Source organism: Pararobbsia silviterrae (assembly GCF_003628125.1).
Lineage (GTDB): Bacteria > Pseudomonadota > Gammaproteobacteria > Burkholderiales > Burkholderiaceae > Pararobbsia > Pararobbsia silviterrae.
On record NZ_RBZU01000010.1, the window covers coordinates 115,343 to 230,685 of the forward strand.

General features: G+C 64.2%; 95 protein-coding genes (2 of these 95 running past the window's edge). 44 read left to right on the forward strand and 51 right to left on the reverse strand.

Annotation, left to right across the window (positions count from 1 at the left end; all coding sequences use genetic code 11):
* Together D7S86_RS20320 and D7S86_RS20325 are read right to left on the reverse strand one after the other, a co-directional pair.
* Nucleotides 1-1,691 carry the 5' portion of an amino acid ABC transporter permease/ATP-binding protein gene (locus tag D7S86_RS20320; protein WP_121088689.1) on the reverse strand. Its footprint begins 4 nt before the window's first position, so only the first 1,691 of its 1,695 coding nucleotides appear in the window; its start codon is at nucleotides 1,689-1,691; its stop codon lies off the left edge, out of view.
* Nucleotides 1,691-2,629, reverse strand: a complete 939-nt coding sequence (locus D7S86_RS20325) for an ABC transporter substrate-binding protein (RefSeq protein WP_121088690.1) — start codon at nucleotides 2,627-2,629, stop codon at nucleotides 1,691-1,693. The genes D7S86_RS20320 and D7S86_RS20325 overlap by 1 nt, the downstream gene beginning before the upstream one ends.
* Before the next feature lie 323 nt (nucleotides 2,630-2,952).
* Here D7S86_RS20325 and D7S86_RS20330 point away from each other — a divergent pair, with 323 nt between their 5' ends.
* The 7 genes from D7S86_RS20330 to D7S86_RS20360 all read left to right on the forward strand — a co-directional run bounded on the left by D7S86_RS20330 (nucleotide 2,953) and on the right by D7S86_RS20360 (nucleotide 10,167).
* Nucleotides 2,953-4,323, forward strand: coding sequence for an amidohydrolase family protein (locus tag D7S86_RS20330; protein ID WP_121088691.1), 1,371 nt, complete (start codon nucleotides 2,953-2,955; stop codon nucleotides 4,321-4,323).
* Nucleotides 4,324-4,648: 325 nt separating this feature from the next.
* Nucleotides 4,649-5,893: a branched-chain amino acid ABC transporter substrate-binding protein gene (locus tag D7S86_RS20335; RefSeq protein WP_121088692.1), complete on the forward strand. Its 1,245-nt coding sequence runs from the start codon at nucleotides 4,649-4,651 to the stop codon at nucleotides 5,891-5,893.
* Between the two features lie 21 nt (nucleotides 5,894-5,914).
* Nucleotides 5,915-6,862, forward strand: coding sequence for a branched-chain amino acid ABC transporter permease (locus tag D7S86_RS20340; RefSeq protein WP_121088693.1), 948 nt, complete (start codon nucleotides 5,915-5,917; stop codon nucleotides 6,860-6,862).
* Nucleotides 6,863-6,865: 3 nt separating this feature from the next.
* Nucleotides 6,866-8,179: a branched-chain amino acid ABC transporter permease gene (locus tag D7S86_RS20345; protein WP_121088694.1), complete on the forward strand. Its 1,314-nt coding sequence runs from the start codon at nucleotides 6,866-6,868 to the stop codon at nucleotides 8,177-8,179.
* Nucleotides 8,176-8,949, forward strand: a complete 774-nt coding sequence (locus tag D7S86_RS20350; protein WP_121088695.1) for an ABC transporter ATP-binding protein — start codon at nucleotides 8,176-8,178, stop codon at nucleotides 8,947-8,949. The genes D7S86_RS20345 and D7S86_RS20350 overlap by 4 nt, the downstream gene beginning before the upstream one ends.
* On the forward strand, nucleotides 8,949-9,662 hold the full coding sequence (locus tag D7S86_RS20355; protein ID WP_121088696.1) for an ABC transporter ATP-binding protein: 714 nt from the start codon (nucleotides 8,949-8,951) through the stop codon (nucleotides 9,660-9,662). Before D7S86_RS20350 ends, D7S86_RS20355 begins: the two co-directional genes overlap by 1 nt.
* 19 nt (nucleotides 9,663-9,681) lie before the next feature.
* The gene (locus D7S86_RS20360) at nucleotides 9,682-10,167 is read left to right on the forward strand and encodes a L,D-transpeptidase (RefSeq protein WP_121088697.1); all 486 of its coding nucleotides are present in this window, start codon (nucleotides 9,682-9,684) and stop codon (nucleotides 10,165-10,167) included.
* Between the two features lie 151 nt (nucleotides 10,168-10,318).
* On the opposite strand, the gene D7S86_RS20365 is transcribed toward D7S86_RS20360, so the two are convergent.
* Genes D7S86_RS20365 through D7S86_RS20375 form a run of 3 tightly spaced genes read right to left on the reverse strand, consistent with a single transcriptional unit; the run spans nucleotide 10,319 to nucleotide 13,682 of the window.
* Nucleotides 10,319-11,422, reverse strand: coding sequence for a Gfo/Idh/MocA family protein (locus tag D7S86_RS20365; protein ID WP_121088698.1), 1,104 nt, complete (start codon nucleotides 11,420-11,422; stop codon nucleotides 10,319-10,321).
* 19 nt (nucleotides 11,423-11,441) lie between these two features.
* Nucleotides 11,442-12,794 carry an MFS transporter gene (locus tag D7S86_RS20370; protein ID WP_121088699.1) on the reverse strand — a complete coding sequence of 451 codons (1,353 nt, stop codon included), beginning with the start codon at nucleotides 12,792-12,794 and terminating at the stop codon, nucleotides 11,442-11,444.
* Between the two features lie 39 nt (nucleotides 12,795-12,833).
* Nucleotides 12,834-13,682 (reverse strand): sugar phosphate isomerase/epimerase family protein, encoded by an 849-nt coding sequence (locus D7S86_RS20375; RefSeq protein WP_121088700.1) that lies wholly within the window; start codon nucleotides 13,680-13,682, stop codon nucleotides 12,834-12,836.
* 136 nt (nucleotides 13,683-13,818) lie between these two features.
* Between D7S86_RS20375 and D7S86_RS20380 the strand changes: the two genes are divergently transcribed.
* The 3 genes from D7S86_RS20380 (at nucleotide 13,819) to D7S86_RS20390 (ending at nucleotide 16,859) form a co-directional block, all read left to right on the forward strand.
* Complete coding sequence (locus D7S86_RS20380) at nucleotides 13,819-14,613, forward strand: IclR family transcriptional regulator (protein ID WP_121088701.1); 795 nt, start codon at nucleotides 13,819-13,821, stop codon at nucleotides 14,611-14,613.
* Between the two features lie 491 nt (nucleotides 14,614-15,104).
* On the forward strand, nucleotides 15,105-16,325 hold the full coding sequence (locus D7S86_RS20385; RefSeq protein WP_158602042.1) for a lactonase family protein: 1,221 nt from the start codon (nucleotides 15,105-15,107) through the stop codon (nucleotides 16,323-16,325).
* A 210-nt stretch (nucleotides 16,326-16,535) separates the two neighbouring features.
* Nucleotides 16,536-16,859 carry an antibiotic biosynthesis monooxygenase family protein gene (locus D7S86_RS20390; protein ID WP_121088705.1) on the forward strand — a complete coding sequence of 108 codons (324 nt, stop codon included), beginning with the start codon at nucleotides 16,536-16,538 and terminating at the stop codon, nucleotides 16,857-16,859.
* A 55-nt stretch (nucleotides 16,860-16,914) separates the two neighbouring features.
* On the opposite strand, the gene D7S86_RS20395 is transcribed toward D7S86_RS20390, so the two are convergent.
* From D7S86_RS20395 to D7S86_RS20420, 6 genes are all read right to left on the reverse strand, one after another.
* The gene (locus D7S86_RS20395; protein ID WP_121088707.1) at nucleotides 16,915-18,006 is read right to left on the reverse strand and encodes an alpha/beta fold hydrolase; all 1,092 of its coding nucleotides are present in this window, start codon (nucleotides 18,004-18,006) and stop codon (nucleotides 16,915-16,917) included.
* Nucleotides 18,007-18,480: 474 nt separating this feature from the next.
* Nucleotides 18,481-20,892 (reverse strand): TonB-dependent siderophore receptor, encoded by a 2,412-nt coding sequence (locus D7S86_RS20400; protein ID WP_158602043.1) that lies wholly within the window; start codon nucleotides 20,890-20,892, stop codon nucleotides 18,481-18,483.
* Between the two features lie 242 nt (nucleotides 20,893-21,134).
* Nucleotides 21,135-22,142, reverse strand: a complete 1,008-nt coding sequence (locus tag D7S86_RS20405) for a FecR domain-containing protein (RefSeq protein WP_121088711.1) — start codon at nucleotides 22,140-22,142, stop codon at nucleotides 21,135-21,137.
* Entirely contained in the window at nucleotides 22,142-22,657 is a 516-nt protein-coding gene (locus tag D7S86_RS20410; RefSeq protein ID WP_121088713.1) for a sigma-70 family RNA polymerase sigma factor, read from the reverse strand. The genes D7S86_RS20405 and D7S86_RS20410 overlap by 1 nt, the downstream gene beginning before the upstream one ends.
* A gap of 159 nt (nucleotides 22,658-22,816) precedes the next feature.
* Entirely contained in the window at nucleotides 22,817-24,427 is a 1,611-nt protein-coding gene (locus tag D7S86_RS20415) for a GGDEF domain-containing protein (RefSeq protein WP_240648311.1), read from the reverse strand.
* A 606-nt stretch (nucleotides 24,428-25,033) separates the two neighbouring features.
* Nucleotides 25,034-25,438 (reverse strand): DUF4910 domain-containing protein, encoded by a 405-nt coding sequence (locus D7S86_RS20420; protein WP_121088717.1) that lies wholly within the window; start codon nucleotides 25,436-25,438, stop codon nucleotides 25,034-25,036.
* A gap of 475 nt (nucleotides 25,439-25,913) precedes the next feature.
* Here D7S86_RS20420 and D7S86_RS20425 point away from each other — a divergent pair, with 475 nt between their 5' ends.
* Nucleotides 25,914-26,981: a helix-turn-helix domain-containing protein gene (locus D7S86_RS20425; protein WP_121088719.1), complete on the forward strand. Its 1,068-nt coding sequence runs from the start codon at nucleotides 25,914-25,916 to the stop codon at nucleotides 26,979-26,981.
* A gap of 124 nt (nucleotides 26,982-27,105) precedes the next feature.
* Nucleotides 27,106-28,557 carry a DEAD/DEAH box helicase gene (locus D7S86_RS20430; RefSeq protein ID WP_205962861.1) on the forward strand — a complete coding sequence of 484 codons (1,452 nt, stop codon included), beginning with the start codon at nucleotides 27,106-27,108 and terminating at the stop codon, nucleotides 28,555-28,557.
* Between the two features lie 49 nt (nucleotides 28,558-28,606).
* Here the strand turns inward: D7S86_RS20430 and D7S86_RS20435 are convergent, their stop codons facing one another.
* A complete protein-coding gene (locus D7S86_RS20435) occupies nucleotides 28,607-28,954 on the reverse strand; it encodes a MerR family transcriptional regulator (RefSeq protein ID WP_121088721.1) in 348 nt (115 codons plus the stop codon).
* Nucleotides 28,955-29,035: 81 nt separating this feature from the next.
* Here D7S86_RS20435 and D7S86_RS20440 point away from each other — a divergent pair, with 81 nt between their 5' ends.
* A complete protein-coding gene (locus D7S86_RS20440; RefSeq protein WP_121088723.1) occupies nucleotides 29,036-29,827 on the forward strand; it encodes an alpha/beta fold hydrolase in 792 nt (263 codons plus the stop codon).
* Complete coding sequence (locus tag D7S86_RS20445) at nucleotides 29,820-31,028, forward strand: MFS transporter (RefSeq protein ID WP_121088725.1); 1,209 nt, start codon at nucleotides 29,820-29,822, stop codon at nucleotides 31,026-31,028. The genes D7S86_RS20440 and D7S86_RS20445 overlap by 8 nt, the downstream gene beginning before the upstream one ends.
* 17 nt (nucleotides 31,029-31,045) lie before the next feature.
* Here the strand turns inward: D7S86_RS20445 and D7S86_RS20450 are convergent, their stop codons facing one another.
* From D7S86_RS20450 to D7S86_RS20500, 11 genes are all read right to left on the reverse strand, one after another.
* A complete protein-coding gene (locus tag D7S86_RS20450) occupies nucleotides 31,046-31,633 on the reverse strand; it encodes a TetR/AcrR family transcriptional regulator (protein WP_121088727.1) in 588 nt (195 codons plus the stop codon).
* 203 nt (nucleotides 31,634-31,836) lie between these two features.
* Nucleotides 31,837-32,487, reverse strand: coding sequence for an HD domain-containing protein (locus tag D7S86_RS20455; RefSeq protein WP_121088729.1), 651 nt, complete (start codon nucleotides 32,485-32,487; stop codon nucleotides 31,837-31,839).
* Between the two features lie 66 nt (nucleotides 32,488-32,553).
* Nucleotides 32,554-33,342 carry an ABC transporter ATP-binding protein gene (locus tag D7S86_RS20460; RefSeq protein WP_121088731.1) on the reverse strand — a complete coding sequence of 263 codons (789 nt, stop codon included), beginning with the start codon at nucleotides 33,340-33,342 and terminating at the stop codon, nucleotides 32,554-32,556.
* Nucleotides 33,339-34,205 (reverse strand): ABC transporter ATP-binding protein, encoded by an 867-nt coding sequence (locus D7S86_RS20465; protein ID WP_121088733.1) that lies wholly within the window; start codon nucleotides 34,203-34,205, stop codon nucleotides 33,339-33,341. Before D7S86_RS20465 ends, D7S86_RS20460 begins: the two co-directional genes overlap by 4 nt.
* Nucleotides 34,195-35,034: an ABC transporter permease gene (locus tag D7S86_RS20470; protein WP_166444143.1), complete on the reverse strand. Its 840-nt coding sequence runs from the start codon at nucleotides 35,032-35,034 to the stop codon at nucleotides 34,195-34,197. Before D7S86_RS20470 ends, D7S86_RS20465 begins: the two co-directional genes overlap by 11 nt.
* Nucleotides 35,031-36,074, reverse strand: coding sequence for an ABC transporter permease (locus D7S86_RS20475; RefSeq protein WP_240648312.1), 1,044 nt, complete (start codon nucleotides 36,072-36,074; stop codon nucleotides 35,031-35,033). The genes D7S86_RS20470 and D7S86_RS20475 overlap by 4 nt, the downstream gene beginning before the upstream one ends.
* 25 nt (nucleotides 36,075-36,099) lie before the next feature.
* The gene (locus tag D7S86_RS20480; protein WP_121088738.1) at nucleotides 36,100-37,674 is read right to left on the reverse strand and encodes an ABC transporter substrate-binding protein; all 1,575 of its coding nucleotides are present in this window, start codon (nucleotides 37,672-37,674) and stop codon (nucleotides 36,100-36,102) included.
* 1 nt (nucleotide 37,675) lies between these two features.
* Nucleotides 37,676-40,372 carry a TonB-dependent receptor gene (locus tag D7S86_RS20485; protein ID WP_121088740.1) on the reverse strand — a complete coding sequence of 899 codons (2,697 nt, stop codon included), beginning with the start codon at nucleotides 40,370-40,372 and terminating at the stop codon, nucleotides 37,676-37,678.
* Between the two features lie 216 nt (nucleotides 40,373-40,588).
* Nucleotides 40,589-41,275: an amino acid ABC transporter permease gene (locus tag D7S86_RS20490; protein ID WP_121088742.1), complete on the reverse strand. Its 687-nt coding sequence runs from the start codon at nucleotides 41,273-41,275 to the stop codon at nucleotides 40,589-40,591.
* On the reverse strand, nucleotides 41,272-42,003 hold the full coding sequence (locus D7S86_RS20495) for an amino acid ABC transporter permease (protein WP_121088744.1): 732 nt from the start codon (nucleotides 42,001-42,003) through the stop codon (nucleotides 41,272-41,274). Before D7S86_RS20495 ends, D7S86_RS20490 begins: the two co-directional genes overlap by 4 nt.
* 85 nt (nucleotides 42,004-42,088) lie before the next feature.
* Nucleotides 42,089-42,907, reverse strand: a complete 819-nt coding sequence (locus D7S86_RS20500; protein ID WP_121088745.1) for an ABC transporter substrate-binding protein — start codon at nucleotides 42,905-42,907, stop codon at nucleotides 42,089-42,091.
* A gap of 309 nt (nucleotides 42,908-43,216) precedes the next feature.
* On the opposite strand from D7S86_RS20500, the gene D7S86_RS20505 reads away from it, so the two are divergent.
* Nucleotides 43,217-44,254 (forward strand): ABC transporter substrate-binding protein, encoded by a 1,038-nt coding sequence (locus D7S86_RS20505; protein ID WP_121088747.1) that lies wholly within the window; start codon nucleotides 43,217-43,219, stop codon nucleotides 44,252-44,254.
* 138 nt (nucleotides 44,255-44,392) lie between these two features.
* Here the strand turns inward: D7S86_RS20505 and D7S86_RS20510 are convergent, their stop codons facing one another.
* Both D7S86_RS20510 and D7S86_RS20515 read right to left on the reverse strand, forming a co-directional pair.
* The gene (locus tag D7S86_RS20510) at nucleotides 44,393-45,286 is read right to left on the reverse strand and encodes an ABC transporter permease (protein WP_121088938.1); all 894 of its coding nucleotides are present in this window, start codon (nucleotides 45,284-45,286) and stop codon (nucleotides 44,393-44,395) included.
* 54 nt (nucleotides 45,287-45,340) lie between these two features.
* Nucleotides 45,341-46,150 carry an ABC transporter ATP-binding protein gene (locus D7S86_RS20515; protein WP_121088749.1) on the reverse strand — a complete coding sequence of 270 codons (810 nt, stop codon included), beginning with the start codon at nucleotides 46,148-46,150 and terminating at the stop codon, nucleotides 45,341-45,343.
* A gap of 346 nt (nucleotides 46,151-46,496) precedes the next feature.
* Here D7S86_RS20515 and antA point away from each other — a divergent pair, with 346 nt between their 5' ends.
* The 4 genes from antA to D7S86_RS20540 all read left to right on the forward strand — a co-directional run bounded on the left by antA (nucleotide 46,497) and on the right by D7S86_RS20540 (nucleotide 50,576).
* Nucleotides 46,497-47,894 carry an anthranilate 1,2-dioxygenase large subunit gene (gene antA / locus D7S86_RS20525; protein ID WP_121088751.1) on the forward strand — a complete coding sequence of 466 codons (1,398 nt, stop codon included), beginning with the start codon at nucleotides 46,497-46,499 and terminating at the stop codon, nucleotides 47,892-47,894.
* A 3-nt stretch (nucleotides 47,895-47,897) separates the two neighbouring features.
* Nucleotides 47,898-48,386 carry an anthranilate 1,2-dioxygenase small subunit gene (gene antB / locus D7S86_RS20530; protein ID WP_121088753.1) on the forward strand — a complete coding sequence of 163 codons (489 nt, stop codon included), beginning with the start codon at nucleotides 47,898-47,900 and terminating at the stop codon, nucleotides 48,384-48,386.
* A 15-nt stretch (nucleotides 48,387-48,401) separates the two neighbouring features.
* Nucleotides 48,402-49,442: an anthranilate 1,2-dioxygenase electron transfer component AntC gene (gene antC / locus D7S86_RS20535; protein ID WP_121088755.1), complete on the forward strand. Its 1,041-nt coding sequence runs from the start codon at nucleotides 48,402-48,404 to the stop codon at nucleotides 49,440-49,442.
* Between the two features lie 117 nt (nucleotides 49,443-49,559).
* Entirely contained in the window at nucleotides 49,560-50,576 is a 1,017-nt protein-coding gene (locus D7S86_RS20540; protein ID WP_205962863.1) for an AraC family transcriptional regulator, read from the forward strand.
* 398 nt (nucleotides 50,577-50,974) lie between these two features.
* Here the strand turns inward: D7S86_RS20540 and D7S86_RS20545 are convergent, their stop codons facing one another.
* From D7S86_RS20545 to D7S86_RS20560, 3 genes are all read right to left on the reverse strand, one after another.
* Nucleotides 50,975-52,804: a putative bifunctional diguanylate cyclase/phosphodiesterase gene (locus D7S86_RS20545; protein ID WP_121088757.1), complete on the reverse strand. Its 1,830-nt coding sequence runs from the start codon at nucleotides 52,802-52,804 to the stop codon at nucleotides 50,975-50,977.
* A gap of 163 nt (nucleotides 52,805-52,967) precedes the next feature.
* Nucleotides 52,968-56,471: a hybrid sensor histidine kinase/response regulator gene (locus tag D7S86_RS20550; protein WP_147432407.1), complete on the reverse strand. Its 3,504-nt coding sequence runs from the start codon at nucleotides 56,469-56,471 to the stop codon at nucleotides 52,968-52,970.
* Nucleotides 56,472-57,300: 829 nt separating this feature from the next.
* Nucleotides 57,301-57,906, reverse strand: a complete 606-nt coding sequence (locus D7S86_RS20560) for a response regulator transcription factor (protein WP_121088942.1) — start codon at nucleotides 57,904-57,906, stop codon at nucleotides 57,301-57,303.
* Nucleotides 57,907-58,600: 694 nt separating this feature from the next.
* On the opposite strand from D7S86_RS20560, the gene D7S86_RS20565 reads away from it, so the two are divergent.
* From D7S86_RS20565 to D7S86_RS20595, 7 genes are all read left to right on the forward strand, one after another.
* Entirely contained in the window at nucleotides 58,601-59,824 is a 1,224-nt protein-coding gene (locus tag D7S86_RS20565) for an alkaline phosphatase family protein (protein ID WP_121088763.1), read from the forward strand.
* Between the two features lie 5 nt (nucleotides 59,825-59,829).
* Complete coding sequence (locus tag D7S86_RS20570; protein WP_121088765.1) at nucleotides 59,830-61,161, forward strand: cytochrome-c peroxidase; 1,332 nt, start codon at nucleotides 59,830-59,832, stop codon at nucleotides 61,159-61,161.
* A gap of 349 nt (nucleotides 61,162-61,510) precedes the next feature.
* A complete protein-coding gene (gene aspT, locus D7S86_RS20575; protein WP_121088944.1) occupies nucleotides 61,511-63,199 on the forward strand; it encodes an aspartate-alanine antiporter in 1,689 nt (562 codons plus the stop codon).
* A gap of 105 nt (nucleotides 63,200-63,304) precedes the next feature.
* The gene (gene aspT, locus D7S86_RS20580; protein WP_121088767.1) at nucleotides 63,305-64,990 is read left to right on the forward strand and encodes an aspartate-alanine antiporter; all 1,686 of its coding nucleotides are present in this window, start codon (nucleotides 63,305-63,307) and stop codon (nucleotides 64,988-64,990) included.
* A gap of 94 nt (nucleotides 64,991-65,084) precedes the next feature.
* Nucleotides 65,085-66,734 carry a bifunctional aspartate transaminase/aspartate 4-decarboxylase gene (locus D7S86_RS20585; protein WP_121088769.1) on the forward strand — a complete coding sequence of 550 codons (1,650 nt, stop codon included), beginning with the start codon at nucleotides 65,085-65,087 and terminating at the stop codon, nucleotides 66,732-66,734.
* A 450-nt stretch (nucleotides 66,735-67,184) separates the two neighbouring features.
* Nucleotides 67,185-67,484 (forward strand): helix-turn-helix domain-containing protein, encoded by a 300-nt coding sequence (locus D7S86_RS20590; RefSeq protein ID WP_240648313.1) that lies wholly within the window; start codon nucleotides 67,185-67,187, stop codon nucleotides 67,482-67,484.
* Nucleotides 67,484-68,851, forward strand: coding sequence for a HipA domain-containing protein (locus D7S86_RS20595; RefSeq protein WP_121088771.1), 1,368 nt, complete (start codon nucleotides 67,484-67,486; stop codon nucleotides 68,849-68,851). Before D7S86_RS20590 ends, D7S86_RS20595 begins: the two co-directional genes overlap by 1 nt.
* 1 nt (nucleotide 68,852) lies before the next feature.
* Here the strand turns inward: D7S86_RS20595 and D7S86_RS20600 are convergent, their stop codons facing one another.
* Nucleotides 68,853-69,779, reverse strand: coding sequence for a DMT family transporter (locus tag D7S86_RS20600; RefSeq protein ID WP_121088773.1), 927 nt, complete (start codon nucleotides 69,777-69,779; stop codon nucleotides 68,853-68,855).
* 102 nt (nucleotides 69,780-69,881) lie between these two features.
* On the opposite strand from D7S86_RS20600, the gene D7S86_RS20605 reads away from it, so the two are divergent.
* Nucleotides 69,882-70,658 (forward strand): AraC family transcriptional regulator, encoded by a 777-nt coding sequence (locus D7S86_RS20605; RefSeq protein ID WP_240648314.1) that lies wholly within the window; start codon nucleotides 69,882-69,884, stop codon nucleotides 70,656-70,658.
* 12 nt (nucleotides 70,659-70,670) lie between these two features.
* Here the strand turns inward: D7S86_RS20605 and mhpT are convergent, their stop codons facing one another.
* The 4 genes from mhpT to D7S86_RS20625 form a co-directional block, all read right to left on the reverse strand.
* On the reverse strand, nucleotides 70,671-71,900 hold the full coding sequence (gene mhpT / locus D7S86_RS20610; protein ID WP_121088775.1) for a 3-(3-hydroxy-phenyl)propionate transporter MhpT: 1,230 nt from the start codon (nucleotides 71,898-71,900) through the stop codon (nucleotides 70,671-70,673).
* A 90-nt stretch (nucleotides 71,901-71,990) separates the two neighbouring features.
* Complete coding sequence (locus D7S86_RS20615) at nucleotides 71,991-73,871, reverse strand: acyl-CoA dehydrogenase family protein (protein ID WP_121088777.1); 1,881 nt, start codon at nucleotides 73,869-73,871, stop codon at nucleotides 71,991-71,993.
* A gap of 12 nt (nucleotides 73,872-73,883) precedes the next feature.
* Nucleotides 73,884-75,818, reverse strand: a complete 1,935-nt coding sequence (locus D7S86_RS20620) for a feruloyl-CoA synthase (RefSeq protein WP_240648315.1) — start codon at nucleotides 75,816-75,818, stop codon at nucleotides 73,884-73,886.
* Nucleotides 75,819-76,049: 231 nt separating this feature from the next.
* Entirely contained in the window at nucleotides 76,050-76,877 is an 828-nt protein-coding gene (locus D7S86_RS20625; protein ID WP_121088950.1) for a p-hydroxycinnamoyl CoA hydratase/lyase, read from the reverse strand.
* 168 nt (nucleotides 76,878-77,045) lie between these two features.
* On the opposite strand from D7S86_RS20625, the gene D7S86_RS20630 reads away from it, so the two are divergent.
* Together D7S86_RS20630 and D7S86_RS20635 are read left to right on the forward strand one after the other, a co-directional pair.
* A complete protein-coding gene (locus D7S86_RS20630; protein WP_121088781.1) occupies nucleotides 77,046-77,525 on the forward strand; it encodes a MarR family winged helix-turn-helix transcriptional regulator in 480 nt (159 codons plus the stop codon).
* Nucleotides 77,526-77,549: 24 nt separating this feature from the next.
* Nucleotides 77,550-78,434 (forward strand): amidohydrolase family protein, encoded by an 885-nt coding sequence (locus tag D7S86_RS20635; RefSeq protein ID WP_121088783.1) that lies wholly within the window; start codon nucleotides 77,550-77,552, stop codon nucleotides 78,432-78,434.
* A gap of 113 nt (nucleotides 78,435-78,547) precedes the next feature.
* On the opposite strand, the gene D7S86_RS20640 is transcribed toward D7S86_RS20635, so the two are convergent.
* From D7S86_RS20640 to D7S86_RS20665, 6 genes are all read right to left on the reverse strand, one after another.
* Nucleotides 78,548-79,417, reverse strand: a complete 870-nt coding sequence (locus D7S86_RS20640; protein WP_121088785.1) for an alpha/beta fold hydrolase — start codon at nucleotides 79,415-79,417, stop codon at nucleotides 78,548-78,550.
* A gap of 189 nt (nucleotides 79,418-79,606) precedes the next feature.
* On the reverse strand, nucleotides 79,607-80,641 hold the full coding sequence (dmpG, locus tag D7S86_RS20645; protein WP_121088787.1) for a 4-hydroxy-2-oxovalerate aldolase: 1,035 nt from the start codon (nucleotides 80,639-80,641) through the stop codon (nucleotides 79,607-79,609).
* Nucleotides 80,642-80,654: 13 nt separating this feature from the next.
* A complete protein-coding gene (locus D7S86_RS20650; protein ID WP_121088789.1) occupies nucleotides 80,655-81,596 on the reverse strand; it encodes an acetaldehyde dehydrogenase (acetylating) in 942 nt (313 codons plus the stop codon).
* A gap of 57 nt (nucleotides 81,597-81,653) precedes the next feature.
* Nucleotides 81,654-82,448: a 2-keto-4-pentenoate hydratase gene (mhpD, locus tag D7S86_RS20655; RefSeq protein WP_121088792.1), complete on the reverse strand. Its 795-nt coding sequence runs from the start codon at nucleotides 82,446-82,448 to the stop codon at nucleotides 81,654-81,656.
* A gap of 24 nt (nucleotides 82,449-82,472) precedes the next feature.
* Nucleotides 82,473-83,462 (reverse strand): 3-carboxyethylcatechol 2,3-dioxygenase, encoded by a 990-nt coding sequence (locus D7S86_RS20660; RefSeq protein ID WP_121088794.1) that lies wholly within the window; start codon nucleotides 83,460-83,462, stop codon nucleotides 82,473-82,475.
* 1 nt (nucleotide 83,463) lies between these two features.
* Nucleotides 83,464-85,341: a bifunctional 3-(3-hydroxy-phenyl)propionate/3-hydroxycinnamic acid hydroxylase gene (locus D7S86_RS20665; RefSeq protein WP_121088796.1), complete on the reverse strand. Its 1,878-nt coding sequence runs from the start codon at nucleotides 85,339-85,341 to the stop codon at nucleotides 83,464-83,466.
* A gap of 255 nt (nucleotides 85,342-85,596) precedes the next feature.
* On the opposite strand from D7S86_RS20665, the gene D7S86_RS20670 reads away from it, so the two are divergent.
* Nucleotides 85,597-86,433, forward strand: coding sequence for a DNA-binding transcriptional regulator (locus D7S86_RS20670; protein ID WP_121088798.1), 837 nt, complete (start codon nucleotides 85,597-85,599; stop codon nucleotides 86,431-86,433).
* 74 nt (nucleotides 86,434-86,507) lie between these two features.
* On the opposite strand, the gene D7S86_RS20675 is transcribed toward D7S86_RS20670, so the two are convergent.
* Nucleotides 86,508-87,410 (reverse strand): SDR family oxidoreductase, encoded by a 903-nt coding sequence (locus D7S86_RS20675; RefSeq protein ID WP_121088952.1) that lies wholly within the window; start codon nucleotides 87,408-87,410, stop codon nucleotides 86,508-86,510.
* 101 nt (nucleotides 87,411-87,511) lie between these two features.
* On the opposite strand from D7S86_RS20675, the gene D7S86_RS20680 reads away from it, so the two are divergent.
* Complete coding sequence (locus tag D7S86_RS20680; protein WP_121088800.1) at nucleotides 87,512-88,390, forward strand: helix-turn-helix transcriptional regulator; 879 nt, start codon at nucleotides 87,512-87,514, stop codon at nucleotides 88,388-88,390.
* A gap of 109 nt (nucleotides 88,391-88,499) precedes the next feature.
* Here D7S86_RS20680 and D7S86_RS20685 read toward each other — a convergent pair whose 3' ends face one another.
* Nucleotides 88,500-89,129: a LysE/ArgO family amino acid transporter gene (locus D7S86_RS20685; protein ID WP_121088802.1), complete on the reverse strand. Its 630-nt coding sequence runs from the start codon at nucleotides 89,127-89,129 to the stop codon at nucleotides 88,500-88,502.
* A 94-nt stretch (nucleotides 89,130-89,223) separates the two neighbouring features.
* Between D7S86_RS20685 and D7S86_RS20690 the strand changes: the two genes are divergently transcribed.
* Nucleotides 89,224-90,126, forward strand: a complete 903-nt coding sequence (locus tag D7S86_RS20690; RefSeq protein WP_121088804.1) for a LysR family transcriptional regulator ArgP — start codon at nucleotides 89,224-89,226, stop codon at nucleotides 90,124-90,126.
* A gap of 37 nt (nucleotides 90,127-90,163) precedes the next feature.
* Here D7S86_RS20690 and D7S86_RS20695 read toward each other — a convergent pair whose 3' ends face one another.
* Complete coding sequence (locus tag D7S86_RS20695; RefSeq protein ID WP_240648316.1) at nucleotides 90,164-91,666, reverse strand: HD domain-containing phosphohydrolase; 1,503 nt, start codon at nucleotides 91,664-91,666, stop codon at nucleotides 90,164-90,166.
* 200 nt (nucleotides 91,667-91,866) lie between these two features.
* Here D7S86_RS20695 and D7S86_RS20700 point away from each other — a divergent pair, with 200 nt between their 5' ends.
* Entirely contained in the window at nucleotides 91,867-92,646 is a 780-nt protein-coding gene (locus D7S86_RS20700; RefSeq protein WP_121088808.1) for an alpha/beta fold hydrolase, read from the forward strand.
* A gap of 176 nt (nucleotides 92,647-92,822) precedes the next feature.
* Here D7S86_RS20700 and D7S86_RS20705 read toward each other — a convergent pair whose 3' ends face one another.
* Entirely contained in the window at nucleotides 92,823-93,548 is a 726-nt protein-coding gene (locus D7S86_RS20705) for a dienelactone hydrolase family protein (RefSeq protein ID WP_121088810.1), read from the reverse strand.
* A gap of 548 nt (nucleotides 93,549-94,096) precedes the next feature.
* Here D7S86_RS20705 and D7S86_RS20715 point away from each other — a divergent pair.
* The gene (locus D7S86_RS20715; protein ID WP_121088816.1) at nucleotides 94,097-95,191 is read left to right on the forward strand and encodes an FUSC family protein; all 1,095 of its coding nucleotides are present in this window, start codon (nucleotides 94,097-94,099) and stop codon (nucleotides 95,189-95,191) included.
* 397 nt (nucleotides 95,192-95,588) lie between these two features.
* On the forward strand, nucleotides 95,589-97,880 hold the full coding sequence (locus D7S86_RS20720; protein WP_121088818.1) for a TonB-dependent siderophore receptor: 2,292 nt from the start codon (nucleotides 95,589-95,591) through the stop codon (nucleotides 97,878-97,880).
* Between the two features lie 27 nt (nucleotides 97,881-97,907).
* Here the strand turns inward: D7S86_RS20720 and D7S86_RS20725 are convergent, their stop codons facing one another.
* The 3 genes from D7S86_RS20725 to D7S86_RS20740 form a co-directional block, all read right to left on the reverse strand.
* Nucleotides 97,908-98,531 (reverse strand): glutathione S-transferase family protein, encoded by a 624-nt coding sequence (locus D7S86_RS20725; protein ID WP_121088954.1) that lies wholly within the window; start codon nucleotides 98,529-98,531, stop codon nucleotides 97,908-97,910.
* 101 nt (nucleotides 98,532-98,632) lie between these two features.
* Nucleotides 98,633-99,208 carry a flavin reductase family protein gene (locus D7S86_RS20730; protein WP_121088820.1) on the reverse strand — a complete coding sequence of 192 codons (576 nt, stop codon included), beginning with the start codon at nucleotides 99,206-99,208 and terminating at the stop codon, nucleotides 98,633-98,635.
* Between the two features lie 219 nt (nucleotides 99,209-99,427).
* On the reverse strand, nucleotides 99,428-99,850 hold the full coding sequence (locus D7S86_RS20740; RefSeq protein WP_147432408.1) for a MarR family winged helix-turn-helix transcriptional regulator: 423 nt from the start codon (nucleotides 99,848-99,850) through the stop codon (nucleotides 99,428-99,430).
* Between the two features lie 623 nt (nucleotides 99,851-100,473).
* On the opposite strand from D7S86_RS20740, the gene D7S86_RS20745 reads away from it, so the two are divergent.
* Complete coding sequence (locus D7S86_RS20745; protein WP_147432409.1) at nucleotides 100,474-100,770, forward strand: hypothetical protein; 297 nt, start codon at nucleotides 100,474-100,476, stop codon at nucleotides 100,768-100,770.
* 82 nt (nucleotides 100,771-100,852) lie between these two features.
* Here D7S86_RS20745 and D7S86_RS20750 read toward each other — a convergent pair whose 3' ends face one another.
* Nucleotides 100,853-101,074 carry a hypothetical protein gene (locus D7S86_RS20750; RefSeq protein WP_121088828.1) on the reverse strand — a complete coding sequence of 74 codons (222 nt, stop codon included), beginning with the start codon at nucleotides 101,072-101,074 and terminating at the stop codon, nucleotides 100,853-100,855.
* A 455-nt stretch (nucleotides 101,075-101,529) separates the two neighbouring features.
* Here D7S86_RS20750 and hpnI point away from each other — a divergent pair, with 455 nt between their 5' ends.
* Entirely contained in the window at nucleotides 101,530-102,681 is a 1,152-nt protein-coding gene (gene hpnI / locus D7S86_RS20755) for a bacteriohopanetetrol glucosamine biosynthesis glycosyltransferase HpnI (protein ID WP_121088830.1), read from the forward strand.
* Nucleotides 102,682-102,825: 144 nt separating this feature from the next.
* Here hpnI and D7S86_RS20760 read toward each other — a convergent pair whose 3' ends face one another.
* Entirely contained in the window at nucleotides 102,826-103,581 is a 756-nt protein-coding gene (locus D7S86_RS20760) for a DUF899 domain-containing protein (protein ID WP_121088832.1), read from the reverse strand.
* Nucleotides 103,582-103,782: 201 nt separating this feature from the next.
* Between D7S86_RS20760 and D7S86_RS20765 the strand changes: the two genes are divergently transcribed.
* From D7S86_RS20765 to D7S86_RS20785, 5 genes are all read left to right on the forward strand, one after another.
* Entirely contained in the window at nucleotides 103,783-105,009 is a 1,227-nt protein-coding gene (locus tag D7S86_RS20765) for a helix-turn-helix domain-containing protein (protein ID WP_121088834.1), read from the forward strand.
* A gap of 94 nt (nucleotides 105,010-105,103) precedes the next feature.
* On the forward strand, nucleotides 105,104-105,790 hold the full coding sequence (locus D7S86_RS20770) for a Vgb family protein (protein WP_121088957.1): 687 nt from the start codon (nucleotides 105,104-105,106) through the stop codon (nucleotides 105,788-105,790).
* A gap of 112 nt (nucleotides 105,791-105,902) precedes the next feature.
* On the forward strand, nucleotides 105,903-106,328 hold the full coding sequence (locus D7S86_RS20775) for a VOC family protein (protein WP_121088836.1): 426 nt from the start codon (nucleotides 105,903-105,905) through the stop codon (nucleotides 106,326-106,328).
* Nucleotides 106,329-106,441: 113 nt separating this feature from the next.
* Nucleotides 106,442-107,515, forward strand: coding sequence for an AI-2E family transporter (locus D7S86_RS20780; protein WP_121088838.1), 1,074 nt, complete (start codon nucleotides 106,442-106,444; stop codon nucleotides 107,513-107,515).
* Nucleotides 107,516-107,929: 414 nt separating this feature from the next.
* On the forward strand, nucleotides 107,930-109,054 hold the full coding sequence (locus D7S86_RS20785) for an alkene reductase (protein WP_121088840.1): 1,125 nt from the start codon (nucleotides 107,930-107,932) through the stop codon (nucleotides 109,052-109,054).
* 79 nt (nucleotides 109,055-109,133) lie between these two features.
* Here D7S86_RS20785 and D7S86_RS20790 read toward each other — a convergent pair whose 3' ends face one another.
* Both D7S86_RS20790 and D7S86_RS20795 read right to left on the reverse strand, forming a co-directional pair.
* Complete coding sequence (locus tag D7S86_RS20790) at nucleotides 109,134-109,805, reverse strand: response regulator transcription factor (protein ID WP_121088842.1); 672 nt, start codon at nucleotides 109,803-109,805, stop codon at nucleotides 109,134-109,136.
* A gap of 301 nt (nucleotides 109,806-110,106) precedes the next feature.
* Nucleotides 110,107-111,111 carry a hypothetical protein gene (locus tag D7S86_RS20795; protein WP_121088844.1) on the reverse strand — a complete coding sequence of 335 codons (1,005 nt, stop codon included), beginning with the start codon at nucleotides 111,109-111,111 and terminating at the stop codon, nucleotides 110,107-110,109.
* A 535-nt stretch (nucleotides 111,112-111,646) separates the two neighbouring features.
* On the opposite strand from D7S86_RS20795, the gene D7S86_RS20800 reads away from it, so the two are divergent.
* Both D7S86_RS20800 and D7S86_RS20805 read left to right on the forward strand, forming a co-directional pair.
* Nucleotides 111,647-113,197 carry a DUF1800 domain-containing protein gene (locus tag D7S86_RS20800; RefSeq protein ID WP_121088846.1) on the forward strand — a complete coding sequence of 517 codons (1,551 nt, stop codon included), beginning with the start codon at nucleotides 111,647-111,649 and terminating at the stop codon, nucleotides 113,195-113,197.
* Between the two features lie 5 nt (nucleotides 113,198-113,202).
* Complete coding sequence (locus D7S86_RS20805; RefSeq protein WP_121088848.1) at nucleotides 113,203-114,351, forward strand: DUF1501 domain-containing protein; 1,149 nt, start codon at nucleotides 113,203-113,205, stop codon at nucleotides 114,349-114,351.
* A gap of 127 nt (nucleotides 114,352-114,478) precedes the next feature.
* On the opposite strand, the gene D7S86_RS20810 is transcribed toward D7S86_RS20805, so the two are convergent.
* A protein-coding gene (locus D7S86_RS20810) for an efflux transporter outer membrane subunit (protein ID WP_205962864.1) crosses the window boundary here: on the reverse strand, nucleotides 114,479-115,343 show its 3' portion. 587 nt of this gene lie beyond the right edge of the window; the window shows 865 of its 1,452 coding nt (coding positions 588-1,452); its start codon lies off the right edge, out of view — the gene reads right to left on this strand; it ends in the stop codon at nucleotides 114,479-114,481.

A 115,343-nucleotide genomic window follows, 5' to 3' on the forward strand; every position in this document is an offset into this window, starting at 1 on the left:
GATGCGACGTCGATCCGGTCGTCTTCGCCCATCATGCTGAGGAAACGCCGGGTCAATGCATGACGCGGGTGTCGAAGCACCTCGTGCGCATGGCCCTGCTCGACGATCGCGCCGCCGCTCATGAACACAACGTGATCCGCGACCTGTTCGGCGAAGCGCAACTGATGCGTCGAGATCATCATCGTGAGGCCGTCTTCGAGCGCGAGGCGTCGAATGACGTCGAGCACTTCGCCGACGCGTTCGGGGTCGAGCGCCGAGGTCGGCTCGTCGAGCAGCAGCACGCGCGGGTTCGGCGCGAGCGCGCGCGCAATGGCCACGCGCTGTTGCTGGCCGCCCGATAAATGGCGCGGCAACGCGTCGGCGCGATGACCGAGGCCGACACGATCGAGCAATGCACGCGCGCGCCGTTCGGCTTCGTCAGCCGGTACGCCGAACACCCATCGCAACGGACCCGCGATGTTCTCGCACGCGCTCAGATGACTGAACAGATTGAAGTGCTGAAACACCATGCCCACGCCGACGCTGGCACGTTCGTTGGCGATGTCGTGTTGGGTCATGGGCCGCCCGTCGACACGAAAACCGAGACGCCGGCCGCCGACGCGGATCTCGCCCGCGTCCCACTGTTCGAGGTGATTGATGCAACGCAGGAGCGTGCTCTTGCCCGACCCGCTCGGTCCGAGCACGACGACGACTTCGCCGGTACGCACCGTCAAGTCGAAACCGTCAAGCACCGATTGCGGACCATAGCGCTTCGAGAGTCCTGTGATCTGAACGGACGGAAGCTGGTGTTCGAGCAACGCATCGCGTTGCGCGCGTTCGAACGCCGTGCGCACGGCCGCGTGTCGCGGCGTCGCGTGCGCCGGGTCGATCGTTGCGACCGCGCCCGAATCCACGTCCGTGGAATCGGATCGGTTGCCCGGTCTCGACGCCGATATCGGCGTCGAGGCGGATACGGGGTCTTCCGCGGGCTCCGGGGTCGGCGGGATCGCCGCCGTGGCCGCGCGGCGCCACGGCAGCAAGCGGGCAAAGCGCGTCGCGTGCTCGCGGTCGAGATCGAGCGCCGCTTCGGCGATCAGCTGGATCACGGCGATCGCGCCGGTCAGCACGAGATACATGAGCCCCGATGCGAAGAAGATCGAAAAGAAGTCGAACGTCGAGGAAGCAAGCTGCGTGCTGCGCAGCGTGAGTTCGTCGACCGCGATGACCGACGCGAGCGACGAATTCTTGAGCGCGCTGACCGATTCGTTACCGAGCGCCGGCACGATGGATCGGATTGCCTGAGGCGCGATCACGCGGCGCATCAGAATCGACGGGGTCATGCCGAGCGCTTGTCCCGCGAGCGATTGCCCGCGTTCGACGCCGAGCACGCCCGAGCGCAGGATCTCGGCGATGAACGGCCCTTCGTTGGCCGCGAGCGCGAGTCCCGCCGCGCCGAGCGCGCTGAGCTTGATGCCGATGTGCGGCAGCGCGTCGTAAGCAAAGACAAGCTGCAATATCAGCGGCGTGCCGCGAAAAATCACCGTGTAGCCGCGCGCGACGGCGGCAAGCGGACCGATGCGGCTCAACTGCATCGCCGCGAGCACGAGCCCCACGAGCACGCCGCCCGCGAGACCCAGTGCGGTGACGGCGACCGTGAAGCCGATGCCGCGCAGCAGATACGGCAAGCCGAGATAGTGCAGGAACAGTTCCATTAGTTCGACACGATCAGCTTGGGCGCTTCGAGGTTGTCTTCGCCAAGCGACCATTTCTTGAGCAGATCGGTCTGGATGCCGGCTTTCTGGATCGCGACGAGCGCGTCCATGACGGCCGAGCGGAATTCAGGCTGGCCCTTGGGCACCGCGATGCCGACCGAATAGGGCAACGTGACGGCCGTGGCCTTTTCGAGCTTGTCCGGATACGCCTTGACGGCCTGATCCACCGTGTTCACGTCGTTGATATAGGTGTCGGCGCGGCCGGCGAGGATCGCCTGGATGCAGTTGGCGTTGTTGTCGTAGAGCTGGATCGACGGTTCCGGCTTGCCGGCGGCCTTGCATGCGCCGGCCAGGTTCTGGATCAACGGCACTTCGACGTAGCCTGTGTTTTCCGCCGCGGTCGTGCCGCACATCGTCGTGTTGATGCCGCTGATCTTTTTCGGGTTGCCCTTGGCGACGAGCACGCCGTCGAACACCTTCGAATACGTGATGAAATCGGCGGCCTTCGCACGATCTTCGGTCGCGTAGATATCGGAGATCACGATGTCGGCCTGCCCGCTTTGAAGCGTGGTCAGCAGGGCTGCGAACGTGACGGGCTTGTACGTCATTTTGAAACCGAGGCAGTTACCGATCGATTCGCCGAGATCGATATCGAAGCCGATGTATTGGCTCGGATCGTTCGGATCGAGCGCCTCGTATCCCGGTGTGTGCGGGTTGATCGCGTTGACGAGCGTCTTACCTTTGAACTGCGGATACTTCGCCTGCAATGCCTTGCACGCTTCGGGCGCCGGCGCGCCGGCGGCGTGCGCACGGCCCGAGACCAACAGGGCGGCAAGACAGACGATGGCGAGCACGAGCTCGCGCCAATGGCGCGCGAGGCCGCGGGTGTCGCCGGTGTCGCGCCTGGCGTGTACGTGTTCGACGAGAGTGAGGTCCATCCCGAGGCTCCTGAGCGGCGAATGTCAGTGGCTCACCCCATGTGAGCCTTGTTGCATCGCTTCAGCGCAAGCGTAGATAGACGAAATTGGCGGGACTTGACCGTAGGCGCACAAAAGCTTGGACGGGGGTGAAGGCGGCCGCGCCGGCACCGCCGACGCCGTGCGCGAGCCTGAAGGCCGTCACGGGGCCGCACGCCTGTGCACGCGCGACACGCCGACGGTGCGGCCGTCGATCCGCGCGGTCGGCGAAACGATGCGCTTGCCCGCCCGATTTTGTCGTTCGATGATGCGGGCGATCTTCGATATCGAACAGGGAGTCGCCGATGAAACGGCAAGTGTTGTGGGCGGATTTCGTGTTGCCGATGACGGACGGCAATCCCGTCATCGAGAACGGCGCGGTCGTGGTGGGCGACGATGGACGGATCGAATCCGTCGGCGCGGCCGATGAACTGATCGCCCGCTACCCGGACGCATCCGTGAGACGGCTCGACAAACGCGTGCTGATGCCGGGCCTCATCAACGCGCATTGCCATTCGGGCCTGCTGCGCGGCACGGCCGAAGGTCTTCCGGTCTGGGACTGGCTCCAGCAGTTCATCGACCCGATGCATCGCGTGATCGAACCGCGCGAGGCCGAGGCCGCATCGTGGCTCTGCTACGCCGAAGCGCTGCTGTCGGGGACCACGACGATCGTCGATATGTGGCGGCATATGCACGGCAGCGCGCGCGCCGCGAGCGAACTCGGCATTCGCGCGGTGCTCGTGCCGTATGTCGCCGAGCATCCCGAACATGACTACTTCGAGACGCTCGACAGCAACGAGCGGCTCATCGAGTCATGGCACGGGGGCGCGGGCGGGCGCGTGAACGTCTGGGTCGGTCTCGAACATATGTTCTATGCCGTGCCCGACGCATGGAAGCGCGCGGTCGCCATGAGCCGCGCACATCGCGTCGGACTGCACACGCATAGCGGCGAGAGCCGCTTCGATGTCGAGGAGACGCAACGGCGTTATGGCGTGCGGCCCGTCGAGGCGCTCGAACGATTCGGCTTGCTCGATGCGCATCATGTGCTGCTTGCGCATTGCGTCTGGTTGTCCGATGCCGAGATCGAGCGGCTTGCGGCGCGCGGCGTCGGCGTCGCGCATAACCCCGTCAGCAATATGAAGCTCGCGAGCGGCGCGGCGCCCGTCGAGAAGCTGCTCGCCGCAGGTGTGGCCGTCGGGCTCGGCACCGACGGCGAAAAGGAGAACAACAACCTCGACGTGTTCGAGGAAATGAAGACCGCATCGTTGATGGCGAAGCTCTCGCGGCTCGACGCGGCCGCGCTCGATGCGTGGTCGGTCTGCCGGATGGCGACATCGACCGGCGCGCGCGCGCTCGGCATGGATGCGCAGATCGGTTCGCTCGAACCGGGCAAGGCCGCCGATCTGATCGCGGTGCGCACCGATACGCCGCGCATGACGCCGCTGATGCGCGGGCGCTGGTCGAATCTGCATCACAACCTCGTGCATGCGGTCCAGGGCGGCGATGTCGACCTCACGATGGTCGCGGGCCGCATCGTCGTCGACGGCGGACGTCTGCTCAGCGCCGACCTTCAGGCATTGATCGAGCATGTCAACGATCTCGCGCCGGGCTTGTTCGAGCGGCGCGACGCATGGCTCGCTTCGAACGAGGCGAAGTTCGGGCTCAACGAAGCATGATCGGACCCGCGCGTTGCGTTCAAGCATCCGCTGCGCGCCCCCCCTTCTTCCCCCTAGGTAAAAATCCCGATCCCCCGCCGTCGCGCCTTGCCCACCAAGGCCGGTGGCGATTTCGACGGCCGTGAATGTCCGGCTCGCACATTTTCGCGTCCGAAAGTGACCTCGCATTTGTGTTTCCCAGCCCTTAACATCGGCCGAACCCCCGCTTATCAGCGCGCACTGAATCTCGAGCTTGTCCGGTACGACCCGCAGTCATGCGGCGATGCTTTACACGTGGTTGCGAAATCGAGCCAAGAATCGATGACACACACATCGGAGACATCGAATGAAAAACATGCGTTCGTTGATGGTGGGCGCCACCGCGTGCATCGCGCTGGCATCGGGCGCCGTTTCGGCGGAAACGGTCAAAATCGCGTTCATTGACCCGCTGTCCGGGCTGATGGGCTCGCTCGGGGCCAACGAACTCAAAAGCTGGCAATACATCGCCGACGTCGCGAATCAGCAGGACTGGACCGGCGGCCCCAAGCTCGAAGTCGTGGGCTTCGACAACAATCTCTCGCCCCAGCAAAGCCTCACGCTGCTCAACGAAGCCGCCGATCAAGGCATTCGCTATATCGTCCAAGGCAACGGATCCTCGGTCGGCATGGCGCTCGAAGACGCCGTCTCGCGCTACAACGAGCGCAACCCCGGCAAGGAACTCATCTACCTGAACTACGCCGCGGTCGACCCCGCGATGACCAACGCCAAGTGCGACTACTGGCATTTCGCCTTCGACGCGAACTCCGATATGAAAATGGAGGCCCTGACGACATTTCTCGCCAAGGACCCGCACGTCAAGAAGGTCTACCTGATCAATCAGGACTATTCGTTCGGTCATGACGTGTCCGCCAAGGCGCAGGAAGCCCTCAAGCGCAAGCGCGCGGACATCGAGATCGTCGGCGACGATTTCCATCCGCTGGCCAAGGTCAAGGACTTCTCGCCGTACGCGAGCAAGATCAAGGCGTCGGGCGCCGATACGGTCATCACGGGCAACTGGGGCAGCGACCTCGCGCTGCTGGTCAAGGCCAGCAAGGACGCCGGCGTCACCGCGAACTACTACACGTACTACGCCCCCACGACAGGCGTGCCGACCGCGATGGGCGCGGCCGGCGCCGAACACGTCAAATACATCGGCTATTTCGGCCCCAATACGCCGGGCAACCCGCCTCAGGCCGCTCAGATCTTCGACGGCTTCAAGAAGAAATACAACGACGACTTCTACGTGATGGCGTCCTATACCGCGATTGCGATGCTGAGCCAGGCCATCAAGCAAACGCACTCGGCCGATCCGGTAAAAGTCGCCCATGCGCTCGAAGGCATGAAGACCCAGAGCCTGAACGGCACCGTCGAAATGCGCGCGGCCGACCACCAGTTGCAACAGCCGCTCGTGATCAGCACCTGGGTCAAAGCCGACGGCAAGGACATCAAGTACGACCAGGAAGGAACCGGCTACGGCTGGCGCACCGATGCCGTCTTGCCCGCCGCCGCCGCAAGCCTGCCGACCACATGCCAGATGAAGCGCCCGCAATAAGCCGATAAGCCGGACTCGCACGTGGAATTCTTCACGATCTCGCTGCTGAACGGCATCAGCTACGGACTGCTGCTGTTCCTGCTGTCATCGGGGCTCACGCTGATCTTCAGCATGATGGGCGTGCTCAATTTCGCGCACGCGAGCTTCTATATGCTGGGCGCGTATTTCGCGTATGCGATCGCCGGCAAGATCGGCTTCTGGCCGGCGCTCGTCATCGCGCCGTGCCTCGTCGTGTGCGTCGGCGCGCTCGTCGAACGCTTCGGGTTACGGACCGTCCACAAGTACGGACACGTCGCCGAATTGCTGTTCACGTTCGGTCTCGCCTATCTGATCGAGGAGGCCGTCAAACTCGCCTGGGGTCAGGCCGTCGTGCCCTACCGGATTCCGCCCGAACTCGACGGCCCGCTGTTCCACGTCTTCACGTCGACGTTTCCCAAGTACCGCGCTTTCATGATGCTCGTGTCCGTATTGATGCTCGGCGCGATGTACGTCACCCTGACCCGCACGCGCATCGGACTCGTGATCCAGGCCGCATTGACGCATCCGCAGATGGTCGAGGCGCTCGGCCACAACGTGCAGCGCGTGTTCATGCTTGTTTTCGCGGGCGGCGCGGCGCTCGCGGGACTCGCGGGCGTGATCGGCGGCAACGCGTTCGTCACCGCGCCGTCGATGGCCAGCTCGGTCGGCACCATCGTCTTTGTCGTGGTCGTCGTGGGCGGGATGGGTTCGCTTGGCGGCGCATTCATCGCCTCGCTGCTGATCGGCCTGCTGCAGACCTTCGCGGTCGCCATCGATGCGTCGCTCGCCGATCTCTTCGCGCGGTTCGGCGTTCACGTGACGAGCACGACACTGTTGTCTTCGGTATGGAAGCTCAGCGTGTCCCAGATCGCACCGGTGCTGCCCTATCTGCTGATGGTCGTGATGCTGATCGTGCGTCCCCGCGGCCTCATGGGCACCCGTGAAGGCTAGATCATGAAAACGTCGACGCCGCACCCGTACGAGCCGGCCTCCGCGCACCTCCCCTCGCGCTCGCGCCGCCGTTCGCTCGCGCGCTGCGCGATCTGGGGTTTGACGGCCTTGGTCATGCTCGTGCTGCCGCTGTGCTTCCCCGGACGATTCGCCACCGCGCTGCTGTCGCAAATGGGGATCATGATCATCTTCGCGCTCTCGTACAACATGCTGCTCGGTCAGACCGGCATGCTGTCGTTCGGCCATGCGATCTATTCGGGCCTCGGCGCGTTCGTCGCCGTGCATGTGCTCAATCGCATCGGCGCGGGCGACTTCGCGTGGCCGGTCTCGCTTCTGCCGCTCGTCGGCGGTCTCGGCGGTGCGTTTTTCGGCGTGGTGTTCGGCTATGTGACGACACGCAAATCCGGCACCACGTTCGCGATGATCACACTCGGCATCGGCGAGATGGTGTACGCGAGCGCCTTGATGTTCCCCGATTTCTTCGGCGGCGAAGGCGGCATCTCGACGAACCGCGTCGTGGGTCACGCGGTGCTCGGCATCTCATACGGCCCGGCGCGTCAGGTGTACTACCTGATCGCGGTCTGGTGCCTGTTGTCGATGATCGCGATGTACGCGTGGACGCAAACGCCGCTGGGCCGCATCGCGAACGCCGTGCGCGACAATCCCGAACGCGCCGAATTCATCGGTTACGACACGCAACGCGTGCGCTATCTCGTCATGATCCTGTCGGCGTTCTTCGCCGGCATTGCCGGCGGCCTGTCGGTCATCAACTTCGAGATCGTGACGTCCGAAAACGTCGGCGCGGTGCAATCGGGCGGCGTGCTGCTCGCCACCTTCATCGGCGGCAGCGGCGTGTTCTTCGGGCCCGTCATCGGCGCGGTCCTGTTCGTGTTGTTCGCCTTGGCACTATCGAGCCTGACGCATGCATGGCTGCTCTATCTGGGGCTGTTCTTCGTGTTGATGGTCATGTTCGTACCCGGCGGCATCGCGAGTCTCATAATCAAGCAAGCGCCGTTGATCGCCGCGCGCAAGATTGACCGCATGGTGCCTTCGTATTCGATCGCGCTCGGCGCCGGTCTCGTCGTGCTCGCGGCCTTGATCCTGACCGTCGAAATCGTCTACAAGCTCCAGATGGACAGCGACAACGGCACCGGCATGACGCTCGCGGGATTCGCGTTCGACGCCGCCTCGTTCAAGCCTTGGGCCGTCGCGGCGGCGCTCTGGGTCGTCGGCGGGCTCTGCGCACGAACGGCGATTTCGCGCGTGCGGCGCGCCTGGGACGCGGTACAAACCGACATCGCGGGAGGCGGCGCATGACCGCGGCACTCGAATTGTGCGCAGTGCGCAAACAGTTCGGCGCAACGGAGATCATCCGCGGCATCGATCTGAGCATACCGAAAGGCGAACGCCATGCGCTGATCGGCCCCAACGGCGCGGGCAAGTCGACGACCTTCAATCTGATCTCGGGACGCAGCACGCCGAGTTCGGGCTCGGTCAAGCTCAACGGCGTCGAGATCGGTGGTCTTCCGCCGTATGCGGTCAATCGCCTGGGTTTGTCGCGCAGTTTTCAGATCACGAATATCTTTCATCGCTTGTCCGTCTTCGAGAATTTGCGCTGTGCCGTGTTGTGGTCGCTCGGCTACCGGTATTCGTTCTGGCATCGACTCGCGGCGCTGCGCGACGCGCGCGAGCGCGCCGACGCGGTGCTCGAACGCATCGGCCTGCAACGCGTGCGCGACACGCAGGCGGGCTTGCTGACCTATGCCGAACAACGTGCGCTCGAAATCGGCATCACGATCGCGAGCGGCGCCGACGTGATCCTGCTCGATGAACCGACGGCCGGCATGAGCCGTTCGGAAACGGATCATGCGGTCGAGCTGATCCGCACGGTGACCGAGGGGAAAACCTTGGTGATGGTCGAGCACGATATGGGCGTGGTATTCGACCTCGCGGACCGCATCTCGGTGCTCGTGTATGGCGAGATCATCGCGACGGGCACCCCGGACGCGATCCGCAACGACAGCACGGTGCAGGAGGCCTATCTCGGCACGACGCTCGATACGGATCAGGCCGGAGGCGCGCACTGATGACCCCGACCCTGCTCGCGGTACAAGGCCTGCATGCCTATTACGGCAAAAGTCACATCCTGCAGGGCGTGGACGTGCATGTCGACGAGGGTGAAATCGTAACGCTGCTGGGCCGTAACGGCGTCGGCCGCTCGACGATGGCCAAGACGATCGTCGGGATGGTCAAGGCGAGCGGATCGGTGCGCTTTCGCGACGAGGAAATTCTCGGCCGCCGCACGTTCGAGATCGCTCAACTCGGGATCGGCTACGTCCCCGAGAATCGCGATATTTTTCCGGCGCTGACCGTGCGCGAGAACTTGCTGCTCGGTGCGAAACGCAATCCGCGGCGCGCGACGTTGCGTTGGACCGCGGCCGATATGTACGCTATGTTTCCGCGTTTGAAGGAACGCGAGCACACGCCGGCGGGCGTATTATCGGGCGGCGAGCAGCAGATGCTGACGTTATGCCGCACGCTGATGGGCGATCCGGATCTGATCCTCATCGACGAGCCCACGGAAGGGCTCGCGCCCAAGATCGTCACGCTCGTCGGCGAGTATCTGCAGGCGCTCAAGGCGCGCGGCGTGTCGGTGCTCCTGATCGAGCAGAAGCTCGCGATCGCGCTCGACATCTCGCAGCGCGTCTATGTCATGGGTCACGGGCATATCGTCTTCGAAGGCACGCCGGCCGAACTCAAGGGCAATGCGCAGATCCGCAAGGAATGGCTCGAAGTTTAGGGTGAGCGGAGGGAACAGGATGTCGGCACGCGAGATCGTCGTCGATTTGCGATTACAGGAATTGACGTTGCTTGAAGACGGTCGAGTGCGCTGCGCATTTCCCGTATCGAGCGCGGCGAACGGTCCCGGCGAGCAGATGGGTTCGGGATGCACGCCGCGCGGCCTGCACGTCGCGCGCATGTTGATCGGCCACGGCCTTCCTTCAGGGTCCGTGTTCGTCGCGCGCCGTGCAACGGGCGAGGTGTACTCCGACCAGCTTGGACTGCAATACCCGGGACGGGACTGGATGCTGTCTCGCATCGTCTGGTTGCAGGGCTGCGAGCCCGAACGGAATCGATTCGGCGACGTCGACACGCTGCGCCGCTTTATCTACATCCACGGATGTCCGGACACGGAACCGATGGGCACGCCCGCGTCTCGTGGCTGCATTCGAATGCGAAACGACGACATCATCGCGTTGTTCGATCAGTTGGCGCCGGGCATCTCCGTGCGCATCCACGAATAAGGTTTTCGGATCGGGCCGTCCTCGCCGCGCGACGTCCGCTCGGCTTCGTCAACATCGAGCCGACGCGACGCGCTTAAAAGCAGCGATATTGATGCGTGTCGCGCATCGCGCCACACGCCTGTCGCAGTCGAGCACATGCGCTTTCTCGTCGTCACGACGACCCACCGGAAAAACCAAGCGCATTGGGTGTTGAGCGATCGCTCGACTGAGGCGACACGCGGTCAGTCAGGGTGACGCAAACGCCTGACTCCGCAGATTCCCGGACCGCCAGCGTTGCTTGAAGTGTCTTCGTCGCGTCGAAGCCATCGATCAGCGGCGTCTCGTCTCCGCGTATCACGGCCGCGAAGTGACGCATTTGTTCGATGTACGGATTGGCGCGTGCGACCGGCACCGTTTCGCTTTCCATCGCATGATGCCAGCCACGTTCGCCGGGATAGCGCCACATGCGCAACGTAGGCAGTGCAATCGATGCGTCGGTCCCACACAAGAAATGGCTCTCCGCCGACGATGTCGGGAACGCCGGATTTTCCGCGGATGTGAGGTCCCAACTCCACGGTGCGGCGGCGGTGTCCGACAACGTGATTGTCGCGAGCGTCCCGCCTTTGAGACGCAGCAGGACGACCGCCGTGTCTTCGACGTCGAAGCCGCGAACGGCATTGGACGTCAGGGCCTGAATGCTCTCGATCTCCCCGCAAACAAACCGGAGCACGTCGATTTCATGGATGAGGTTGATGAGCACGGGCCCCGCGGCTTTGGAGCGTCGCCAAGCCTCATTGAAATAGGCATCGTGCTTGAGAAATGTCGCAAGCACCGACGCGGAGACGAGGCGACCTAGTTTGCCCTCCTTGACCAAGCGTCGAGCTTGCCGAACGATCGGGTTGTGACGGCGATGGTGACCGACGAGCAGCGGGACGTTGGCATCGTCCGCGGCCCTCGCGAGCGTCAACCCTTCTTCGATTGAATCGGCGATCGGCTTCTCGATCAGCACAGCCTTGCCCCGTGCGATGAGATCCATCGCGATCGGCACATGCAAGGCGTTCGGCGTCGCCACGATGGCGCCGCCGATGTCCTGCCGATCGAGAAGCGCTTGATGATCGGGAAACCAGGGAATGGAAAATTCATGGGCAAGATCGTGCGCCGCCGGACTCGGATCGGCGATGCCCACGATGTCCACGCCCGGCGCCGCGGCGGCACCCACAAGATGGGCGCGCCCGATCGCACCCGCTCCGATCAGTCCAATCCTCACTGCCGACATCGTCTGAAATCTCCGGGTATCAATGCGAGGTCGCATTGCGTAGGGCGGGCGATGCATGCTCGTTAGACCGCGCCTTGATCCACACCGCGGCGATGGCAATCGCGACGGGAATCGTTAAAGAAAGGAAGAGCTGACCAAAATCCCATTTGAAGCTCAGAAGAATGGCGCCGATCGACGCACCCGAGATGGCGCCAAAACGACCGATCCCCGTCATCCAGCTTGTCCCCGTGGCACGCATTTCGGTCGGGTAATAGCTTGTCGCCATCGCGGTCCAGCCGGTGTTCGTCGAGTTGATGCAATAGCCGAGCAGGCACACCAGCGTCATCAAGCCGTAGATGCCGAGACTCAGCTTGGCAAGCGCCACCATGAAGACACCCGCGGCAAACAGTGTGGCGACCATCACCTTGTGCGAGCCGAAGCGGTCCATTTCCCAGCCGATGGCGATATTGCCGAGCGTGCCGCCCACTTGCATCATCGCGCCGACGAGCGCCGCATCGGCCAACGAGAAGTTGTTGTCCTTCACGATGATCGGCAACCAGCTATTGAGAAAATAGACCGTCAGAAGATTCATGAACAGACCGACCCACAAGGCCAACGTGACCGTGGTATGCGGCCGGGTCACGATAAGCCGGATCGCCGTTTTACCTCGATGCTCGGATTCGGCGGTGACGAAATCGATGGAGCCGGTATTCACGCTCGGATCGAGCTGCGAGACGATCTGATCGAGCCGGGCACGTCCCCAGTCCTTGACCGCGAGGAACTTGGCCGACTCGGGCAGCACGAAAAAGAGCGCGACGGCGAACACGATCGGCACCACGCCGCCCACCACCAGGATGGATTGCCATCCGTAGATCGGAATCAGGTAACTCGCAAGAAACCCGCCGCCTGCCGCACCGAGCGTAAAGCCGCAATAGATCACGGTCACCATCAACGAGCGATATTTCCTGGGCGCATATTCCGAGGCGAGCGTCGCTGCGTTCGGTTGCGATGCACCGAGTCCAAGGCCCGTCAGAAAGCGCATGACCGACAACACTGCGATGGTCGGCGACCATGCCGAGGCGAGGCTCATCAAGCCAAAGAACACGACGGCGTACAAGATGACGCGACGCCGGCCGAAACGGTCGGCCAGCGGGCCGCCGATCAACGCGCCTATCGCCAATCCGAACAAGCCCATGCTGAGCACGGGGCCGAGCGCGGCACGGCCGACCTTCCAGTCCGCAATGATCGCCGGCGCAATGAACCCCATTGCGACGACATCGAAGCCGTCGAGGATCAGCACCGAGAGGCCGATCAACAATATCTTCCAGTGAAACGCCTGGAATGGCCTGGCGTCGAGAAACTCCTGAATGCTGACCGAGGTCTTTGCGATCATTGCTGTCTCCTATGCTTTTTTAGAGTTGCGCCGCGTGGCTCAAGCGAGATGGCGGCGCATGTAGTCGATGCTTTCCGCGATGGCGTGTTCATCGCTGTCGTAATCGGGATGCAGGTAGTCGATTTCGAGGGCCAGCAAGCCGTCGTAGCCGTGTTTGCGAAGTTCGCGGAACGTACGCGGGATATCGATAAGTCCGCGGCCGACCGGCACGCTGGGCCAAAAGGCGAATTCGCGCGGACTGCCGCGGTGCGCGCGGATGTCCTTCACATGCGTGGCACGCGCGTAAGGCGCGAGCTTTTCGATTGCGATTGCAGGGTCTTCGAGCATGCGCAAATTGTTCGCGGTGTCCAAACACACGCCGAGCCGAGGCGAGTCGATTGTTTCGATGAGTTCGACGAGTTCGTCCGCCAGCAGATCGATATGGTTTTCGATGGCCAGGACGACGTCATAGCGCTCCGCGTGCCGAGTCGCCTCGACGAGCAGCGGAATCAGCTTGGCCTTGTGATCGTTCCAGTTGTCGGGCCGCGTGCGACGGCCGCCGCAGCAGATCCGCATCACGTTTGCGCCGACGGCGCGCGCGATCTCGACATGTCGTTTGAGGTCGACGAGCGCTTCGGGTGCATCGCCGGAGCGCAAGCCCGATGGGTGACCCCACGCCCAGACCCGATCGAGCGCCAGTGCATCGAGTTGATCGCGCAGGTCCGCAAGTTCGCTCGGGCTCGGGTCCGGCAAGAAGCACGACTCGATCGAGACGCCGGCAACGCCCAGGGCGTGCGCGCGATCGATGAATTCTCGCAATGTCAGGCGGGTGCCGGGATCCGCTTCGAGGCCCGGATAGATCTCTCCGAAGTAACGGTGATAGCTGTATGAGTCGATGGCAAGTTTCATGGGCGCCTCTTGGATTTGTGATCACTGTACCAAATGGAACATCAATCCACTTTAGTGGTAAACGATCATCGTTCCAAATGAAACGCCGTTTCAGTTGGGATAAAATCGAGACCACTCTTCTTTTTTTGCCATTCAGATGACGTCAGTTCGAGATCGCGCGCTCGCTATCGTTGAGCTTCTTGCGCACAACGTGCGCGGGCTTCCTATGTCGGAGATCGGCGATCGCCTGGATATTCCGCGTACCGCGGCGCATCGCGTCCTCGCCGACTTGAAGGAGAGCGGCTACGTCAAACAGGACATGAGCACGTCGCATTACATGCTGACGTTCAAGATGGCGTCGCTGGGATTGAGCTATTTGGCAGCGACAGGGATCACCGACGCGGCGCAGCCCTTGCTCGACGAGCTGGCGGAGACGAGCGGCGAACTCGTGCGTCTCGCGGTCGCGGAGGCGGACGACCTGATTTGGGTCGCCAAGGCACAAGGCGCGCGTACGGGACTTCGATACGACCCGGATGCGGGCCTCGATATCTACCTGCCGGCCACCGCCAACGGGATTGCCTACCTTGCCGCGCTCTCCGATGAACGCGCGCTCGCCCTGGTTGCGCGACAAGGCATGGACAAGGCGCGCGATATGGGGCCGGGCGCGCCGCAGACCTTGCGTGCGCTGATGGATGAAGTCCAGGCGGCGCGAGAGCGCGGCTACGCGTTTGTTGTCGAAGCGTACGAAGCCGGAACGAGCGCATTGGCGGCCGCCATTCGCGTCGCCGGCCAGGACGCGCCGATTGGGACCGTGAGCATCGCGGGACCCTCGATTCGATTGACGCGGGACCGCATGGACGCATTGGCCGCCAAAGTCATCGCATGTGCCGAGGCCTTGGCGCTCGTCAATCGAAGCTCGCCGGTTTTTGCGCGCTCGCCAAGCCGGGCGTAGTGCTCAGGATGCGCTGCATACGCCGACGCTGAGTGCGCAAATCCCGCAACGCATCCCGAGCTTTAACTCACGTTTTTTGGCGGACCATCCGTCGATCGCGCTTTAGCGAAAATCTTCGACGTCTTCGATAATTTCGACTAAGGATGACGCTTAAGCGAGGCAATTTTTTTGTCGTTCAAGCGTTTTAGGCGACAATATCCGCAAATATATGCGTTGTCGTTTAGGCTCCGAGGTGATCTGCAGCGGGGACGCTTGCGCCGACCAGTGGGTCGCTTAAGCGCAGTGCTTCGAAAAGGAGATTTCACCCGGCCTCCGAATCCACACAACAAGGCGAATTCCAAATGGGGTACGGATTTCTCAAGGCCGCACGTGCACGGTCCGTTTGTGTATCTGCGGCACTGACGCTTTCCGCGTGTGGGGGCACGTCCTCTTCAGCCACCGACACCACGCAATCGTCATCCGCGAACGACGCTTACGCTGTAGGCGGCACGGTGACCGGACTCGTCACGGGCACGCAGATTACGTTGTTGAATAACGGTACCGATGCGCTGACGGTCAGCGCAAACGGGACGTTTAGCTTCCCCACGAAAATCGCCGCGGACGGCGCTTACGCCGCGACGATCGACACCCAGCCGACCGGGCAGACCTGCACGGTATCGAATGGGTCAGGAACCATCGGCGCCGTCAACGTGACGGGGATCACGATCGCCTGCACAAGGCTGGCGTTTGCCTATGTGGTCAACCAATCGACCGGCAACGGTGTGTCGCAATACACGATCGGCAGCGACGGCTCGCTTTCGCCCATGGCCACGCCCTCCGTTGATACCGATGGCGCGGCCGCCATCGCCATCACGCCGTCGGGCAAATACGCGTACGTGTCGAGCGGCCAGTCCATCTTGCCGTTCACCATCGGCAGTGACGGCTCGCTCTCGCCGATGAACCCCGCGTCCATCGCAATAGGCGATATCGTGCGCGGGATCGCCATCGCCCCGTCTGGCCAATACGCCTATGTGGCGGACGAGACGAGCGGCAGCGTGTTGCAGTACACCATCGGCACGAATGGGGCGCTGTCGCCCATGTCCCCCGCCTCCGTGCCTGCCGGAAATACGCCCTTCTCGGTGACAGCCGACCCGACGGGCAACTATGTCTATGTCATCAACGGCAGCGGCGATACGGTGTCCGAATACGCGGTCGATAGGAGTAGCGGAGCGCTGTCGCTCGTCGGAACAGCAGCGACGGACCATGCGCCCACTTCGATGGGTATCGATCCGTCCGGCAAATATGCCTATGTGGCGACCCAAAGCGGCGTCATCGACCAATACCTGATCGGCAGCGGCGGCGCGCTCTCGCCGATGACACCCGCAACGGTTGCGGCCGGCCCCGATTCCATTGGCCTGGTTGTCGATCCATCGGGTCAGTACGTGTACGTGGCGGATAACAATCAAGGTTCTGTCTGGCAATACACCGTGAGCGGCAATGGCGCGCTCACGTCGATGTCCCCAGCCAGCGTGGGTGGCGGCGCAGGACTGGACTCTTCATCCGTTGCCATGGATCCGTCGGGTCAATACGTCTATGGCGTGAACGAAGGCCCCGCCACAATTTCGCAATATGCGCTGGGTAGCGCCGGGGCGCTTTCATCGCTGTCTACCCCGACAGTCAGCACGGGAAACGTGCCTTCTCTCATGGCGACGACCTATGCGGCCACACAGTAGTTCACGCCGAAGCCGATCCGGACTCAAGCGTCCTGAGCGTTGAGCGGACGTCGATGGCCTGCGCGCTCGCTCGGGCCATCTCACGCGCCATCGACGCGATGCCCTTGCGCAGGGGATGTCGGTCAGCCAGGCTCGGTCGAGCACGCGACGCAGATCACCGATAATGCGTGCGCTAGGTCATCCATCGCCACAGACTGACGGGAGGTCACGATGCCGATCGCGAAGACGAGGGCCACGCCCTATTACGCGGTGATTTTCACCTCGATCCGAACCCCTGGGGACAACGGGTACGAACACATGGCCGATGCAATGGTCGAAGCGGCCGCGAAGCAACCCGGATTCTTGGGCGTCGAGTCGGCACGCGAGGAGATCGGCATCACGGTGTCCTATTGGGACAGCCTCGAATCCATCGCCGCGTGGAAGAACGATGCCATGCATCAGGTCGCGCAACAGGCCGGGCGGGAAACTTGGTACGCGTCGTACAAAACGCGTATCTGCCTCGTCGAACGAGACTACGAGTTCTCGAGAATCTAAGTTTCCCGCGCTCGGGAGCGACGCGACGCCAGGCGCCATGGCGCCTGCACCGAGATCAATTCGACGTGGATGTTTCGCTCAGCAGCTTCACGAGATAGGGCTTCCATACTTCAGGGTGGGCGAGCGTCTGATGGCCATATGAGTGCGCGCTCTCCGGCATTTCGACAAACGCACCATTCGGCACGGCGCGGATGGCCTCTTGCATGACGCCGAGATCCGTTGCATTGATCAAATCATCGTCGAAGTTGACCGCCAAAAGCCGAGCGCGAATCTTCGATAACTGCGGCGCCGGATCGTAGTCCCACGACGATTCGAACCAATAGAGCACGTCGTTGGCGTCGGTCTTCTGCGCCTTGTCGACCAGACTGTCATAGAGCTTCGTGGCCTTTTCACGGTCACCCGCGTCACTTTGCATGCGCGCGGGGTTCTCGGTCATGATCGTGAAAATCGGCATGACGCGTGTCCATTGGCTTGGCTGCACCGTATAGTCGCCGTCTTTCCAGCCCGGATCGTTGCGGATCGCACCGACGATCATTTGCCGCCAGAGCCAGTTTCGACCGGCCATCGCGATCGGCTGGCTGGAAATCGGCATCAGCGCCGCGGCCATGTCCGGATATCGCTCACCCCACATCCAGGTCTGCATGCCGCCCATCGACGTGCCCAGTACGAGGCGCAGATGATGCACATTCAACCCCTCGACGAGCAGACGATGATTGGCCTCGACAACATCGCCATAGCCATAGTGCGGAAATCGAGCATGCATGCCGTCGCTGGGTTTGCTCGAACCCCCGCGGCCAAGACCATCGGGAATCACGACAAAGTAGCGACGTGTATCGAGCGGTTCGCCCGGGCCGAAGAGTTCCCGTTGCATCGCCGGCGCGAGGAATGCTTTACCGGTACCGGTGGTGCCATGCATCAGCAACACGGCATTGTCGATTTCGCCGTGCGCATCGCGCCGCGGGGTGCCCAGCGTCACGTAGTGGATGCGAATCTCCGGCAACGTCGTTCCTTCCGAGAAGTGAAAATCACGCTCGATGAAGTCTCCCGCCTGGCCGAGGGTTGGCTCCGTTGTTGCGGCATGCGCCGTGCCGAGGCAAGTCAAGGCACACACGCCTGCTGTGCCCACGAGGGCTGAAAAGCGAGTCATTGCAGCATCCTGTTGAATTGACAGGAAAGCATAACCCACGAAAAGTCACATTCGCGTGAACGTGTTCTCGTATGACTTTCTAAATGTTTCTGTCGCTGTTTCAAATAAAAGAGCGGACGGAAAATAGTAGGCCGGATCGTCGGTGACCGCTTGTCGCCGTATGCTCGATGTCGCCACTAGAACGGATACGTCTCTATTGGAAAATCGGATGTGTGCGTCATCCTGCTACACAATCCACGAGTGACCTTCCGCAGTCCGCTTCGAGTCGACGTCCGCCCGACACGGCCGGCCGTCGCTCACGCGGACCAAGCGATAGGCCGTCCCTGAACCGGACATTCCACATGTCCGCACGGACGGCCCTGGACGGGTCGGGACACGACAAGCCGTCCGAGTTGGCCCTGCACGCTTTTAGGTCTTGCGAGACACCGCGCCCGCATTCGAAGCGGCGCGCGGCGTGCGATGGACAGCATCACGCTACTGCATGGCGTATCGCAGCGTGAACAGCACCTTGGCCGGATCGCCATAGTAATTTCCACCGGCGCCGGCCGACGTGAGGATATACGTTCGATTCAGCAGGTTTGTCACGCTGAGCGAAGCGGAGACGGTCTTCGTGATCCGATAGCCGATGTTCGCGTCGATGGTCATATAGCCCGGCGCGGGCAATCGATTCGTTCCATCGGCGGCGTACGTGCCGCTCGTGACATAGGTCGTCGCACCGATGTCCCATTTGTTCAGCACGCCGGGCAGGTGGTAGTCGGTCCAGAGTTTGAACAGGTGTTTCGGCGTCGTCACACTGAATGACGAACCGACCGAGACGCTCTGGTCGAACGTCTGCGTCGCGGTATACGTATATCCGCCCGATACGGTCAGGCCGGGCAACACTTCGCCGCTTGCAGTCAGTTCGATGCCACGGCTGCGCGCCTTGCCCTGCGCGACGTAGTAGCCGGGATTGGCCGGGTCGGTCATGGCGCGGTTCTGTTCCGTGACCTGGAACAACGCGACACCCGTGTTGAGTCTCCCGCCCAGATATTCGCCCTTGAGCCCTACCTCGTATTGCGAACCCGTGACGGGTTTGATGATCTGTCCGTTGACCGTGTATTCGGACGTCTGCGGAACAAAGATCGAGGTGTAGCTGGTATAGGCGCTATACGTGTCGTTGAGGTCATAGACCAAGCCGACGAACGGCGTGACCTTCGGGCCGATCCGATTGTCCTCGTGCGTGTCGCCGTATTGATTCCAGTACGCGTCGGCGTTGGGGTCGAGCACGCTATGCCACCACGTGACGCGACCGCCGACGATCAGCGTCACCGGATCGGTCACGCTGAAACGCGCATTACCATAGACGCCGTATTGATTCGTGACGGTCTTGGCGTCCTGGCCTCCGCCGCCCGCAAATGCGTCAGAGTAGGCCGCGTTGTTATAAAGGTTGGTATAGACGTCGCCCCAATAATCGAGCCCGGTGTCCGGGTTGATGAACGCCTGCGTGAACTGATCGCTTTGATGCAGATAGTTCGCGCCGAACGTCAGGTGATGGGTTCGGCCAAAAAGCCGGAACGGTCCCGTCGCAAAGACATCGAGCGCATCTTCCGTATTGTTGTCGTGCCCGCTGTAGCTATAGAGATCGGCGATGCCCGTCGCGGGGTCGACGTAGTCGCCCGGAATCCCGTTGAGCAGCATCGAGTGATACTGCGTATGGTTGTACGCGACTTTGGCGGTCCAGCCGTGGCTCAACTGCTGCTCGATCGATACGAAGCCGTTGGTCGTCTGAATGTCCTGATGATCCCAACTCGCTCCCAGATAGGCCGAACGCGACGGGTAAACGGGGCTGTAGTCGTCGTAGCTGGGCCAGCCATAGGGAACGTGGCCGCTGATATGCGAATAACTGAACCCGGTGCGCACAAGCGTCGTCGGCGTCAGATCGGCTTCGAGCGTGCCGTAGAGCTGCTGATCGCGCTGCCACGATCCGTCCTGCATCTCGTGTTCGTCGTGTTGCATCGCGACGAGCCTGCCGCGCAGCGTATCGGCCGCGTTCAGCGGGCCACCGATATCGACCTGCTCGCGGCGATCGGCATAGGTTCCCACCGATACCTGCGCCGATGCTTCGAATGTCGAGGGCGCGCGCTTGCGCACGAGATCGATCACCCCGCCGTCGCCCCCCATGCCGTTGAAAAGTCCGGCCGGTCCGCGCAGGATTTCGACGCGATCGTACGCGATCAGACCATCGGCCGACATGCCGCCCCCGCTCGACGGAATGACCGTGGGGACGCCGTCAAGCTGAAACGTGCGGATCGGAAAGCCGCGTGAATAGTACGCGGTCAAGTCGTTCTGGAACTGGTTGACCGTCACGCCGGGCACGGCCTTGATCGCGTCGTCGAGTGTCGTCGCGTTTTGCGACTGAAGTTGCTGCTGTGTGACGACCGTGACCGAGTTCGGGATATCTCGCTGCGCCAAAGGCGATTTCGAACCGATCGTCAAAGGCGGATTCACGCGTGCGATTTCGGCGTCGGACGCGGCGGAGTCACTGACAACTACCGTCGGCAGCGTCATGTCGTTGATCGCGGCACCCGCGGCAGGCGGGGTGTTCGCTGCGCGCAGCGAATACACGCCGTCGGCGCTGCGCAGCACCTCCAACCCTTGGCCGCGCACGATTTCCGCAAAGCCGTCCTGAATCGTGTATTCGCCCGCGAGGCCGGCGCTCCGTTTGCCGCGTGTCAGCGATGCATCGATCGACACCTCGGTACCCGATGCGCTCGCAAAGCGCGTCAGCACATCGTCGAGCGCGCCCGCCGCGATCGCGTAGCTGTGTTTGACCGACACGCCGTTGCCTTGCGCGTACGCGCCGAACGAGGCGGCGGCGAGCGATACACCCGCCAGCGTCCATCGCACGCTTGCGAGGCGGATGGCGCATGCCAGCGCACGTTCGCGGCAGGCCGGTGCAAGGGTTCGCGAATGTGCATCAGCATGCGCGCGGTTGGGCCAATGAGGGTGTGACGGCATGATCGGGCAGGTCCTTGTCGGATCGGAGTGAAAGAGGTCTCACCTTGTCTTCCGAACGAACCGCTCAAACCCTCAATCGAAATCCAATTATTTTTTTGTCTACGGCCGGCTAGCGTGGCCTGAGCTTCGCATCAGGTCTCTCTCGCTCGCTGGGCCCGGACCGTGACCCAAAAGCGCGTCCGATATTCGACTTCCACGGGCAGCCCGACGACGAGATCGGATAGCGCGCGGTCCGTATCGCGAAGCGGAAACAACCCTGTCACCCGGAGATCCGCCGCGTCGGGTTCGCACCGCAGCACGCCGCGTCGATAGCGCGACAACGCGGCGACCAGTTCGCCGACGCGCATATCGCGCGCAATCAGCTCCCCGCGCGTCCACGCGTCGTCGTCACCCTCGCTGCGCGAGATCGTGCCGAGCGCATCGGCGGAGAACGTCGCCTTTTCACCGACCCCGATTCGCGCGACGGTCCAAGACGCATGCGCCGGACGGACCTCGACCGCCCCTTCGCCCACGCTGAGCGCGGCGCTGTCGCCGCGCTCAGCGACGGAAAATTGCGCGCCCTGGGCCTTGACGCTGCCATACGAGCACGTCACGACAAACGGTGCACCGGCGAACGCGGGACGATGTGCGGTCGCGAGATAGATGCGTCCGGCACGGAGCGTCACATGCCGCATGGTGTCGGAAAACGCGACATCGACCGCGCTGGCGGTGTCGAGGACGAGGTGCGATCCGTCCGGCAAGGCGATCGCTCGGATCTCGCCGACGCGCGTGGCGAAATCGGCCGTGGCGAGCGCCCAGACGCCGCTTCGACGCGCTTCGTAACCGAGCGTCCCGGCGATGCATGCGGCGCCGAGCAAGCCGAGCGCGCGGCGGCGTCCGCGCGCAACCGGGGGATGAAGCAGCGCCCGGCGTGTCGCATCGCGAGGCAACACCGTCAGCGACGCATCGGCTGCGTGCAGGCGCGCCCAAGCGAGCGCGTGGTCGGGGTGTTCCGCGAGCCATCGCTCGCACGCTCGCCGTTCGTCGTCCGAGAATTCCCCCGACCACGAACGGGCGAGCCACTCACTCGCCCTGAGTACGACCGCAGCGTCGAGTGGCCGGTTGACATCCGCCGAGGTCGTCATCGGTACAGAAGGCATCAGGACGCGCCGTGACAGAGCGCGTAGCAGGCGCGCAAGCCCGTTGCGACGTACTTTTCGACCGATGACAGAGACACGCCGAGCTGCGACGCGATCTCCCGATAACTCAATCCGTCGAGGCGGCACAGCAGAAAAGCCTGCCGAACTTTCGGCGCGAGTTGATGCAGCACGGCGTCCAATTCGACGAGCGCCTCGATGATCAACGCCCGGGCCTCTTCCGACGGCGCTTCCGCCGGCGGATTCAAGGCAAGCGCCTCGATATACGCCGTCTCGATGCGGCGGCGCCGATGAAAATCGATCGCCAGTCCCTTGGCGATCTGCGTGAGATACCGCCTGGATTCGCCCTGCGGCGGCGTGATACCCGCGGATATCACACGCACATACGTGTCATGCGCCAGGTCCGCCGCGTCGAAGGCATTGCCGAGCCGCTTGCGAAGCCAGTCGCGCAACCAGGCATGATGATGCGCATAAAGCTCCGACACGGACTCGGTTTGCGCGGGCGAGAGTGAAGACACGTTGAGCGAAGTTGAGAGGAACGATATGCAAATGCGAATCACTCTCAATTATAGATAAAACATATCGGATCTGTAAATCCGGGACTGTGGGCTTTGAGAGACGCCGTGGATGCGTGCCTAGCGCGGCGTAAGCGATCGAGTTGGTGTCCTCATGCGCGCTTATTCCGTGGCGAATGCGCTTACGCTTCGTGTCGTTTGCCGTGCACGCCGCGTCAGCTTGTCGGCATACATCAGCGCATCGGCTTCCTTAAGCGCGGTCTGCGACGTACCGATCGTAGGATCGACGCTGGCAATGCCGAAGCTTGCGCCTTGATACTCGAAACTGCACCCCATGAACGAATACGTCCCCGCAATCCGCGGCGCAAGCCGCTCGCGCAAGGCGTCGACCGAGGTGTCCGGCGGGCCCGAGACGGGCGGCGGCGTCAGACCGATCACGACGAATTCATCTCCCCCCAAGCGACCTAGCATGTCGTTCGTATGCAAACCCGCTGAAACACGACGGCCCACCTCGATCAGAAACGCGTCGCCGATGTCGTGCCCATAGGTGTCGTTGATCGTCTTGAATCCGTCGAGATCGATAAACGCGACCCGCACCCACTGCCCCGTCCGCCGGGCCGCTTCGAACAACTGCTCAAGCTTGGCCAACACCGCGCGCCGGTTGGGTAAGCCGGTCAATGCGTCATAGTTCGCCGCGTACCGTTCGTCCTCGCGGCGTATGACCATCTGACCGGCCGCATAGCCCGACAGCACAATGAGCGTGAGCCCGAACAACGCCACGACGGCGACGATCCACGCGTGTTCTTTTCGCATGGGCGCCAAGTGGTCGAGCGAAGCCAGCGTCAACATTTCATATTGCCCGTTCGACAACGGCTGGCGCCTGACCACGTATGGCTGGCCTTCGATGAACCATCGGTCCGATGGTCCCGGACCGGTCATCGTGTGCACGTCGATGGGTGTGCCAAGTTCTTCGCCTTCATCGGGCGGCAGTACGGTGCCCGGCGGCAACAGACCGGCGACGTTGCGCAACATGAAGGGTTCGAACGACGTGGTGATCACGCGGCCCTGGCGATTCACGATCAGCGCGATGTTTCGCCCGGTCAGATAGCGCGCCATCTCCGGCGCATCGAATTTCACAGTGACCGAGCCCAGCGGCACATCGTCGGCATTCTCGATTCGACTGCTCACGAAATAAGACGGCGTTTTATTCAAACGGGCAATGCCGAATGAATGCCCCGTCCCATCGCGCAGGGCGTCCATCAGGTAGAGGCGAGCCGGATAAATCATGCCGACGATGCTGTCGGGCTCGGCCCAATTGCTGGCCGTCACCGTGTCGTCCGACATGTTGTTCATGTAGATCCGGGCATAACGCAGGTCGTTTGACAATGCGCCCATGAAACTGCCCACCTTGCGCACCAACGGATCGCGCGTCAGTTGCGCCGCGCGTTGTTGGCGCGTCATCTGAGCCGCGCCCGGCGGATCGGTACGATAGCGCGCCGCGAGTTCGATCACGAGCCCCTGCCGGGCCACCATATTGGCGACGCTGGTCATCTCCGTGAAGAGCCGATCCATCACGCGGGCGGCGGTTTCGGCCTCGTACTCGGCGCTGTCCGCCATCCTGCGCATTTCCGAGGCCACGATACGCTGGGATATCCACGCCCCCACGCCGGCGACCAACGCCAACCATGCCACTGCAACGCACAACGTCACGCGACGCACGATCAACGGCATACGGCGGCGACTCGGGTCCTGTTCCGATAACACGCTAAGCATCCATCCGCTCCCATCGAAAAACGCCGTCCAGTCCAGTCTCGGGGACGCGCCGCTCATTCAATTTTTTTGAAAACGCGAGGCACCGCGTCACATCGCGTTTTCAAACGGGCAATCATTTTTTCGGCAATCGATCGCAGGCAATAAGCCAAATATATCAAGGCCAACCCGGAAAAGCCCACAGGGCTGTGATCGATCGACGTCTTCGATATTGCAAGCGCGACCGGACGCGACGCGGTCCTTATATATACAACGCGTTTGCGGGTTCGAAATCGCTTAGAGAGAAAATAAGCGCGACAGCCCCCCTTTCACGCGCAATTTGGATGACCTGACATGGCGCGCCAACCGCTTACCCATCCCCGCAAACAAGCGTCGCGATCGCGCGCGCGGCCTACTCGCATTTCCGACGAGCGCCGAGTGGTCTTCAAGCGCGCCAGCGAGAGGGCCATCCGACTCAGCTAAGACTCGTCATGGCCGCAATTGAGTCGATGCCGCCTCACTGATTCGATCGACGTCAGAATTGACGCGAGATCGAAGCGAGTGGCCACGTCAGGCAGTGTCGCGTCACCAAAAAAATTGGCTTCAGCCTTATCGCGCCCCTCGAAATGCTCAATGAACAACTGCCGCGGACCGGCAGTGCCACTCGGGCGGCGTGATCCAGTCGAAGACCTGCCGGCCGCTCGGAACGCCGAACATGTCGAGCGGCATGTGACGGCCGAGGATCTTGTCGCTTTCTTCTATGCCCGGGCCGGTAATTGACCGGAGCAGCGGAAAGAGTTCATCGAACAGGCTGTCGAGTAGCGCACGCTCCTCCTTGCACGACATATCGTTCCTCGTTTTACTTTGCAATCGTTTAAAGTTTTCTTTTCGCTGCGAATAAAGAAGCACATAAGGCATTCGAACGGCATGATGCCCAAAATAGGACGCGCTACGAAATTCGGCGGGCGAACGCTTAACGAGCGTCGCGAGCGATGACGCAACCGGCTCACCGAGCGCGATTACGAACGCCGTCACGAAATCGGAGAGACACTTCGATGCTTATCGCCGATGGTGTCCGGCCATCATCGGCTGACTCCGCAGCCCACGCAGATCGCTCGGCTTAGGGAGCCCATCGTCGACATCTTGAGGATGACGTGTGAAGAAAATCAGTAAAAAAGGCGGTCCGTTCTTCTGGGTCGGCATCGCTCTGGGCGTGGTCGTCGTGCTGTACTTGGTCATGCGCGGGTAGCCGGGTCCGCGACGCATGAATCACGGTGACGACGAGCGACTATTTTGATCGCGTAACACATCTGTTAGGATCCACGCGGCGGCATGCCGTCGCTATGAACCGATGCCCGAGACGTGCCGCTTAGTGGTGCGTCGGACCTCGCTTCAACACGACGCAAGCTGGCTCGCGGCCGCGGCGTTCATCGGGCCGCCGCGCGAGTCCAGGCCGTCCAAAAAATAAAGAAGACGCGGAAATGCATCAAAACGCTTATCGGGGAATGCCATGGCAACCACTTACACGACGCGCGTACGCGATCTGATTGCAGGTGCGCACAACCGGTATGCATTTCCCGCGACGTCGACGGAAACACGTTCGTCATCGATCGTGCATCGGCATTTCACCGTCAATGGCGAGGCGCGCACACTTCAGGCGCGCGCGTGGTCCGACTATGTCGACCGCATCCTTGAGTCCCCCGTCTCCCGTGCGCAGACCGAAGCAGGATTCTTTGGCGAAATCGATAGCTATATCCTCGAAGACCTGATCTACCTGGACAGTCGAACCGATCCCCTGCAGCAAGCCCGCACGAACGCCAAGATTTCGCGCGACAACGTGCGCGATTTCGTGTTCCACATGGCAGTCGAAGGGATCATGGAGACACAGACCGATCCCACCCGCCGCGGTCCGGCTGCGCAGTTCGTACCCGGCGTCCTGGCACTGGACATGGGGCAAACGATGCGCATGCGGCGGCCGACGCCAGCGCGCGTGCTCGCGTTCTTCATACCCCGGGCCAAGGTCGAAGCCGTCATCGACGATGCCGAATCCATTCATGGCAAGGTCTTGCCCTATGCCACGCCGATCGGGCAATTACTGCAGGAGCAGGTGCTGGCGTTGTGCCGCCACTTGCCGCATCTGAACCCCGCCGACGCGCAGGATGCCATCCAGCTGTGTGCCGATCTCACACTGGTCGCCTTCGCGAAACAAAGCCGCCTCGACGAGGGCATGCGCGCCGTGACGAGGCGCGCGCAGACGGAATACATCAAGCGCTATATCGCCGCCAATTTGCACGACACGGCGCTCAGCCCGGCCCAGGTGCTTCAGGCGTTTCCGCGCTTGCCGCGCGCGACCCTGTATCGATTGTTCGAATCGGAGGGCGGTCTCGCCGCGTATATCCGTCATTGCCGTCTGTGGGCCGCCGCAATGGAACTGATCGAATTGCCGACGACGTCGATTGCCGACATTGCATATGGACTCGGATTCGGCAGCGCGTCCAATTTCTCGCGCGCGTTCAAACACAGCTATGGCCTGTCGCCTTTGGATTTTCGAACGGCCGGCGGACATTGGCTGCGGTGATCGTTAGCGCTTGGCGGTCGACGTTTTAAAGCGGCCTCTGAAGGAACGCGTTCGCCGCGTCGGCCCGCGCAATGCAAGCGACGCGGCAGCCGCTAGAATTGCGGTTTTGGCCCGGAACACGTCGATGTCTTTTGCCTCGCTTGGCCTGATCGATCCGTTGCTGCGAAATCTGCAGACGCTCAACTACCAGACGCCTACGCCCGTGCAAGCCAAGGCGATTCCGGTGGTGCTCGGCGGCAGGGATGTCATGGCCGCGGCGCGGACCGGCACCGGCAAAACGGCGGGCTTCGCGTTGCCGCTGCTGCAGCGGCTGGTGCAACACGGCCCGGCTGTGTCGAGCAATCGCGCGCGCGTGCTGGTCCTCGTGCCCACGCGTGAACTGGCCGAACAAGTCCTGCAAAGCTTTGTCGAGTACGGCAAAGGCCTCGACCTCCGATATCTGGCTGCTTATGGCGGTGTGAGTCTCAACCCGCAGATGATGAAGCTGCGCAAAGGCGTCGATGTCCTCGTCGCGACGCCGGGCCGTTTGCTCGACCTCCATCGTCAGAACGCCGTGCAGTTCGATCAAGTCCAAACGCTGGTGCTCGACGAGGCGGACCGCATGCTCGATCTCGGCTTTGCACGCGAACTCAACGCCGTCTTTGCCGCCGTGCCCGCTCAGCGCCAGACCTTGCTGTTTTCCGCGACGTTTACCGATGACATCCGCGCGATGGCGGCAGGCATCTTGCGCAACCCGGCCGACATCAGCGTCAGCCCGCCTAATACCACGGCCAGCAAAATCAAGCAGTGGGTCGTGCCGGTCGATAAGCGCAACAAGCCCGACCTCTTCATGCACCTGGTGGCCGAGAACCGCTGGGAGCATGCATTGGTGTTCGTCAAAACGCGCGCGGGCGTCGAGTATCTGGCGGACATGCTCGATCAAGCGGGCTATGCGGTCGACACCATCCACGGCGATAAGCCGCAACCCGCGCGCTTACGCGCGCTGGAACGCTTCAAGACGGGCGAGGTCCGGATGCTCGTCGCCACCGACGTGGCCGCGCGCGGACTCGATATCGACAACTTGCCGCTCGTGATCAACGTGGACTTGCCGATCGTCGCGCAAGACTATGTGCACCGTATCGGCCGTACCGGTCGCGCAGGCGCGAGCGGCACGGCGGTGTCCCTGGTGTGTGCCGACGAAGCGCCGCAACTGGCCGCGATCGAAGCATTGATCCGACACACGCTGCCGCGCCAGGAAGAGCCGGGTTTCGAAGCCGAACACCGTGTGCCGGAAACGCGCTCGACGGGCGAGATCGTCAAGAAACCCAAAAAGCCCAAGGCACCCAAAGTGCCGCACGTCGCGCCAAGCAAAGCGCCCCAAGTCGCGCCAAGCACCCGGCATGTGTTCGGCAAGGAAGTGCCCGTCAAAAGCGGCGAGAACGCTCGCAAACGTCCGACGCCACGTGCCGCAGGCACGGGTCAAGGCGTCGGTGTGTCCGGGGGTAAGCCGTCCGGTCCGCAAAAGTCGCGCAGCAAAGCCACCGGCAAGCCGGCGCCAGGGTCAAACAAAACCGCAGGCAACCGCGGCAAACGCTAGGTCCGAGAGACACGATCACAGTGCCTCGCACGGGCCGCGAAGGTCATCGTCAAGCGAGCCTGCCAAGATAGTCGGCGAGAATCTTCCGACTTGAGCGAAGACATTTGATCCGTTCGTCCATCCCGCCGAGTTCACGCTTCAACGTCGCAAGCACTTCGGCGCACGGCTCGAAATCCGGCCGATCGTTGAGCACACACGGCAGCAACTGCCGGATCGTGTCCAGCTTGAGCCCGGCTTCGCCCAACATCCGGATACGCCGCACGACCTGCTCGTCCGTCTCATCGTAGTCGCGGTAGCCGGACGCCTGACGGTTCGGCTGCAACAGACCTTCTTGCTCGTAGTAACGCAGCATCCGCACGCTGATCCCCGAGCGACGCGACAGTTCTCCAATCTTCATGCCCGACCCCTCTTGACTCTGACAGCACTGTCACAGATTAGCATCGACCGTCACTGGATCAAAGGCATCGGAGCCAAGCGCATGCATACCGTGGATATCGAAGGAGCGAGCGTCGCCTATCGCGTGGACGGAACCGGACCGGGATTGGTCTTCGTTCATGGAACGGGCGGCAATTCGCAGAGCAACTGGGGGCATCTGATCGAGCGCTTCTCGCCGCATCGGACCGTGGTGCGCCCCGACTATGCCGGATCGGGAAACACACAGGACGATGGCAAACCGCTCACGGTCGCCGTTCTCGCCGCGCAAGTCGTCGCGGCCGCCAAGGCCGCGGGCGCGCTCCCGTTCGATCTCGTCGGCTTCTCGCTCGGGGCGGCCGTCGCGGCGTTCATCGCGGCCGATTATGCGTCGCTCGTGCGTTCGGTCGTCCTGCTTGCGGGCTTCACGTCGAGCGAAGATCCCAGGCAAAAAATGCAATTCGAGCTTTGGCGCGATTTGATTCGTGCGGATCGCGGCGCGATGGCGCGTCTCGTCTTGCTCACGGGATTCAGTCCCGACTTCGTATCGCGTCTCGACGACGCCATCATCGATGACAACATCGAAGCGATCGTCCGCGACAACAATTGGGAAGGCATGGCGCGCCAAGTCGAACTGGATCTGACGATCGACGTGAGCGAGCACGTTCGGCGCATCACACAACCCACACTGGTCATCGGCTGCACACACGATCAGATGGTTCCGCTCGCGCACGCTCGTCAACTCGCGGCGCGCATTCCCCATGCGCGATACGCCGAGATGGAGACCGGACACCTTGCCGCACTCGAACAACCCGACGCCTTCGTGACGCTCGTCTCGGAGTTCCTGCGCGATGCGTAGCTTGAACCGCCCGCTGTTCATCGTGATGCTCGGCGCGTTCGCTGCTCAGACGACCGAATATTTGCCGATCGGCTTGCTGCCGCAGGTCGGCCGCGGCCTCGGCGTGTCGGATTCGGATGTCGGCATGCTGGTCACGGGCTATGCGTGGCTCGCGGCCGTCACGGCGATTCCGATGACGTTGGCGACGAAGCGGATGAACCGGCGCACATTGTTTCTTCGATTGCTTGCGGTCATCGCGATCGCGAACCTGCTTGCCGCCCTGTCACACGGATACGCGATGCTCGCCGCGATGCGCATCGTGACGGCATTGACCCACGGCGTGTTCTGGTCGGTCCTCGCGTCCTTTGCGACGCGTCTTGCACCCGAGATGCCGCCGAGACGAGCGCTCGCATGGGCGTTCGGCGGCATCTCGCTGGCCGTCGTCGCAGGCGTCCCGCTCGCCACCGCTATCGGACAAGCGGCCGGTTGGCGCATGGCGTTCGGCGTCTTCGGGATCCTGGCCGCCTGCCTCTCGCTTGTCGGCGCACGCGGCCTCCCCTCCGTGGCCAGCCAACATCGCGATTCGAACAGCGAACTCCCGCGCGGCAATGCACCGCTCTATGGCGCAGCCCTTGTCACCGCGCTCATCATCGCCGCGCACTTCTGCGCCTACACGTATATCGTGTCGCTCCTGCTCAACGTCGCCGTCGTTCCGGATGCCCACGTGCCGCTTTTCCTTTTCGTGTTCGGCATGGCCGGGGCCGTTGGAACAGGCATGTCCGGCTGGTTAGGCGTCAAGCCCGCCGCCATGGCGTTGACCGCCGCACTCTGCCTCGTCGGCAATCAAGCGCTGATGATGCTCGCGGCACGTGTCCCTGGCGTCGCATGGCTGAACATGATCGTATGGGGCAGCGCGATCTCGATGCTGATCGTGGGCTTGCAAGGATGGGTGCTCGAACTGGCGCCGCATCAGGCCGATTCCGCTTCGGCACTCTACGTCGCGGCGTTCAATACCGGTATCGGCGGCGGCGCATGGATAGGCGGCATCGCACTCGCGGCGGGCGGCGACCGCTTCGTTTTGCCGGTCGGCGTCATGCTGGGCTTGATCGCATGCCTCTGCTTTTCCTTGCCGTCGATCGTCGGCCGGCGAACCTCCGCGAAGCTGGCCGGCATCGAACCTCGACGCATTGAATCGGTAAACCGTCCGAGCCCGCCGGAATGACGCGTCAACGCGCGGCGCTACCCACGCAAACCGAAAAACTCATACTTCGCCATCGAAGCCGCAAGCGTCTGAGCATCGATGCCGGACTCATGGTCGAGATCGTGTCCAAGGCCGAACAGCCACCATCCGATCGTGCCTTCGATCGTGTGATAGACAAACGCCGCGCGCGCCTCGATATCGCCGTCGGCCGGCAGCATGCCGAGCGAAACGGCCTGGCCGATATTGCGCCGCAAGGCATCGAACAATGCCGTGCGAATGCCGGAAATCGCCGCGTCGATTTCCGGATCCGCGCCATAGCCCTTGGCCAAAACGATCGCAAAGAAATACCGGTTCTCACGCGCGAAACTCAGCAAATCGAGCAGCCATCCGCGCGTGTTGTTCATCATGTCGTCCGTCGACACCGCATGCTGCCGGAAGCCGCGCTCGACCGTCGCAAGCATCGACTGACGCCCCGTATCGAACAACTCCATCGTCATTTCCAGCTTGCTCTTGAAATGCCAATAGAACGTCGCCTGCGCGCACCCGCTTTCGCGCACGATGTCCGACACCTTGGTCAGATGGTAGCCGCGCGTCGCGAACAACCTCAACGCACAAGCCAGAATCATGTCTCTCGTATCTTTCGATTCTTTGGTCACGTCACGTCCGTTTTTTCTCAACAGCAGCCGAATGGCCTCGAACACGCAGCACGCGCATCGCGATCCTGCACGATGATGGCGATCGCCACCCTATCGCCTCGTCTCGACGCATCGGCCCGGATGCGCAAGCGCACATGCTCAGGCAGGCATCACGAGGTCCCGACGTTCGCCGCCTAATCCTCGAACGGCGAAGCCGCGATACGCTCGACGACGTTGACGGTCTTGAACCCGTGCACACACAGTCGTCCAATATCGGACAACACATTACCAAATGCCGTCTGCGGTTTGCGTGTCGCGACACCGACGAGCGCATCGAGCATCGCCTTCTTGTAACCCAGGCGCGGCAATGCAAGATTCACCTCGTCGACGACCGCGCGTCCGATCTCGTCGATATACCCTCCGCCATCGACCGACGTACCGAGATGCACGATCGCGATATCCGGCTCCATATACGACGCAATCCCGAACGACGAGTGCAACGCCACCGCATCCCAGACTTTACGCGCCCGGCAATCGCACTGCCCGTGCTCGTGCATGAACGCATGCGCGGCAAACGCGCCGTCGACCTCGAATCGCCGGTCCGGCGTTTCGAATCGCTGCGTGAGGCCGAGATCGTGCAAGACCGCGCTGACATAGACCAATTCCGCATCGAACGTCAGTCCGCGACGCTGCGCAAGCAGCGCGCCGAACACATACGTCCGCACCACGTGATGAAACAAAAACCGATCGCACGACTCATAGGCCAGCGTCGTCGCATCGACCGCAAGCGCGCTATCGGGCAAATCGATACCCGCGACGCGCGGTGGAACAAGTTGAATACTCATGAAACTCGATCAAGAAAGGTCTAAAGCAAAAAGAGCCCGAAACAAATAGGACCCAAGCCACAATGCTCAGGAAGCGGCCGGCGACGAAGCCCCCGGCACCCACGATTCCACGCGCGCATCCGCATCCGTTTCGGTTTCCCATCCGGACAACGCCTGTCGATCCCACGTCTCGACGATGCGCCCGCGCTCGATAACCGCCGCGCGATCGCACAGATGCGCGAGCACGCCACGGTCATGACTCACGAGCACGAACGTCATCTCGTGACGCGCTTTCACGCGCACGAGCAAATTCAAAATCTCGGCCTGCACCGATACATCGAGCGCCGACGTCGGCTCATCGAGCAGCACCACGCGCGGACTCAACAACAAGGCCCGCGCAATCCCGACGCGCTGTCGCTGTCCGCCCGAGAGCTGATGCGGATATCGTTCGAGCACATCGCCGGGCAAGCCCACTTCGTCGAGCATCGCGTCGATCCGGCGTTTGGGCGAATCGATCCGGTTGACTTCGAGTGCTTCGGTCAACGCGCGGCCGATCGTATGCAAGGGATGCAACGACGCGTACGGATCCTGAAACACCATCTGAACGTCGCGCCGTAACGCACCCTTGAATCGCATGCGCGGCGCGAGCCGATGTTCGAATACGTCGATCGCGCCCGACCAATTGCGCTCGATCCCCGCCAGCACGCGCAAGAGCGTCGATTTCCCGGACCCCGACGGTCCGATCAAGCCGAACACTTCGCCTCGTTTGACGCTCAAATCCATCCCGTCGAGGACGATCGCCGGCTGCGCGCGATGTCCGAATCCGACGCGCAATGCCTCGATTCGAATCGCGATGTCGTCGTTCACATCGCTCATGACCGCACACTCCACGATCGATCGGAACGATCGAGCACGGGCAGCATCGATCCGTGCGTTCGCGCGCCGGGCCGACAGGCCCAAAGCGTGCGCGTATAGGGATGCGTCGACGTCGCGAGCGCCGATGCGTCGCACGCGTCGACGATCGCGCCGCGGTACATGACGAGCACATGTTCGCAATACCGCGACACCTGTTGCAGATCATGGCTGATCAACAACAGCCCCATGCGCCGCTCCTCCGCGAGCGTCGACATCAATTCGAGTACGTGATCACGCAAACGCGCATCGAGCGCCGATGTCGGTTCGTCGGCGATCAGCAGCTTCGGTCCGTTGACAAGCGCGATCGCCAGCATCACGCGCTGGCCCATGCCGCCCGACAACTCGCGCGGATAGGCGCCGAGCAAGCGCACAGGGTCCGGCAGCCCCACCGCCTTCATGATGTCGAGCGTGCGTTCGCGACGCTCGGCGCGCGACAAACGCCGATGCAGCACAAGCGATTCCTCGATCTGCTTGCCGACCGGCTGAACGGGATTTAATGCATGACGCGGATCCTGCAGGACGAGTGCGATCTCGGCGCCGCGAATCGCGGCCCATTCGCGCGCGTTCAGATCTCGCAGGTCGCGCCCCGCCAACGCGATCCGATCCGCGCTCGCCGCAAGGCCCGGACGCAGCAAGCCGAGCAACGCACGCGCCGTCAGCGACTTGCCCGAGCCCGACTCGCCGACGAGGCCCAGACGCCTGACCCGCATCTCGAACGAGATGCCGTCGACGATCGGCCGCGCCGGTGACGTATCCGACGGACGCGACGCATCCGATGCGCGAATCGTGAGGCGCTCGACGCTCAACAAAGGGTTATCGCTCATGATGCGGGTCCGTCGAATCGCGCAAGGCATCCGCGAGCAGGTTGAATGCAAGGCTCAGCACGACGATCGATAGACCGGGTATCGCCGCAAGCCACCATTGATCGAAGATGACCTTGCTGCCGTCGGCGACCATCGTGCCCCACTCGGCGGCGGGCGGCCGCACGCCGAGCCCGAGAAAGCCGAGACCGGCCGCGGCCAGAATGATCGACGCAAGATCGAGCGCGAGCCGCACGCGCGCCGACGGCACGCAGATCGGCAATAGATGGCCCCAGAACAAGCGAAAGCCTGTGATGCCCTGCATTTCCGCGGCCGCGAGGTAATCGCTTCGACGCAACGCCGCGATCTCCGCGCGCGACACGCGCGCATACGCGGGCCACCCCGTGAGCACGAGCGCGAGCGCGCCGTTCAGCAAACCCGGTCCGAGCAGCCCCACGAACGCCAGCGCGAGCACGAGGCGCGGAAACGCCATGAAGATATCGGTCACGCGCATCAGCACGCGCTCGATCCATCCGCCCGCATACCCGGCCACGATGCCGATCGCGAGTCCGATCGGCACCGTCAACGCGATGACGAGCACCGCGAGCCCCAGCGTCGGGCGCGCGCCGTACATCAGACGCGACAGCACGTCGCGGCCCAGACCGTCCGTGCCGAGCCAATGCGTCGACGACGGCGGCATGAGCCGGACCGCGAACTGCTGCGCGTACGGATCATAGGGCGCAAGCCGGGGCGCGAGGCATGCGACGAGCGTCACGCCTACGATCACGACGAGCGCAAACCGTCCGCCATACGAGGTGCGCCAGATCCGACGCATCATCTCGATCGCCTTCATCGTGCGAGCCTCGGATCGAAAACATGGACGAGCCAATCCGTGACGCCGTTGATCAACACGAACGCGATCCCGATCACGAGCGTCGCGCCGAGGATCGCGGGCGTATCCGACGCGAACAGCGCCGTGCTCAGGTACCGGCCGATCCCCGGCCACGCGAAGATCGTCTCGGTCAGCACGGCGCCTTCAAGCAAACTCGCATAGCCCAACGCGAGCACGGTCAGCAGCGTGCCCGCGATATTCGGCAACACGTGCGAGAGCAGAATCCGACGCTCGCTCGCGCCCTTCGCGCGCGCGAGCGTCACATATTCGTGGCCGAGCTCGCCGAGCATCGCAGTCCGCGTCAGACGCGCGACGTTGCCGACCGCGCTGAACGCAAGCACGAGCACCGGCAACACGAGATGCGCGATCGCACTCGCGAACGCGCCCGTCTCGCTGCTGCGCCACGCATCGACAAGCACGAAACCCGTATGCATGTCGATCGTGTACTCATACGCGTCGTCGAGACGCCCGGGCCCGCCGGTCCAATGGAGCCGAGCGTAGAACACATAGAGCGCGACGAGCCCGAGCCAGAAGATGGGCACCGACGCGCCGAGCACGGCCAGCGCGCGCACGCACTGATCGACGATGCGGCCCGGACGCGCCGCGCCGAGCATGCCCGCCGCGATGCCCACGACGGCGCAGACCGCCATCGCAATCGTCGCAAGTTCGATCGTCGCGGGGAACACGCGCGCGAGGTCTTGCGAAACAGGCTGACCCGTGGATCGCGACAGACCGAGGTCGCCGTGCGCGAGCCGTGCGACGTAGTGCGCGAATTGCAGCGGACGCGACACATCGAGTCCGAGCGCGTGCCGCGCTGCGCGATACGCGCTCTCGCTCGCGTGATCGCCGACAAGCTGGCGGACAGGATCGATCGGCGACAGCGACGACAACGCGAACGTCACGGCCAGCAGGCCCGCGATCGTTAACGCGGATGCGCCGAGCCGGCCCAGCGCGCGTGCGATCGACGAGGCCCGTGCCGTGCGCGCGTGGGCGCTATTCAAGGAAGAAAACGGTAGCGGCATCGTATTACTTGCTGACCCTGTCGTAATAGACCATGTCGGCATCGAGTCCTTGCTGGTATCCGTGAACATTCGAGCGCAACACGATCTGCTCGTGCGCCTGCAGCGCGATCACGAAGGGCGAGTTCGCCTGAACGTGCGTCTGAATCTGCGTATACAGCGCGATGCGACGCGCGGGATCGCGCTCGGCGACGGCCTGCCGCGTGAGATCGGTCAACGCGGGAATGTGCCATGCCGCGCGCGCGGCGATCGTCGCGGTGCCGTCTTCGGGGTTCGATGCAAACGCGCTCGCGGTCGAATTCGGATCGAAATAGTCGGGGATCCAATACAACCACGCCGCCTGCTCGGTCCGCGTGCGCGTGCGCGCATAGACCTCGCTCGCGGTGCCCGGCAGGATCCGCACCGTGATGCCCGCCGCGCCGAACGTCGCCTGCAGCGATTGCGCGATATCGGGAAACGGCGGCTGATTGAACACATCAAGCGTGAGCGTCGCGTCATGAATGCCCGCGCGCGCGAGGATCGCCTTCGCACGCGCGATGTCGAGGTGATAGGGCGTCGTATTGAGCGCGCCCGGCACGCCGTTCGCGAGGAACGCCTGATGCACTTCGAACGTGCCTTTAAGCAGCGTATTCGCGATGCCGTCGTAGTCGACGAGCCAACGCGCGGCCTCCCAGAACGCCGGATTCGCGAGCACGGGGTTCTCGGTATTGCCCGCATTGAGCAGCAGATAGTGGACGGCCGCCGAAGGCAGTCGCAACGTCGCGAGTCCGGCTTCGCCCTGCAATGCGGCGACCTGATCGGGACCGAGATCGCGCGCGATATCGGCATCGCCGACCTCGACGAGCAGGCGTCGCGTCGCGGCATCGGCGACGTTCTTGATCACGATGGTCCGCACGTGCGGCGCGCCGCCGGGCGACGACGGATTCGCCGCGAGCACGAGCGCCTCGTGCGGGATATAACGGCGAATCGAGAACGGGCCGCTGCCCGCCGAATGCAGATGCAGCCACGCATTGCCCGCATCGTTCGCGACGTCATGCGCGCGGACCTCGCGCGCGTCCAGTATCGACGCGACGGGTGCGGTCAGCACATTGAGCGCGAACGAGGGACCGACCGCTTTCGGCCACGTGATCCGCACATGCGCGGCATCGAGCGCGATCACGTGCTCGGCGACGTTCGCGGCGGTCCAGCCGAGTTCGTTGAGAATAAAGGCGGGCGCGCGATTCAACGTCACGGCGCGGCGCAGCGACCAGACGACGTCGTCGGCATCGACTGCGCGCCCGCTCGCGAACGTCGCGCCCGAGCGCAGCGTGAACGTGAGACTGTGTCCGTCGGCCCCGGTGTTCCAGCTTTGCGCGAGCACGGGGTCGAGTTGACGCGGATCGTCGCGGTCGGGTTCCGCAAGCCGTTCGTAGACGCTCGTAAACGCCTGCACGCTCGATAGTTCGAACCCTTCGGCCGGATCGAGACTCACGATGTCGTCGAGCGATTGCGCGACGACGAGGATATCGGGCGGCGTCGCCGCATGGGCGACGGCCGCCGACATCCCGACCGCAAAGAGCGCGACTCGATGCAAAAGCCGCATGCTAGAAACGGTAGGTCGCGCCGACTTCAAGGTACCGGCCTTCATCCGTGTAGATCGACGGATCGTACGGCGTCGCGGTCGGGAACTCCTGCCAGAGCGGATCGTACGGCGGCTGGCGATTGAACAGGTTGTACGCCGAGGCGTAGATCGTCCAGTGCTTGAAGCCCGTGTACGCGATGTTCAGATTGAACTGGCTATACGATCCGACGCGGCCCGGCCCGCTTTCCTGCGTGAGCGTGTAGGGTCCCGTGAACTGATACGTGAGCGTCGCGCTGATCTTGTCGAACTTCCAGTTCAGGTTCGTATTGCCCTTCCAGCGCGGAAAGCTCGCACCGAACGGTGTGTCGATCGCGCCGTCGTTGCCCGCGAAGTCGGACGATTCTCCGCCCGCATCCTGCTTGAAGTGCCAGACCCAGGCCCAATCGCCGCTCAGCGTGAACGTGCCGAGCGTCGTCGGCAGCGCACGACGGAAATTGAACTCGAAGCCGTCGGTCGTCAGCGTGTTGAGGTTCTCGTAACCGATATTCACGTACGCGATCGTGCCATTCGCATTGCGCACGACGACGTTCGGATTGTTCTCGTCGACGAGCTCCTGCATATTCGCCGTGCCGATCACGTTCTTGACGACGATCTTGTACCAGTCGAAGCCAATATCGGTCTTCGAATCGGGCGACAGTTCGAAGCCGAGATTGTAGTTCTGTGTCCGTTCGGGTTGCAGATTCGGATTACCGCGCACGAGCACCGAATAGGTCTGGCCTTGCGGGTTGCTCGGGTTGTAAGTCGGTGAATACGGATCGATGGCCGTCTGAATGCCCGACGATGTCGATTGCGAATTCTCGGCGAGCGTCGGTGCGCGGAAGCCGCGGCTATACGATGCATAGGCCGTGAATTGCCGGACCGGCTGGAAACGCAGCGCGAAGCGCGGCGAGAACGCACCGCCGAAATCGCTGTAATGATCGTAACGGCCCGACTGACTGAACGACAGGCCCGAAATGATCGGCACGTCGAGCTGATAGTAGGCCGCCGCGACATTGCGCTCGCCGCTGATCGATTGAAGACTGTACGGGATCGCGAGACCCGCGACCTGATTGCCGTATTCGCCGACGTAGTCGCTCTCGTGAAGGAACTGCGCGCCGATGCCGAAACCGACGTCGCCGGCCGGCAGATGGAACAAATTCGACGTCGATGCCGAGACGTCGAGGGTTTCAAGCTTCGAGATCGCTTCGTTTTCGTCGGATGTGTAGAGACCCGCGAGTCCGTTCGGCGTCGCCGACGGATTCGCGAAATCGAACACGCTGTTGTTGATGATGTTGGTCAGGCCCGCGACGCTGAGCAAGCCAGTCTCGTAGTTGTCGACCGTGCTCTGCGAATGACTGAGGCTCGCGGTCCAGTCCCAGTCGCCGAACTTCGGGGTCGAGAACGAGCCCTGCACGCCCGTCGATGCACGATAGAACGTCGAGGTCGTGCGCAACTGCTCGGGCTCGCCCGTGAACACGTACGTCAGCGGCGTCGCCGTGTGGTACGGGTTGTAGAGGTTCGTTCCGGGGACGATGTTCGAGATCTGCGTCAGGCCGCCGGTCGCCGGATTGAACGCCTCCGTGCCGTCGCCGATGCTCGCATAGCCCTCGTCCGTCACGGTCGTATTGCGGCTGCCCCAGAGATCGACGAAGGCCTGCGTCGTGTCGTCGATCTTGAACGCGGCGTGAATCTTCGCGCTCAGGCGCTCTTCGTACGGATGCAGCGACATGCCGTCGGCCGTATCGACACCGCATGCGGTCCCGCTCGCCGGCCCATTGAGGATCGATGCGCCGCTGACGACCGAGCCGCCCGAGGGGCACGTCGTCAATGCCGCGCCGCCCCCGCCGACGCCGTTCGGTTCCCAATAGTCGGCGCCTTTCGTGATGAGCCCGTACGGGTTGCTCGTGTAATCCTGCCCCTGCGTGTTCGAGCGATCGGCCAGCGTATAGCCGTTCTGCTGGAACACGCTTGCGCTAGCCGTGACGTTGAAACGGTCGGCATCGATATCGCCGAAGCCGCCGTTGATATTGAACTTCTTCGTGAACTCGCCGCCGCTCGTCGCATTGCCGAGTCCGCCGCCGATTTCGAGGCCCTGGAAGTTCTTCTTCGTGATGATGTTGACGACGCCCGCGATCGCATCGGAGCCGTACTGCGAGACCGCGCCGGTCTTGACGATCTCGATGCGCTCGATCGCGTTGAGCGGAATCGTATTGAGGTCGAAGAACGAATCCGTGCCGTTCGACGGGAACGCATACGGTGCGACACGCTGACCGTCGACGAGCACGAGCGTGTATTTCTCGCTGAGGCCGCGCATCGCAATGCCCGCGCCGCCCGTTGCGCCATACGCGAAGTTGTCGCCCCAACTGCTCGCCGAATTGACGGTCGAATCGCGCAGGAACTCGGACAGCGTGGTCGCGCCGCTCTGCTCGATGTCCTTCGATGTGATCGTCTGGACCTGGTTATAGCCGGTCTTGTCGGCGGTCCGGATCAGCGAACCCGTGACCTGGACCTTGTCGAGCGCGACGGGCGCCGTTTGTGTATCCGCCTGAGTCGCATTTGCGGCGGTATCGGCGGGTTGCGGCGCGCTTTGCGCATGAGCCGCCGACAGCAAGGCCGCCGACAGGATGATTTCTGCGCCCGCGTAGGTGCCGATCGCGCGCGCAATCGCTCTCTTCTTCACTGGAATCCCCGTAGTCAATCGTTGATCGGCGCCGCCCGGCTTAGGGTTGTGTGCTGGTACCGTGCGCGGTCGCCCCGCAGACCTCCGCGCATCGCGCGGGAGGCCGACTGTCGCCCCGACTGACTCGTCAGTCGGGATGGATCTATTCTCAAGTTGCTACCGGGTATTACCAACCAATCAAATCAGCTTTCGATATTCCCGTTCTCAGCGCGTGCTTCACGACGGCTCGCGCCGCATCGCGCCGATCAGGCGATTCGCGAGCGCCTGAAACGCCGAGCACACGACGAGATACACCGCGCCGACGAACAGGAAGATCTGCGCGGGATAGATCATCAGACGGTTGTTGATCTGGTTCGCGAGAAACGTGAACTCGGGCACGCCGACGATATACGCCAGCGACGTGTCCTTGATCAGCGACACCCATTGATTGATGAACGACGGCGCCATGATCCGGATCGCCTGAGGCAGCAGCACGTAGCGCAAGGCCTGCGCCTGCGTCATGCCGAGCGACAGCGCGGCCGTGCGCTGTCCTTGCCCGACGCCGACGATGCCGGCGTGCACGGCATGCGAGAGATACGCGCCGCCGATCAGCGACAGCGCGCAGATGACCGTCGCGAGGCCGGGCACATCGATATGCAACAGGATCGGCATCAGAAAGAAGGTCCAGAAAATCAGCATCAGGACTGGTATCGCGCGAAAGAAACCGATGACCGTCACGAGCGCGCCGTAGACGATGCCGCGCGTCACGGACAGCGCGATCCCGCCCGCGAGTCCGAGCAACGCGGACGCGCCCGCGGAGAGCACCGACATCACGAGCGTCAACGCGACGCCGCCGAGCGGGCCGTGCGGAAACGTGCCGAGAAACAGGTAGCGCAGCGTCGGCAGCCAGTCGATGCCGTTCATGCGTGCCCCCGCTGACGCGCCGTTGCGCCGAAGCGTTGCCAGAGCAGCAACGCGACTTCGATCGCGGCGATCGTCACGATATAGAGCACCGTCGCCGCGCCGAACGCCTCGAACGTCTTGAACGTCTCGGTATCGACCTGGCGGGACATATACGAAAGCTCGGCGAAACCCAGCGCCATCGTCAGCGACGAATTCTTGACGACGTTCATATATTGGCCGGCAAGCGGCGGCATCGCGATGCGGATCGCCTGCGGCACGATGACATGACGGAACGTCGCCCACGGCGTGAGTCCGAGCGCCGCCGCCGCATCGTATTGCCCGGCCGCGACGCCGCGGATGCCCGCGCGAAACTCCTCGCCGACGAATGCCGTCGTATAACAGGTCAAGCCGACCCATCCCGCCACGCATTCGAACGACGGCCATGCGAGCCGAAGCCCGTCGAGCGCAACGGCATGCGGCGCGTTGAGCCATGCCATCACGTCTTGCGGCAGCAGCGCCGCGACGCCGAAATACCAGAACAGCAATTGCACGAGCAAGGGCGAGTTGCGGAAGATCAGCACGTAAAGCGCCGCGGCACGCGACGGCAGCCGCGCACGCGCATTGCGCGCGAGCGCGAGGCCGAACCCCAACGCCGTGGCGGCGATCGATGCACCGATCGACAGCATCAGCGTCATGGCGAAGCCGTGCAGAATCCAGCCGATGTATTTCGGCTCGAGCCAGCCGCTCATACGTCGGACCGCCAGGCGTCGCGCGGCATCCTGTCGATGAGCCTGCCGTCTTCAAGCGGCAAGCTCGGATCGAATCGCTTCGCCATCAGCTCTTCTGCGGATCGCCGATCTTGAACAGACGCGGCAACGGCGCGCGGCTGTTCGGGCCGAACCACTGATCGTAGATCTTCGCGGCCGAACCGTTCGCTTCGAGGCCCACGAGCGTTTCGTTCACGACGTCGAGCAGGCGCGTCTCACCCTTCGGCACGCCCACGCCTTCGTAGTCGTTCGAAATCGTGAACGGCGAGATTTCATAGTTCGCCTTGTCCGGCACGTTCGCGAGCAGTCCGACGAGCTTCGGGCCGTCCTGCGTGATCGCCTGGACATTGCCCGCGCGCAATGCCGCAAACGCGAACGGCGTATCGTCGTAGGCGACGATCGTCGCGTTCGGGAACTGTGCGCGAACCTGTTGCTCATTCGTCGTGCCCTTGTCGGCGCCGATACGAAGGCCATTGAGCTGATCGCGCGTCTTGAGCACGCCCTTCTTCGCGATGAACTGCGTGCCCGATGCGAAATACGGCGTGCTGAAGTCGACTTCCTTCTTGCGTTCGTCGGTGATCGTGAAGTTCGCGAACACGAGATCGACCTTGCCCGATTTCAGGAACGCGATGCGATTCGCGGGATTAGTCGGCTGGATCTCGAGCTTGACGCCGAGCTTCGCCGCGACGGCGCGCGCGTAATCGACGTCGAGACCGACGATGTCGTTCGTTTTCGGATCGACGAAACCGAACGGCGGATTGCTGTCGAACGTCGCGACGCGCAGCACGCCGGCCTTCTTGATGTCGTCGAGCCGGTCGGCATGCGCCAGGTTCGATACGGCAAGCAGCAGCCCCGCGACGATCAGCCCCAATTGTTTAAATCTCATGACAGGCACCCGGTAGACGAACGCGGACCGGCATCGAAGGCGCGGTTCACGCGTACGCGTGTTTTGACGAGCGGCGACTGTAGCAATGCGCGCGAATGAACCGAACGATTTAATCGTTAGTTGTTAAGCGCGCGCGGTTATATGACTGCGTCTTTGCAAGCCCCGGGAATAAGCATCGCAGCTTTGCTTCTTTGCGCTTTGCGCACCGCGCGCGTACGGTGGCCGGTCCCATGCACGCGCGTGTCGAACACCATTCGCATGCGGTCGTTGCGCATGATTTCCGTGCGACCTCATCATCGAAGACCTGCCATGAATCCGATCCACGCATCGCCTCTCCTGAAACGGCTTCGCCGCGCGTTCGCGGGCGTGCTCGTGCTTGCATCGGCCACACTATCGTATTGCGAGCCCGCGCATGCCGAAGGCAAGATCAGCATCGCGCAACAGTTCGGCATCGGGTATCTGATTCTCGACGTCGTCCAGGACCAGCATCTGATCGAGAAGTACGGCAAGCAGGAAGGCCTCGATATCGAGGTCGAATGGAAGACGGTCTCGGGCGCGACGTCGATGAACGAAGCGCTGCTTGCGGGCGCGATCGATGTCGTCTCGGCCGGCGTGCCGCCGATGCTCACGATGTGGGACCGCACGCGCGGTCATCAGAACGTCAAGGCTGTCGCATCGCTCGGTTCGATGCCGAACTATCTGCTCACGAACAATCCGAACATCAAGACGCTCAAGGACTTCACCGAGCACGACCGCATCGCGGTGCCCGCGGCAGGCGTCGGCTTTCAGTCGCGGACGCTCCAGATCGCGACCGCGCGCGCCCTCGGCGACGGCGCATACAAGCAACTCGATACGATCTCGATCAGCCTCGCGCACCCGGACGCGACGACCGCCCTCATCGCGGGACATTCGGAAATCGACGCGCATTTCTCGAGTCCGCCGTTTCAGTACCAGGAACTCGAACATGCGAACATCCACAAGATCCTGAGCTCGTACGACGTGCTCGGCGGCAGCGGCACATTCAACGCGCTCTATACGACCGAGAAATTCCACGACGAGAACCCGAAGACCTATCGCGCGTTCTATGAAGCCTTGCGCGAGGCCGCGCGCATCATCAACGCCGACAAGAATGCGGCGGCCGCGACGTATCTGCGTGTCGAGCATTCGAGCCTGCCGTTGCCGCTCGTGCAGAAGATCGTCAACGATCCCGAGATCTCGTTCACGATCTCGCCCGAACGCAGCTTCGTCTACGCGAGCGAACTGCACCGTCTCGGCGTGCTCAAGAACGGCGCGACCTCATGGAAAGACTATTTCTTCCCCGAGGCGTGGTCGTCGCCCGGCAGTTGATCGGCGCGCGTCACGAAGCGCTCATCGCATCGTGAAGTGATGTGATGTGAAGTGATGTGACGTACAAAACGATGGGCATCGACGCATGCGTCGAAACGCGTACTTGATTGTGCGCCGGAGCCCGTCGCCGACGGACCCTCAGTGCACCATGCCCCAGCGACGCACGGTCACGCGTTCGAGCAGGCCGAACGCAAGATTCTCGACAAGCAGGCCGATCAGGATCACGAGCGTGAGCCCCGCGAACACGCGATCGGTCAGCAGCTCATTGCGATTCTGGAAGATGTACCAGCCAAGGCCGCCGCGTCCCGACGACGCGCCGAACACGAGTTCGGCCGCGATCAGCGTGCGCCATGCCGAGGCCCAGCCGACGCGCAGCCCCGTGAGGATCGACGGCAACGCGGCGGGCACGAGAATGCCCGTCACGTAGCCGATGCCGCGCAATCCGTAGTTGCGGCCCGCCATGCGCAGCGTCGCAGGCACCGATCGAAAGCCCGCATACGTATTGAGCGCGAGCGGCCAGAGCACCGAGTGCGTGAGCACGAAGATCAGGCTGCCGTTGCCGAGCCCGAACCAAAGCAAGGCCAGCGGCAGCAGCGCGATCGCGGGTAAAGGATTGAACATCGCGCTCAGCGTATCGAGCAGATCGCGTCCGATGCGCGTCGAGACCGCGAGCGTCGTCAGCACGAACGCGAACGCGATGCCGCACGCATAGCCGCGAATCAGCAGATAAAGCGAGACCGCCGCGCGGCTCGGCAGACTGCCGTCGGCGAACCCGTCGACGAACGCGCTCGCCGTCGCCGTGAACGTCGGCAACAACAGATCGTTCGCCTCGTAGACCGCAGCGATCTGCCAGATCACCGCCATGATCGCGAGGATTGCCGCCTTGCGCAGCCATCCGTATTGCCAGAGGCGCCGCTGCCACGACACGGTCCGCGCGGCCGTTGCGGCGGTCATCGGTTCCAGCGCGCGTTCATACTCGGGACGCGCGCCTGCGATGTGTGTGTAAGGACGGGCCGGCTGGGGCGTGCTCATATCGAATCCATCGAAGGAAAGGGCATCGCCGCGCGCGATCGCGCGGCGCATCCGTTATCGGGCGTCGGCCGCGTCGAACAGCAAACGATGAATGCGCTGCGACGCCGCTTGAAACAGCGGGTCGCCCGTGTTTTCAAAGCCGAATGCCTCGCTGTCGAGTTCGGCGCGCACGCGGCCCGGATGCGGCGACAACAACAGGATCCGATTGCCGACGACGAGCGCCTCGTCGATCGAATGCGTGACGAACAGCAGCGTGAACCGCACCTGTTCCCAAAGCGCGAGCAGTTCTTCCTGCATGCGCTGACGCGTCTGCGCATCGAGCGCCGCGAACGGTTCGTCCATCAGCAAGATCTTGGGCTTCGTCGCGAGCGCGCGCGCAATCGCGACGCGTTGCTTCATGCCGCCCGACAGCGTGTGCGGATACGCATCGGCGAATCGTTCGAGCCCGACCGTGGCCAACGCATCGCGCGCGATCTCGTCGGCTTGCGCGCGGCTCACGGCACGCGAGGCGAGCAGCGGAAACATGACGTTCTGGCGCACCGTCTTCCATGGCGGCAATTGGTCGAACTCCTGAAACACGACCATGCGATCGGGACCGGGCTCGGTCACGCGCGCGCCATCGAGCAGGATATGGCCCGACACGGGCTCGACGAATCCCGCGACGGCCTTGAGCAGCGTCGATTTACCGCATCCCGACGGACCGAGGATCACGAAGCGGTCCGCGTGATGCACGTCGAAACTCACGCGATGCGTCGCCTGCACGACTTCGCGCGCGCTCCGGTATTCGAGCGAGACGTCCTCGACGCGCAGCAGCACGCCGCTGTCTTGCGCGGGGATCGGAGCGATCGAGGAAGTCGGCGGCATTGCCGGATCAGAACGGCGCATCGTCGAGCGGTGCGCTGAGGTCAAACCCAATGACTCCGGCGCCCAGGGCGGCGTCGAACGCACGAAGCTCGATACGTGTCGTGACGGCCATATGCGCGCTTCGATCAACATTCAGGTGGACCGTCGACTTTAGCCGCGGCGCCCGCGCGCGCCAACGAACAAATCCAGCTATCGATATCCGCGATTCGAAAGTGCGCGCGCACGTGCACCAAAAAAAACGGATAACGAACGTCGAATAGGCGGATAGCCCGCCGCGCCGAACCCCGCTTCAATGGGCCCCGTCAGCAATCGATTCGAGGCCGGATACGGCAGGAGGAGACATATCGTGAACACTGTCAAAGACCTTTCAGCATGGCAGGATTTCGTCGGCGGCTGCATCGACTTTCGCCCGGCCGAAGGCGTGTACCGGATCGCACGCGAGATGTTTACCGAACCGGAACTGTTCGAACTCGAAATGGAAATGATCTTCGAGAAGAACTGGATCTATGCGTGCCATGAAAGCGAAATCGCGAAACCGCACGACTACATGACGATGCGCGCGGGCCGTCAGCCGCTGATCGTCTCGCGCGACGGCAACGGCCAATTGCACGCGATGATCAACGCCTGCCAGCATCGCGGCGCGACGCTGACGCGCATAAGCAAGGGCAATCAGTCGACGTTCACGTGCCCGTTTCACGCCTGGTGCTACAAAAGCGACGGCCGGCTCGTCAAGGTCAAGGCGCCCGGCGAGTATTGCGAGGATTTCGACAAATCCGCGCGCGGCCTCAAGAAGGCCCGCATCGCGAGCTACAAGGGCTTCGTCTTCGTGAGCCTCGATGCCGACGCGACCGATACGCTCGAAGACTATCTCGGCGATGCGCGGATCTTCTTCGACATGATGGTCGCGCAATCGCCGACGGGCGAACTCGAAGTGCTGCCGGGCAAGTCGGCCTATACGTTCGACGGAAACTGGAAGCTCCAGAATGAAAACGGCCTCGACGGGTATCACGTGAGCACCGTGCACTACAACTACGTCGCGACAGTCCAGCATCGCCAGGAAACGAACGCGCAAAAAGGCGAGACGCCGAGCGGCACGCTCGACTACAGCAAGCTCGGCGCGGGCGACGCGGAAACCGACGACGGCTGGTTCTCGTTCGCCAACGGCCATAGCGTGCTGTTCAGCGATATGCCGAACCCCGCCGTACGTCCCGGCTATGCGAGCGTCATGCCGCGCCTCGTCGAGTCGCACGGCCAGCCCAAAGCCGAGTGGATGATGCATCGGCTGCGCAATCTCAACATCTATCCGAGCCTGTTCTTCATGGACCAGATCAGCTCGCAATTGCGCATCGTGCGGCCCGTCGCCTGGAACAAGACCGAGGTCATCAGCCAGTGCATCGGCGTCAAGGGCGAATCCGATCTCGATCGTGAAAGCCGCATCCGGCAGTTCGAGGATTTCTTCAACGTATCGGGCATGGGCACGCCCGACGATCTCGTCGAATTCCGCGAGCAACAGCGCGGCTTCGAGGCGCGTCTCGAACGCTGGAGCGACATCTCGCGCGGCAATCACAAATGGGTCCGCGGCGAGACGGCCAATTCGAAGCTGCTCGGCATCGCGCCCGTCCTGACGGGCACCGAGCTCACGCACGAAGGCCTTTACGTAAATCAACACGGCGCCTGGCGCGATTTTCTGCTCAAGGGACTCGAAGGTCTCGCCCGCCCGACCCACTCCAAGAACGAGGCCTGAATCATGCAACCGCTCCAGCATTCGATCGAGCAGTTTCTCTATCGCAAGGCCGAACTCTGCGACACGCAGGACTGGGACGCCTACCTCGATCTGTTCGAAGAAGACAGCGAATTTCACGTGCCCCAGTGGGACTCCGAGCATGTGTACACGACCGACCCGAAACGCGGCATGTCGTTGATCTACTACGCGAACCGCTCGGGTCTCGAAGATCGCGTCTATCGGCTGCGCACGGGCAAATCGGCCGCTTCGACGCCGTTGCCCCGCACGATGCACCAGGTCAGCAACGTGCGCATCGCGCCGCTCGACGACGGTGCATACGAAGTCAAGGCCAACTGGGCGACGTTCTATTCGCGGCACGGCGTGGCCGAGCATTTCTTCGGCCGCGCGACCTATCGTCTGCACGCGGCGGGCGACGGCTGGAAGATCGCGCGCAAGCACGTGCTGTTGCTCAACGACCGCATCAATGCGGTGCTCGATTTCTATCATCTCTAGGCGGGAGGTACCGCGATGAATCACAAGGTCGCCTTCAGCTTTGCCGACGGCAAGACGGTCTTCTTCGAGATCAAGCCCAACGAACTGCTGCTCGACGCGGCGCTGCGCAACGGCGTGAACCTTCCGCTCGACTGCCGTGAAGGCGTCTGCGGCACGTGTCAGGGACGCTGCGAATCGGGCGCCTATACGCAGGAATACGTCGACGACGAGACGCTGTCGGCCGACGACCTCGCGCAGCGCAAGATGCTGTCGTGCCAAACGCGCGTGCAGTCCGATGCGTCGTTCTACTTCGATTTCGACTCGACGCTTTGCGCGGCGGGCGGCACGCAGCGCGTGTCGGCGCGCGTCACCGAGGTCACGCACGTGTCCGAGACGACGGCGATCCTGCATCTCGATGCGAGCACGCACGCGCGTCGCATCGACTTCCTGCCGGGCCAATATGCGCGTATCGAGGTGCCCGACACGGGCGTCTCGCGCTCGTACTCGTTCGCGAACCGGCCCAACGACGCGAACCAGCTTCAGTTCCTGATCCGCCTGCTGCCCGAAGGCGTCATGAGCGACTATCTGCGCGAGCGCTGCGCGCCGGGGCAAACCGTGTCGTTCGAGGCACCGCTCGGCGCGTTCTATCTGCGCGAGATCGAACGTCCGATCGTGATGGTCGCGGGCGGCACGGGTTTGTCGGCGTTTCTCGGCATGCTCGACGAAATCGCGCAGCGCGGCGGCTGCGGTCATCCCGTGCGGCTCTATTACGGCGTCACGCATGCGCGCGATCTCTGCGAGCTCGAACGTCTGGGCGCCTACGCCGCGCGGATCGACGACTTCTCGTACGAGATCGTCGTGATGAAACCGTCGCCCGAGTGGCAGGGCAAGACCGGACTGATTCCCGAGCACTTCGACCGCCGTTTCCTCGAGGCGAATCCGTTCGACATGTATCTCTGCGGACCGCCGCCGATGGTCGAGGCGATCAAACAGTGGCTCGCCGACGCGCATCTCAGCTCGTGCCGCCTGTTCTACGAGAAATTCGCCGACAGCAACACGCAGCAAGCGATCGCGTAGGCCGGCTCGATTCGACCCGGCGCGTCGGCGCGCGTCCGGGTGCACACCCATATGCGCCGGGTTTTTCCTCATTTACTATTGCCGCGTTGTCGACGCCGACAATCGATGGGGAACACGATGCCTACGCAAGCCGATCTCACGCCAAGCGGCGTCGAAGCGACGCGTCGCGACCTCGACGGCGCGCGCGAATGGATGGCCGCGATCTGCGGACCGCACTGGCTGCGCGTGAGCCGGCCCGGACATCTGCAATTTCATCATTCGGGCACGGTGCTGCGCGCGATGTCGACGACGCTCGGCTATGTCGAATACGGCACCGATGTCACCGTCTCCGTCGATACCGACGCACCGTTGAACTGCTATAGCGTGAGCCTGCCGCTGACGGGCGAGCAGGAACTCGCGGCGCGCGGCCGCCTCTGGCAATCGGATCGCGACAACGGACTCATCCTGACGCCGCACGATGCGCAGGAACTCGCGATCATGGGCAACTGCCGCAAGATCATCGTTGCCATTCCGCGCCCCGCGCTGCGCCAGGTCCTCGAAGACCTGCTCAAACGGCCGCTGAACGCGCCGCTGACGTTCGAGCCCGGCATGGACGCGGCAAACGGCGAGCAGGCCGCATGGTGGCGCATGGTCAAGTACATGCTGACGGAAACGGAGCGCGGCGCACCGTTATCGAGTCATCTTCATGTCGCGGCCGATCTCGAACAGGCGCTGCTCAAGGGCCTGTTGCTCTCTCAGCCCCACAATTACTCCGATGCGCTCGCCGACGCGCTGCGTCCCGCGTGCTCGCACTATCTGTTGCGCGCGCGCCAGTTCATCCAGGACAACGCGCGCGAGAACCTTACGCTCGACGATATCGAACGCGCCGCGGGCGTCTCGCGTTTCAAGTTGTTCGACGGGTTTCGCGAGCAGTTCGGCCAGTCGCCGATGGCCTATCTAAAGAAATTCCGGCTTGAAGCCGTGCGCCGCGAAATGCTGGCCGATCGCTCCGAACGCAATATCTCCGCGATTGCGATGGGCTGGGGACTCACGCATCTGGGCCGCTTTTCGAGCGAGTACAAGAAGCTGTTCGGCGAAACGCCGTCCGAGACGCTCAAACGCGCCGCGCGCGCGTCCGCTGTGCCGCGCGTCTGAATGCCGGAAACGCGCTGAAAAAGCCTCGAAAATCGCACGCTTCGCACTCAAGCGCGCGCTAAAAGAAAAGGCCGGTTGCGTCCTGAGTTCGCAACCGGCCAAATGTTCCGAAGCCACTTGGGGGAAACCTCGAAACAGACCACAAGAGTGTTCGCTTACGTAGCACGGGCTACACGCGCATTGTAGGTACCCCATTTCGCTTGAAAAGAGCACAAGTACTTATCGCGGCGCGGATTTCTTCAGGATATCGATCCTTCTTGCGACGACATCGTTTGCGCACCGAAACACGGCGTCGTGCGCGGCGCGCGCCGGCGACATGCAAGCGCCGCATACCGATCGCACCGTGCACGACGCGTATCGCCGAGCGGTTCGATATGCGTACATCCATGCACGGCGGCTCAGTCCACCGGCGTGCCCTCGGCTTCGATCAGCGCGCGCGTCATATCGTCTTCCGAGAGCGGCTTGCCGAACAAATACCCCTGTAGACGCGCACATTGCAGAGACCGCAGGAAATCGGCCTGTGCCACGGTCTCGACGCCTTCGGCCGTCACACCAAGTCCGAGCGAGCGCGCCATCACGATGATCGCGCGCGTGAGTTCGGCCGAATCGCGATCGTCGGGCAACTCGAAGACGAACGAGCGGTCCACCTTGAGGCTCTTCACGGGAAAGCGCTTCAGATACGACAGCGACGAATAGCCCGTGCCGAAGTCGTCGATCGCGATCGAGACGCCCATCTCGGTCAGCCGCGTGAGCGTCGTCAGCACATCCTTGCTGCCCGCGAGCAACGCGCCCTCGGTGATTTCGAGTTCGAGCGCACTGCCGTCAAGCCCCGTGACGTCGAGGCATTGCTGAACGTAGGTGACCAGCGCATCGTTGACCTGCCGCGGCGACAAGTTGACCGATACGGCAAGATTCGGCGACAGCGTCTGCCGCCATTGCGCGACGCTCTCGCAGGCCTTGAGCAGCACCCATTGCCCGATCGCGCCGATCAGCGACGCTTCTTCCGCGATCGGCACGAATTCGACCGGCGAGATATCGCCCAGCTCGCGATCGGTCCAGCGCAACAACGCTTCGACCGCGACGATACGGCCATCGGCGCTGCTCACGATCGGCTGATAAACGAGCCGCAGCGATGCGTTCTTGATTGCGTTGCGCAGGCCCTGTTCGAGGCAAATCCGGCGTTCGAGGCGCGTCGTCAATTCCGACGTGAAGAAGCGATACGTGTTGCGTCCTTCGATCTTCGCCTGGAACATCGCCGAGTCCGCGTTGCGCATCAACGTCACGCCGTCGTTGCCGTCGCGCGGATATAGACAGATACCGATCGATGCGCCGAGAAAAAACTGGCCGTCGTCGACGTTGAACGGCTCGGAGATCACGCGGATGATGCGCCGGCAGAACGCGGCGACCTGATGCGCATTCGAAAAGCCGCGCAGCACGATCACGAACTCGTCGCCGCCGACGCGCGCGATCACATCGTGTTCGCGCGCGCTGCGCGTCAGACGCAGCGCGACCTCGCGCAGCAACGCGTCACCGGTCTCGTGACCGGCCGAATCGTTGACCTTCTTGAAGCCGTCGAGATCGATGAAAAGCAACGCGGTCGTCGAATCGTCGGACGGCGTCTCGCCGGTCGGCGCGGGGACGCTCGGCGGGAACAGCTCGCGCATCTGATCGACGAGATAGGCGCGGTTATAGAGTCCTGTCAGCGAGTCGCGCGTCGCGAGATGCTGGAGCCGCCGTTGGGCTTCGCGCACGGGACCGATATCGGTGAACGACACGACGATCGTATCGGGCGTCTTGCGGCCCTCGCGCACGACGGGCACGATGCTTTCGTTGATCCAGACGACCTCGCCGTTCATGAGCTTGAGACCCACGCGTTCGTTCAGAATCGCGATGCCCGTCTCGAGCACGCGATTGATCGGTCGTTCAGGCTCCGCCATGGTCGAACCGTCTTCACGATAGAACGGCGTCATGACGCTATAGATATTCCGCCCGATCAACGACTTCGCCTGCCGGAGAATGCGCTGCGCGCTCGGATTGCATGCAATCACGAGACCTTCGCGCGTCTGCACGACCACGCCTTCGTGCAAGTGATCGACGATGAGCTGGTAATACTCGAGATGCGGCGCGGCGTGCGAAAACGAGGCTCGCGCTTGGCGCGGACCGGAACGCGTCGGCATCGACGACGCCCGGCGCGCGACGCTCGAAGGTCGCGTCTTGGTTCGTTTCATGGCTGCTTCGCGTTTGCGTCTGAGAGGGGATGCACGATCTTTCCCGGAGCCGGCGCGCCCCGTGACGCCCACCCCCGGCGACCCTTCGACGGCGCCATGCGCCTAAGATCGTCGGACTCTCCCTGATTCTATCGAGAGGCCATGCGTGCCAACCAGAGCACTATTACTCAACGCAGGCCGCATCGAGACGCGAGCCCGTCGCGCCGCGCGCATGCATCCAGGTCTCCAAGGCGGCGATGAGCGCCGCCATGTCGCAGCGGATCGACGCGAGGAGCGCGGTCTGCGTCCGTCCCTCACCATTCGACTCGGCGCGCAGCAGGGATTCGAGCGATCCCGCGCCGCTCGACAACGCATTCGCGCCGATGATCCCCGCCACGCCCTTGAGCGAATGCGCATGCAGCGCGGCGGCCTCGCGTTCGTCGCGCGCGAGACAGCTTTCGATCCGCTCGACACGGTCCGCATACTCGCTGACAAAGCGCTCCAGCATGCCGCGATAGACCGCGGGTTTGCCCGCGACATGGGTCAGGCCCGCACGCACGTCGAGTTGCGCGCAATGCGAAAGCCGCTCGAACAGCGATTCCGCATCGGACGCCGGGACGTCGATCGATGCGGGCCGCGCGCGCAGCCATCGGCGCAACGCCGCATGAAACCGGTCGGGATCGAGCGGCTTGACGATGCAGTCGTCCATCCCCGCCTCGATGTAGTGCGCGAGATCCTCATGCAGCGCATTGGCGGTCGTCGCAACGATGATCTGATCGCGCAGCCGGCGGTCCGCGCGTACGCGCCGCATGAACTCGACACCGTCGATGATCGGCATCACGATATCCGTGAGGATCAGGTCATACGTCTGGGTTTCGAGCAATTCGAGCGCGCGCAGGCCCGTCTCTGCCGTATCGGCTGCGATGCCGACGTCCTGCAGCAGATGCATGGCGAGTTCGAGGCAGATCGGATCGTCGTCGACGACGAGCACGCGCGCATGCGCGCCGAATGCGGCCGAACGCGCGAGCTCGGTGCGCGCGCCGGCGTCGGTCGCGGCAACCGGCACGCGCCGCAACGTGTCGTCGACGACATCGAGGAGCGCCGAGCGGTGGACCGGCTTATAGACGATCGCATCGACCGAAGCACGTTCGAGATCATTGGCGGCGGGCTCCTTGCCGAGCACGGCCATCAGCACGCAATGCGGTCGCACGTCGTGCAATCGCATCGCTTCGATGCGCCGCGCGAGTTCGAGACCATCGAGGTCCGGCATCAAAGCGTCGACGAACACGAGCCGATACGGCAGGCCGTCGGCATCGGCCGCGCGCACGCACGCGAGCGCCGCGTCGCCGCCGTGCGCTTCATCGACTTCGAAACCGAGATCGCGCAGCATATTCGCCGTGAGTCCGCGCGCATACGCGTGATCGTCGACGACGAGCAAGCGGATGCCCTGCTCCGCGATGCGCGCGCGCGACGTCCGCGGCTCGCCCGCGGGCTCGAAATCGAGCTCGACATGAAACACACTGCCTTCGCCGACCGCGCTGCGCACGCCGATCGATCCGCCCATCAACGTCACAAGACGGCGGCACAGCGCGAGTCCAAGCCCCGAGCCGCCATAACGGCTCGCCGTCGTGACGTCGGCCTGCTCGAAACTTTCGAACACGCGCGCGCGGTCGTCGGCGCGAATGCCGATGCCCGAATCGAGCACTTCGAACAGCAGTCGCACGCCGGCCGCGGACGTCGGACGCCGCGTCGATCGAACGCGAATCACGACATCGCCCGAGTCCGTGAACTTGACCGCGTTGCTCACGAGATTCACGAGCACCTGCCGCACGCGCAGTGCGTCGCCGACGAGCCAGTCGGGCGTCTGCGGCAAGACGTCGACAATGAGTTCGAGCCCCTTTTCGGCCGCGCGCTCGGCCACGAAATCGCTGACCGTCTGCAACAACGCATCGAGCGAAAACTCCGTGCGGCTGATCTCGAGCTTGCCGGCTTCGATGCGCGACAGATCGAGAATCTCGTCGACGATATCGAGCAGATGGCGGCCGCCGCTCTGGATCCTGTCGAGGTATCCGCGCTGGCGCACGTCGAGCCGCGTCTTGAGCGCGAGATGCGCCATGCCGATCACGGCATTCATCGGCGTACGGATCTCGTGGCTCATATGCGCGAGGAAACTCGCCTTGGCCTGCGCGGCCGCCTGCGCCGCACGCGTCGCCGCTTCGAGCGCCGCGTTCGCGACCTTGAGTTCGCGCGTGCGCTCCTCGACCTTGTAATCGAGTGTCTGCGACAGTTCCTCCAGGCGCTGCGTGAGTTCGACCTGCTCGGTGATATCGACACCGACCGCGCCGACGCCGACGACGTCGTCGTCCTCGGGGTCGCGGACCGGGAACCGCACGACCTGGATATAGCGCAGGCCCCGATCCGACTGCAATGAATAGACGTGCGGCTCGGCGCGGCCCGTCTTCATCACGCGCTCCTCGATGACCCATCGTTCGTTGGCCGCATCGGGCACCACCGGCCACTCGAATTCGACCTTGCCGAGCATCTGGGCTTCACTGTTTCCGACGAGCGCACACAACGCGGGGTTCGCGAGCACCAGCGCATGGCGGCGGTCCTTGATGTGGATCGTCGCCGGCGCATGCGCAAAGATCGCACGCAAGCGCGCATGGCTTTGCGCGAGACGCCGTTCCGCGCGATAGAGCGTGGCCGCGAGCGCGACGATGACCGCTACGAGCACCCCGGCCAGCGCGACGAGCGCATCGCGCGCGAAGCGATACGAGGCGAGCGCCTCGCCGAGATCCTGCTTCGCCGCGATGCCGATCTGCGGATCGTTGAGCCATCGCGCCACACGTGCGACACGCATGCCCCGATAATCGCGATCCTCGACGCTCTGCGCCGGCGCGGACGTCCAGAACCGCGGGATCGGCGCAGCATCGAAACGCAGGCGATCGCCATGCGATGGGGGAACCGCGAAGCGCGTCGGCGTTACGAGCCGAAGTCCCGCATCGACGGCATCGACCTCGCCGGTCTTCGCGAAGCGTCCCGCGGCGACCATCGACGCCAGCATCGCGCTCGTTTCGATACGCAAACAGAGTACGGCGCGCGAGGCGGCCACGGCCTCGATGCGCGCGCAGACGAGTTGATAGACATCGGCCGCCGTCGCATCGGTACCGCGCATCGATACGGGCCGCAACGGCGGCGACAGCGCCGTACCCTCGCGCGCCGCGCGCGCGAACACGACGGCATGTTCGCTCCTCGACGCGTCATCGAAACCGGACGGCCATGACGATGCAAGCACGCGACCGTCGGATGTGGCGAGGATATATCCGCTATAGCCGCCGCTGCGATAGATCGGCGCCACCCATTGCGCATAGTCGAGACTCAGACGCTGCGCGTCGGCGGGACGATCCTGGTTCGCGACGAGCGCTTGCGCGAGATGCGCGCCGGACTCGAACGTCGCGATGTCCTCGACGCGCTGGCGCTCATGCGCATAGGCGATCGTGATCTGGTTCGCGATCTCGTCGAGCGTCGCGTCGAGCAGCGCGGCGGCTTTCGCGCTTTCGTTGTCGTAGACGGACCCCACGGCCCACGTCGCGAACATGCAGACGACGAGGCTCAACACGAGCGCCACCGCGCCGACACTCATGCGCGGCAACGGGCGAAATCCGTCGAGCCTTTCAGGAACAGCCAATTGATGCCCTCCGCCTACGCGAGACGTTCGCCGCTTGCGACAAACGCGCGCGAAGCTCGCGCGTTTCAAAGCGATTTTCGTTGCATGCCGAATATCATGTCCATCCGGTCAACTTATCGGATGGCGTCGACGTTGCGATGCGAGCATGCCGAAGAGAATACCCGGCATGCGCTCGCAGATTGTGACGGCAATATCCAATCCACGCGCGCGGATTTGAAACGATCGAACCTCGTGGAAACACGGATTATTCTGAGTTGAATCGCGGAGGCGATGCGCTTGATCGCGCAACGCGCGATGCGTCGACGGGCTAGTGCAGCGCGGTCGATATGGCGCCGGATAAACCGGATAAGCCGGACATGGCGGACATGACAACGGCATCGGGCGTCGAGCACAGTTGCGCATATCGAAGCGCGCGCAGAACGAGACCCTTTTCGTCAGACGATAGATCGACGCCGTACGATTCGAATAAGGCGCGCAACGCCTCATGGAGACGCCGATACGAAGCCGGACACGGCGCCATGACGGGCCAAGCCTGCATCAGATAGGCAAGAGGCAGCACATGACGCCGCTCGCACCAATCGTCGAATAATGAGCGACAACACGCGTCGAGTTCTGTCGCCATCGCCGACGATTCACGGGTGCTTCCCATCCCTACCTCCTGACATCCCACGTGTCGACGACATCGCATGTCCGATCGACGGCGCTTCCGGTATCCATCCCGTTGCGGGAAATGGAATCAGGGCTCAGCCTAGAGTGCGCCTCGGGTCTGCACAAGAGCACAAACACCCAAACCCCTATGCGAATCGGCGTCAGGTGTCATGCCATACGTTTATCGATCGCCATAGAACAGGCGCACGAGGTCGATCGTCGAATCGAGCTGAAGTTTTTCGGCGATACGCGCGCGGTGGTTCTGGACGGTACGAATGCTGATGCCGAGCTTCTCCGAAATCTTGCGGCTCGACAGACCCGAGATCACAAATTCGGCGATCTCGCGTTCTTTCGGCGTCAACGACGCAAGCCGGCTCTGCTGCGCCTGCGCGTCCATGCGTCGCGAGCCGAGCGCGCGGCTGTGATCGAGGGCTTTGCGGACCTTGTCGCGGAATTGCAGGCCGTCGACGGGCTTTTCGACGAAGTCGAATGCGCCGGCCTTGACCGCCTCGACGACGGCCGGCACCTCGGAATACGCCGATGCAAAGATGACCGGAATCGCCGCGCCGATCTCACGCAACTCTCGCTGCACGTCGAGACCGCTGATATCGGGCATCCGCAGATCGCAGATCAGACACTCGGCGCTCCCCGGCGCGTAACTGTCGAGAAACTCCCGCGCGGACACGAACACGTGAACGGTCGCATCGAGCTCCTGCAGAATCTGCTGGTAAAGCCAAAGGATCTGAGCATCGTCATCGACGATGTAGATGGTAGGTCGCCTGTTCAACACAAACTCTCTATCGCAACGTGACGAAATTCTTCCCTGTCACCCGCTTCAGCGCGAGCCACCGATTCAACTACGTCCGAATATAAACCGAACCAAAAAAACGCCGTCGAGGAACGACGGAATCCAAGGGTTTCCGCGGATGCCGCGATGATGCCAACGTGCAATTCCGACTTCGCAATCACGTGCAATCGATTCGCGTTTTGTTGATCGATTGCGTTCGCCCTGCGCACATCGCTCGCTCGCCCCCCATTTCATGCGAGTTCCCTGCATGTCGGAGACTTTACCGCATCTCCGGTCGTTTTGACCGAGCGGATTTTTGCTTCGCGCTTTAGACTTTTGTGCAGTTCGAGCATCGAATGCGGTCAACGCTTGAAAATAAAAGCGATCGCGCGATTACAAGAGTAAATCTACTCAGAGGAACATCTCGCCACATTTCAGATGATTGCAAGTTGCAATCTGTATCGCGCGATTATCTCCATCCCCTTTACTTAAAACTTTTGATCCGATCTCGATCAATTGCGCAACATGTCATCCGATTACATCTGATCAATACGTCCACGCATCGCATTCGTGAAATTTGAACGTTTCCTCTTTTCAGAGTGACACGTTTGTCACGGCTAAGTCACATTTAAAAAATAGAGTTGCGCCCCGCATCAGTTCCATCTTTCAACAAATCAAAAAACAGGGATCCCCCATGTTCATGCGTCACTGGTTGACCAGTGCATTCGCGGCCGTCGCGGCGCTGATCGTCGGCTTGGCCGTTTCCGCGTGCGGTTCGACTTCGACACCGCAAGACGTCACCGCGATTCGTCACGTGTTCGTGATCACGCTCGAAAACGAGGGCTACGCGACGACGTTCAGCTCGACCACGCAGGCGCCGTATCTCGCGAACACGCTCGCGTCGCAAGGCGCGCTCGTCCAGCAGTACTACGGCACGGGCCACGTGAGTCTCGACAACTACATCTCGATGATCAGCGGCCAGTCCCCGACGGTCGATACCGATAACGACTGCACGACCTACGAGGACATGACGACGACCGGCACGACGACGGACGGTCAGGTCATCGGCACGGGCTGCGTCTATCCCGCGAGCGTCAAGACGCTGCCCGATCAATTGACGGCGGCCGGCTTCACGTGGAAGGGCTATGAAGAGGACATGGGCAACAACCCGACGCGCGAATCGGCGACCTGTGGTCACCCGACGCTGAACACGACCGACGCGACGCAGACCGCGGAGGCCGCGACGCAAACCTATCCGGCCGATATGTACGCGACGCGTCACGACCCGTTCATGTATTTCCATTCGATCATCGATTCTCCGGACTGCGCGACGAACGTCGTGAATCTCACGAATCTACAGACCGACCTACAGTCCGTGGCGACCACGCCGAACTTCTCGTTCATCACGCCGAACCTCTGCGATGACGGTCACGATACGGATTGCGTGAACGGCGACCCGGGCGGCCTCACGAGCGCCAACACGTTCCTGCAGAAATGGGTGCCGCTCATCACGTCGTCGCCGGCCTTCCAGAAAGACGGCCTGCTGATCATCAATTTCGACGAGAGCAGCTATGCGTCCGCGCCCGTGATCACCGACACGTCCGAGAGCTACACGTTCACCGGCACGACGTGTTGCAGCGAGCAACCGGGTCCGAATCTCGCCGCGTATCCGCAGACGTCCTCGCTCGTCTACGACGGGTTCACGGTCAATCTGACGAAGACGAACTACGGCGGCGATCAGACCGGCGCGGTCATGATCTCGAAGTTCATCAAGCCGGGCACGGTCTCGACGGTGCCGTACAACCACTACTCGATGCTGCGCACGATCGAAACGATCTTCGGTGTCGGGTATCTCGGCTACGCGGGCCAGTCCGGTCTCGCGACCATGGGCACCGACATTTTCACGAACCTGCATTGACACGCATGACGTCTCTGGCTTCACGCATGATCCCGGCGCTCGCCGCGCTGCTGCCGCTCGCGGCAGTCGCGGCCGCGCCGGCGGGCACGGCGAACGCGGCATCGGCCGCGCCGCCGGCCCTTGTCGCCGGTCATTCCGCGGGCGCTTCGGCGCCCGCCGCCGTTTCCGTTTCGACGCATGCGGGCACACCCGCGCTCAGCGACGCAGCCGCGCTCGGCAAGCATCTGTTCTTCGATCCCGCGCTGTCGGGCTCGGGCAAGATGTCGTGCGCGACCTGCCATAGCCCCGAGCATGCGTATGGCCCGCCGAACGGTCTCGCCGCGCAACTCGGCGGCCCCGACCTTCGCGAACAGGGCACGCGCGCGGTGCCCAGCCTGCGCTACACGCTGAACAACACGCCCGTCTGGAGTCACGCGCGAGCCGCGAGTCTCACCGAACGTCTCGAAGACCCCGACAACGCACCCGTCGGCGGCTTCGGCTGGGACGGACGATTCAACCATCTGCACGACCAGGCCGTGTTCCCCTTGTTCGCGCCCAACGAGATGGCCAACAAGGACGCGGCGACACTGCTCGACACGATCGCGCACGCGTCGTATGCACCGCAATTCAAGGCCGTGTTCGGCGAGCACGTGTTTGCCGATCCCGGCAAGGCCTTCGCCGACGCGATGCAGGCGATCGAGCGCTTCGAACTCGAGGATCCGAGCTTCCATCCCTATACGAGCAAGTTCGACTATTACCTCGATGGCAAGGTGCAACTGACGGCGCGCGAGTTGCGCGGCAAGAAGCTGTTCGACGATCCGAAGGGCGGCAATTGCGCGTCCTGCCATATCGACCAGTCGGGCGCGGACGGCTCGCATCCGATGTTCACCGACTTCAATTTCCAGGCCCTCGGCGTGCCGCGCAATCGCGAGTTGCGTCTGAACGCGGATCCGACGTACTACGATCTGGGCCTCTGCGGTCCGATCCGGACCGACCAGTCGGCCGACCGCAAGAACTGCGGGCTGTTCAAGGATCCGTCGCTGCGCAACACGGCGACGCGTCATGTGTTCTTTCATAACGGACGTTTCCACACGCTCAAGGACGCCGTGCGCTTCTACGTCGAGCGCGACACGCAGCCCGAGAAGTGGTATCCGAAAGATCGCCACGGCAACGTCGTGAAGTTCGACGATGTGCCGGCGGCCTTCCGCGTCAACATCGACACGACCGACGAACCGCTGACGCGCAAGCGTGGCGACAAGCCGGTCTGGGACGAACGCGATATCGACGATGTCGTGGCGTTCCTCGAAACGCTCAACGACGACTACCGCGAACACGACGCCACCGGGGTCCGGCGCTAAGCGCGCGCTCACGCCTGGCACGAGGCGCCCTGCCCCTCACACCCCGCGCCCGGCATCGGGCGCGGGGCCCGTCGAAGCTGACGCGCGCGCCAGCCGACCCGGCGCACGCAATCCCCTGCCGCGCCCGAAGTCCGCGCGCCGAGACGCACCGCGCACGCGCGGAACCGGAATTGAATCGCACGCTATCGATTTCGCGCTTTTTGCGGATTTATCCTTCGCGACCCGCCGTCTGCACGACTAACATTCCTCGCGTCTCAAGCGACATGTGTCGCATGCCGACGCGCTCGGGACATGGCCACGCACGCTCGATACACAGCCCAATGCCACGCACATGGATGGGGATGTCCCGATGGCGAGTGAATTGCTCCAGTCGCAGCCCGAGATCGCGTTATTCCTGAGCCTCGCGATCGGTCATCTGATCGGGTCCTTCAAACTCGGGCCCATTCAGTTGGGCGGCGTCTGCGGCACGCTGATCGTCGCGCTGCTGCTCGGCCAGTTCGGCCCGAGAATCGACGCCGATCTCAAGAACATCGCATTCGCGCTGTTCATCTTCGCGCTCGGCTTCACAGGCGGCCCGCAGTTCTTCGCGAACGTCGGACGCGGCTGGCGCTATGGCCTGCTGTCGATCGTCGAAATCGTCTCCGTGCTCGCGCTCGTGCTGATCGCCGTGGTGCTCATGAAGCTCGACGCAGGCACCGCCGCCGGTCTGCTCGCGGGCGCCGCCACCGAATCGGCCGTCATCGGCACCGCGACCGAAGCGATCGGCAAACTCGACGTCGCGAGCGCCGAGATCGCGCGCATGCAATCGAACGTCGTGACGGCCTATAGCGTCAGTTACCTGTTCGGGCTGATCACGATCGTGTTGTTCACGAGCCAGCTCGCGCCGCTCGCGCTGCGCGTGAATCTGCGCGAGGAAGCCGAACGGCTCTGGCGCAAACTCGGCGGCGAAGGCGCGCTCGAAGACGGTCAGCGCGAAGCGATCGCGCCGCTCGTCGCGCGCGTGTTTCGCGTCGGTCCCGCATGCGACGGCGTCACGGTCGGCGCGATCGAGCTCCGATACGGTTCGAGCCTCACGTTCGAACAAGTCGAACGCGACGGCGTGCCGACAACGGTCGGACACGATTTCGTGCTCGCGAACGGCGACATCGCGCTCGTATTCGGCCGACGAACCGCACTGCTTGCCGCCGCGCACGACATCGGCATCGAAATCGCGGGCCGTGACGTGTTCGGCGCCGCGACCGGGAAACGCCTCGACATCGTGCTCACGCGCAAGGACGCCGAAGGCGCGACGCTCGCCGAGTTGCGTCAACGCGCGAAGCCCGAACAAGGCCGCGGCATCTATATCACCGCGATCACGCGGCTCGAAGCGACGATTCCGGCGCTGCCCGGCACGCGTCTGAATCGCGGCGACGTGCTCACGCTCGTCGGCGCGAAGGCCGACGTCGAACGCGGCGCGACATCGCTCGGCTATCCGCTGAGGCCCACGCAGAAAACCGATTTCGTCTATCTCGGCATCGGCGTGCTGATCGGCATGGCGCTCGGCCATATCGGCGGCCGCGTCGGCGGCATCGCGCTGTCGCTCGGCACGGGCGGCGGATGTCTGCTTTCCGGCCTGTTGTTCGGGTGGGTCCGTTCGCGGCATCCGCTCGTCGGGTCGCTGCCGCCGGCTGCCGCGCAGATCCTCAAGGACTTCGGCCTCGCGACCTTCATCGCGGCCGTCGGATTATCGGCGGGTCCCGATGCGATCAAGCTCGTGCGCGAGTACGGCATCGCGTTGCCGCTCGTCGGCATCCTGATGGTGCTCGTGCCCGGCGCGCTGTCGCTCGTGATCGGCCGCTATTTGCTCAAGCTCGACATTCCGATGCTGCTCGGCGCGATCGCGGGCCAGCAGTGCAGCACGCCCGCGATCAGCGCACTCGTCGGCGTGACCGGGAATTCGACGCCTGTCATCGGTTACACGATCACGTACGCACTATCGAACATCTTGCTGCCGCTCATGGGGCCGGTCGTCGTCGGACTCGCGAGCACGTTGGGATAGGCCGTCGACCGCCGCGCTTGAACACATGAACCGCGCGCGACGCGGGCATCGAGCGTACGCATCGACGAACCGGGCCGCCGCGCCTGATGACCGAGTGAGGACACGATGGACTGGCTACACACGATCTTCCATAAGTCTCCTGAAATCGCACTGTTCCTGTCGCTGGCCGTCGGGTATTACGTCGGCCAGATCAACTTCGGCAAGTTCCAGCTCGGCGGCGTCGGCGGGTCGCTGCTCGCGGCGGTCGTCATCAGCCAGGTCGGTGTGACGGTCGACAACGGCGTCAAGGCCGTCATGTTCGCGGTCTTCATCTACGCCGTGGGCTACGACTCGGGGCCGGGCTTTTTCAATTCGCTGAATCGCAAGACGCTGCGCGAAATCGCGATGGCCGTGTTTCTCGCGGTCTCGGCGCTGATCACGGTCGTCATCTGCGCCAAGCTGTTCCACTTGAACAAGGGCATTGCGGCGGGCCTCGCGGGCGGTGCGCTCACGCAATCCGCGATCATCGGCACCGCCGGCGACGCAATCGCGCGGCTCGGTCTGCCCGCCGATCAGGTCAAGTCGCTGCAGTCGGACGTCGCGATCGCCTATGCGGTGACCTACGTGTTCGGCTCGCTCGGCGCGATCATCGTCTGCGTGAACGTGCTGCCCAAGTTCATGGGCCAGGGCCTGCGCGAAGCGTCGATCCAGGCCGAGGCCGAGATGAGCGGCGGCACGCCCTTGCTCGCGACCGGACAGGTCACGGCATTGCGACAGTTGTTCGGCCGTGCGTACCGCGTCCTCGATGCGCAAGGCAAGAAGGTCGACGAGATCGAAAGTCTCGAGAACGACTACATCGCGATCGAGCGCGTACGACGCGCCGGCAAGGCGTTCGAGCCCGAACCCGATACCGTGCTGCAGAAGGACGACATCGTGCTCGTCGTCGGGCGTCGCGAGCAGATCGTCGATGTCGCGCGGCTCATCGGTCCCGAGGTCACGGACTCCGAAGACGCGAGTCTGATCCTCCAGACGCGGCAAGCGGTATTCACCGCCAAGGGGCTCAACCATCACACGATCGGCGACATCCGCGAGCGCGTCGATCGCACGCTGCGGCACGGCGTATTCGTCGAAAGCATCACGCGCGTCGGCCAGCCCGTTCCGGTTCTCGCGGGCACGAAGGTCGAGCACGGCGACGTCATCACGTTCTACGGCACCGCGAAGGACACCAAGCGCGCGGTCCAGGCAGCGGGTTACGAGCTGCCCTATACGATCAAGACCGACTTCATCTATATGGGCGTCGGCCTCGTGCTCGGGCTGCTGATCGGTCTCGTCGTCGTCAACATCGCGGGCATTCCGCTGACGCTCGGCTCGGGCGGGGGCTGTCTGCTCGCGGGCCTGCTGTTCGGATGGATGCGCGGCAAGCATCCGATGTACGGCGTCATGCCGAGCGCCGCGTCGCGCTTGCTCCAGGACTTCGGTCTCGCCGCGTTCGTCGCGGTCGTCGGACTCAATTCGGGTTTGCAAGCCGTCGTCACGATCAAGCAGCTCGGCCTCACGATCTTTCTGCTCGGCGTGTTCGTCACGCTGTTCCCGCTGCTGCTGACGATGGTGTTCGGCCGCTACGTGCTGGGGTATCGGAACGCGGCGATTCTCGCGGGCGCGCTATCGGGTTCGCGCAGCGCGAATCCGGCGTTCGGCGGCGTGCTCGACAAAGCCGAAAGCGCGGTGCCCACGGTGCCGTTCGCCATCACCTATGCCATCGCCAACGTGCTGCTGACGCTGCTCGGTCCGCTCGTCGTCGGCCTTGTCTGATCCGGCGTCTTGCGCGCGGCCCTCGGGGCACGCACGCCAGGCTCGCGACGCGAGACGCCCTCAACCCGCACTTCTTCGCACTGGAGACGCCATCATGGCCAAAGGCAAACGCGACAGCGAACAAGCAAAGCTTTCGATGCTGAGCCCGTTCGAACTCAAGGACGAACTCATCAAGGCCGCGGGCGGCGGCGCCGTCGAACGCGCGGCGAACCTCGCGATGCTCAACGCGGGGCGCGGCAATCCGAACTTCCTCGCGACGATTCCGCGGCACGGCTTCTGGCAACTGGGCCTGTTCGCGATGCGCGAGGCCGAGCGTTCGTTCGCCTATATGCCCGAGGGCGTCGGCGGCTTTCCGAAGCGAGAGGGACTCGCCGAGCGCTTCGAACTCTTCGTGCGCGAACACAAGGACGTACCCGGCGTTGCGTTCCTCGCGGGCTGCGTATCGTATGTCCGCGATCAGCTCGGGCTGTCGGGCACCGACTTTCTCTATGAAATGTGCGAGGGCATTCTCGCGTCGAACTATCCGGTGCCGGATCGCATGCTCAAGATATCCGAAGTCATCGTCGGGCAGTATCTGCGGCGCGAGATGATCGGCAAGCACCCGTTCGTCGGCGAGTTCGATATTTTCGCGGTCGAAGGCGGCACGGCCGCGATGACGTACATCTTCAATACCATGCGCGAGAATCACCTGATCACGGCCGGCGACACGATCGCGCTCGGCATGCCGATCTTCACGCCGTACATCGAGATTCCGAGTCTCAACGACTATCAGCTCAACGTCGTGAATCTCAATGCCGACGTCTCGAAGGGTTGGCAATACACGAACAAGGAGCTCGACAAGCTTCGCGATCCGAAGGTCAAGGCGTTCTTCCTCGTGAATCCGAGCAATCCGCCGTCGGTCAAGATCAGCGACGAGAGTCTCGAATACATTGCCGACATCATCAAGGAGCGGCCGGATCTGATCCTGCTGACCGACGACGTCTATGGGACATTCGCCGACGACTTCGTGTCGCTGTTCGCGCTCGCGCCGCGCAATACGATCCTCGTCTACTCGTATTCGAAGTATTTCGGCGCGACCGGTTGGCGTCTGGGCACGATCGCGACGCATCGCGACAACGTGCTCGACAAGCTGCTGTCCGATTTGCCGAAGGCGACGAAGGCCGAGCTACACAAGCGCTACGAGTCGATCACGACCGACCCCGATAACCTGAAATTCATCGATCGCCTCGTGGCCGACAGCCGCACTGTCGCGCTCAATCACACGGCCGGGCTTTCGACGCCGCAACAGGTGCAGATGGTGCTGTTTTCGCTGTTCGCGCTCATGGACACGCCCGATGCGTACAAGAATGCGCTCAAGCGCGTGATTCGCCGGCGCAAGCAGGCGTTATACGAAGAGATCGGCATCTCGTTCAAGGACGACGATCCGGACCAGGTCGATTACTACACGATTCTCGACGTCGAGTTTCTCGGCGAGCGCGCATACGGACGCAAGTTCGTCGACTGGCTGCTCGCGAATACGGAGCCGACCGAGCTGTTGTTCCGGCTCGCGAGCGAAGCGCGCGTCGTGCTGCTGCCGGGCATGGGCTTCGGCACGCCGCATCCGTCGGGGCGCGTGTCGCTCGCGAATCTCAACGAATCCGACTACCGCAAGATCGGCCGCGCGGTACGCAAGCTCATCGAGGAATATGTCGAGCGCTACAACGAGGCCACGGGATCGAAGCTCGACAAATCGAAGGTCATCTAGCGGCTGCATCGTCTGTCGCGCGGCTCCGCGGTCACGGGAGCCGCTTTTTCGTTCGACGCGGTCTCGCTCGATGCGGGACCGGTTGCCGGGCTTTTCGGCGTGTACGGTGCGAGCAGAGACCTGCACCGTAGAGGCCGCGCGCGCTCGTCCTCCCCCGCGCTCACCCTCTCCTCGCTCGCCGATTCGCCTCGATGCGATGCCAATCGGCCGAATCGACACGGCGCACGCGCGCCGGATACTAACTGCCGGCGCTAAGGTGCCGGGCTTCGATCGATCGCACTTTATTCCGGTATTTTAGGAATAATGCGAATTTCTCGGCACAAAACACATTTCTTCCTAAAATATCGGAACTATCGACGTTCAGAGCATCGCGTCCAATTAATTCCGATATATTAGGAACTATCGCGCTAATGACTCTTCAAACCCATTAATTCCTAAATTATCGAAATTATGTCACGCACGCTTCCTCCTTCGATCGACGACCCGGATCCCCTCGCGCGCAGCATGGCCGAACTCGGCGCGCTCGTGAGAAACCAGCGTGCGCGGAGCCTGTTGCGCATCGACGATGCGGCCGACCTGATCGGCGTATCGAAAGAGGTGCTTTCGCGGCTCGAAAACGGGCGTTCCGTCGGCCTCGACAAAGTCTTCAAGGTGCTCGACGGTCTCGGACTCTCACTCGTCGTCGTGACGCGACTCGAAACCGAGACCGCGGTTCGCGCGGTGCGAACCGATGCGCAGGAGTCGGCCTGATGACGTCGTCGCTGAGCATCACGAGCCAAAGCGCGCCCGTCGGAAGGCTGACCCACGACGCTCGCGAGGCGCGCTATGCGTTCGACTATGACCGCGCTTGGTCGTCGAACACGGCAAGCTTTCCGCTCTCGCCGCATGTGCCGTTGAACGGCCCGGCGCCAAGTTCGAGCACGGTGCAGCGATTTATCGAAAACCTGTTGCCCGAAGGCCGCGCGCTCGATGTCGCGGCCAGCATGAATCAGATCTCGAAGGACAATACGTTCGGCCTGATTCGCGTGCTCGGCAAAGAGCCCGTCGGCGCGCTGAGTTTTCTTCCCGTCGATGCGCAGCCCGACGGCGCGCTCGTCGGCCCGTCCCCTGACGACATGGCGCCGATTCGTCGAGAACTCACGCACGAGGAACTCAGTGAACGCATTCGCGAGCGCGACGCGGTGCCCTTCGAGGTCTGGGACGGGGCGGTTCGCCTGTCGCTTGCCGGGTATCAGGACAAATTGCAGGTGCTCGTCGAAGGCGACCGCTTCTATCTCGTCGACGGCTCACTAAGCTCAACGGCGATCCTGAAGCCCGAAGGGCGCAATCCGAAGGCGCCGTTCATGGTCGCAAACGAGCACTTCTGCATGACGTTCGCCGCGCATTTGAGTGTATCGGTTGCCCCCGTGGCGATCCATCGGATCCCGGACCCCGTGCTGCTCATTACGCGATTCGATCGTGAGATCGAGGCCGAACCCGGCGATCCGCAACGCGCCCGCCATGTGAAGCGGCGACACGTCATCGACGGATGCCAGGCGCTCGACGTGCCATCGGGCTTCAAGTACGAACGCAATTTCGGCGGCGCGGCCGACGTGCGCCATATCCGTGACGGCGTGAGCTTCGAGAAACTCTTCTCGCTGATGCCCTATATGGCGAATCCCGCGATCGCGCGCACGCATCTGATCCGGTGGGCGCTGCTTCAATTGCTGATCGGCAACACGGATGCGCACGGCAAGAATGTCTCGTTCTTTCAGCATCACCACTATCTCGCCCCGACACCGCTGTATGACCTCGTCTCGGTGATGAGCTATGACGGCGCATTCGATCTCGACATGGCCATGGCCTACGGCGACGTGTTTCGGCTCGACGAGATCTCGGCGTTCGCACTGGCCGACTTCGCGCATCGCACGCAGACGCGTCCGGCGTTTCTCGCGCGCGAGATGATCCGCATGGCCAAGAGCGCTCCGAAGATCGCGCTCGAGCTTGCGAACGCCCCCGTCTATCTCGATGGCGAACGCGCACTCGTCAGGAAGATCGCCGAGTTCGTCGCGACCCAGGCGGCACTGTTGCTCAAACTTGCGGCCATGGTGCCGCAAGTCGATCCCGCACTGCTTTGAACTAAGTCTTCGCGGACGTGCGCATCGCGCCGGAAGCGACGCCGCCCGACAGCGGACGCCGCCACAACTGCGCGATCAATACGCCCACGAGCGCGACGCCGCCGCCCAGCACGTGATACCCATGCAGATGCTCGCCGAACCACCCGACCGCGATGGCCGCGGTCGCGACGGGCAGCAGATTCATGAACATACTGCAGCGATTCGGACCGAGATGCCGGATGCCCTGCATCCAGAAGTACGGCAGCACGACCGATGCGAGACTGCCCGCATACGCGATCAGCGGCAAACTCGCGCGATTCGGCAACATGGTCTCCCACGGCAAGCGCAAATCGAACACGAACATGAACACCAGCGCGAACATCGCCTGGACATAGGTCGATTGCCACGAAGGCAAGCCCACATGCCAGCGCCGCACCAGCACGCTATAGAGCGCGTACGCCAGCGCCGCGTCGAGCATCAGCAGATCGCCGAGGTGCGCGCCGCCCGCGAGCAACGCGCTCGGCTGTCCCGCGCTGATCAGATACACGAGCCCGGCCAACGACAATAGGCCGCCGAACACCATGCCGCGCGTCGGCGGCTCGCGCAGCACGACGACCGACAACCCCATCGTCAGCAACGGCACGAGCGACGTCATGATCGCCATATTGGTCGCCGTCGTCGTTTTCGCGGCCTCGTACGACAGGCATTGAAACAACGCCATCGCAAGAAAACCCAGGAACGCGAGCCGCGGCAACTGCGGCACGATCGCCGCACGATTGCGCCAGGCCGGTTTCAACACGAACAGACTCATCAGCGCGGTCGCCAGCACGAGCCGCCAGAACGTGATCGCAGTCGGGTCGATCGTGCCGGCCGACAGCTTCGACACCATCACATTGCCGGCCCACAACAGGATCGCGGCAAAAGGGAACAGGAAATACGGCGCGGACATGGCGAGGATCGTCTCCGAAACAGGGAAGGCCCGATCGTGCGCGCGCCGTCGCGATCCGTCTCACGCTAAACTGGCGAGACTTATCGTAAAACTGCCACCTCGATGATCCCGTCGCCGCCGCATGACGTCCACGTCCGTTACGAACAGACGCCGATGCCCGTCGCCGTGCTCGCGGCCGACTACCCGTCCGGCGCGTGGGTCGCCCCGCATACGCACCGGCGCGCGCAACTGCTCTACGCGATTGAAGGCGTCATGCTCATCGAAGCGCAGACGGGTCGCTGGGTCGTCCCGCCCACCCGGGCCGTCTGGCTCGACGCGGGGCTCGAACATACGGTGCGCATGAGCGGCAACGTCAAGATGCGCACGGTGTTCGTCGAACCCGGAACCGTCGATCACTTGCCGAGCAGCAGTTGCGTCGTCGAAGTTCATGCACTGCTGCGCGAGCTGATTCTCGCAGCCGTCGAGGTGCCGTTCGACTATGCGCCGGGCAGCCGCGACGCGCTGATCATGCATCTGCTGCTCGCCGAACTCGCGGCGATCCCGCGCCTGCCGCTTTATCTGCCGTGGCCCGTCGATACGAGGCTGCGCACGATCTGCGACGCGATCATGGGTGCGCCCGATCAGGCGCACGCCGTGCTCGACTGGGCCCAGGCGTTCGGTATCGCGGAGCGCACCCTGCATCGGCAGTTTCATCGCGAAACCGGTATGACATTCGGACGCTGGCGTCAGCATGCGCGGCTGTTCCTCGCACTCGAACGGCTCGCGCACGGCGAGAAGATCGTCGACGTCGCGCTCGACCACGGCTATACGAGCCAGAGCGCGTTCGCCGCGATGTTCAAGAAGCACTTCGGCATTGCGCCGTCGATGTTCTATCGCTAAGCGCGGCGACCTTCAGTCCGCCCGCGCATGCCGGACCGCGAGCCACGCGGTGACGAGCGCGACGACGGTGACGGGCACGCTCGCGCCGATGACCATCGATGCGCTCTTGCCGATCGCGAGCAGTTGCGCGGCCGCGAGCGGTCCGACGATCGAACCGAGGCGGCCGACCGCCACGGCGGCGCCGACGCCCGTACCGCGAAATTCGGTCCGATAACAGGCCGCCGCGAGCGCATAGAGCACCGCTTGCGCGCCGACGACGCACATGCCCGCGAACAGCACGGAGACCGACAGCGCGCCCATCGTCATCGCGCCCGACAACGCGATCAACGACGCGACGATACCGACATAGACGATTGTCACGATCGCGCGCGGCTTGTAGCGATCCATCAGCAGACCGAGCGCGAGCACGCCGATCACGCTGCCCGCATTGAAGAAGATCTGCGTGACGCCCGCTTGCGCATGACTCAGGCCGCGGCTCACGATCAGAGACGGCAACCAGTTGAGCAGGAAATACAGCACGATCAGCGTGCAGAAGTAGCTGATCCAGATTTCGATCGTCGCCGCCGCGCGGCCCTCACCGAACAGCACCGCGAGTGTCGGTTTGGGTTCGACCGCCGTGCCTCGCGCGACCGCGCTCTCGGTTTCGAACGCGCGCGATTCGGGCAGCCAGAGCAGCAGCAGCGGCACGACGATCAACGGTCCGATGCCGCCCGCGTAAAAGATGTGCCGCCACGCGGTATCGCCCGCGCTGAGCACGCCGATGAATGCCGCGAGCGCGCCGCCGAGCGGCATGCCGCAATACATGATGCTGACCGCCGTATTCCGGCGCCGCGGCGCGACCGCCTCGGCCGACAACGCGATGAGATTCGGCATCGCGCCGCCGAGACCCAGCCCCGTCAGCACGCGCGCGACGAGCAGGCTCGGAAAGCTCCAGACCAGCGCGGTCAGAATCGAGAACATGCCGAACACGACCATCGAGAGCAACAGCACGCGCTTGCGGCCGATACGATCGGCGAGCCGGCCGCCGATCATCGCGCCCGGCAACAGGCCGAACATGCCCGCGCTGAAGGCGAGCCCCATCTGCGTGACGGACAGCCCGAATTCATGCGCCATGCGCGGCGCGGCCACGCCGGTCGACTGCAGATCGACGCCTTCGAGAATCGCGACGATCAGGCACAGGCTCAACACCCATGCCGTGCCCGTGGTCGCGGCGACCGGGCGTTGTGTAGTGGTAGTGGACACGGTGTCTCCTGTCTCCTGATGAAGGCAAAGGCTGGCGTCTACGTCCAGCTCTTGAGCCGAAAAACGCGCTTGGCGCGGGCGAGTGCACGACTACATGACATCGGATGCGCCGGATAGCGCCGCGTCGCACGGCAGATCGGCGCGCAATCCTGCCTCGACGAGACGCCTGCGATGCTCGAACTCGGCCACGCGATAGTCGAAGAAATACGCCGCGGCCGCGCGCTTGCCCGCGTAGAACGCGTCGCGTGCGCAAGCCTCGTGCGCCGGCTCGCGATGCGCGACGCGCGCGGTACGCAACCAGGCGAAGGTCAGCAACAGCCATCCGAGCATCGCGAGATAGTCGTCGGCGACGCGGTAAGGCAGCTCGGCATCGGCGACGCTGTCGCGCGCGAGTGCCGTGCTCAAGACGTCGACATGCATGCACATCGATCTCAAGACGTGCGCCTTCGCGACGAGCGCGTCGGCGTATGCGGCGCTCGGGCCGCGCTCCGTCGAGTCATGTCCGGCCGTGCAACGATCGGCCTCCGCGACGAGCGTATCGAGCAGCATACGAAGCCGCTCACCGCCATCGCCGATGACCTTGCGCACGAGCAGATCGATCGCCTGAATCTCGTTCGTGCCTTCATAGAGCATCGACACGCGGCTGTCGCGCACGGTCTGCTCGATGCCGTACTCGTGGATATAGCCGTAGCCGCCGAAGACCTGAAGCGCATTCGACGCGCACGCAAATCCATGGGCCGTGAAAAACGCCTTCGCGACGGGCGTCAGCAACGCCGCCATCTGTTCGGCGCGCGCACGCGCATCCGGATCGGGATCGTGGGCCGCGATATCGAGCCCGTGCGCGATCCAGTAACCGATGGCGCGCGCACCCTCGACGGTCGTGCGGATGTCCATGAGAATCCGGCGCATGGCCGGATGCGCGGCGATCGGCGCCGGCGCGTGTGTTCCCGGCGGCGCCGACACCGCCCGCATCTGCAAGCGTTCGGTCGCGTACGCGCTCGCACGTTGCCACGCGAACTGCGCATGCCCGACGCCCTGCATCGCGACCTGCAGACGCGCCGCATTCATCATGACGAACATCGACGCGAGCCCGCGATGCGGCTCGCCGATCAGCCAGCCGCGCGCATGCTCGAACCGCATCGCACATGTCGGGCTGGCCTTGAGACCCATCTTCTTTTCAATGCCGTCACAATGCACGCCGTTGCGCTCGCGGTCGCCCTCGTGGCCGCACACACCACCGCGCGCGATCCACTTCGGCACGAGAAACAACGACAAGCCGCGCGTGCCCGCCGGCGCATCCGGCAAACGCGCCAGCACGAGGTGCACGATGTTGTCGGTCAGATCGTGCTCGCCGCCCGTGATGAAAATCTTGCTGCCGGTGATCCGGTATCCGCCTGAGTCGGCATCCGCTTCGGTGTCCACCTCGGCGCGCGTCCGGATCAGGCCGAGATCGCTGCCCGCCTGCGGTTCGGTCAAGCACATCGTGGTCAGCCATTCGCCGCTCGCGATCTTCGGCAAATAATCGCGCTTGAGCGCGTCCGACCCGTGCGCGTACAGACAGGCCGTCGCCCCGTGCGTGAGCCCCGGCGACATGAGCCACGCGTGATTCGCCGCCGCGAGCATTTCCTGGAGCGCGGCGTCGAGCAACTGCGGCAATCCCTGTCCGCCCGCGTCTTCGGCGAGCGCGAGCGTCGGCCATCCGCCTTCGACGAACGCGCGATACGTCTCGCGAAAACCGCGCGGCGTGCTGACCTGCCCGTCGACGAACCGGCATCCTTCGAGATCGCCCGGCCCGTCGAGCGGCGCAAGTTGCTCCGACACGAAACGCGCGGCTTCGCCGAGCACGTGTTCGACCGTGCCGGCATCGAGCGTCGCCCACGCGTCGACACGTTGCCAGTCGCGCGGCGCGTCGAGCCATTCTTCGATCACGAAGCGCATGTCGCGCAGCGGCGCTTGATACGAAACCGTCATATCAGGCTCATCTCATGCGGATCGAGCGGTATCCGCAACGATCACGGACGCGTCGGGCGCGCCGGCGGCGTGCATCGCTTCGACAAGCGCGGCCCGATGCGAGAGCACGGCGCGCTGGTTGATCGACCCCTTGTCGGTGATCTCCCCGCGATCGAGCGACGGCGGTTCTTCAAGCAGCCGCAAACGCTGAATCCACGTCGCGCTGCCCGTCGACGATGCATTGAGCCGCTTGAGCAGCGACGCGAAGAACGCGCGCACCGCGGGCGCCGCGAAGACCTCGGTCGCGCCGGTCGATGCATCGCATTGCGCGAGGCGTCGGCAATCGTCGAGACGCGCGAAGATCAGCGCGCCGATATCGTCGCGATTCATCCCCGTGATGACGGCGTCCTGCACATACGGCGCGCCTTCCGAAATGATCCGCGCGCGCATCGGGCCGACGCTCACGAACGTGCCCGAACTCAGCTTGAAGTCTTCGGCGATGCGGCCATCGAACATCAGCCCGATTTCGGGCTGCGCCGGGTCGGCGAATCGCACGGCGTCACCGGTCCGGTAGTAGCCTTCGTCGTCGAACACGTCGCGCGCATCCGCCTCGGCGATACGCCAATATCCGGGCATCACGTGCGGGCCGCGGAAGCGGACTTCGAGCTTGCCGTCGACGGGCGCGAGCTTGACCTCGCAACCGTGCGCGGGCAATCCGACATAGCCCGCGCGCATGATCGGCCCCGTCGTGAACAAACATGACGGCGACGTCTCGGTCATGCCGAGACCCGCCATGATCCGGATGCGCTCGCCGCAATACTCGCGCGTGACGTTTTCGAGTCGATTCCACGCCGCCTGCGACAACCCCGCACCCGAGAAGAAATACATCTTCACGCGCGAGAAAAACGTCGCGCGAAGCTGTGCGTCCGATTCGAGCGCGGCCGTCAGTTCTTCCCAGCCCTTGGGCACATTGAAATAGATCGTCGGCGCAATCTCGCGCAAATTGCGCAGCGTCTCGTCGAACTTGCCCGCCACGGGCTTGCCGTCGTCGATATACAGCGTGCCGCCGTTATACAGTGCGATACCGACGTTGTGGCTGCCGCCGAACGTATGGTTCCAGGGCAACCAGTCGACGAGCACGGGCGGTTCCTCGCCGAAAACCGGGAACGTCTCGAGCAGCATCTGCTGGTTCGCGCACAGCATCCGGTGCGTCGTCGGTACGGCCTTGGGCAGCTTCGTCGACCCCGACGTGAACAGAAACTTGACGATCGTGTCGGGTGTCACGGCTTGATGTGCGGCATCGACCGAATGCGCTCGGGTCGCGATCAGATCGGAAAACAGCGTCGTCTTGCGCGTCGCCATGTGTGTCGATTCTGCCGCCGTTGCGCCGGTGGGCGCCGCGATCGTCACGCACTCGACATCGGACGGCACCGCCGCCGCGAGCGCCGGCGAAAATGTATTGATGTCGGATACACAGACGAGACCCGGCGTCAGCACACGCATCGCATGGCGCAGCTTGTTGAAATCGCCCGAAACGAGCGAATACGCGGGCGACACGGGCGAGTACGGCACGCCGGCCCACATCGCGCCGAATGCGAGCTGCAGATGTTCGAGATCGTTGCCCGACAAGATCACGAGCGGCCGATCCGTCGAAAGATGGCGGTCGAGCAAGGCCTGTCCGATCGAACGCGCGCGTTCGAGCATCTGCGCATAACTGATGCCGATCCATTCGCCGTCCGCGCCGCGGCGCGCGACGAGCCAACGATCCGGATGCGCGCGCGCGCCGCTGACGAGGCGCTCCGTGAGCAGGTGCGGGTACGCGCCCAGCGGCTCGCGCGCCTCGATATACCAATCTTCGCCGCGCCGCTCGACGCGCGGCGACGACTGTCCGATCGATACCGGACGGTAGCCGGCGAACGGCGTTTGCGCGGCCTCCATGCCGCGTCCCTCAGTCGGCTTCGATTCCAAAGCCTGTCTCCTAAGAAGGCTGCCGCCGCACCCGCTTCACGCGGACCCGGCGACGCTCGACTGCACGTTCAGAGAATCGTCGTGCGCGGTGTCGTGCGAGCGCTTGTTGCGCGCCCTGCTGCACAGAGAACGAATCGGCGATACGGCGGCCCCGCCGCGGACCGATTCGATATGTCGCGCGCCGACGCCGCCGCGCCTATCCTCCGGCGCGCATCCGTCGGCACGTCCGGGTCAGCGCTTATACGCCTGCAGACCCGGCTTGATGCTCTTGTCGTCGAGGAACTGCTTGAGTCCCTTCTCGCGGCCATGCTCGGGATCGCGACCGTTGGCCTGATCGAGCTTCGCGTAGAGATAGTCTTCGTTCTGTTCCCACGTGAGTTCGCGGCTGCGCTTGAAGCCGTGCTTGGCGGCACGCAGCACGACCGGATTCTTGTCGAGCAGCTTCGACGCGAGCGCGAGCACTTCGTCGCGCAGTTGCGCGCGCGGCACGCTCTTGTTGACGAGCCCCATCTCGGCCGCTTGCGGACCCGTGAACGTATCGCCCGTCATGATGTAGTAGAGCGCCTTGCGGTGACCGACCGTATCGGCCATGGCCTTGCTGACGAGATTGCCCGGCGGAATGCCCCAGTTGATCTCCGAGAGACCGAACACGGCTTCATCGGCCGCGATCGCGAGATCGCATGCGACGAGCGGCGAAAACCCGCCGCCGAAGCACCATCCGTTGACCATCGCGATCGTCGGCTTCGAGTACATGCGCAGCAATTGCCATTGCCAGCGGCTTGCGTCGCGACGAATCTTTTCCTGCAGGATTTCCGGACCCGCGTCGATCTCGCGGAAATACTCCTTGAGATCCATGCCGGCCGTCCATGCATCGCCTTCGCCCGTCAGCACGAGCACGTGCGCATCGTTGTCGAGCTCGACGGTTTCAAGCACGTCGATCATCTCGGCGTTGAGCGTCGGGCTCATCGCGTTGCGCTTCTCGGGACGGTTGAACGTGACCCACGCAATGCCGTCTTCGACCGCGACCTTGACCGTTTTCCAGCGACCTTCGTAGTTCATTCGTGTCTCCATGTGCGTCGTCGCGATCGCGACCGTGAACACAATTTAATATCAGGCTTCCTGATATGTAAAGTAGAATATGATCGCGTCGGTACAAACCCTGTACGACCTTCGAACACGCATGACGCAATGGCCAGAAAATCTTCCAACGATGTGCGGGACACCGAAATGACGACGCGCGCGAAGCCTGTCGCAGCGAGCGTCGCACCGGCCGCCACGACGAGCGCTTCGCCGATGCGGCTGAGTTATCTGATCGGACAACTCGACCGCATCGTGTCGCGGCGCCTGTCGGAAGCCTTGGCCGAGCATGGCCTCACGTTGCCGCAATTCACCGCGCTGTCGGTGCTCAACGCGCGCGGGCGCTCGTCGAACGCACAGCTCGCCGAGCGGTCGTTCATCACGCCGCAGTCGGCGAACGAAGTCGTCAAGACGATGGAAGCGAACGGCTGGGTCATGCGCGAACCGGATCCGAACAACAAGCGCATCGTGCTGCTGCAGCTCACGGCGGCCGGCAAGACCATGCTGCGGCGCTGCGACGAGATGGCCGATCGCGTCGAGCGCACGATGCTCGATACGATCGACGACGCCGATGCGCGCGCGCTTCGCGCCCTGCTGCAGTCGTGCGTCAAAAGCCTGCGCGCGAGCTGAACACACCCATAACGGAGACACGCCTTGGACATCGAACAACTCGTCGCGATCGACACGCACGTACATGCCGAAGTGTCGTGCTGTCAGCCCCCCGACCTCTTTGCGAAAGAATTCGACGATGCGGCGGACAAGTACTTCGGCACCGTACTCAAGCAAGGGCGCAGACCGACGATCCCCGAAACGATCGAGCACTATCGCGAGCGCAAGATCGGTTTCGTGATGTTCACCGTCGATTGCGAAACGAACATCGGCCGCCGGCGGATTCCGAACGAGGAGATCGCCGAGTTCGCGCAAAAGAACAGCGACATCATGATCGCGTTCGCGAGCATCGATCCGCACAAGGGCAAATTCGGCGCGCGCGAAGCCCGCAAGCTCATCGAGGAATACGGCGTGCGCGGCTTCAAGTTCCATCCGACGATGCAGGCCTTCTTCGCGAACGACCGGCTCGCGTATCCGATCTACGAGGTCATCGCCGAGCACAAGCTGCCGGCCGTCTTTCACAGCGGTCATTCGGGCATGGGCTCGGGCATGCATGGCGGCGGCGGATTGCGGCTCAAGTACTCGGAGCCGATCCATCTCGACGACGTCGCCGTCGATTTCCCCGACATGAAGATCATCATCGCGCACCCGTCGTGGCCCTGGCAGGAGCAGGCGCTGTCGATCGCGCTGCACAAGCCCAACGTCTATATCGACCTGTCGGGCTGGTCGCCGAAATATTTTTCGCCCGAGCTGATCCGCTACGCGAACACGCTGCTCAAGCGCAAGATGCTGTTCGCGTCGGACTTCCCGCTGATCCGTCCCGATCGCTGGCTCGAAGACTTTCAGACGGTGGGGTTCAAGCCTGAAGTGCATCCTTTGATCCTCAAGGACAACGCGGTCGAACTGCTCGGGCTCGCACCGCAGGCATAACGCGCGCAACGGCATCGTCGGCGTGACCACCCGACGCGCGGCTGGCTCGCGCGTCATGGGTTCAGACCGCCGATGTGCGGCCGGCGGCCGCACATCGCGACCTCGCGTGACGTTCAGTCCGCGAGAAACTCGACGGCCATCCGATTGAATGCCGCCGCGTGTTCCCATTGCGCCCAGTGACCGCAGCGGCCGAAGATATGGAAGTCCGCATTCGGCAAGCCCCAGACAAGGCGCAGGCCGACATCCATCGGCACGAAGCGGTCGTCGCGGCCCCAGATCACGAGTGCCGGCGCCTTGATTTCGTTGAGGCGATGACCGTAGTCGGGGAATTGCTTCGGGTTCGCGGCGCTGCTCTTGACGAAGTTATCGAGGTGATCGCGCCGCGCGAGCATGTTCTGCAAACGCGCCTGCATGAGTTCCTCGGTCAACGTGCTCGGATCATAGACGAACACGTTGAGCATCTTCTTGAGGTTCTCGATCGTCGGCTCGCGATACAGCGCCTGCAGCAGCTTGATGCCTTCGGTCGGCATCGGCACGAACTGGCTCGGGCCGCCGGTGCCGCCGCCCATCAGCACGAGCTTGCCGACACGCGCCGGATTCGCAAGCGCGAACGCGACCGCGCTATGACCGCCCATCGAATTGCCGAGCAGATGCGCGCGCTCGATGCCGAGCGTATCGAGCAGGCCTTTGAGCACGCGCGCATTGAGGTCCGAGCGCGAGCCCGTGCAGACGATCGAATCGCTCTTGCCCCAACCCAGACAGTCGAGCAGCAGGACGCGATAGCCGGCGTCGGCGAACGCGTCGATATTCCGATTGAAGTTCGCCCAGCCGCTTGCGCCGGGTCCCGAACCATGCAGCATGACGACGGTTTCGTCGCCGTCTCCGACATCGTTGTAATGCACGCGAAGTTGCGTATCGCCTTCGACGAATGTGAAAAAGCGGCTGGTTTCCGCTTCGGTGCGCGGATCGATCACGGCTGACATGGAAGTATCCTTTTCTCTGGGTTCGAATCTGTACGGGGTCACGAGCGGTCCGGTTCAGGGTGCGATGTTCAGATCGCCCGGTTCGGGCATCGGGGCATGCGTGGTACGCGCAGCAGGACGTGTCATCGAACGTGTCATGCGGCTCGAAACACGACGCCGCATCGCGTCACGGTCGTTCAGATACGTCGCTCAAATACGCGCGTCCTGCGCGTCGGTCTGCGCGCGTTTGAGATCGAGCGCGACGTCGACGATCATGTCTTCCTGACCGCCGACCATGCGGCGGCGACCCAGCTCGACGAGAATATCGACGGCCTTGAGGCCGTATTTCCGCGCGGCGACTTCCGAGTGCCGCAGGAAGCTCGAATAGACGCCCGCGTAGCCGAGCGCGAGCGTTTCGCGATCGACGCGCACTGCACGGTCCTGCAGCGGACGCACGATATCGTCGGCCGCGTCCATGAGCGTGTAGAGATGCGTGCCGTGATGCCAGCCGAGGCGTTCGGCCGCCGCGACAAAGACCTCGAGCGGCGCATTGCCCGCCCCCGCCCCCATGCCCGCGAGCGACGCGTCGATGCGATCGCAGCCCTCCTCGACCGCGACGATCGAATTCGCCACGCCGAGACTCAGATTGTGATGCGCATGCATGCCCGTCTGCGTCGCGGGATCGAGCACTGCCTTGAGCGCCTGGAAGCGCGCGCGGATATCGTTCATATTCATCGCGCCGCCCGAATCGACGACGTAGACGCAGGTCGCGCCGTACTGCTCCATCTTTTTCGCCTGGACCGCGAGGTTCTCGGGCGTCGTCATATGGCTCATCATCAGAAAACCGACGGTGTCCATGCCGAGCGCGCGCGCGTACTCGATATGCTGCTTCGAAATATCGGCCTCGGTGCAATGCGTCGCGACGCGCACGACGCGCGCACCCGCATCGTAGGCGGCCTTGAGATCGTGGATCGTGCCGATGCCTGGCAGCAGCAGCGTCGCGATCTTCGCGTGTTCGACGACATCCGCGACGGCCTCGATCCATTCGAGATCGCTATGCGCGCCGAATCCGTAGTTGAAGCTCGATCCCTGCAGGCCGTCGCCATGCGCGACTTCGATGCTGTCGACCTTGGCCAGGTCCAGCGCGCGCGCAATCGCGCGGACGTTCTCGATCGAATACTGATGGCGGATCGCATGCATGCCGTCGCGCAGCGTGACGTCCGAGATATAGAGTTTCTTGCTCATCGTGCCGTGCTCCCTATGCGTTCGCGATCGATTGCGCCATGCGCTCGGCCGTCGCGAGCGCGGCGGACGTCATGATGTCGAGATTGCCCGCATACGCGGGCAGGTAGTGGGCTGCCCCTTCGACTTCGATAAAGATCGACGTCTTGAGCCCGCTGAATCGTCCGAGACCCGGAATCGTGAGCGGCGCGTCGGGCGGAATCCGGTCGAACTGCACCTTCTGCTTGAGACGGTAGCCGGGCACGTACGCGTGGACCGCTTCGGCCATGCGCTCGATCGAGGCTTCGATACGCGCCTCGTCGGCGGCCTCCGACAGCACGTAGACCGTGTCGCGCATCATGATCGGCGGCTCGGCGGGATTGAGCACGATGATCGCCTTGCCCTTCGCCGCGCCGCCGACGGCTTCGATCGCCTTCGACGTCGTTTCTGTGAATTCGTCGATGTTCGCGCGCGTGCCCGGCCCCGCCGACTTGCTGCTGATCGAAGCGACGATCTCCGCGTAATGGACCTTCGCCACGCGCGAGACGGCCGCGACCATCGGAATCGTCGCCTGTCCGCCGCATGTGACCATGTTGACGTTCGGCGCATCGAGATGCGCGTCGAGATTCACGACGGGTACGCAATACGGGCCGATTGCCGCGGGCGTGAGGTCGATCATCCGGATGCCGGGCTTGAGCGCGCGCAAATACGCGTCGTTGTGGATGTGCGCGTTCGCGGACGTCGCGTCGAACACCACGTCGATATCCGCGAATGCGGGCAGGCGTGCGAGGCCTTCGACGCCTTCGTGCGTCGTGGCAACGCCGAGTCGCGCGGCGCGCGCGAGACCGTCGGACGCGGCATCGATGCCGACCATCGCGGCCACTTCGAGGTGTTCGCCATGACGCATGATCTTGATCATCAGATCGGTGCCGATATTGCCTGAGCCGATGATCGCGGCCTTGAGTTTTTCGGTGTTCATGAAAGTCCTAAGTCGTGTGCTGTCGAAGTGCCTTGTGCGCGCGTGCGTGCCTGCGCGCTATGCCGTGAACGTGGCCCGCACGCTGCCGAGCCCGTCGATCCGCGCAACGAACGAACCGGGTTCGGTCACCGCGACCATCGGGCCGAGCGCGCCCGTGAGCACGATGTCGCCCGCGCGCAGCGGCGTGCCGAGCGCGACCATCCGGTCCGCGAGCCACGCCGCCGCGTTCAGCGGATTGCCGAGGCAGGCATCTCCTTGGCCGCGCGATACCACCTCGCCGTTCGTCGACATCGTCATCGCAGCCGTCGCGAGATCGAGATCGGCGAGCCGGACCGGCCGGCTGCCGAGCACGAACCGCGCGCTCGATGCGTTGTCGGCGACGGTATCGACGAAACGGATATCCCAACGATGAATACGGCTGTCGACAACCTCGATCGCCGCGAGCGCATAGGCGCTCGCATCGATGAGATCAGCGAACGTATGCTTGCGCCGCGTGAGATCGCGTTCGAGCACGAGTGCGATCTCGGCTTCGACCTTCGGCTGGATCAGCGTCGACAACGGTATCGGTTCGTGATCGCCATAGGCCATCGATGCGAACAACGTGCCGAAGTCGGGTTGATCGACGCCGAGCTGGCGCTGAACCGCGAGCGACGTCAGACCGATCTTGCGGCCGACGATGCGTTCGCCCGATGCGATCCGGCGATCGACATTGGCTTGCTGGACCGCATAGGCCAGCTTGACGTCGTCGATCGGAATCGCACCGCGCACGGGATCGATCGTCGCGCGTGTGGTCTCGGCTTCGTGCAGACGCGTGGCGAGCGTCGCGACGATGTCGTGGGGGGTGTCATGCATGTGCATCGAAGACTCCTCGTTCGTTCAAGCCGCGGCAGCCGCGACAGGATGATCGACAACCGCCCGCGTACCCTGCGCAACGGGCGACGCATGCATGGCGGCAAAACCCGCGATCCATTCGGGGATCGCGCGGTAGTAATCGAGCGAAGCCCGATACGGACCGTGCGCGGCGAGTGCCCCGAACGCGGCGATCCACGTCCGGATTTCGTGAGCCGATTTGCCCGCGTCGCGCGAGATCGCATCGTTCGTCATGCCGTCGACGGCGCTCAATTCGCCCGACGCGAGCCGGTCGAGAAACGCACGGTCCCATTCGGGATTCAGCGGATGCAAGGGACTCGTGCCCGACGTGAACGCGAGGGCCGCTGCGACCGTACGCGCCTGACGCGCGGCGCGCGATTCGGCTGACGGGTTGCGCCCCGCGATCAGCCGCTCGGCGACTTCGTCGTTCGCGCCTTCGATCTCGGGCACCGGAGGCTCGTGCGAGATGCCGCCCGAGCCGATGACGAGCACGCGCTTGTCGAGCCGCGCGACGAAGCGGCCGATCGCCTGACCGAGCAGCCGCGCGCGACGGCATGTCGCGAGCGGCGGCGCGACCGAATTGATGAAGACCGGAATCGTCGGGTATCGATCGAGGCCGCCCGTCAGCAATTCGAGCGCTTGCGCGCAGCCGTGATCGACTTGCATCCGATACGAGACCGACACGTCGATCTCGTCGGCGAGCACGTCCGCGGCAAGCGCGAGCGCGAGACCGGCATCGACGTTCAACGGTCCTGCGAGGCTCTTGAAGTCGCCGACGGCGCTCGCTTCGACGCCGATGCAAAACGGCGGCATCACGTCGTAGAAAAAGCCGTTGTAGTGGTCGGGCGCGAACACGATCACGAGTTCGGGATCGAACGCTTCGACGCGCGCGCGCGCGGCCTGCGTCACGCATTCGACCTCGGCCACGACGTGCGGCGCGGGATCGACATAGCCATGCAGCGGCGTATGGGACAGACACTCGAGATGAATCGGCATATCAGGCTCCGGTCGCGGCGCTCAGCGCGGTCGCCGGGTCTTGCCCGGACTCGCGCGACGGCACGTGGGCGGGTTGAGCAGCTTGGGCGGGCGGGACAGGCGCGGCCTCGCGGATCGTGCGCAACGACAGCTTGGCCGCGAGCGCGACGATCGACGACGACACCTGTTGCGGCGCGCACATGCCGGCGACGAACCGGTCGGGACGCAGCAGCACGACGGACGCGTCGACGTTCGTGAACCAGTCCTTGAGTCGTCCGTTGATGTCGCCGAGCGCGATGACATCGCCGGGGACATCGTCATGGAAACTCAATTGCGTATCGGGCTTGAGCATCACGAAGCATCCGCCGATCGATTGCCAGATCGCGCGTGCCTGCGGCGTGAGGCCATAGGTCGGGTCCGCGCCCCATGCGACGAGCGCAAACCGGTTGCCGATCGCATCGTCGAAGCGCTCGACGCGGCCGTCGACGCATCGCACGAGCGGCTGCACGAACATGCGCCCGACCGGCGAGTGCGCGAGCGGATCGCGGCCATGGACGATGCGGCCGATCGACGACTCGCGCTTCTCGCTCATGAGGCCAAGCAAACGGCCGGGCGCGGTATGGCCCGTCTTCGCGAGCAGGCGCGCGAGCACGCCGTTGCGCTGCGCGCGTTCGGGCAACAGCACGACGCCGGTTTCATAGCGCGGCATCGGCTTGAAGCGCATTTCGACGAAATAGCGCTTGACCGACGGCAACACGTTGAACGTACGCACGAACGCGTCGCGGAACGCTTTGCCGAAGCGTGTCGTCGGCGCGAAGATGTCGCCCGCGACCTCGGACAGATGGATCATCGATCGCGCATGCGCGCGGCGCTCGGCGGTATAGGAATCGAGCAGCGCGTCGCCGGCTTCGCCCTTGACGACCATCGCGAGCTTCCATGCGAGATTGCTCGCGTCGCGAATGCCGCTGTTATAGCCCTGGCCCTGCCAGACGGGCATGATGTGCGCGGCGTCGCCCGCGAGCAAGATGCGATCGGCGCGGAACGTGCGCGCGAGACGCGCGTTGTGCGTATAGACGCGCTTGCGGATGTAATCGACCTTCTCGGTATCGGCGACGACCTTACGCACGAGCTTCGCAAGGTTCTCGGGCTTCGAGAGTTCCTCCTCGGTCTCGCCGAGCATGACCATGAATTCGAAACGCCGAATCCCATGCGGCAGCGCGGCCGACACGTACGGACGCTTCGCGTCGCAGTGCATATAGACATGCGGCGAGCCGACCGGATCGTTGCGCACGTCGATGACGATCCATTGATTCGGCTTCGTACGACCCTCGAACGGCACGTCGAGCATGCGACGCACCAAACTGTTACCGCCATCGGCACCGATCATATAGGCCGCGCGCAGCGACTTGCGCGTGCCCGCTGCGTCCTCGACTTCGATCGTGACGCCCGATGCATCCTGCGTGAAACGCTCGACCGCGTGTCCGAGCCATACGTTCGCGTGATCGAAGCGGTCGAGCCCTTCGTAGAGCACCTGATCGGCGAGCGGCTGGATAAACGCGTTGCGGCGCGACCAGCCGAATTCGTCGGTGCGCGGTTCGATCGACGCGAAGCAGCGGCCCTTGAGCGTGAAACGCATCCAGTGATTCGGTGTCGTGTGGGGCAGCAATGCGTCGACGAGTCCGGCGGACTGGAACACGCGAAGCGCCTCGTCGTCGAGCCCGATCGCGCGCGGATAGTCGATGATCTTCGGCAGTTTCTCGACGACCACGACGCGGACGCCGCGCTGTGCAAGCAGATTGGCGAGCATGAGACCAACGGGCCCGGCGCCGATGATCGCGACATCGGTTGACGTGGGGGGCGGGTGGTCGATGCCAGCCGCCGGATCGAGCGCGCGACGCATGTCTGTCTCCTTGTATTGAGCGCGGTCGAAGCCGCGTTGGCGTCAAACGAAAGCAACGAACATCGTGGGGCGGGACGGGGGTCGCGGACCGATCGGGCGTTCGCACGCCGCATCGCATCGGCTGCCGCGCGGCGCGGCGCATCTCCGTGTTCGTTGTAGTTTTGCGTGAGTCTAGGCAGCGCGAAGCGGTCGCTCAACGTTTTGTGAAAAATGTGCATAGAATGCACATTGTTGAAAATAAAAGGATTTTCTGCGATGACGACGTACACGAACGTCCGCGGCCTGGCGCGGGGGCTGCAGGTGCTCGAAGCGCTCAACGCGATGGAAGACGGCCGCGCGACGAGCCAGCAGATCGCCGATGCGACGGGGCTGCACCGGACGACCGCGCGTCGTCTGCTCGAAACGCTCGTCGAGCAGGGCTTCGTGCGACGGAGTTCGTCGGACGACAGCTTCCGGTTGACGTTGCGCGTGCGCGCGCTCAGCGAAGGCTTCACGCACGACGAACGCATCGCGACGCTCGCGCCGCCGATCATGGGCAAGCTGCTGCAGCGCGTCGCATGGCCATCGGATCTGACGACGCCCGATGGCGACGCGATGATCATTCGCGAGACGACGCATCGATTCAGTCCGTTATCGTTTCATCGCTCGATGGTGGGACGACGCTTGCCGATGCTCTTGACCGCGGCCGGTCGCGCGTATTTCGGCGCATGTCCCGATGCGGAGCGCGAAGACATTCTGGAATTGTTGCGAGCAGGCGCGGGCGGAGAAGAACAGCAGTCGATCGCGATGAACGATGCGCTCGTGCGGAATCTGCTGCGCCGCGTGAAGGCCGACGGTTTCGGATCAAACCATGGCGACTGGGCCGCGCAAGGCAAGATCGGCGCGATCGCGGTCGCGCTTCATTCGAACGGGCGCGTGCTCGCGAGTTTGAACATCGTCTTTCTCGCGCGCGCGGTCAGCCTGGCCGAAGCGAAGCGCCGATATGTGCCCGAGTTGCAGCAGGCCGCGATCGAGATCGTCGCGGCACTCGAAGCGGAAGAAGCACCGCGCGCCGCCGTAGGGAAGGCCGGCCCGTCGATATCGATGGATTGAGATCGTGCACGGCCGCGCACGAGAGACGCCGCGTGAACGCGGCGTCTCTCGCACCCTCGTGTTGATTCGACTCGTCAGGCTTCGGCTTTCGCGTCGAAATACCCGGCCGCATGCATGTCGGCGATCAGCCCCGGTTGCGTCGGCGTCCAGCCGAGCAACGCCCGAGTCTTCTCGCTCGACGTGGCCGCATCGATGCCCGCAAAACGCTCGAACCACCCGAAATGCTCGGCGGCCTCGTCGCCCGACGTACTGACGACGGGCACGTCGAGATGCTGACCGATGACCGCGGCAATCTCCTTGAACGGGACGCCCGCTTCCGCCACGGCGTGATAGGCGTACCCCGTCGCGGCCTGTTCGAGCGCGCCACGAAACACGCGCGCCGCATCGACGCGATGCACCGCAGGCCATCGATTGAGCCCGTCGCCGATATATGCGGCGCGCCGCTTCTGACGCGCGAGCTCGATCAGAATCGGCACGAAGCCGTGATCGCCCGAGCCGTGCACGGACGGCGGCAACCGCACGATCGATGCACGCACGCCCGCATCCGCTAACGCAAGCGCGGCTGCTTCCGATACGCGCGGAAACGGGGCAGGATCCGGCAGCCGATCGTCCTCGGTGGCCACGCGTCCCGGCGCGAGCAACGCGACACCCGATGTCACGAGCAACGGCCGGTCGGACCCTTTGAGCGCGGATCCGAGCGCTTCAATCGCACGCCGGTCGATCTCGCAGTTCTCGACGAATTTCGAAAAGTCGTGGATAAACGCCGTGTGAATCACGCCGTCGGCCGTGTCCGCCGCGCGCCGCAGACCGTCGAGATCGTCGAGCGAACCGCGCCAGACCTCGACGCCGGCCGCCGTCAGAGACTGCGCAGCCGCATCCGACCGCGCAAGGCCGACCACACTATGTCCGGCCGATAACAGCTCGCTGACGACGGCCGTTCCCACGAATCCCGTCGCCCCAGTCACAAACACTCGCATCGCATGCTCCTCGTCAATGGACATCCGGGCTTACTATCTACTCGCGACGACGGCCGGTGAAGTCGGGACGTCTTACCGGTATACGGACTAACAGGATCGACATGCCTCACGAACACGACAATCTGCTTGGCGCTTACCTGCGCGATCGCCGCGAAAAGCTCGATCCGGCCGCGCTCGGCTTGCCCGTCGCGCGTCGCCGTACGCCGGGCCTGCGGCGCGAGGAAGTCGCGCAGCGCGCGAACGTCAGCGCAACGTGGTACACGTGGCTCGAACAGGGACGCGGCGGGTCGCCGTCGGCCGAAGTGCTGAATCGAATCGCCGACGCGCTGCTGCTCGGCGACGTCGAACGCGAACACCTATTCCTGCTCGCGCTCGGCAGACCGCCCGAGGTCCAGTACCAGGCATCGGGCAGCGTCACGCCGCTGCTTCAACGCGTGCTCGACTCGCTCGAATACAGTCCGGCGCTCGTACGGACATCGACGTGGGATATCGTCGGATGGAATTCGGCGGCGCTCGCGCTGCTCAACGACTATCGAACGCTGCCGCCCGCCGAGCGCAATGTGCTGCGTCTGATGTTTCTCGACCCGAAGGTCCGCGCCGCCCAATCCGACTGGGACAGTGTCGCGCGATTCGTCGTGGCCGCATTCCGCGCCGATGCGACGCGCTCGGGCGCGGTGCATCGGATCCAGTCGTTCGTCGACGAACTCTCGCGCTTGAGTCCCGAGTTCGATGCGATCTGGCGTGACAACGACGTGCGTTCGCACGGTGCGGGCCGCAAGCTCATCCGGCATGCCGAACTCGGTTCGATCCAACTCGAATATTCAGGCTTCGCTGTCGACGGACAGCCTGATCTGAGCCTCGTGATCTATGCTGCCGCATCCCCCGAGGATCAGGTGCGCGTGCGCGCGCTCATCGATCGCTATCGGAATCGGGAGCGCGACGAGGCGCGACGCCACGAGCGCGAGCATGAAGCCGGCTAGCGGAACACGATGCACGATCGCGAAGCGATGCCGTGACGTTTAGGCGTTCAGGCGTTCAGGCATCGAGACGGTTCATCACGCAAACGATGCAGTACCGCTTCACGATCCGTTAGCGAAATTGCAGGACCGCGATCAGCATGACCATGCTGCCGATCGCACCGTCGAGCACGCGCCACGCGGCCGCGCGCCGGAACAGCGGCGCGAGCAGACGCGCGCCATATCCAAGCCCGATGAACCACACGGCGCTCACGCACATCGCACCGAGCGCGAACGCGACACGCGCGCCTTCGGGCTCACGCGCGCCCGCTGTGCCGATCAGCAGAAACGTGTCGAGATGGACATGAGGATTGAGCCAGGTCAACGCGAGCGTCGTCAGCACGACCGGCACGACACGCGTATCGCGCGAACGATCCGCGGACACGCCGTCGGCCGCGCCTTCAAGCACCGCATGACCCCGTTGTAACGCGCGGCGCCACGCGCAGAGACCGAACCAGACCAGGTACGCGAGCCCGACATACAGCATCGCGTGAACGAACGCCGGATAGCGCGCGACCAGCACCGATGCGCCGCCGACGCCCGCGCCGATCAGCACGAAGTCGGACAACGCGCAGAGCACGATGATGAGCGCGACGCGGGATCGCAAGATCCCTTGCCGAAGGACATACGCGTTTTGCGCGCCGATGGTCACGATCAACGACGCGCAGAGCGCCGCACCGTGCGAGAAAGCGATCGCGTTCACGTTTGGACTGGACGATGGTTTGGAATCGCCGTAGTCTGCAGCGAAAGCCGAATTTACAAAATCTCATTCTCCTTAAATGGATTAAGCAACGCTAATGCTCGACTACGCCCTGCTCGATGCGCTCGTCGCCGTCGTCCAACACGGTTCGTTCGGCCGTGCCGCGCAAGCGCTCAACGTGACGCCGTCCGCCGTCTCGCAACGCGTCAAGCTGCTTGAGGAACGCGTCGGCAGCGTGCTCGTCACGCGCGGACAGCCGTGCGTCGCGACAGCCTCGGGCGCGCTGCTATGCCGGCACACCGAGCGCGTGCAATTGCTCGAATCGGAACTCGGCGGCCAGCTTCCGTCCGTGCAGTCGCTGCATGCGCCGCTCGCGGGGGATTGGCCGACGATGCGCGTCGCCGTCAATGACGACAGCGTCGGCACCTGGTTCATCGATGCGGTCGCGGCGTTCTGCAATACGCGGCAGATGCTGCTCGATATCGTGATCGACGACCAGGACCATACGGCGCAACGAATTCGCGACGGCAGCGTGCAAGGCGCGGTCACGACCCAGGCCGAGCCCGTGCAAGGCTGTCGCTCGACGCGTCTGGGCCGCATGCGGTATCGCGCCGTCTGCTCGCCGGACTTCCATGCGCGCTACTTCGCAGACGGCCTCAAACGCGATGCGCTGCGGCGCGCGCCGTGCGTCGAATTCAATCCGAAGGACGAATTGCAGCAGCGCTTTATCCGGCGCATCACGCGCGCCGAGATTGCGCCGCCGCGGCACTGGATCCCGCATGTCGAAGGTTTCTTGCGCGCATGCGCGAACGGCATGGGATGGGGCATGTGCCCCGAAAAGATGGTCGCGCCGTATCTCGCGCAGGGCACGCTCGTCGAACTCTCGGTCGGGCGTCCGTTCGATGTCGAGCTCTATTGGCAAAGCTGGCGGCTGTCGATCGGCTGGCTCGACGATTTCAGCAAGACGCTGCGCAAGCACGCGGCCGAACACCTCGATTGACTCGACTACGACAGGGCGCGCCGCGGCGCGCGCGGCCTCAGAGCACGCCCATCGCGGCCGCCTTGAGCGTGGCGGCCGCGCGCGTCGAGCATTCGAGCTTGCGGAACACGTTCTCGACATGCGTGCGGATCGTGCTCGGACTCAGATCGAGTTCACGCGCGACTTCCTTGTTGCTCGCGCCCTTCGAGATCGAACGCAAGACATCGATCTCGCGCGCGGACAAGCGCGTCGCGGCCTGAGCGCCGGCATCCGGCGTGCGCCGCACGATCGGCTTCGCGGCCACCAGTGCCTCGACGGCCTCGATATCGAAGCGCCCGCGCGCGGCTTCATCGCGCAACACGCGCGCCGCCTGATCGGCCGACATCGCCTCGCGCCACGGACGCGTCGATCGCAATGCGACCCAGGCCACGCAAGCCGATAAGATGCGCGCCTCGGTCGACAGCGCATCGCGCGCGACGCCGCGAAAGTAGCCCGATCCGTCGAGCCGCTCGTACGCATAGGACGCAAGCAGCGCCGCGTCGGCCAGTTGCCCCGTCTGATTGCCCGCGCGCGCGGTCCAGTACGGCACGAGCCGGACCTTCTCCCACGCCGACGACGACAGCCGCGTCGGCACGTTCCAGACGGCGTTCGGAATCGCCGAACGTCCGATGCCGTGGATCAGTCCCGCGCAATGCAAGCGCGCGCGCGTCTGCGCATCGAGCGAGAAACGGTCCGCGCAGTCGGCCGCGGTCTGCGCGACCGCGCGCGAAAACCCCGTCATCCAGGGCAGCTTGAGATCGATCACCTCCGAGATCCATTCGATCGGCGTCGAACGATCCATCGCGGGTGTCGTCAACGTATCGAAACGATCGGACGACGCGCCGCGATGCGCGGCGCCGTCGTCTTCTTCATCGAGCATCGCAACCCAGTGCGAGGCCTCGCGCGCGGCGATCCGCACGAATGCCGACGGATACCGTATATCGGCGCGCTGCGCGATCGCGACGAGGGCCTGCTCGACACCGTAGACGCGCGTGAGCGTCTCGAGATCGCCTGCGAGCGCGACGGCGAATACGGTCTGCGGCACGGCCTGACCCGCGAGCCGGTCAGGCAATCCGGTGCCGTCCCAATTCTCGAAGATATGACGCAGCGTCGCCTGCGTCGTGTCGCCGAGACCCAGCAGGCGCGCGACCTCGCCCGATACTTCGCAATGGATCTGCGCGAGCGGCGTCATGACCGTGCGCAGGCCGCCTTGCGCTTCGAGCGGATCGGACCATCCCGGACGCGCCGCGAGCATCGCCTCGCGGCTCGCGACGTCGTCGCCGAGCGCCGCCGCGAAGCCGGCCGCGTTCGCCGTACAGCCCGACCAACGCAACAACGAGGCCTCGCGCGCCGCCTCGCACGCCGTGTCGTCGAGGCCCGCCTCGCGCGCGATGCGCGCGGCGAGCCACGCGGTTCGCGGCGAATGATCGGTCGGCTGCCCCATGCTGAGGTCGCCGATAAACGCGAGCGCCCTGACGGCGTCGAACACGCGCACGGTGGTCTCGAAGGAGGCGACGGTCATCGATGTCTGCATGGATCTGTCGGAGGGTACTGCGTTGATCGGATCGGGGCCGTCTCTAACAACCCCGCGAGGCAAGCGTCTCGGCGTCGACCGCCATCATCGGTCATTTGTCCGATACCCGCCGGGCCGCGCGATTGAGAAGATGCGTTCCACACCGAAGCCGCTTCGGCCCACTCAACACCCTCCGACAGGAACGCATCATGAATACGACATTCAAGAAAATCGCCGCCTCCACCGTGTTGCTCGGCGGTCTGTTCACGCTCGGCGCCGCACACGCAGCTCCGGATCAGGATCTCAAGGGCAAGACGGTCGTGCTCGTGCATGGCGCGTTCGCCGACGGATCGAGCTGGGAAAAGGTCGTGCCGTTGCTCGAAGCACGCGGCCTGCACGTCGTCGCCGTGCAAAACCCGCTGACGTCGCTCGCGGACGATGCGGCCGCGGCCCAACGCACGATCGACGCGCAAACCGGCCCCGTCGTGCTCGTCGGCCACTCGTGGGGCGGCGCTGTCATCAGCCAGGCCGGCAACGACGACAAGGTCAAGGCGCTCGTCTACGTCGCCGCGTTCGCGCCCGACAGCGGCACATCGGTCAACGACCTCATCAAGGACAAGCCCGCGCCCGCATGGGCGCCCGAGCTCCGCAAGGATTCGGGCAACTTCCTGACGCTGTCCGACAAAGGCATCGCAGAGGACTTCGCGCAGGATCTGACGCCGGCCCAACAGCATCTCGTCGCCGCGACGCAAGGTCCGTGGTCCGCGGGGGCCATCAACGAGAAGGTGACCGACGCCGCATGGCACCACAAGCGCTCGTACTTCGTCATCGCGGACAAGGACCGGATGATCGATCCGCGTCTGCAGGTCGCGATGGCCGGGCAGATCAACGCGACCGTCACGCATGCGAACGCGAGCCACGTCGTGATGCTGAGCCAGCCGAAGGTCGTCGCGGACGCGATCATCGCGGCAGCCCGCAACGCCGAATAAGCGCGGCGGCATGCCACGCCGGACCGGGCCGAAGCGCATCACGTCGACACGGTATCCGGTATCCGGCCGCGGCGGTGCTTCGGATCGGGCCACGCGCGACCCGAGGCGCGCGCGGCCCGGTTGACGCGTGGTCCGGTGCGTTGACGTCGACGCCGACGCCGACGCACCGGATCCGATCAGGCCTTGCCGGGCGGCTGGTCCCAGAGCGTACGGCCGAGGAACGTCAGCGTGCGATCCCATGCGAGTTGCGCCCAGACGGGATCGAACTGCGTCTTCGCGATCCGGCCGTCGCCGACCGCCGTCTCGTTCGCGAACGCATGATGCGCGAGATAACGATGAAACTCGACGGACACGCCCGCATCGCGCAACCGGGTTTCGAGCGTCCCGACCGTGTCGATCGGGAAGAATTCGTCTTGCGTGGCCCAGTGGCCGAGCACCGGCCCCTTGATCGCCGACGGGTTGATGTAGTCGAGCGGGGGAAAGCCGTACCAGAGCACGCCGGCCGACACGTCGGGCACGTTCGAAAGCGTCAGCAGCGTGAGTGCGCCGCCCATGCAATAGCCCATGACGGCGACGCGCGAAGCCTGCTGTTTGAGGTACTCGACCGCGCCGCGAATATCCTGCGTGGCCGCGTCGCCGAAATCGAGACCGCTCATCAAGTGGTTCGCTTCCGCTTCCTCGACCGTCGATTTGCCGCGGAAAAGATCGGGCACGAGCGCGAGATAACCCGATTGCGCGAGCCGGTCGGCGACACCGCGAATCTGGTCGTTGAGCCCCCACCATTCCTGTACGACCACCACGGCCGGCGCGCCCGCGAGCTTTTCGGGCTTTGCGAGGTAACCCTGAACTTCGCCGCCGTCCGGGCGACGGAAGCTCACCAAACTGCCCTGTGCTTTTTTCATAGAGACTCCGAAGGTCGATCGAGCCGATCACGATGACCGCGCGCATCGCGCACGCGCGTGTCCGATAGAAGCATTCGCATGGGTTGCCGGACACGCGACGCCGCGGCCCCCATCGAGGCACGATTCTCGCGCATTGGACGACATATTGCATAAATGACTTCGCCGTTGCGCCGTTGGCCGCGTCGATTTCGCATGTCTCGGCCCCGGGACGCCGCGCGGGCGATCGTGATTCGCCCGGTCTCCCGGTCGCTCATGGAACTTGGCTTTCTGCCTTCTCTGCCTTCTCTGCCTTCTCTGCCTTCTCTGCCTTCTGCCTTCTGCCTTCTGCCTTCTGCCTTCTGATTCTGCATCTAGCCCCCAAACACTCGGCACTCGGCGTTTGACGTTTGACGAGCGGCACGCGGCGCTTGCCGTTGGCGGTTGGCACCTAGCACGCCGCTCATTTTCTGCTCATTGAACCGGCCGATCATGTCGTTGCGGCCCATGCGCCGTGACATCGACGGCGGCGCGTACTCGCCGCCGCCCCTGGCGCCGCGGAGACTTCCCCCATGAAACAGATCGTCGACACCCTTCCAGCCTGGCTCGATCGCGTCGATCCCGGCGCGCATCGGAGAATCAAGGGGCTGCGGCTCGTCACGGCGTACGGCCTCGCGCTGGCGCTCGCGACGCTCAACACGCTGACGTCGAGCGTGCCGCCCACGGTCCCGCTCGGCATGCTGGCGGCCGGTTTCGCACTGTGGGCCAGCGTATCGGAAGCACGCGCGACGCGCGCGGCATCGAGCCGCGATCTCGCCGCGCTCTGCGTCGCGGCCGCCGCGGGTGCCACGCTGTACGCGCTGCTGTGCCCCTGGCTCGATACGCATGCGCGCGTGGGCGGCGAGTGGATCCTGATCTCGGGTGCGTTCCTCGCGCCATGGCTCAAGCGATACGGCGTGCTCGGCGCGGGCATCGGCTCGCAGCTATATATCGGTCAGTTGCTCGCGTACGGCGCGCACCTGGGGCCGTCGGATCTGCCGGCGATCGGGGTGGCCGCGCTCATCGCGATGGTCGCCGCGATCGTGCCGCGCGTGCTGAGCGGGCCGTCCGAACAGCCCGCGCTCGCGCCGCCGGCGCCCGTCGCGATGCCCGCGCGCAACGGGCGGATCACGCCCGAGTTCGCGATGGGACTGCAGGCGGCCGCCGCCGCGCTCGTCGTCATCGCGTTGAACAGCGCGTTCGATCTGACCGAGTCCGCATGGGCTATCACGGCGTGCGTCTACGTCGTGACGCAGACCGCAGAAGGGACCGTCGAACGCGTGCGCCGTCGCATCGTCGGCACGCTGATCGGCGTGCCGCTCGGTCTTGCATGCCTGCCGATCGCCGCGCATGCGCCGCTTGCGATCTGGGTCGCCGCATCGGTCGCGATGATCGTCTATGCGATGGCCTTGCCCGAGCGTTACGACATCGCATGCGGCGCGTTCGCGTTCACCTTGATCGTCACGCTCGCGGCAAGCGGCGAACATTCGGTCGCGTTCCTCGTCGCGCGCGCCTGGGAGACGATCGTCGGCGGACTGCTCGGCGTCGTGATGGCGTGGGTCGTGTTGCCGCTCAAGACCCCACACGTCGCACACGTGCGCGGCGCGGTACCGCGCGAATCGTCGTGAAGTGACGCGCGGTCCGCCCGCCCGGTCCGGTCCGGTCCGGTCCGGTTCCGTCCCGTCCCGTCACGTCCCGTCACGTCACGTCACGTCACGGGCACGGGCACGGGCACGGGCACGGGCACGGGCACGGGCACACACGATTCGAACTCGCGCGCCCCGGTCATCGGGAAGCGCTTTGCGCGTGCCAGACATCTCGGGCGTCGCGCTATCCGCTACACCCCGTCCATTCTCAAAATCGAGTCAACATTCCTTTCGAATCGAAAGGTCTTCCTTTCTTCTTAATATCGGCACCCCTCAAATGCGACTGATTCTTATCTACACAACCACTCGACGCTAGACAGCCGGCTATCGCGGGATTCGCGCGCCGTCGTCACGCGCGTCAATCTTTCGAGGATCGCCCATGCAAGACCGCCGACCGACACGCACGCGCTCGCCGCGCGGCCCGCGAACGCTCGTCATTCACGCGCTGCTCGCGGTCGGTGTTCTCGGCTCGGGCTCGGCGTTCGCCGACGTCGAGCCGACACGCGACGCCGAAGACGACACGACGACCGCGCCGGCCGGCCGTGCCGGACGGCCGGCGCAAACGCGGACCGTCTCGTCGGGCGCACCGCCGCAGGGGACGGCCGACGACGATACGACGCGCGCGGCACATGCGACGACGCCCGTATCCGGCTCGACCGAACACGCGTTACCCGAAATCGCCGTGACCGGCGAGCGGACCCACGGCTTCGCGCCCTCGGCGGTGGACACCGGCCCCTATCGCGGCGTCGATGCGCTCGACGTGCCCGCGACCGTCCATGTCGTCACAGGCAGCGTCATCGACGCCCAGGGCGACACGGGGCTCTACGATGCGTTGCGCAATGTCGCGGGCGTCACGCGTCAGCAACTCAGCGGCGTCGCCTACGACAATCTCGCCGTGCGCGGCATTCCGTTGAACAATCGCTCGAGCTACTACTTCAATGGCGTGCTTCCGATCACGAACCTCGTCTGGATGCCGATGGCCGATAAGGATCGCGTCGAAGTCCTCAAGGGCGCATCGGCGCTCTACTACGGATTCGCGACACCGGCCGGCATCGTCAACCTCGTGACCAAACGCCCGGGTCCCAAGCCCGTCACGAGCGTGTCGCTGCTCGGCGATTCGAACGGCGGATACGGCGCGCGTGCCGACATCGGTCGCCGCTTCGGCCCCGACGATCGCTTCGGTATCCGGATCAATGCGATGGACGAACACGCGGCCCCGCCGATCGATCACGACGACGGCGAACGCAAGTTCATCGGCGCGGCGCTCGACTGGCGCGTCGACGACCGGCTCGCACTCCAGTACGACTTCGAACACATCGACACGCGCATCGTCGAACAGGCCGGCATCGCGCTGCCGCCGCCCGGCAAGAACGGGCGCATTGCATTGCCGCGCATGCCCGATCCGAGCCGCCTGCTATCGGGAGCCGACTACCCGACGCACGCCAGCGCCGACACGCATCTGCTGCGCGCCGACTATGCGGTGTCGACAAACTGGAGCATCAACGCCGCGCTCGGCGAGTCGGTGACGCATCGCGACCGCTGGAACTGGATCTTCCAGAAGTACAACCGGCAGACCGGCGCGGGCCAGGTGCAGGCGACGCAGCAAAACGGCCAGCAATACGAAAACTGGACCGCGCGCGTCGAGACGAACGGCCTCTTCAAGACCGGACCGCTCGCGCACGATCTGACGATCGGCGTTTCGCAGGTGAGCTTCCGTCAACCGGATTTCGTCTCGTACCACTACACAGCTGCCCAGAATCTCTACAACCCCGTCGAGATCACGACGCTCAAGCCTGCGGGCGCGGCGAAGCCTTTCTACGCGCAGCACGTGAAGAACAGCGGCGTCTACGTCTATGACCGGATCGCGCTCACGCCGCGACTCGAATTCGTGCCGGGCGTCCGGCGCTCGGTCTATTCGGCATCGCAAGCCGGAGCCGGGACATCGAGCCTCGGCAAGACCACGCCGTCGGCGAGCCTCGTGTTTCGCCTCACGCCCGACACGAGCGTCTATGCGAGCTATATCGAGGCGCTCGAATCCGCGGGCAACGCGCCCGCGACGGCCGAGAACGCCTATGCGATCCTGCCCGCGGTCGTCAGCACGCAGATCGAAACCGGCATACGAAGCCGATTGACGCCCGGGCTGCTCGCGTCGTTCGCGCTGTTCGACCTGCGCCAACCGGCGGCCGGACCCGATGCGCGGAACGTCTACGTGCTCGACGGCACGACGCGCTATCGCGGCGGCGAGTTCTCGCTGCAGGGCGATGTCATGCGGTATCTGTCGTTGACCGGCGCCCTCGTCTATCTCGACGCGCGGCAGATCGACTCGCCCGACACCGCGTTGCGCGGCAAAGTCCCCGAGAACACGGCACGCCTGAGCGCAACGCTGTTCGCCGACTATCGGATGCCGTTCGCGCCGGGACTCGCGGTCAACGGGGGCCTGACCTACATCGGCCCGCGCGCCGTCAACGACGCGAACCAGGCCTGGATCGGCGGCTACACGCTCTATACCGCAGGGCTGCGATACACGACGCGCCTCTACGGCAAACGTGCGACCTTCCAGGCCAACCTTGAAAATGCGAGCGACAAGCGCTACTGGAGCGCGGCCGGCAACGGTTTGCTCGGCGTCGGGCTCGGCCGCACGCTCAAGCTCGCGTCGACGATCGCGTTCTGATCGACGGCCCGACCGCAACCCGCGCGCTCAGACGATCGACGGTCCGCCATACGGCGCAAACGCGGGCCGCTGCGCGATGCGTTCAAGATACGCCGCGACCGCGGGCAGCTCGGGACGATCGAACGGCGTGCCGAACCAGCGATTCACCGAGAGTCCGATCGGAATGTCGGCCAGCGTGAAACGATCGCCCGCGACGTAGGCCTGCGTGCGTTCGAGTTGCGCGTCGAGAATCGACATGCATCGCGTCCAGCTCCGGATCGCGAGATCGATCTGCGCGCGATCCTGATGCGCGGGCGATCGCCGCGCGAGTCCGAGAAACGCGTAGCTCCACGAGCGGTTGAGGTCCGTGGCCTGCCAATCGATCCACTGATCGGCGCGCGCGCGCAACTGTGCATCCAACGGATACAGATGCTCGCCGCCATAGCGATTCGCGAGATATCGAATGATCGCGTTCGATTCCCACAGCACGAATGCACCGTCGCGAATGACCGGGACCTGCGCATTCGGATTCAGCGCGAGGAATTCGGGGGCATCGGTCGATCGAAAGCCCGACCCCCAGTCTTCGCGCTCGAATGGAATGTCGAGTTCCGCGCACGTCCAAAGCACTTTGCGGACGTTGATCGACGGAATCTTGCCAAGTATCTGAAGCATGCGGCGTCCTTCGTGGTGGAAACGGCAACGCCCGGACATCGGGCGCGAAGTGCATACGAACGGCTCGCAGTCGACGCGGCGACGCAATGACGCAACGACGGCTAAAGCGGCTTGGCCGAAACGATATCCGATGCGCGCGCGAAATGGCCGGCGCCGAGATGATGAATCGTATGCAGCGCGGCATTCGACGCGTCGACATTCCAGTGACCGTTCGCGAAGATCCGGCTGTCGGCGGCGGCGGCCACGACCTCGCCGAAACACGTGTCGTACGCATCCTCGGTATGCGGCTCGGGAATCAATCGGCATTCGAGCCACGCGGCGCAGCCCGTCTCCACAAGCGGCAAACCCAGCACGGGGCCCTCGATCGACTCGATCCCGTAGCGCGCGAATTTGTCGACGTCACGACCGCTCGTCGAACCGACCGCATACGTGAGGTCGATCGCCGCGACCCCGGGAATGCAGATCCCGAACGTGCCGCTCTCGGCGACGAGCTCGCGCGTGAAGGTGCGCTTGTCGATCACGACGGCAATCCGGGGCGGCGTAAATTCGACGGGCATCGACCAGGCCGCCGCCATGATGTTGCGGCGAGCGCCTGACGCGCTCGTCACGAGGATCGTCGGTCCATGATTGACGAGCCGACTCGCGTGCTCGAGCGCAACGGGCTGGAAAGCGTTCATGTGTTTGGGCAAAAGATGCGCCGGACGCGATGACGGCCGCGAGCGCGCTCGCGAAGCGGCCCGCGACATGCGGATGCGCCAGCGTCGTGCATCATGCCATAGACGGACTGGACGCCCTGCGTCGGAGGCTTCGCGACGCGTGCCGCATCGTTTCGCGCGCGCGTTCGGCGCGCAATCCGCGTGCGATCCTCAGGCAAGCGGTGCGCGATTAAAGCGCGATCAATGCGCGACTTCGCCCACGCGAACGAACTCGACGAGCAGATTCTTGAGCATCGACGCATTCGACGTGCCGAACGCGCGCTCGACTTCGGTATGCGCGCGTTCGACATCATGCTGAACGCGATCGACGAGCGCGCGCCCCTCGTCGGTGATCGAGGCATACGTGCGCCGCTTGTGCGACGGATCGCGCATCTTGTTCACGAGCTTGCGCTCGTCGAGCCGGTCGACGTTCATGGCGAGCGTCGCGACGTTCGTCAGCGCCTTGTCGCGGAGTTCCTTGAAGGTGTGCTGACGCGGTCCGTCGAACGAGAGCAGGATCCGGTATTGCTCTTCATTAAGTGATTCACGCGCAAGGCATTGTGCGGTCTCGGTACGCATGAGCCGGTCGGCCACAAGGAGCAGGCGATAGAGAGTGGGTTCCACACGTGGATCATGCATGGTCTTGACGCGAATCGTTCCGTTCGGGGGCGGCCCCGCAGGGAGCCGGAATGATTCCAAATGATCCCAGAGCCAACCTTAAATCCAGCTTAAGCAAAAACCGCGCTGTATTCGACCCGTCAGCGAACCCGAATTGCTCGATGGTGGTCGCCGCGCACCGGCAACCGTCCGTGTGATCCGTGCGATGTATGCGATCTGCCGCGATCGAGCGATCGCCGCATCGGCAATCCGTTCGATATCCGCACGCCGAGCCCGGCCGTTGCGCGGGCTACGGTATGTTTTGCCCGAATAGATCCATGTCTTCAAAAGCGTGATACTGCCTTCGGCCGATCGCCGAATCCTCAAGCGCGTCGGCATCTTCACAACGGGCTCATAGAGCGTGAATTCATCCGCGCGGCCGCACACGACGGCCGGGTGTGCGGTGACAGGAGACGAAGGTGAAGCTTTTCAGGAGGGGCGCGTGCGTACGGATGTCCGTCTGGCTAAGACGGCGCTGGGAAGACGCGTGCGCAGGGTACCGATCGCGCGCGGGTTTCAGGGCGGGGGATGGCGCGTCCGGCCGCGCGAATATGCGGGATCACCGCGCCGCGGACGCCGTGGCCCCGATCATGCCCAGGCTGGCGCCCGGTCTGCGCCGTTATGCCGAGCCCATCGAAATCCGTGCATGCGCCGAGCGGACCACCCGCGAGGCCTCGCTGTACGGACCGCCCGGACCGACGCCGGACGAACCCTACCCCGCCTCGGCGTCGATGGACGTCATTGAAGCCTATGTGGACGTCATCCGGCGCGCGCAGGGCAAACCGACGCTCGCCGAGATCGATCCCGGTATGCCGCACTATGAAACGCATCTCGAAGACTTCGTGCGCGACGTATTCCGCACGATGACGCTTCACGACCACGGCTGACGACCCGTCGGCCCACGCGTCGCGAATCGACGACGCGCACGATACGCACGATATGGCGGCGACGGCCGTTTCAACCTCGGGGCTACATCCAGCCCGCGTACTTGATACCCGCAAACACCGCGCAAACGCCCGCGACGCTTAAACAGATGGCTCTGTTGAGAATCCAGCGGGGCAGCATTTCGCGCTGCTCGATCGTCATGCCTTGCGCGCCGAGCGCGAAATAGACGAAAACAACCGAGCCGATCAGCCAGCCGGCGACGCCGTACAGAGGCCCGACAATCGGGCTGGGGTCGAAATGTGCCATCGCGTGTCCCTCCGGTCTCGATCCTCGCGATGGCGGCGCACCCGGTCGCATGCTCGATGATCCGCTCCGGCGCCGCCCGATCGCGTATTGATGACGCTCAGACATCCGCAATATCGGCCCCGAATCAAAAATCTTTACAGATATGTGACATCGCGCCCTGACGGTCGCTCGATCGCGCGGACGCCGCATCCGGAGGCGCGTCTTGACGCATCGTGGCATCCGGATCGGCCTATCTGATGCGGCGTCGTATCCCACACGTCCCGACAGTCATATCCCGATCATTTAGGGCCACGACAATGCCCGCACGGTGCGCGCACGATCGACTGCGCGACACGCCGATGCGGCGACCGAGACATTCGGAAAGCCGCGGGACTTAAGGATGTCTTCAGATAGGCGAACCTAGAATCGCCGGATATTTCGAGCCCGCCGCCGCCCGGCAAAGGACGCGTGAGTGCATGACAATCCATGAGATCCGGATGCTCGTAACCGTGTGCGTCGCGACAGCGGCCGCGCTCGGATGTCTGTATTCCATCGTGTCCAGCCTGCTCATGGCCTCGTTCTTCCGGCGTCCGCTCGGCGCGCCCGCCGCGTTTCCGGCCGTCACCGTGATCCGGCCCCTGCATGGCCGCGAACACGCGCTCGTCGACAACCTGTCGAGCTTTCTCGTCCAGGATTATCCGGGCCCCGTGCAATTCCTGTTCGGCGTGCACGACGCGCACGATCCCGCGCTCGAAGCCGTCGAAGCGATCCGCGCGCGCTATCCGCACGCCGACGTGACGGTCGTCGCCGACACGCGGCTGCACGGCCCGAATCGGAAAATCAGCAACATCGTGAACATGCTCGCGCATGCGAAGCACGCCGTATTCGTATTCGCCGACAGCGACGTCCACGCCTCGCCCGACACGCTGCGCCACGTCGTCGCGACACTTGAGGAGCCCGATGTCGGCCTTGTGAGCTGCCTGTTCCGCGGCCAGCCCGATCCGGGTTTCTGGCCGCGCGTATCGGCGGCGGCCTGCAACTATCACTTCGTGCCGAGCGTCGTGATCGGGCTCGTATCGAAGCTCGCGCGCCCGTGTTTCGGACCGATGATCGCGATGCGCCGCGATACGCTCGAACGCATCGGCGGCCTCACCCAGTTCTCGAGCCATCTCGCCGAAGACCACGCGATCGGCGAGGCCGTGCGCGCGATCGGTCTGCGCGTCGAGATCCCGCCGTTCATCGTCACGCAAGCCTGCGTCGAGACCACGTCGCGCGCGTTCGTCCATCACGAACTCCGCGCGAGCCGCACGATCCGCCGGATCACGCCGCAGGGTCATCTGGGCTCGGTCATCACCTATCCGTTCGCGCTCGCCTTAATCGCCATGCTGCTCGCGGGCGCCGCGCCCTGGAGCCTCGTGCTGCTCGGCGTGGCGCTGCTCTCGCGACTGCATGTCGGCATTCAAGCCGATCGCGCGCTGGGACGCACGCTCCATGGGCTGGCGGTGCTGCCGCTTTGCGAATTGATGCTGTTTTATGTGTTCATCGCGAGCTTCCGGTCCTCGCGCGTTGTCTGGCGCGGACATCGTTTCAGTGTCGACGACAGCGGCCTCATGACGGCGCGCAAATAAGTCCGAATAAGCGCGAATTCGCGCATCCGCGCCTGGCCGACCGGCATCGCGCAACGGCCGGGCTGGGCTGCGCCGGACCAGGCTGGGCTGGGCTGAATCGGCCTGTGCCGGGCCGCGTCGCGACGCCGTGTCGATCCGGCTCCATCAATACTCGTCGTGCCGGCGCCACCAGATGCCGGTTTCGTTGCGCCCCTTCGGTGCGCGATCGAGCCATTGATACATGCCCCAGATCCCGTCGAGACCGCGCGCATAGGTCGAATACGCGTGATAGACGACGCCGTCCTCGAGCACGAAGGTACTCATGCCGGGACGGTCGAGCGAATACGTCGCCGCGTCGGTACCGCATGTCGCCGCGAATTCGACGACCGGCGCGGGGGCGGGCACGGCATCCATCGCATGACGCCCGCGCGCGTAGTTGTATTCGACGTCGCCGTCTCGCTGCTGCTGCGCGGTGAACGCCACGTTGAAATCGAAGCTGAACGCGTCGTCGGCCGACGACGCCCACGGAAACGTCCATCCCATGCGCCGCTTATATTCGCGCAGCTTGGCGAGCGGCGCGCGCGACACCGCCGTCAACGAGACGTCGTGATGCGCGAGATGCGTCACGAATCCGGCAAAGCCGTCCGCGATCGACGAGCACGACGGGCATCCGGCCCGGTAATCGGGTCCGAACATGAAGTGATAGACGAGCAATTGAGAACGTCCGCCGAACAAATCGGCCAGCGTCGCGCGCCCGGCGTCGGTATCGAATTCGTAGTTCTTGTCGATGCGAACCCACGGCAACGCCTGACGTTGTCGCGCGAGCGCGTCGCTGCGCCGCGTGAGGTCCTTCTCGGCTTCGAGCAGATCGAGGCGCGCGGCGAGCCACGCCTCTCGCGTACCGGTCGGATGGGTTGCCATGGTTTCGCCCTCCTTCGAAGATCGAGTCCGGTCGATCGAACGATCGACACGGCCCGATAGTGGATCGAGCGGTCAGAGTAAGGCCGCTCAGGCCGCGACGGGGAGTGACATGTTTGGCGCGATTCGTCCGCGACGTGTTCGAAGGCCATGCTAGATTGGCGCGACGCTCCGCTGCGAGGACACGCGTGTGACGAGGCTCGGATGGATTCGTTGATCACGGCCGCGGCGCGCGCGCTTGCCGCCGGCGACCCGCTCGGCGCGCTCAAGCGTGTCGCGCTGCGAGACGACGCGCCCGCGCTCGCGTTACGCGGCATCGCCATCGCGCAGCTCGGCGACCTCGAACGCGCACGCACGCTCGTGCGCAGCGCGGCGCGCGCATTCGGGCCCCGCGAGGCGGTCGCGCGCGCACGCTGTATTGTCGCCGAAGCCGAGATCGCGCTCGCGGCGCGAGATCTCGGCTGGCCCGTCAAGACGCTCGATGCCGCGCGCATCACGCTCGAAACCCATGGCGACGTCATCAATGCCGCGCATGCCCGCTATCTCGAAGTCCGGCGGCTGCTGCTGATCGGGCGGCTCGACGAGGCCGACGCACTGCTCGCGGACATCGTTCCCGACGCGCTGCCGCCCGCGCTCCACGCCATCCATGCGCTGGCCGTCGCGGGCATCGCGATGCGCAGGGTCCGTGCGCGCGACGCGCGCGTCGCGCTCGCCCAAGCCCGAAGCGCGGCGCGGCGCGCGGGCATCGCGGCGCTCGACGCCGAAGTCGACGGCGTGTCGCGTATGCTCGACGCGCCCGCCGCACGCCGCCTCACGCGCCGCGAACCGATGCCGATGCCGATGCGGCTCGACGACGTCGAAACGCTGTTCGCCTCGGACACGCTGATCGCCGACGCATGCCGCTACGCCGTGCGCGATGCGCATACCGTCGTCTCGCTCGCCACGCGCCCGGTGCTGTTCGCGCTCGCCTGCGCACTCGCCGCTGCCTGGCCTGGCGACGTGGCGCGCGATGCGCTCGTCGCGCGGGCCTTCCGCCTCAAGCTCGCCGATGCGTCGCATCGCGCGCGGCTGCGCGTCGAAATCGGTCGGCTGCGCACGCTCCTGGAACCGATCGCACGGATCCGCGCGACGCGGGACGGCTACGCGCTCGAACCGCGCGTCGCGCGCGACGTCGTCGTGCTCGCGCGACCCGTCGACGACGCGCACGCGGCCGTTCTCGCGTGCCTCGCCGACGGCGAGTCGTGGTCGAGTTCGGCGCTCGCGATCGCGCTCGGCGCGAGCCAGCGCTCCGTGCAGCGCGCGCTCGAAACGCTCGCCGCCGAGGGCAAGGCGCAGACGCTTGGCCGCGGCCGCGCCGTGCGCTGGATCACACCGCCCGTGCCCGAATTCGCGACAACCTTGTTACTCCCGGCCACGCCGCCAGGCGGCTAGGATGCGGCCTATGCGATTCGCCGCCGGGACGGCGTGCGATTCGCTTTTCGGCGCGTCGCGCGCGCACATCATCGATCCCGCCAGGAGACCCGTCATGAAACGATCCGCCGCCACCATCGTCCGCGAATATGGTCCGTTTCCGGATGTCGAGTCCGTCGCCGGCGTCACGTATGACGGCACGCAGGTCTGGTTCGCCGCCGGCAACGCGATCAAGACGCTCGATCCCGCGAGCGGCGAGACCGGACGCTCGATCGACGTCGCCGCCCACGCGGGCACCGCGTTCGACGGCACGCATCTGTTCCAGATCTCCGAGAACCGGATCCTCAAGATCGACCCCGCGACCGGCCGCGTGCTCGCCGCGATCCCCGCGCCCGGCAACGGCGGCGATTCGGGACTCGCGTGGGCCGAAGGCGCACTTTGGGTCGGCGAATATCGCGCGCGCAAGATCCACCGGATCGATCCCGAGACCGGCACGATCCTGAGCACGATCGAATCGAACCGCTTCGTGACGGGGGTCACCTGGGTCGACGGCGAACTCTGGCACGGCACGTGGGAGGGCGATCAAAGCGAGCTTCGGCACATCGATCCCGTGACGGGCGCGATCATCGAAAGCCTCGACATGCCCGCGGGCGTCGGCGTATCGGGTCTCGAGGCGGACGGTCACGAACAGTTCTTCTGCGGAGGCGGCGGCAGCGGCACGATCCGAGCCGTGCGGCGGCCGCGTGTGGCATCCGGGGACGCGCCGGTCATGCCGGCGAAACGCACGCGTCAGTCCGCGTAGCGCACACCGCTCACATCACGCGTACGGGCCGCAGGGTCCGGCGCGATTTCGCATGCGATACTCGGGGCGGCCGCCCGACCGGAGGCGGGCCGCGATCTTCCCGGAGTGCCGCATGTCTCTTTCGCCGTTTCATCTCGCGATCCCCGTCTACGACCTGGCCGCCGCGCGCGATTTCTATGGCCGCGTATTCGGCCTGGCCGAAGGCCGTTCCAGCACGCAGTGGGTCGATTTCGATTTCTACGGCCATCAGCTCGTGATTCACGAGCATCCCAAGACCGCCTCGCAGGACAATGCGCATCGCAATCCGGTCGACGGTCACGACGTCCCCGTTCCGCATTTCGGCATCGTGCTCGAATGGAGCCAATGGGAAGCGCTCGCCGAACGGCTCCGGTCGTTCGGCACGACGTTCGTCATCGAACCGTATATCCGCTTTAAGGGGCAGGTCGGCGAACAGGCGACGATGTTCCTGTTCGACCCCTGCGGCAACGCGCTCGAATTCAAGGCTTTCAAGGACATCGGCCAACTCTTCGCCAAGTAGGCGCCGAACCGCGCGCGACGTGCGACGCCCGAACGCGGGGTCGCCGGACCGCCGGACCGCCGGGAATACGTATTGCTTGCGTTCGCGGGTTTCGACAACCGGATCTCTTCTTCATGAAGCCAGACGCTGACGGCAGTACCGTTCATCGGCGATTCTTCCACGGCCTGCTGCTGGTCGTGACGCTCGCACTTGCCTGGGTGCTCTGGCCATACTTCAGCGCCGTGTTCTGGGGCGTGATGCTCGCGCTGCTGTTTCATCCGGTCCAACGGCGTCTCGTGAGCGCGTTCGGGCAACGCCCGAACCTCGCCGCGTTCGTTACGCTGATGATCGTGCTCGTGCTCGTGATCGTCCCCGTGATCCTGATCGCGATGCGGCTCGTCAGCGATATCGGCAACGTCTACGACCAGATCCGCTCGGGCCAGATCGACCTCGCGGCATCGTACGGGCAGGCGGTCCAGCTGATGCCCTCGTGGGCTCAGCCCGTCATCGAACACTTCGGATTGCACGACGTCGCGGCGCTTCAACAGCGCATCACCGACGGCGCCACGCAGATCAGCCGCTTCGTCGGCACACAGGCGCTCTGGATCGGACAGAACACGTTCCAGTTCATCGTCAGCCTCGGCGTGATGCTCTATCTCGTGTTTTTCCTGCTACGCGACGGTCCCGCGATCAGCCGCCTGATCCAACGCGCGCTGCCGCTCGACGAAGCCCACAAGGCCCATCTACTCGCGAAATTCACGACGGTCGCGCGCGCGACGATCAAGGGCAACGTCGCGGTCGCGGCCGTACAAGGCGTGCTCGGCGGCGCGATCTTCGCCGTGCTCGGCATCCAGAGCGCCTTGCTCTGGGGTGTCGTGATGGCCGTGCTGTCGCTGCTGCCCGCGGTCGGTGCGTCGATCGTCTGGGCGCCCGCGGCGGTCTACTTCGTCGTGAGCGATCACCTCTGGAAGGGCGTGATCCTCATCGTGTTCGGCGTGTTCGTGATCGGACTCGTCGACAACATCCTGCGCCCGATCCTCGTCGGCAAGGACACGCGGATGCCCGACTGGGTCGTGCTGATCTCGACGCTCGGCGGCATGTCCGTGCTCGGCATCAACGGCTTCGTGATCGGCCCGCTCGTCGCGGCCCTGTTCATGGCGAGCTGGAGCCTGTTCGCACAGGAAGAAGACGACAACTCGCGCAGCTGACGCGATGGCAGCGGGCGAGATCGACCGGAATCGGCCGGGGCGCGTCTCGCGCAGGACTCCGTGCGTTCCGAGTCGCTTCGGCTCGGCGGGCTCGATCGAATTTCGCCGCCTTGGCTGGGCTCGGTTCGACTTAGGCCGGCTTAGCTTCGCTCGACGCGGCTCGGCTTAGGTTCGCTTGGCTCGGATCGGTCGGGCTGATCGTATCGGTCGTACCGGTCGAGCCGGGTCGGATTATTAGCCTGCGTCGACAAGTCCTGGAGGCAATGCGCGATTTATCCGCCGCAGGGGCCTGCCCATAATCGATTCCAAGTTGAACGCGCGCTGAACGCAAGGCACACCGGCAGCCCCTGCCGACCCGACACGAAGCGCACCCTGAATCGAACCCCGGGCCCATCGCCCTTCGAGGACACCATCATGAACACGCTCTTCTCCCCCGTGAACGTCGGTCCCTACTCCATCTCGCATCGCGTCGTGCTCGCCCCGCTCACGCGGATGCGCGCCGAAGCCGGCGCCGTTCCGGGCGCGTTGATGGCCGAATACTATGCGCAGCGCGCGTCCGAGGGCGGCCTGCTGATCGGCGAAGCCACGATCGCCGCGCCCGGCGGTAATGGCTATCTCGGCGCACCCGGCCTCTACGACGACAGCCAGATCGCCGGCTGGAAGGCCGTGACCGACGCGGTTCACGCCAAGGGCGCCACGATCTTCGCGCAGATCTATCACGCGGGCCGTCAGTCCCACGTCGATCTGCAACCCGACGGCGACGTGCCGGTCGGCCCGTCCGAAATCGTGCATAACGGCGCGGCTTATACGGCAGCCGGCTGGGTCGCGACGACGCCGAACCGCGCGCTGACGATCGACGAGATCCACGGCCTGACCGACAGCTTCCGCGCGGCGGCCGTGCGCGCCCGCGCAGCCGGATTCGACGGTGTCGAGCTGCATGCCGCGAACGGCTATCTGTTCGATCAGTTTCTGCAGGACGGCAGCAATACGCGCACCGACCTCTATGGCGGCTCGTTCGAGAACCGCGCGCGCTTCCTGATCGAAACGACGCGGGCCGTCATCGACGTCTGGGGCAGCGACCGCGTCGCCGTGCGCCTTGCGCCGAGCGGCGAATTCGGTGGCATGCACGATAGCGACCCGGTGGGCTTGTTCACGTACGTGGTCAGTGAACTCGACACGCTCGGCCTCGCGTATCTGCACATCATCGAACCGCGTGTCGTCGGCAACAGCATCAATGAAAAGCGCGACCAGAATCCCGTCGCGTCGCAGACCTTGCGCGCGGTATTCCACGGCACGATCATCGCGGCGGGCGGCTTCAAGCGCGCCGACGCGATCGCCGCGGTCGAAGCCGGTCATGCGGATCTCATCGCGTTCGGCCGCGATTTCCTCGCGAATCCGGACCTGCCTGAACGCCTGCGTCATAACCTGCCGCTGAACCCGTACGATCGCGACACGTTCTACGGCGGCACGGAGGTCGGCTATGTCGACTATCCGTTCTATTCGGGTCAAGCGGCCTCGCGCGACGCGGTCGCAGCCTGAACGCGTCGTCGATTCGAACCATGACGCCGCGCGTGTCGTTCATCGCGCGGCGTCATGGCGTTGCTTCGCGTCACGGTGTTTATTCGGCGGATTCGACCAGGCTGTATCCGACGCTCGGCACGGCAACGAGTCTCACGCGCATGCCGAGGCTCTGGATCTTCGAGCGCAACCGCGATGCGAGCAGATTGAGATTCGACGGATTGACGTCATCCTTGCCGGGCCAGACATATCGAACCAGCACATCGCGCGGGACGGCCGCCTCGCCTGCGCGAAGCAGGCACTCCATCATCAGGTACTCGTGGCGCGTGAGCTTGCAGCGGCACGCATCGTGCGCATAGGTCAGCGTTTCGGCATCGAGCGCGCTCAGGCGCGAGAACAAGCGCGGCGAACGCATGCGCAGCAGACGCTTCATGCGTTCATTGAATTCGAGGAACGACACCGGCCGCTCGAATCCCGCATCCGCGCCGAGCTTGAGCAATGCGGTCCGATCCTCGGGCCGCAGGCGATCCGACACCGCGAGCAACACCACATCGCGCGCGACGCCCCTGAGCACCGCGACATCGTCCTGCAAGCGTTTCGAATCGGTCGGCGTGTCGGCGAGCAGCACGATCACGTCGAAGGCTTCCTCGGTCGCGGCAAATACGCCGTCGCGCACGTCGTCGAGTTCCTCGACGCTGTGCGACGCTTCGAGCAAGGCCTTCATCAGATACCGGGCGTCGGGGTGGTGGGCGGAAATCAGCAAAATGCGCATCGGTCGCGGCTCTTCTTCATGCTCGCGCCGGCGACGGTTCGACGGCCATCGCCATCATTGCCGAATGGACCGTCGAATAACACTGAATAATTCTTTAACTTGGCTCGACAGCGACAACGCACGCGGCACAAACGCCGTCGTTCGCAGCGTCGTCGCGTCGTCGCGTCGTCGTGTTGCTGTGTTGCTGTGTTGCTGTGTCAATGCGTCAATGCGTCAATGCGTCAATGCGTCAATGCGTGGAGCATTGTGCTCGTCGCATGACGCATCCGCGCGCATCGCAATGCACGCCGACAATCGCGCTCTACCAGCGATATCCGATGCCCGCGACAATCACGTCCGTATCCGCGTTGTAGTGCGTGACGACGCGATTCCATGTGATCCGCGTATCCCAGTGATCGGTCCATCGATATGTACCTGAGATCGACACCAATCCAGAAACTTTGCCTCTGCTGGCCGTCTCCGATTCGGGGCCGTTTGCGATATTGAGCGCATAGTACGGGCCCGCGCCGACGCCGACCGTGACCGTATCGTTGAAAAACACGCGGGTCGCCCAGAGTTGAGCATAGAGGCCGTCGCGCTGGACGTCATCGGAGCTGCCCTGATGGAGATACCCCGCGCTGACATCGAGCCAGCTCAACAGACCGTGCCGATAGTCGATCCCGGCCGCGAACGCGACAGGCGAGCTCGGTGAGTTGAGGATCGTGCGGCCGCCGTAGACCGTGACCTCGTTGTCCGTGACGGGCGACGTGCGCCGGATGGGCCAGTCGCGTGGCCCCTGCTGATCGGGCGGATCGAGCTGATAGCCGATACCGATCAGCACGGCTGACGAGTCGGGTCCGTTCGACACGTGGATGCGGTCGAGCTGAAGCTGCGCGATCCAGCGATTCGACGCGTAGTACGCGGCGCGCAGGCTGTAGATCGCGCCCCAGCCGTGCTCGTCCTCGTATGTGCCGTTCGCATAGCCCGTGACGGTGTCGAAATAGCGGTACGGCCCGACGCCTGCGGAGATCACGAGCTTGCGATCCAACAACGGCCAGCGCGCCCATAACTGCACGGTTCGCCCGTCGCGATGATTGTCGGGCACGTGACCTTCATTGAGCCACATGAAGCTCACGGCGAAGAAATTGCCGAGGCCCTCCTGGTATTCGAGCGCCCATGAATAGGTGCGGTCGTTCGAGACCTGTGCAGCGCCCGCGAAGGCGGAAAGCTCCTGAGCGCAAGCATGTGAACTGAACAACGCGCCGAGCGCGCCACCCACTGAAATCGTGCAACTCAACCACTGCTGAAATGCCCTTCCGGGACGCATCGAAACTCCCATGTCACGCGGCCCGCGACGTCTGCGATATGTAAAACAGCTTACATGGGCGCATGTTGCCGTGCCGCACGGGGTCCGCGCGAATGGCCGAATACGATGCCTGGGAGATATCCGATCATGCGACGAGAAGACACATCCGGAATCGAAATAATCAATAGAGACGCGGATCGGCGCGCGTAACGAATGGTGACCCCATGCCTGACGGGCATGGATGCTCCCTATGTTTCGGAGCGTTTCGAAGCTGACAGGCCTGACAGGTTCAAGGCGCGTCTCGCCATGCGTCGGACTTCAGATCATGCCGTTCCAGAACGCCGTACTCTGAATCGGCCTTCGCCCATGGCGCCGAAAAATAAATCTTTACACTTTCGCGCGCTCGCTTTTCGCGTCGAGCCGCGTTAAACGCGCAGGTCACGGACACCTCGACGAGCGGCGTTATCCAACCGTAATCGTCGTCGATTCATGTCTGTAAGCCGACGTGCCGATAATCACCCGAGCACGCACGCAACGCGTTACTGAAGGAACACGCATGGCGAACGATCCCGCGCTGACATCCGGCGCCATCGCTCTGAACCGATTCGGTCTCGGCGCACGCGCCAACGAGCCCGTCCCCACGGATCCGAAGCGTTGGCTGCTGTCCCAATTCGACGCCTACGATCCCGCACCGCCCGCGTGGCGCGATCAACCGTCGAGCCTGGCGATCGCGGCGGACCTCGAAACGCAGCGCGCGCAGGCCATGGCCATGGCCATGGCCAATGCAAGTGCGAGTGCGAGTGCGAGTGCCGCGGCCAGTGCGAGCGCCAGTCCAGGCGTCCATGCAAGCGCCGCCGCGTCATCGAACGCGCCGGCCCAGAACATGGCGCGACAGCCGTTCGGCGCACCGCGCAACAACGACGCCGTACGCAAAGCCGAACGCGTGGCCGCGAACCAGGCCGCGCGCGTCGCCTCGCGCGACACCTACCGCGATGCCGTCGACGCGCGCGTGCTCAGTGCCCTCACGACGGGCACGCCGTTCATCGAGCGCCTCGTGCATTTCTGGTCGAATCATTTCGCGGTCTCGATCGACAAGAGCCCGCTCGCGGCCTACGCGGGCGCCTTCGAGGCCGAAGCGATCCGCCCGCACGTGCTCGGCCGCTTCGAAGACATGCTCGTCGCGGTCGAACGTCATCCGGCAATGCAATTCTTCCTCGACCAGAACGGCTCGATCGGTCCCGATAGCGCGACCGGCCTGCGCGCAGCCCAGCGCGATCCCGCGCACAAGCGCGGTCTCAACGAAAACCTTGCGCGCGAGATCATGGAGCTCCATACGCTCGGCGTGCGTACCGGCTATACGCAAGACGACGTCACCGAATTCGCCCGCGCGATGACGGGCTGGAGCATCGCGGGCGCGAAGGGCCCGCAGCCCGGCAACGCGCCCAACGGCAGCTTCGTGTTCCGGCCCGACGTCCACGAACCCGGCGTGCGCACGATCATGGGCCATCGCTACCCGCAGCCCGGCGAAGCGCAAACGCTCGCGATCCTGCACGACCTCTCGACGATGCCCGCAACCGCGCAACACATCGCGACCAAACTCGCGCGGCACTTCATCGCCGACACGCCGCCGCCCGATGCCGTCGATTCGCTCGCGCTCGCCTATATGCGCAGCGGCGGCGATCTGCCGACCGTCTATCGCGCGCTCATCGACGCGCCGCAAGCGTGGTCGCCCGCGGCCGTCAAGTTCAAGACGCCCTGGGAATGGACGCTCTCGTCGCTGCGCGGGCTCGGCGTGCGCGATCTCGGCACGATGCAGCCCGCGCCGCTGCTCACGCAGCTCGGACAGCAAACCTGGCGTCCGGGCTCGCCCGCGGGATACGACGACATTGCCGCGAGCTGGGCCGCGCCCGATGCGCTCGTACGCCGCGTCGAAGCCGCGCAGCGTCTTGCCGCGCGTTTCGGCGACCGCGCCGATCCGCGCGAACTCGGTCAACAACTGCTCGCGGGCTCGCTCAGCGATGCGACCGGACTCGCCGTATCGCGCGCGGAAAGCACTTCGACCGCGATTGCGCTGCTGCTCGTGTCACCCGATTTTCAACGGAGATAACCGCGATGATCGATCGCCGCACTTTTATTCGTCTGGCCGCCGCCGGCGCGGGCGCGATGCTCGTCGGACCGCATATCGCGTTCGCGCGCGTCGAAACCGATCGCCGGTTCGTCTTCGTGATCCAGCGCGGCGCGGCGGACGGCCTCCATATCGTCGTGCCCTATGGCGATCCCGCCTATGCGACGCTGCGCGGATCGCTCGCGGTCGACACGACGTCCGCGCCGAAGCTCGACGGTATGTTCGCGCTACATCCTTCACTCACGCAGATCGCGGCGATGTATGCGTCGCACGAAGCCTTGTTCGTGCACGCCGTCGCCTCGCCGTATCGCGACCGTTCGCACTTCGATGGACAGAACGTCCTCGAAACGGGCGGCACCGCCGCTTATCAGCTCAAGGACGGCTGGCTCAACCGGCTCGTGGGCCTGCTGCCCGCGACGCGCGACAACGCGATCGCGTTCGCGCCGACCGTGCCGATGGCGCTGCGCGGTCCGGCATCGGTCGCCTCGTATGCGGCGTCGGGCTTGCCGCCCGCGCCCGACGATCTGCTCATGCGCGTCTCGCAACTGTATGAACACGACGCACAGTTACACCCGCTCTGGGACGCCGCGATGACCGCGCGCGGACTCGCGGCCGACGCGGGCGCGCGCCAGGACGCCGCGAGCGTCGGCAAGCTCGCCGCGGGTTTTCTCGCACGCGACGACGGACCGCGTATCGCGATGATCGAGACAGGCGGATGGGATACGCATAGCGCGCAAGCCGGGCGGCTCACGACGCAACTCAAGGCGCTCGACGCGATGATCGCCGCGCTGCGCGACGGACTCGGGCCGACCTGGAGCAAGACTACGGTCCTCGTCGCCACCGAGTTCGGCCGCACCGCGGCGCCGAACGGCACGGCCGGCACTGACCACGGCACGGGTTCGGTCGCGATGCTGATCGGCGGCGCGGTCGCGGGCGGACGCGTCGTCGCAGATTGGCCGGGCCTCGCACCCGCGAATCTCTATGAAGGCCGCGATCTGAAGCCGACCGCTTCGCTCGATGCGCTGATCGCGGGCGCCGCGAGCGAGAGCCTCGGCCTCGATCCGCATCGGACTGCGGCCGCGCTGTTCGCGCGCGTCGGCGGCATCCGGCCCGTCGGGGGATTGATTCGAACGTGATGGGCGGCACGCATCGGGAGCGGCGTACACCGATGACGCACCGCATGAAGAACGGTCCGCCTCGATGCGCGTCCGTCGATCACGGCGCGCGCACCGCATCCCGACGTCCGCATCGTCTCGCCGATCGTCAAGGACTCGACGACGACCCTTGCGCCGCAGATGCGGGAAGCGCGGTCCCCGCATCCGTCTGTGCCGCCGCATCGGCCTTCGCCTCGGCTTCGATGACCCATCCGCCGCCCATTGCCTTATAGAGCGTCACGAGCGACGTGAGAACGAGGCTATGCGTCTGCGCGACGCTCAATTGCGCGCTGAACAGACTGCGCTCCGCGTCGAGCACCTCGATATAGCTCGTATAGCCGCCCTCGTAACGCATTCGCGCCATATGGGCATACGTCGTCAACGCATCGACCTGACGCGATTGCGAGGCAAGCTGCTCGCGCGACTTCTGGACGCCGATCAGCGTGTCGTCGACTTCCTGAAACGCTGTCTGTACTGTCTTCTCGTACGTATAGAGCGCCTGTTGCTGCTGCGCCTCGGCCTGCCGAACCTGGCCCGTGATATTGCCCGCCGTGAAGATCGGCTGCGCAACGGAGCCCGCGAGCGACCAGAACTTCGTCGGTCCCGTGAACAGATTCGACAATTGCGCACTCTCGGTGCCGAGCACGCCCGTCAACGAGATCTGCGGGAAATAGAGCGCGCGCGCCGCGCCGATCAACGCATTCGCGGCGACCAGATCCTGTTCGGCGCCGAGCACGTCGGGCCGGCGTTCGAGCAGATCGGACGGCAACCCCGCAGGCAGCACGGGCGCATTGAGCGCATCGATCGAGCGGCCGCGCGCGATCGGCCCGGGATTGCGGCCGAGCAATACCGACAACGCATCTTCTTGCTGCGCGATCTGCGCCTCGATCTGCGGCACCGTCGCCGCCGACGCCTCGTATTCGGACTGGCTCTGCGCAAGCTCCATCTGCGAGATCTCGCCGCCGTTGAAACGC

Bases quoted from the DNA above. Each gene is read 5' to 3' on its own strand.
- D7S86_RS20325 (WP_121088690.1), bottom strand. From the start codon at position 2,629: ATGGACCTCACTCTCGTCGAACACGTACACGCCAGGCGCGACACCGGC.
- D7S86_RS20330 (WP_121088691.1), top strand. From the start codon at position 2,953: ATGAAACGGCAAGTGTTGTGGGCGGATTTCGTGTTGCCGATGACGGAC.
- D7S86_RS20335 (WP_121088692.1), top strand. From the start codon at position 4,649: ATGAAAAACATGCGTTCGTTGATGGTGGGCGCCACCGCGTGCATCGCG.
- D7S86_RS20345 (WP_121088694.1), top strand. From the start codon at position 6,866: ATGAAAACGTCGACGCCGCACCCGTACGAGCCGGCCTCCGCGCACCTC.
- D7S86_RS20350 (WP_121088695.1), top strand. From the start codon at position 8,176: ATGACCGCGGCACTCGAATTGTGCGCAGTGCGCAAACAGTTCGGCGCA.
- D7S86_RS20355 (WP_121088696.1), top strand. From the start codon at position 8,949: ATGACCCCGACCCTGCTCGCGGTACAAGGCCTGCATGCCTATTACGGC.
- D7S86_RS20360 (WP_121088697.1), top strand. From the start codon at position 9,682: ATGTCGGCACGCGAGATCGTCGTCGATTTGCGATTACAGGAATTGACG.
- D7S86_RS20365 (WP_121088698.1), bottom strand. From the start codon at position 11,422: ATGTCGGCAGTGAGGATTGGACTGATCGGAGCGGGTGCGATCGGGCGC.
- D7S86_RS20370 (WP_121088699.1), bottom strand. From the start codon at position 12,794: ATGATCGCAAAGACCTCGGTCAGCATTCAGGAGTTTCTCGACGCCAGG.
- D7S86_RS20375 (WP_121088700.1), bottom strand. From the start codon at position 13,682: ATGAAACTTGCCATCGACTCATACAGCTATCACCGTTACTTCGGAGAG.
- D7S86_RS20380 (WP_121088701.1), top strand. From the start codon at position 13,819: ATGACGTCAGTTCGAGATCGCGCGCTCGCTATCGTTGAGCTTCTTGCG.
- D7S86_RS20390 (WP_121088705.1), top strand. From the start codon at position 16,536: ATGCCGATCGCGAAGACGAGGGCCACGCCCTATTACGCGGTGATTTTC.
- D7S86_RS20395 (WP_121088707.1), bottom strand. From the start codon at position 18,006: ATGACTCGCTTTTCAGCCCTCGTGGGCACAGCAGGCGTGTGTGCCTTG.
- D7S86_RS20405 (WP_121088711.1), bottom strand. From the start codon at position 22,142: ATGCCTTCTGTACCGATGACGACCTCGGCGGATGTCAACCGGCCACTC.
- D7S86_RS20415 (WP_240648311.1), bottom strand. From the start codon at position 24,427: ATGCTTAGCGTGTTATCGGAACAGGACCCGAGTCGCCGCCGTATGCCG.
- D7S86_RS20425 (WP_121088719.1), top strand. From the start codon at position 25,914: ATGGCAACCACTTACACGACGCGCGTACGCGATCTGATTGCAGGTGCG.
- D7S86_RS20430 (WP_205962861.1), top strand. From the start codon at position 27,106: ATGTCTTTTGCCTCGCTTGGCCTGATCGATCCGTTGCTGCGAAATCTG.
- D7S86_RS20435 (WP_121088721.1), bottom strand. From the start codon at position 28,954: ATGAAGATTGGAGAACTGTCGCGTCGCTCGGGGATCAGCGTGCGGATG.
- D7S86_RS20440 (WP_121088723.1), top strand. From the start codon at position 29,036: ATGCATACCGTGGATATCGAAGGAGCGAGCGTCGCCTATCGCGTGGAC.
- D7S86_RS20445 (WP_121088725.1), top strand. From the start codon at position 29,820: ATGCGTAGCTTGAACCGCCCGCTGTTCATCGTGATGCTCGGCGCGTTC.
- D7S86_RS20450 (WP_121088727.1), bottom strand. From the start codon at position 31,633: ATGATTCTGGCTTGTGCGTTGAGGTTGTTCGCGACGCGCGGCTACCAT.
- D7S86_RS20455 (WP_121088729.1), bottom strand. From the start codon at position 32,487: ATGAGTATTCAACTTGTTCCACCGCGCGTCGCGGGTATCGATTTGCCC.
- D7S86_RS20460 (WP_121088731.1), bottom strand. From the start codon at position 33,342: ATGAGCGATGTGAACGACGACATCGCGATTCGAATCGAGGCATTGCGC.
- D7S86_RS20465 (WP_121088733.1), bottom strand. From the start codon at position 34,205: ATGAGCGATAACCCTTTGTTGAGCGTCGAGCGCCTCACGATTCGCGCA.
- D7S86_RS20470 (WP_166444143.1), bottom strand. From the start codon at position 35,034: ATGAAGGCGATCGAGATGATGCGTCGGATCTGGCGCACCTCGTATGGC.
- D7S86_RS20480 (WP_121088738.1), bottom strand. From the start codon at position 37,674: ATGCGGCTTTTGCATCGAGTCGCGCTCTTTGCGGTCGGGATGTCGGCG.
- D7S86_RS20490 (WP_121088742.1), bottom strand. From the start codon at position 41,275: ATGAACGGCATCGACTGGCTGCCGACGCTGCGCTACCTGTTTCTCGGC.
- D7S86_RS20495 (WP_121088744.1), bottom strand. From the start codon at position 42,003: ATGAGCGGCTGGCTCGAGCCGAAATACATCGGCTGGATTCTGCACGGC.
- D7S86_RS20500 (WP_121088745.1), bottom strand. From the start codon at position 42,907: ATGAGATTTAAACAATTGGGGCTGATCGTCGCGGGGCTGCTGCTTGCC.
- D7S86_RS20505 (WP_121088747.1), top strand. From the start codon at position 43,217: ATGAATCCGATCCACGCATCGCCTCTCCTGAAACGGCTTCGCCGCGCG.
- D7S86_RS20510 (WP_121088938.1), bottom strand. From the start codon at position 45,286: ATGAGCACGCCCCAGCCGGCCCGTCCTTACACACACATCGCAGGCGCG.
- D7S86_RS20515 (WP_121088749.1), bottom strand. From the start codon at position 46,150: ATGCCGCCGACTTCCTCGATCGCTCCGATCCCCGCGCAAGACAGCGGC.
- antB (WP_121088753.1), top strand. From the start codon at position 47,898: ATGCAACCGCTCCAGCATTCGATCGAGCAGTTTCTCTATCGCAAGGCC.
- antC (WP_121088755.1), top strand. From the start codon at position 48,402: ATGAATCACAAGGTCGCCTTCAGCTTTGCCGACGGCAAGACGGTCTTC.
- D7S86_RS20540 (WP_205962863.1), top strand. From the start codon at position 49,560: ATGCCTACGCAAGCCGATCTCACGCCAAGCGGCGTCGAAGCGACGCGT.
- D7S86_RS20545 (WP_121088757.1), bottom strand. From the start codon at position 52,804: ATGAAACGAACCAAGACGCGACCTTCGAGCGTCGCGCGCCGGGCGTCG.
- D7S86_RS20565 (WP_121088763.1), top strand. From the start codon at position 58,601: ATGTTCATGCGTCACTGGTTGACCAGTGCATTCGCGGCCGTCGCGGCG.
- D7S86_RS20570 (WP_121088765.1), top strand. From the start codon at position 59,830: ATGACGTCTCTGGCTTCACGCATGATCCCGGCGCTCGCCGCGCTGCTG.
- aspT (WP_121088944.1), top strand. From the start codon at position 61,511: ATGGCGAGTGAATTGCTCCAGTCGCAGCCCGAGATCGCGTTATTCCTG.
- aspT (WP_121088767.1), top strand. From the start codon at position 63,305: ATGGACTGGCTACACACGATCTTCCATAAGTCTCCTGAAATCGCACTG.
- D7S86_RS20585 (WP_121088769.1), top strand. From the start codon at position 65,085: ATGGCCAAAGGCAAACGCGACAGCGAACAAGCAAAGCTTTCGATGCTG.
- D7S86_RS20590 (WP_240648313.1), top strand. From the start codon at position 67,185: ATGTCACGCACGCTTCCTCCTTCGATCGACGACCCGGATCCCCTCGCG.
- D7S86_RS20595 (WP_121088771.1), top strand. From the start codon at position 67,484: ATGACGTCGTCGCTGAGCATCACGAGCCAAAGCGCGCCCGTCGGAAGG.
- D7S86_RS20600 (WP_121088773.1), bottom strand. From the start codon at position 69,779: ATGTCCGCGCCGTATTTCCTGTTCCCTTTTGCCGCGATCCTGTTGTGG.
- D7S86_RS20605 (WP_240648314.1), top strand. From the start codon at position 69,882: ATGATCCCGTCGCCGCCGCATGACGTCCACGTCCGTTACGAACAGACG.
- D7S86_RS20615 (WP_121088777.1), bottom strand. From the start codon at position 73,871: ATGACGGTTTCGTATCAAGCGCCGCTGCGCGACATGCGCTTCGTGATC.
- D7S86_RS20625 (WP_121088950.1), bottom strand. From the start codon at position 76,877: ATGAACTACGAAGGTCGCTGGAAAACGGTCAAGGTCGCGGTCGAAGAC.
- D7S86_RS20630 (WP_121088781.1), top strand. From the start codon at position 77,046: ATGACGACGCGCGCGAAGCCTGTCGCAGCGAGCGTCGCACCGGCCGCC.
- D7S86_RS20640 (WP_121088785.1), bottom strand. From the start codon at position 79,417: ATGTCAGCCGTGATCGATCCGCGCACCGAAGCGGAAACCAGCCGCTTT.
- dmpG (WP_121088787.1), bottom strand. From the start codon at position 80,641: ATGAGCAAGAAACTCTATATCTCGGACGTCACGCTGCGCGACGGCATG.
- D7S86_RS20650 (WP_121088789.1), bottom strand. From the start codon at position 81,596: ATGAACACCGAAAAACTCAAGGCCGCGATCATCGGCTCAGGCAATATC.
- mhpD (WP_121088792.1), bottom strand. From the start codon at position 82,448: ATGCATGACACCCCCCACGACATCGTCGCGACGCTCGCCACGCGTCTG.
- D7S86_RS20660 (WP_121088794.1), bottom strand. From the start codon at position 83,462: ATGCCGATTCATCTCGAGTGTCTGTCCCATACGCCGCTGCATGGCTAT.
- D7S86_RS20665 (WP_121088796.1), bottom strand. From the start codon at position 85,341: ATGCGTCGCGCGCTCGATCCGGCGGCTGGCATCGACCACCCGCCCCCC.
- D7S86_RS20670 (WP_121088798.1), top strand. From the start codon at position 85,597: ATGACGACGTACACGAACGTCCGCGGCCTGGCGCGGGGGCTGCAGGTG.
- D7S86_RS20675 (WP_121088952.1), bottom strand. From the start codon at position 87,410: ATGCGAGTGTTTGTGACTGGGGCGACGGGATTCGTGGGAACGGCCGTC.
- D7S86_RS20680 (WP_121088800.1), top strand. From the start codon at position 87,512: ATGCCTCACGAACACGACAATCTGCTTGGCGCTTACCTGCGCGATCGC.
- D7S86_RS20690 (WP_121088804.1), top strand. From the start codon at position 89,224: ATGCTCGACTACGCCCTGCTCGATGCGCTCGTCGCCGTCGTCCAACAC.
- D7S86_RS20695 (WP_240648316.1), bottom strand. From the start codon at position 91,666: ATGACCGTCGCCTCCTTCGAGACCACCGTGCGCGTGTTCGACGCCGTC.
- D7S86_RS20700 (WP_121088808.1), top strand. From the start codon at position 91,867: ATGAATACGACATTCAAGAAAATCGCCGCCTCCACCGTGTTGCTCGGC.
- D7S86_RS20705 (WP_121088810.1), bottom strand. From the start codon at position 93,548: ATGAAAAAAGCACAGGGCAGTTTGGTGAGCTTCCGTCGCCCGGACGGC.
- D7S86_RS20715 (WP_121088816.1), top strand. From the start codon at position 94,097: ATGAAACAGATCGTCGACACCCTTCCAGCCTGGCTCGATCGCGTCGAT.
- D7S86_RS20720 (WP_121088818.1), top strand. From the start codon at position 95,589: ATGCAAGACCGCCGACCGACACGCACGCGCTCGCCGCGCGGCCCGCGA.
- D7S86_RS20725 (WP_121088954.1), bottom strand. From the start codon at position 98,531: ATGCTTCAGATACTTGGCAAGATTCCGTCGATCAACGTCCGCAAAGTG.
- D7S86_RS20730 (WP_121088820.1), bottom strand. From the start codon at position 99,208: ATGAACGCTTTCCAGCCCGTTGCGCTCGAGCACGCGAGTCGGCTCGTC.
- D7S86_RS20745 (WP_147432409.1), top strand. From the start codon at position 100,474: ATGCCCAGGCTGGCGCCCGGTCTGCGCCGTTATGCCGAGCCCATCGAA.
- D7S86_RS20750 (WP_121088828.1), bottom strand. From the start codon at position 101,074: ATGGCACATTTCGACCCCAGCCCGATTGTCGGGCCTCTGTACGGCGTC.
- hpnI (WP_121088830.1), top strand. From the start codon at position 101,530: ATGACAATCCATGAGATCCGGATGCTCGTAACCGTGTGCGTCGCGACA.
- D7S86_RS20760 (WP_121088832.1), bottom strand. From the start codon at position 103,581: ATGGCAACCCATCCGACCGGTACGCGAGAGGCGTGGCTCGCCGCGCGC.
- D7S86_RS20765 (WP_121088834.1), top strand. From the start codon at position 103,783: ATGGATTCGTTGATCACGGCCGCGGCGCGCGCGCTTGCCGCCGGCGAC.
- D7S86_RS20770 (WP_121088957.1), top strand. From the start codon at position 105,104: ATGAAACGATCCGCCGCCACCATCGTCCGCGAATATGGTCCGTTTCCG.
- D7S86_RS20775 (WP_121088836.1), top strand. From the start codon at position 105,903: ATGTCTCTTTCGCCGTTTCATCTCGCGATCCCCGTCTACGACCTGGCC.
- D7S86_RS20780 (WP_121088838.1), top strand. From the start codon at position 106,442: ATGAAGCCAGACGCTGACGGCAGTACCGTTCATCGGCGATTCTTCCAC.
- D7S86_RS20785 (WP_121088840.1), top strand. From the start codon at position 107,930: ATGAACACGCTCTTCTCCCCCGTGAACGTCGGTCCCTACTCCATCTCG.
- D7S86_RS20790 (WP_121088842.1), bottom strand. From the start codon at position 109,805: ATGCGCATTTTGCTGATTTCCGCCCACCACCCCGACGCCCGGTATCTG.
- D7S86_RS20795 (WP_121088844.1), bottom strand. From the start codon at position 111,111: ATGCGTCCCGGAAGGGCATTTCAGCAGTGGTTGAGTTGCACGATTTCA.
- D7S86_RS20800 (WP_121088846.1), top strand. From the start codon at position 111,647: ATGGCGAACGATCCCGCGCTGACATCCGGCGCCATCGCTCTGAACCGA.
- D7S86_RS20805 (WP_121088848.1), top strand. From the start codon at position 113,203: ATGATCGATCGCCGCACTTTTATTCGTCTGGCCGCCGCCGGCGCGGGC.